The sequence below is a fragment of the Nonomuraea sp. NPDC004354 genome (assembly GCF_053602555.1).
On record NZ_JBSGDV010000022.1, the window covers coordinates 1 to 110,314 of the forward strand.

110 protein-coding genes (1 of these 110 cut by a window edge) are annotated in these 110,314 nt (G+C 70.2%); 61 read left to right on the forward strand and 49 right to left on the reverse strand.

The genetic code is table 11. The annotated features are described in order from the left end of the window. Positions 1-212: 212 nt before the first annotated feature. Complete coding sequence (locus ACWENQ_RS38810) at positions 213-680, reverse strand: Lrp/AsnC family transcriptional regulator (protein WP_449928306.1); 468 nt, start codon at positions 678-680, stop codon at positions 213-215. A gap of 126 nt (positions 681-806) precedes the next feature. Between ACWENQ_RS38810 and ACWENQ_RS38815 the strand changes: the two genes are divergently transcribed. After that, positions 807-1,682: a phenylalanine 4-monooxygenase gene (locus ACWENQ_RS38815; protein WP_449928308.1), complete on the forward strand. Its 876-nt coding sequence runs from the start codon at positions 807-809 to the stop codon at positions 1,680-1,682. A 75-nt stretch (positions 1,683-1,757) separates the two neighbouring features. On the opposite strand, the gene ACWENQ_RS38820 is transcribed toward ACWENQ_RS38815, so the two are convergent. From ACWENQ_RS38820 to pstS, 5 genes are read right to left on the reverse strand one after another with little or no spacing between them, the layout of a single operon-like run. Continuing rightward, positions 1,758-2,480 (reverse strand): response regulator transcription factor, encoded by a 723-nt coding sequence (locus tag ACWENQ_RS38820; protein ID WP_354921748.1) that lies wholly within the window; start codon positions 2,478-2,480, stop codon positions 1,758-1,760. Further along, entirely contained in the window at positions 2,480-3,256 is a 777-nt protein-coding gene (pstB, locus tag ACWENQ_RS38825) for a phosphate ABC transporter ATP-binding protein PstB (protein WP_354921745.1), read from the reverse strand. The genes ACWENQ_RS38820 and pstB overlap by 1 nt, the downstream gene beginning before the upstream one ends. 15 nt (positions 3,257-3,271) lie before the next feature. Further along, entirely contained in the window at positions 3,272-4,147 is an 876-nt protein-coding gene (gene pstA / locus ACWENQ_RS38830; protein ID WP_354921742.1) for a phosphate ABC transporter permease PstA, read from the reverse strand. A gap of 55 nt (positions 4,148-4,202) precedes the next feature. Beyond that, entirely contained in the window at positions 4,203-5,183 is a 981-nt protein-coding gene (gene pstC / locus ACWENQ_RS38835; RefSeq protein WP_354921739.1) for a phosphate ABC transporter permease subunit PstC, read from the reverse strand. Positions 5,184-5,186: 3 nt separating this feature from the next. Beyond that, the gene (pstS, locus tag ACWENQ_RS38840) at positions 5,187-6,299 is read right to left on the reverse strand and encodes a phosphate ABC transporter substrate-binding protein PstS (RefSeq protein ID WP_354921736.1); all 1,113 of its coding nucleotides are present in this window, start codon (positions 6,297-6,299) and stop codon (positions 5,187-5,189) included. Positions 6,300-6,420: 121 nt separating this feature from the next. Between pstS and ACWENQ_RS38845 the strand changes: the two genes are divergently transcribed. Both ACWENQ_RS38845 and ACWENQ_RS38850 read left to right on the forward strand, forming a co-directional pair. Next, positions 6,421-6,885 (forward strand): low molecular weight protein-tyrosine-phosphatase, encoded by a 465-nt coding sequence (locus tag ACWENQ_RS38845; protein ID WP_452418724.1) that lies wholly within the window; start codon positions 6,421-6,423, stop codon positions 6,883-6,885. After that, entirely contained in the window at positions 6,866-7,648 is a 783-nt protein-coding gene (locus ACWENQ_RS38850; protein WP_452418725.1) for a fructosamine kinase family protein, read from the forward strand. The genes ACWENQ_RS38845 and ACWENQ_RS38850 overlap by 20 nt, the downstream gene beginning before the upstream one ends. A 58-nt stretch (positions 7,649-7,706) precedes the next feature. Here the strand turns inward: ACWENQ_RS38850 and hisN are convergent, their stop codons facing one another. Continuing rightward, complete coding sequence (gene hisN, locus ACWENQ_RS38855; RefSeq protein ID WP_449928317.1) at positions 7,707-8,519, reverse strand: histidinol-phosphatase; 813 nt, start codon at positions 8,517-8,519, stop codon at positions 7,707-7,709. Positions 8,520-8,576: 57 nt separating this feature from the next. On the opposite strand from hisN, the gene ACWENQ_RS38860 reads away from it, so the two are divergent. After that, on the forward strand, positions 8,577-9,020 hold the full coding sequence (locus tag ACWENQ_RS38860; protein WP_452418727.1) for a DUF4442 domain-containing protein: 444 nt from the start codon (positions 8,577-8,579) through the stop codon (positions 9,018-9,020). An 11-nt stretch (positions 9,021-9,031) separates the two neighbouring features. On the opposite strand, the gene rsgA is transcribed toward ACWENQ_RS38860, so the two are convergent. Together rsgA and aroA are read right to left on the reverse strand one after the other, a co-directional pair. After that, positions 9,032-10,054, reverse strand: a complete 1,023-nt coding sequence (gene rsgA, locus ACWENQ_RS38865; protein WP_354921761.1) for a ribosome small subunit-dependent GTPase A — start codon at positions 10,052-10,054, stop codon at positions 9,032-9,034. 28 nt (positions 10,055-10,082) lie between these two features. Further along, on the reverse strand, positions 10,083-11,363 hold the full coding sequence (gene aroA / locus ACWENQ_RS38870; protein WP_452418728.1) for a 3-phosphoshikimate 1-carboxyvinyltransferase: 1,281 nt from the start codon (positions 11,361-11,363) through the stop codon (positions 10,083-10,085). 163 nt (positions 11,364-11,526) lie between these two features. Between aroA and ACWENQ_RS38875 the strand changes: the two genes are divergently transcribed. Beyond that, on the forward strand, positions 11,527-12,315 hold the full coding sequence (locus ACWENQ_RS38875; protein ID WP_452418730.1) for an SOS response-associated peptidase: 789 nt from the start codon (positions 11,527-11,529) through the stop codon (positions 12,313-12,315). 159 nt (positions 12,316-12,474) lie between these two features. After that, complete coding sequence (locus ACWENQ_RS38880) at positions 12,475-12,807, forward strand: TraR/DksA family transcriptional regulator (RefSeq protein WP_449928325.1); 333 nt, start codon at positions 12,475-12,477, stop codon at positions 12,805-12,807. Between the two features lie 3 nt (positions 12,808-12,810). Here ACWENQ_RS38880 and ACWENQ_RS38885 read toward each other — a convergent pair whose 3' ends face one another. Beyond that, positions 12,811-13,551 carry a class I SAM-dependent methyltransferase gene (locus ACWENQ_RS38885; protein WP_354921715.1) on the reverse strand — a complete coding sequence of 247 codons (741 nt, stop codon included), beginning with the start codon at positions 13,549-13,551 and terminating at the stop codon, positions 12,811-12,813. Between the two features lie 221 nt (positions 13,552-13,772). Here ACWENQ_RS38885 and ACWENQ_RS38890 point away from each other — a divergent pair, with 221 nt between their 5' ends. The 6 genes from ACWENQ_RS38890 (at position 13,773) to ACWENQ_RS38915 (ending at position 18,808) form a co-directional block, all read left to right on the forward strand. After that, positions 13,773-14,378: a sigma-70 family RNA polymerase sigma factor gene (locus ACWENQ_RS38890; protein ID WP_354921712.1), complete on the forward strand. Its 606-nt coding sequence runs from the start codon at positions 13,773-13,775 to the stop codon at positions 14,376-14,378. After that, positions 14,375-14,641, forward strand: a complete 267-nt coding sequence (rsrA, locus tag ACWENQ_RS38895) for a mycothiol system anti-sigma-R factor (RefSeq protein ID WP_354921708.1) — start codon at positions 14,375-14,377, stop codon at positions 14,639-14,641. Before ACWENQ_RS38890 ends, rsrA begins: the two co-directional genes overlap by 4 nt. Before the next feature lie 10 nt (positions 14,642-14,651). Further along, positions 14,652-15,575, forward strand: coding sequence for an NAD-dependent epimerase/dehydratase family protein (locus ACWENQ_RS38900; protein WP_452418732.1), 924 nt, complete (start codon positions 14,652-14,654; stop codon positions 15,573-15,575). Positions 15,576-15,754: 179 nt separating this feature from the next. Then, positions 15,755-17,107 carry an HD-GYP domain-containing protein gene (locus tag ACWENQ_RS38905; RefSeq protein ID WP_354921702.1) on the forward strand — a complete coding sequence of 451 codons (1,353 nt, stop codon included), beginning with the start codon at positions 15,755-15,757 and terminating at the stop codon, positions 17,105-17,107. 132 nt (positions 17,108-17,239) lie between these two features. Continuing rightward, positions 17,240-18,505, forward strand: coding sequence for an HD-GYP domain-containing protein (locus tag ACWENQ_RS38910; protein WP_449928329.1), 1,266 nt, complete (start codon positions 17,240-17,242; stop codon positions 18,503-18,505). Positions 18,506-18,595: 90 nt separating this feature from the next. Beyond that, positions 18,596-18,808, forward strand: coding sequence for a biotin/lipoyl-binding carrier protein (locus ACWENQ_RS38915; RefSeq protein WP_452418733.1), 213 nt, complete (start codon positions 18,596-18,598; stop codon positions 18,806-18,808). On the opposite strand, the gene ACWENQ_RS38920 is transcribed toward ACWENQ_RS38915, so the two are convergent. After that, positions 18,805-19,203 carry a thioesterase family protein gene (locus ACWENQ_RS38920; RefSeq protein WP_449928333.1) on the reverse strand — a complete coding sequence of 133 codons (399 nt, stop codon included), beginning with the start codon at positions 19,201-19,203 and terminating at the stop codon, positions 18,805-18,807. The genes ACWENQ_RS38915 and ACWENQ_RS38920 overlap by 4 nt on opposite strands. A gap of 231 nt (positions 19,204-19,434) precedes the next feature. Between ACWENQ_RS38920 and ACWENQ_RS38925 the strand changes: the two genes are divergently transcribed. Then, on the forward strand, positions 19,435-21,045 hold the full coding sequence (locus tag ACWENQ_RS38925) for a serine/threonine-protein kinase (RefSeq protein WP_452418734.1): 1,611 nt from the start codon (positions 19,435-19,437) through the stop codon (positions 21,043-21,045). 4 nt (positions 21,046-21,049) lie between these two features. On the opposite strand, the gene ACWENQ_RS38930 is transcribed toward ACWENQ_RS38925, so the two are convergent. Both ACWENQ_RS38930 and ACWENQ_RS38935 read right to left on the reverse strand, forming a co-directional pair. Then, positions 21,050-22,696, reverse strand: coding sequence for an acetolactate synthase (locus tag ACWENQ_RS38930; RefSeq protein ID WP_452418735.1), 1,647 nt, complete (start codon positions 22,694-22,696; stop codon positions 21,050-21,052). Between the two features lie 58 nt (positions 22,697-22,754). Then, on the reverse strand, positions 22,755-23,528 hold the full coding sequence (locus ACWENQ_RS38935) for an SAM-dependent methyltransferase (RefSeq protein WP_449928339.1): 774 nt from the start codon (positions 23,526-23,528) through the stop codon (positions 22,755-22,757). 94 nt (positions 23,529-23,622) lie between these two features. On the opposite strand from ACWENQ_RS38935, the gene ACWENQ_RS38940 reads away from it, so the two are divergent. Then, positions 23,623-24,222 (forward strand): hypothetical protein, encoded by a 600-nt coding sequence (locus ACWENQ_RS38940; protein ID WP_449928341.1) that lies wholly within the window; start codon positions 23,623-23,625, stop codon positions 24,220-24,222. Between the two features lie 290 nt (positions 24,223-24,512). Here the strand turns inward: ACWENQ_RS38940 and ACWENQ_RS38945 are convergent, their stop codons facing one another. Together ACWENQ_RS38945 and ACWENQ_RS38950 are read right to left on the reverse strand one after the other, a co-directional pair. Beyond that, entirely contained in the window at positions 24,513-25,232 is a 720-nt protein-coding gene (locus ACWENQ_RS38945; protein ID WP_354921679.1) for a GntR family transcriptional regulator, read from the reverse strand. Further along, the gene (locus tag ACWENQ_RS38950; RefSeq protein ID WP_449928343.1) at positions 25,229-25,579 is read right to left on the reverse strand and encodes a hypothetical protein; all 351 of its coding nucleotides are present in this window, start codon (positions 25,577-25,579) and stop codon (positions 25,229-25,231) included. The genes ACWENQ_RS38945 and ACWENQ_RS38950 overlap by 4 nt, the downstream gene beginning before the upstream one ends. 9 nt (positions 25,580-25,588) lie before the next feature. On the opposite strand from ACWENQ_RS38950, the gene ACWENQ_RS38955 reads away from it, so the two are divergent. Then, positions 25,589-27,130, forward strand: a complete 1,542-nt coding sequence (locus ACWENQ_RS38955) for a sensor histidine kinase (protein WP_452418736.1) — start codon at positions 25,589-25,591, stop codon at positions 27,128-27,130. 413 nt (positions 27,131-27,543) lie between these two features. Here ACWENQ_RS38955 and ACWENQ_RS38960 read toward each other — a convergent pair whose 3' ends face one another. Next, positions 27,544-27,798: a WhiB family transcriptional regulator gene (locus ACWENQ_RS38960; protein WP_354921669.1), complete on the reverse strand. Its 255-nt coding sequence runs from the start codon at positions 27,796-27,798 to the stop codon at positions 27,544-27,546. A 277-nt stretch (positions 27,799-28,075) separates the two neighbouring features. Next, complete coding sequence (locus ACWENQ_RS38965; RefSeq protein WP_452418737.1) at positions 28,076-29,017, reverse strand: diacylglycerol/lipid kinase family protein; 942 nt, start codon at positions 29,015-29,017, stop codon at positions 28,076-28,078. A 293-nt stretch (positions 29,018-29,310) separates the two neighbouring features. Here ACWENQ_RS38965 and ACWENQ_RS38970 point away from each other — a divergent pair, with 293 nt between their 5' ends. Continuing rightward, positions 29,311-29,664: a hypothetical protein gene (locus ACWENQ_RS38970; protein WP_354921663.1), complete on the forward strand. Its 354-nt coding sequence runs from the start codon at positions 29,311-29,313 to the stop codon at positions 29,662-29,664. On the opposite strand, the gene ACWENQ_RS38975 is transcribed toward ACWENQ_RS38970, so the two are convergent. The 3 genes from ACWENQ_RS38975 to sodN all read right to left on the reverse strand — a co-directional run bounded on the left by ACWENQ_RS38975 (position 29,661) and on the right by sodN (position 31,388). Further along, positions 29,661-30,440, reverse strand: a complete 780-nt coding sequence (locus tag ACWENQ_RS38975; protein WP_354921660.1) for an RNA polymerase sigma factor SigF — start codon at positions 30,438-30,440, stop codon at positions 29,661-29,663. The two genes, ACWENQ_RS38970 and ACWENQ_RS38975, sit on opposite strands and share 4 nt — an antisense overlap. Positions 30,441-30,457: 17 nt before the next feature. Continuing rightward, the gene (locus tag ACWENQ_RS38980) at positions 30,458-30,868 is read right to left on the reverse strand and encodes an ATP-binding protein (RefSeq protein ID WP_183655876.1); all 411 of its coding nucleotides are present in this window, start codon (positions 30,866-30,868) and stop codon (positions 30,458-30,460) included. 118 nt (positions 30,869-30,986) lie between these two features. Continuing rightward, positions 30,987-31,388 carry a superoxide dismutase, Ni gene (sodN, locus tag ACWENQ_RS38985; RefSeq protein WP_354921657.1) on the reverse strand — a complete coding sequence of 134 codons (402 nt, stop codon included), beginning with the start codon at positions 31,386-31,388 and terminating at the stop codon, positions 30,987-30,989. Positions 31,389-31,632: 244 nt separating this feature from the next. Between sodN and ACWENQ_RS38990 the strand changes: the two genes are divergently transcribed. Beyond that, complete coding sequence (locus ACWENQ_RS38990; RefSeq protein WP_354921654.1) at positions 31,633-31,929, forward strand: S24 family peptidase; 297 nt, start codon at positions 31,633-31,635, stop codon at positions 31,927-31,929. Between the two features lie 60 nt (positions 31,930-31,989). Here the strand turns inward: ACWENQ_RS38990 and ACWENQ_RS38995 are convergent, their stop codons facing one another. Continuing rightward, positions 31,990-32,406 carry a CGNR zinc finger domain-containing protein gene (locus tag ACWENQ_RS38995; protein WP_449928350.1) on the reverse strand — a complete coding sequence of 139 codons (417 nt, stop codon included), beginning with the start codon at positions 32,404-32,406 and terminating at the stop codon, positions 31,990-31,992. Positions 32,407-32,540: 134 nt separating this feature from the next. Between ACWENQ_RS38995 and ACWENQ_RS39000 the strand changes: the two genes are divergently transcribed. Further along, positions 32,541-33,749, forward strand: coding sequence for an NAD(P)-dependent malic enzyme (locus ACWENQ_RS39000; RefSeq protein ID WP_452418739.1), 1,209 nt, complete (start codon positions 32,541-32,543; stop codon positions 33,747-33,749). Positions 33,750-33,904: 155 nt separating this feature from the next. After that, on the forward strand, positions 33,905-35,263 hold the full coding sequence (locus ACWENQ_RS39005; RefSeq protein WP_452418741.1) for a hypothetical protein: 1,359 nt from the start codon (positions 33,905-33,907) through the stop codon (positions 35,261-35,263). A 261-nt stretch (positions 35,264-35,524) separates the two neighbouring features. Here ACWENQ_RS39005 and ACWENQ_RS39010 read toward each other — a convergent pair whose 3' ends face one another. From ACWENQ_RS39010 to ACWENQ_RS39045, 8 genes are all read right to left on the reverse strand, one after another. Further along, positions 35,525-37,066, reverse strand: a complete 1,542-nt coding sequence (locus ACWENQ_RS39010) for a hypothetical protein (protein ID WP_452418742.1) — start codon at positions 37,064-37,066, stop codon at positions 35,525-35,527. Between the two features lie 203 nt (positions 37,067-37,269). Further along, on the reverse strand, positions 37,270-38,919 hold the full coding sequence (locus ACWENQ_RS39015) for a hypothetical protein (RefSeq protein ID WP_449928358.1): 1,650 nt from the start codon (positions 38,917-38,919) through the stop codon (positions 37,270-37,272). 462 nt (positions 38,920-39,381) lie between these two features. Continuing rightward, complete coding sequence (locus tag ACWENQ_RS39020) at positions 39,382-40,977, reverse strand: trypsin-like serine peptidase (protein ID WP_449928360.1); 1,596 nt, start codon at positions 40,975-40,977, stop codon at positions 39,382-39,384. An 879-nt stretch (positions 40,978-41,856) separates the two neighbouring features. Next, a complete protein-coding gene (locus ACWENQ_RS39025; RefSeq protein ID WP_452418744.1) occupies positions 41,857-42,114 on the reverse strand; it encodes a hypothetical protein in 258 nt (85 codons plus the stop codon). A 101-nt stretch (positions 42,115-42,215) separates the two neighbouring features. Next, positions 42,216-43,160 carry a hypothetical protein gene (locus ACWENQ_RS39030; RefSeq protein WP_452418746.1) on the reverse strand — a complete coding sequence of 315 codons (945 nt, stop codon included), beginning with the start codon at positions 43,158-43,160 and terminating at the stop codon, positions 42,216-42,218. A 72-nt stretch (positions 43,161-43,232) separates the two neighbouring features. Then, positions 43,233-43,757 carry a hemerythrin domain-containing protein gene (locus ACWENQ_RS39035; RefSeq protein ID WP_452418748.1) on the reverse strand — a complete coding sequence of 175 codons (525 nt, stop codon included), beginning with the start codon at positions 43,755-43,757 and terminating at the stop codon, positions 43,233-43,235. 503 nt (positions 43,758-44,260) lie between these two features. After that, positions 44,261-45,349, reverse strand: coding sequence for a trypsin-like serine peptidase (locus ACWENQ_RS39040; protein WP_452418750.1), 1,089 nt, complete (start codon positions 45,347-45,349; stop codon positions 44,261-44,263). Positions 45,350-45,624: 275 nt separating this feature from the next. Then, positions 45,625-46,725, reverse strand: coding sequence for a trypsin-like serine peptidase (locus ACWENQ_RS39045; RefSeq protein ID WP_452418751.1), 1,101 nt, complete (start codon positions 46,723-46,725; stop codon positions 45,625-45,627). 254 nt (positions 46,726-46,979) lie between these two features. Between ACWENQ_RS39045 and ACWENQ_RS39050 the strand changes: the two genes are divergently transcribed. The 3 genes from ACWENQ_RS39050 (at position 46,980) to ACWENQ_RS39060 (ending at position 49,166) form a co-directional block, all read left to right on the forward strand. After that, positions 46,980-47,309: an SSI family serine proteinase inhibitor gene (locus ACWENQ_RS39050; RefSeq protein ID WP_452418753.1), complete on the forward strand. Its 330-nt coding sequence runs from the start codon at positions 46,980-46,982 to the stop codon at positions 47,307-47,309. A 307-nt stretch (positions 47,310-47,616) separates the two neighbouring features. Beyond that, positions 47,617-47,955 (forward strand): YciI family protein, encoded by a 339-nt coding sequence (locus tag ACWENQ_RS39055; RefSeq protein ID WP_354921758.1) that lies wholly within the window; start codon positions 47,617-47,619, stop codon positions 47,953-47,955. Positions 47,956-48,002: 47 nt separating this feature from the next. Then, positions 48,003-49,166, forward strand: coding sequence for an RNA polymerase sigma factor (locus ACWENQ_RS39060; protein ID WP_452418754.1), 1,164 nt, complete (start codon positions 48,003-48,005; stop codon positions 49,164-49,166). Between the two features lie 34 nt (positions 49,167-49,200). On the opposite strand, the gene ACWENQ_RS39065 is transcribed toward ACWENQ_RS39060, so the two are convergent. Next, positions 49,201-50,319 (reverse strand): trypsin-like serine peptidase, encoded by a 1,119-nt coding sequence (locus ACWENQ_RS39065; protein ID WP_452418755.1) that lies wholly within the window; start codon positions 50,317-50,319, stop codon positions 49,201-49,203. 463 nt (positions 50,320-50,782) lie between these two features. Here ACWENQ_RS39065 and ACWENQ_RS39070 point away from each other — a divergent pair, with 463 nt between their 5' ends. The 4 genes from ACWENQ_RS39070 to ACWENQ_RS39085 all read left to right on the forward strand — a co-directional run bounded on the left by ACWENQ_RS39070 (position 50,783) and on the right by ACWENQ_RS39085 (position 53,736). After that, positions 50,783-50,923 carry a hypothetical protein gene (locus ACWENQ_RS39070; protein WP_452418757.1) on the forward strand — a complete coding sequence of 47 codons (141 nt, stop codon included), beginning with the start codon at positions 50,783-50,785 and terminating at the stop codon, positions 50,921-50,923. A gap of 55 nt (positions 50,924-50,978) precedes the next feature. Beyond that, the gene (locus ACWENQ_RS39075; protein WP_452418758.1) at positions 50,979-51,851 is read left to right on the forward strand and encodes a hypothetical protein; all 873 of its coding nucleotides are present in this window, start codon (positions 50,979-50,981) and stop codon (positions 51,849-51,851) included. A gap of 9 nt (positions 51,852-51,860) precedes the next feature. Continuing rightward, positions 51,861-52,826, forward strand: coding sequence for a zinc-binding dehydrogenase (locus tag ACWENQ_RS39080; RefSeq protein WP_449928382.1), 966 nt, complete (start codon positions 51,861-51,863; stop codon positions 52,824-52,826). 70 nt (positions 52,827-52,896) lie between these two features. Next, complete coding sequence (locus tag ACWENQ_RS39085; RefSeq protein WP_452418759.1) at positions 52,897-53,736, forward strand: oxygenase MpaB family protein; 840 nt, start codon at positions 52,897-52,899, stop codon at positions 53,734-53,736. A 24-nt stretch (positions 53,737-53,760) separates the two neighbouring features. On the opposite strand, the gene ACWENQ_RS39090 is transcribed toward ACWENQ_RS39085, so the two are convergent. From ACWENQ_RS39090 to ACWENQ_RS39100, 3 genes are all read right to left on the reverse strand, one after another. Beyond that, entirely contained in the window at positions 53,761-54,510 is a 750-nt protein-coding gene (locus ACWENQ_RS39090) for a PadR family transcriptional regulator (protein WP_354921599.1), read from the reverse strand. Further along, positions 54,507-55,307, reverse strand: coding sequence for a DUF4097 family beta strand repeat-containing protein (locus ACWENQ_RS39095; RefSeq protein ID WP_354921596.1), 801 nt, complete (start codon positions 55,305-55,307; stop codon positions 54,507-54,509). The genes ACWENQ_RS39090 and ACWENQ_RS39095 overlap by 4 nt, the downstream gene beginning before the upstream one ends. A gap of 102 nt (positions 55,308-55,409) precedes the next feature. After that, on the reverse strand, positions 55,410-55,589 hold the full coding sequence (locus ACWENQ_RS39100; protein WP_354921593.1) for a DUF6104 family protein: 180 nt from the start codon (positions 55,587-55,589) through the stop codon (positions 55,410-55,412). Positions 55,590-55,729: 140 nt separating this feature from the next. On the opposite strand from ACWENQ_RS39100, the gene ACWENQ_RS39105 reads away from it, so the two are divergent. From ACWENQ_RS39105 to ACWENQ_RS39115, 3 genes are read left to right on the forward strand one after another with little or no spacing between them, the layout of a single operon-like run. Then, entirely contained in the window at positions 55,730-56,320 is a 591-nt protein-coding gene (locus ACWENQ_RS39105) for an RNA polymerase sigma factor (RefSeq protein WP_354921591.1), read from the forward strand. Next, the gene (locus ACWENQ_RS39110; RefSeq protein WP_452418761.1) at positions 56,313-57,452 is read left to right on the forward strand and encodes a CU044_5270 family protein; all 1,140 of its coding nucleotides are present in this window, start codon (positions 56,313-56,315) and stop codon (positions 57,450-57,452) included. The genes ACWENQ_RS39105 and ACWENQ_RS39110 overlap by 8 nt, the downstream gene beginning before the upstream one ends. A gap of 54 nt (positions 57,453-57,506) precedes the next feature. Next, positions 57,507-58,310, forward strand: coding sequence for a hypothetical protein (locus ACWENQ_RS39115; RefSeq protein ID WP_452418763.1), 804 nt, complete (start codon positions 57,507-57,509; stop codon positions 58,308-58,310). A 98-nt stretch (positions 58,311-58,408) separates the two neighbouring features. Here ACWENQ_RS39115 and ACWENQ_RS39120 read toward each other — a convergent pair whose 3' ends face one another. After that, on the reverse strand, positions 58,409-62,050 hold the full coding sequence (locus ACWENQ_RS39120; RefSeq protein ID WP_449928392.1) for a multifunctional oxoglutarate decarboxylase/oxoglutarate dehydrogenase thiamine pyrophosphate-binding subunit/dihydrolipoyllysine-residue succinyltransferase subunit: 3,642 nt from the start codon (positions 62,048-62,050) through the stop codon (positions 58,409-58,411). A 201-nt stretch (positions 62,051-62,251) separates the two neighbouring features. After that, entirely contained in the window at positions 62,252-62,896 is a 645-nt protein-coding gene (locus ACWENQ_RS39125; RefSeq protein WP_354921579.1) for a B3/B4 domain-containing protein, read from the reverse strand. Between the two features lie 25 nt (positions 62,897-62,921). On the opposite strand from ACWENQ_RS39125, the gene ACWENQ_RS39130 reads away from it, so the two are divergent. From ACWENQ_RS39130 to ACWENQ_RS39150, 5 genes are all read left to right on the forward strand, one after another. Next, positions 62,922-63,317, forward strand: coding sequence for a hypothetical protein (locus ACWENQ_RS39130; RefSeq protein ID WP_452418765.1), 396 nt, complete (start codon positions 62,922-62,924; stop codon positions 63,315-63,317). 40 nt (positions 63,318-63,357) lie between these two features. After that, positions 63,358-63,912, forward strand: coding sequence for a winged helix-turn-helix domain-containing protein (locus ACWENQ_RS39135; protein ID WP_452418766.1), 555 nt, complete (start codon positions 63,358-63,360; stop codon positions 63,910-63,912). 179 nt (positions 63,913-64,091) lie between these two features. Beyond that, positions 64,092-65,318, forward strand: a complete 1,227-nt coding sequence (locus ACWENQ_RS39140; protein WP_449928399.1) for an MFS transporter — start codon at positions 64,092-64,094, stop codon at positions 65,316-65,318. A 513-nt stretch (positions 65,319-65,831) separates the two neighbouring features. Beyond that, positions 65,832-66,890, forward strand: a complete 1,059-nt coding sequence (locus tag ACWENQ_RS39145) for an MBL fold metallo-hydrolase (RefSeq protein ID WP_449928401.1) — start codon at positions 65,832-65,834, stop codon at positions 66,888-66,890. A gap of 80 nt (positions 66,891-66,970) precedes the next feature. Continuing rightward, positions 66,971-67,483, forward strand: a complete 513-nt coding sequence (locus tag ACWENQ_RS39150; RefSeq protein WP_452418768.1) for an NADPH-dependent FMN reductase — start codon at positions 66,971-66,973, stop codon at positions 67,481-67,483. A gap of 527 nt (positions 67,484-68,010) precedes the next feature. Here ACWENQ_RS39150 and ACWENQ_RS39155 read toward each other — a convergent pair. Then, entirely contained in the window at positions 68,011-69,069 is a 1,059-nt protein-coding gene (locus ACWENQ_RS39155) for an NAD(P)H-dependent amine dehydrogenase family protein (RefSeq protein WP_452418770.1), read from the reverse strand. Positions 69,070-69,251: 182 nt separating this feature from the next. Between ACWENQ_RS39155 and ACWENQ_RS39160 the strand changes: the two genes are divergently transcribed. After that, positions 69,252-70,124, forward strand: coding sequence for an SDR family oxidoreductase (locus ACWENQ_RS39160; RefSeq protein ID WP_452418771.1), 873 nt, complete (start codon positions 69,252-69,254; stop codon positions 70,122-70,124). A 499-nt stretch (positions 70,125-70,623) separates the two neighbouring features. Here the strand turns inward: ACWENQ_RS39160 and ACWENQ_RS39165 are convergent, their stop codons facing one another. Then, positions 70,624-70,821: a hypothetical protein gene (locus tag ACWENQ_RS39165; protein ID WP_449928407.1), complete on the reverse strand. Its 198-nt coding sequence runs from the start codon at positions 70,819-70,821 to the stop codon at positions 70,624-70,626. Positions 70,822-71,458: 637 nt separating this feature from the next. Between ACWENQ_RS39165 and ACWENQ_RS39170 the strand changes: the two genes are divergently transcribed. From ACWENQ_RS39170 to ACWENQ_RS39210, 9 genes are all read left to right on the forward strand, one after another. Then, on the forward strand, positions 71,459-71,590 hold the full coding sequence (locus ACWENQ_RS39170; RefSeq protein WP_449928409.1) for a hypothetical protein: 132 nt from the start codon (positions 71,459-71,461) through the stop codon (positions 71,588-71,590). Continuing rightward, positions 71,584-73,068 (forward strand): sugar ABC transporter ATP-binding protein, encoded by a 1,485-nt coding sequence (locus ACWENQ_RS39175; RefSeq protein WP_452418773.1) that lies wholly within the window; start codon positions 71,584-71,586, stop codon positions 73,066-73,068. The genes ACWENQ_RS39170 and ACWENQ_RS39175 overlap by 7 nt, the downstream gene beginning before the upstream one ends. After that, positions 73,065-74,063: an ABC transporter permease gene (locus ACWENQ_RS39180; protein ID WP_449928413.1), complete on the forward strand. Its 999-nt coding sequence runs from the start codon at positions 73,065-73,067 to the stop codon at positions 74,061-74,063. The genes ACWENQ_RS39175 and ACWENQ_RS39180 overlap by 4 nt, the downstream gene beginning before the upstream one ends. Continuing rightward, the gene (locus ACWENQ_RS39185; RefSeq protein WP_449928415.1) at positions 74,060-75,109 is read left to right on the forward strand and encodes an ABC transporter substrate-binding protein; all 1,050 of its coding nucleotides are present in this window, start codon (positions 74,060-74,062) and stop codon (positions 75,107-75,109) included. The genes ACWENQ_RS39180 and ACWENQ_RS39185 overlap by 4 nt, the downstream gene beginning before the upstream one ends. Beyond that, complete coding sequence (locus tag ACWENQ_RS39190) at positions 75,109-76,251, forward strand: Gfo/Idh/MocA family protein (RefSeq protein ID WP_449928417.1); 1,143 nt, start codon at positions 75,109-75,111, stop codon at positions 76,249-76,251. The genes ACWENQ_RS39185 and ACWENQ_RS39190 overlap by 1 nt, the downstream gene beginning before the upstream one ends. Then, positions 76,248-77,255 carry a sugar phosphate isomerase/epimerase family protein gene (locus tag ACWENQ_RS39195; RefSeq protein WP_449928419.1) on the forward strand — a complete coding sequence of 336 codons (1,008 nt, stop codon included), beginning with the start codon at positions 76,248-76,250 and terminating at the stop codon, positions 77,253-77,255. The genes ACWENQ_RS39190 and ACWENQ_RS39195 overlap by 4 nt, the downstream gene beginning before the upstream one ends. 112 nt (positions 77,256-77,367) lie before the next feature. After that, entirely contained in the window at positions 77,368-78,120 is a 753-nt protein-coding gene (locus tag ACWENQ_RS39200) for a Mut7-C RNAse domain-containing protein (RefSeq protein WP_452418775.1), read from the forward strand. A 198-nt stretch (positions 78,121-78,318) separates the two neighbouring features. Further along, positions 78,319-78,822: a SigE family RNA polymerase sigma factor gene (locus tag ACWENQ_RS39205; RefSeq protein WP_354910015.1), complete on the forward strand. Its 504-nt coding sequence runs from the start codon at positions 78,319-78,321 to the stop codon at positions 78,820-78,822. Beyond that, positions 78,819-80,066, forward strand: coding sequence for a TolB family protein (locus tag ACWENQ_RS39210; RefSeq protein WP_452418777.1), 1,248 nt, complete (start codon positions 78,819-78,821; stop codon positions 80,064-80,066). Before ACWENQ_RS39205 ends, ACWENQ_RS39210 begins: the two co-directional genes overlap by 4 nt. Positions 80,067-80,193: 127 nt before the next feature. Here ACWENQ_RS39210 and ACWENQ_RS39215 read toward each other — a convergent pair whose 3' ends face one another. From ACWENQ_RS39215 to ACWENQ_RS39225, 3 genes are read right to left on the reverse strand one after another with little or no spacing between them, the layout of a single operon-like run. Next, positions 80,194-81,276, reverse strand: a complete 1,083-nt coding sequence (locus tag ACWENQ_RS39215; protein WP_452418779.1) for a Zn-dependent alcohol dehydrogenase — start codon at positions 81,274-81,276, stop codon at positions 80,194-80,196. Positions 81,277-81,282: 6 nt separating this feature from the next. Continuing rightward, positions 81,283-81,474 (reverse strand): ferredoxin, encoded by a 192-nt coding sequence (locus ACWENQ_RS39220; protein ID WP_354910008.1) that lies wholly within the window; start codon positions 81,472-81,474, stop codon positions 81,283-81,285. Continuing rightward, positions 81,471-81,914, reverse strand: a complete 444-nt coding sequence (locus ACWENQ_RS39225) for a pyridoxamine 5'-phosphate oxidase family protein (RefSeq protein WP_354910005.1) — start codon at positions 81,912-81,914, stop codon at positions 81,471-81,473. Before ACWENQ_RS39225 ends, ACWENQ_RS39220 begins: the two co-directional genes overlap by 4 nt. A 74-nt stretch (positions 81,915-81,988) precedes the next feature. Here ACWENQ_RS39225 and ACWENQ_RS39230 point away from each other — a divergent pair, with 74 nt between their 5' ends. Then, the gene (locus ACWENQ_RS39230; RefSeq protein WP_449928523.1) at positions 81,989-82,615 is read left to right on the forward strand and encodes a class I SAM-dependent methyltransferase; all 627 of its coding nucleotides are present in this window, start codon (positions 81,989-81,991) and stop codon (positions 82,613-82,615) included. 201 nt (positions 82,616-82,816) lie between these two features. On the opposite strand, the gene ACWENQ_RS39235 is transcribed toward ACWENQ_RS39230, so the two are convergent. From ACWENQ_RS39235 to ACWENQ_RS39250, 4 genes are all read right to left on the reverse strand, one after another. Beyond that, entirely contained in the window at positions 82,817-83,782 is a 966-nt protein-coding gene (locus tag ACWENQ_RS39235; RefSeq protein WP_452418780.1) for a DUF1702 family protein, read from the reverse strand. Positions 83,783-83,951: 169 nt separating this feature from the next. Continuing rightward, complete coding sequence (locus ACWENQ_RS39240) at positions 83,952-84,977, reverse strand: prenyltransferase (RefSeq protein WP_449928432.1); 1,026 nt, start codon at positions 84,975-84,977, stop codon at positions 83,952-83,954. After that, positions 84,974-85,681 (reverse strand): methyltransferase domain-containing protein, encoded by a 708-nt coding sequence (locus ACWENQ_RS39245; RefSeq protein ID WP_354909999.1) that lies wholly within the window; start codon positions 85,679-85,681, stop codon positions 84,974-84,976. Before ACWENQ_RS39245 ends, ACWENQ_RS39240 begins: the two co-directional genes overlap by 4 nt. Then, positions 85,675-86,901, reverse strand: a complete 1,227-nt coding sequence (locus tag ACWENQ_RS39250; protein ID WP_354909997.1) for a glycosyltransferase family 4 protein — start codon at positions 86,899-86,901, stop codon at positions 85,675-85,677. The genes ACWENQ_RS39245 and ACWENQ_RS39250 overlap by 7 nt, the downstream gene beginning before the upstream one ends. Positions 86,902-87,137: 236 nt before the next feature. Here ACWENQ_RS39250 and ACWENQ_RS39255 point away from each other — a divergent pair, with 236 nt between their 5' ends. Together ACWENQ_RS39255 and ACWENQ_RS39260 are read left to right on the forward strand one after the other, a co-directional pair. After that, the gene (locus tag ACWENQ_RS39255) at positions 87,138-88,142 is read left to right on the forward strand and encodes a GDP-mannose 4,6-dehydratase (RefSeq protein WP_354909995.1); all 1,005 of its coding nucleotides are present in this window, start codon (positions 87,138-87,140) and stop codon (positions 88,140-88,142) included. A gap of 225 nt (positions 88,143-88,367) precedes the next feature. Then, a complete protein-coding gene (locus ACWENQ_RS39260) occupies positions 88,368-89,156 on the forward strand; it encodes a hypothetical protein (RefSeq protein WP_452418782.1) in 789 nt (262 codons plus the stop codon). On the opposite strand, the gene ACWENQ_RS39265 is transcribed toward ACWENQ_RS39260, so the two are convergent. Next, positions 89,157-89,567, reverse strand: coding sequence for a DUF2000 family protein (locus ACWENQ_RS39265; RefSeq protein WP_452418784.1), 411 nt, complete (start codon positions 89,565-89,567; stop codon positions 89,157-89,159). It abuts the gene before it with no gap. Between the two features lie 87 nt (positions 89,568-89,654). Beyond that, complete coding sequence (locus ACWENQ_RS39270) at positions 89,655-90,812, reverse strand: DUF418 domain-containing protein (protein ID WP_452418785.1); 1,158 nt, start codon at positions 90,810-90,812, stop codon at positions 89,655-89,657. Positions 90,813-90,932: 120 nt separating this feature from the next. Here ACWENQ_RS39270 and ACWENQ_RS39275 point away from each other — a divergent pair, with 120 nt between their 5' ends. The 3 genes from ACWENQ_RS39275 (at position 90,933) to ACWENQ_RS39285 (ending at position 94,130) form a co-directional block, all read left to right on the forward strand. Further along, the gene (locus ACWENQ_RS39275) at positions 90,933-92,312 is read left to right on the forward strand and encodes a sensor histidine kinase (protein WP_452418787.1); all 1,380 of its coding nucleotides are present in this window, start codon (positions 90,933-90,935) and stop codon (positions 92,310-92,312) included. 128 nt (positions 92,313-92,440) lie between these two features. After that, a complete protein-coding gene (locus tag ACWENQ_RS39280) occupies positions 92,441-93,097 on the forward strand; it encodes a response regulator (protein WP_452418788.1) in 657 nt (218 codons plus the stop codon). Between the two features lie 196 nt (positions 93,098-93,293). Further along, positions 93,294-94,130, forward strand: coding sequence for an AraC family transcriptional regulator (locus tag ACWENQ_RS39285; RefSeq protein WP_452418790.1), 837 nt, complete (start codon positions 93,294-93,296; stop codon positions 94,128-94,130). 389 nt (positions 94,131-94,519) lie between these two features. Here ACWENQ_RS39285 and ACWENQ_RS39290 read toward each other — a convergent pair whose 3' ends face one another. Together ACWENQ_RS39290 and ACWENQ_RS39295 are read right to left on the reverse strand one after the other, a co-directional pair. Continuing rightward, the gene (locus tag ACWENQ_RS39290; RefSeq protein WP_452418791.1) at positions 94,520-95,704 is read right to left on the reverse strand and encodes a cytochrome P450; all 1,185 of its coding nucleotides are present in this window, start codon (positions 95,702-95,704) and stop codon (positions 94,520-94,522) included. Positions 95,705-96,372: 668 nt separating this feature from the next. After that, entirely contained in the window at positions 96,373-97,569 is a 1,197-nt protein-coding gene (locus tag ACWENQ_RS39295; RefSeq protein ID WP_452418793.1) for a cytochrome P450, read from the reverse strand. Between the two features lie 167 nt (positions 97,570-97,736). Between ACWENQ_RS39295 and ACWENQ_RS39300 the strand changes: the two genes are divergently transcribed. The 3 genes from ACWENQ_RS39300 (at position 97,737) to ACWENQ_RS39310 (ending at position 99,978) form a co-directional block, all read left to right on the forward strand. Next, positions 97,737-98,453: a CPBP family intramembrane glutamic endopeptidase gene (locus tag ACWENQ_RS39300; RefSeq protein WP_452418794.1), complete on the forward strand. Its 717-nt coding sequence runs from the start codon at positions 97,737-97,739 to the stop codon at positions 98,451-98,453. 464 nt (positions 98,454-98,917) lie between these two features. Then, a complete protein-coding gene (locus tag ACWENQ_RS39305) occupies positions 98,918-99,256 on the forward strand; it encodes a PadR family transcriptional regulator (protein WP_354909969.1) in 339 nt (112 codons plus the stop codon). Next, positions 99,253-99,978: a hypothetical protein gene (locus tag ACWENQ_RS39310; protein WP_449928459.1), complete on the forward strand. Its 726-nt coding sequence runs from the start codon at positions 99,253-99,255 to the stop codon at positions 99,976-99,978. Before ACWENQ_RS39305 ends, ACWENQ_RS39310 begins: the two co-directional genes overlap by 4 nt. A 75-nt stretch (positions 99,979-100,053) precedes the next feature. On the opposite strand, the gene ACWENQ_RS39315 is transcribed toward ACWENQ_RS39310, so the two are convergent. After that, complete coding sequence (locus tag ACWENQ_RS39315) at positions 100,054-103,305, reverse strand: glycosyl hydrolase family 95 catalytic domain-containing protein (RefSeq protein WP_452418796.1); 3,252 nt, start codon at positions 103,303-103,305, stop codon at positions 100,054-100,056. A gap of 270 nt (positions 103,306-103,575) precedes the next feature. Between ACWENQ_RS39315 and ACWENQ_RS39320 the strand changes: the two genes are divergently transcribed. The 8 genes in view from ACWENQ_RS39320 to ACWENQ_RS39355 are tightly spaced (at most 5 nt apart) and all read left to right on the forward strand, a layout consistent with a single transcriptional unit that may run on beyond the window. Continuing rightward, complete coding sequence (locus ACWENQ_RS39320) at positions 103,576-104,421, forward strand: fumarylacetoacetate hydrolase family protein (RefSeq protein WP_452418797.1); 846 nt, start codon at positions 103,576-103,578, stop codon at positions 104,419-104,421. Beyond that, the gene (locus ACWENQ_RS39325) at positions 104,418-105,707 is read left to right on the forward strand and encodes an L-fuconate dehydratase (RefSeq protein ID WP_452418799.1); all 1,290 of its coding nucleotides are present in this window, start codon (positions 104,418-104,420) and stop codon (positions 105,705-105,707) included. Before ACWENQ_RS39320 ends, ACWENQ_RS39325 begins: the two co-directional genes overlap by 4 nt. After that, complete coding sequence (locus ACWENQ_RS39330) at positions 105,704-106,474, forward strand: SDR family NAD(P)-dependent oxidoreductase (RefSeq protein WP_452418801.1); 771 nt, start codon at positions 105,704-105,706, stop codon at positions 106,472-106,474. The genes ACWENQ_RS39325 and ACWENQ_RS39330 overlap by 4 nt, the downstream gene beginning before the upstream one ends. Beyond that, entirely contained in the window at positions 106,471-107,514 is a 1,044-nt protein-coding gene (locus ACWENQ_RS39335) for a sugar ABC transporter substrate-binding protein (RefSeq protein ID WP_452418803.1), read from the forward strand. The genes ACWENQ_RS39330 and ACWENQ_RS39335 overlap by 4 nt, the downstream gene beginning before the upstream one ends. Further along, entirely contained in the window at positions 107,514-108,986 is a 1,473-nt protein-coding gene (locus ACWENQ_RS39340) for a sugar ABC transporter ATP-binding protein (RefSeq protein WP_449928466.1), read from the forward strand. Before ACWENQ_RS39335 ends, ACWENQ_RS39340 begins: the two co-directional genes overlap by 1 nt. A 5-nt stretch (positions 108,987-108,991) precedes the next feature. After that, positions 108,992-109,954 carry an ABC transporter permease gene (locus ACWENQ_RS39345; RefSeq protein WP_452418804.1) on the forward strand — a complete coding sequence of 321 codons (963 nt, stop codon included), beginning with the start codon at positions 108,992-108,994 and terminating at the stop codon, positions 109,952-109,954. After that, positions 109,954-110,259 carry an L-rhamnose mutarotase gene (locus ACWENQ_RS39350; RefSeq protein WP_452418805.1) on the forward strand — a complete coding sequence of 102 codons (306 nt, stop codon included), beginning with the start codon at positions 109,954-109,956 and terminating at the stop codon, positions 110,257-110,259. The genes ACWENQ_RS39345 and ACWENQ_RS39350 overlap by 1 nt, the downstream gene beginning before the upstream one ends. Beyond that, positions 110,256-110,314 carry the 5' portion of an aldo/keto reductase gene (locus ACWENQ_RS39355; RefSeq protein WP_452418807.1) on the forward strand. The gene runs 853 nt beyond the window's last position, so only the first 59 of its 912 coding nucleotides appear in the window; its start codon is at positions 110,256-110,258; its stop codon lies beyond the right edge, outside the window. The genes ACWENQ_RS39350 and ACWENQ_RS39355 overlap by 4 nt, the downstream gene beginning before the upstream one ends.

The window sequence follows — 110,314 nt, forward strand, 5'->3', positions numbered from 1 at the left end:
ACTGCACTCGAAGGGGTGTGGGAGAGTAGGTCGCCGCCGCGCAATCTTTACAGTAAGGGCCATCCCGGTTGGGGTGGCCCTTTCTGCTTTTCCGGGCTGTTTCGAGGGCGTGCCGTACCGGTCGCTCGAGCACCGGCACGGGCCGGTGAAGGGAGCGTGGCGCGCTCCAGGCGACCGTTCGGCCCCCGCAGGGTGCCGGCCGACCGGCCAGGTCAGGAGGCCGGCGGTTCGCGGTCGGTGAGGAGCGGCTCGATGCGGTACGGGATCTGGGTGGACAGCGCGATGGTGGTGTCCGTGCGCTGGACGCCCGGCGAGGCGAGGACGCGCGCGATGACCTCCTGCAGGTGGTCGGTGCTGCGCGCGACGACGCGGCAGAGCAGGTCGTGCTGGCCGCTGGTGCCGTACACCTCGAGGATCTGCGGGACGTCCCGCAGGGCCTGTACGGCCTCGGTGAGGCGGCCCTGGGCGATCTGCAGGGAGACGAACGCGAGGATCGGGTAGCCGGCTCCGGCGGCGGAGACCGTGGGGCCGAAGTCGAGGATCACCCCGCGCGCGGTCAGCTTCTCGACGCGGGCCTGCACGGTGCCTCTGGCCACGCCGAGCAGGCGGGCCAGCTCGGTCAGGCCGACGCGTGGGTGGGCACGCATGGTCACCAGGAGTCTGGCGTCGAGCTCGTCCATGGCCCCTCCGGGTGATCTGTGCGATTCGCCTAGCTTGAGGCCAGTATGGCAGTGCGATAGTGCGCGGATCGACCAGGAAAATTGGTCACTCTTGCCAAGGAAAGCCGGAATTGCTGTCATTCAGGCATGTTCGAGGAAGCGCAGTACTTCGCGCCCGTCGCCGAGCAGGGCGACGGGTCCGTGGTGGTCGAGTTGGCGGCGTCGCACCCCGGGTTCGCCGACCAGGTCTACCGGGCCAGGCGTAACGCCATCGCCGCCCTGGCCGTCAACTACCGGCGGGGCGAGCCCATCCCCGCGGCGGAGTACACCGAGCAGGAGCACGAGATCTGGGCCCTGGTCGCCGGCGAGCTGGCGATCAAGCACAGGAAGTACGCCACGGCGGAGTACCTCGACGGCGCGGCCCGGCTGGGCCTGCCCGCCGAGCGGATCCCGCAGCTGGAGGAGGTCAGCGAGCTGCTGGAGCCGCTGACCGGGTTCAGGTACCTCCCCGCGGCCGGTCTGGTGCCGCTGAGGGACTTCTACGGGGTGCTGGCCGACGGCTACTTCCACTCCACGCAGTACATCCGCCACCACTCGGTGCCGTTCTACACGCCGGAGCCCGACGTCATCCACGAGGTGATCGGCCACGCGAACGCGCTGGCCAACGACAGGTTCGCGGCGCTCTACCGGCTGGCGGGCGCCGCGGCGCGGCGCGTGGAGAGCGAGGAGGCGCTGGAGTTCGTCTCCAAGGTCTTCTGGTTCACCCTGGAGTTCGGCGTCATGGCCGAGAGCGGCGAGCTGCGCGCGTACGGGGCGGGCATCCTGTCCTCGTACGGCGAGGTCGAGGAGTTCAGGGGAATGGACATCCGGCCGCTGGACCTGAAGATGATGGGCCAGACCCAGTACGACATCACGAAGTACCAGGACGTGCTGTTCCGGGCCGAGTCCATGCAGCACCTGGAGGACGTGGTCGGCGCCTTCTGGGAGACCTGCGACGACGAGTCCATCGCCGCTCTGGCCTGAGCGGGAGCGAGCCGGGAGAAACGGTGGCCCCCGGGAACGCGGGCCGCGGCGCCACCCGACGGCCGGCCCTCACCGTCAGCCGACGGCCGAGGAGGGGCCCTCGACCGGCGTGATGAGCCGGTAACCCACCCCGCGCACCGTCTGGATCAGCCGGTCGTCGTCGTCACCCAGCCGCGCCCTCAACCGCTTGACGTGCACGGCGATGGTGTTGGTCGAGGTGCCGTCGGCCGAGTTCCACACATGCTTCATGATCTGCTCGCGCGTGACCGTCCGGTCGGCGTTGCGCATCAGGTAGTGGAGCAGCTCGAACTCCCGCAACGGCAGGTGCACGGCCCTGCCGCCGACCCGCACCTGGTAGGCGTTGACGTCGAGCTCGACGCCGCCCACGGTCAGCACCTTGCGGTTCTCGACGCCGTGGGAGGCCGCCTGGATGAACGGCAGCAGCTCGAGCACCCGGTACGGCCTGGCCACGCACGCCGACGCGCCCGCGGCCAGCGCCTGGACCGCCTGTTCGGCATGCCCCTCGCCGACGCCGAGCAGAACGGGTACCGACCGCGAGAGCCGTACGGCACGCACGAAGTCCACCGCGTCGATGGTCGGCAGTGTGGCGCCGACGAGCACGACGTCAGGCTGGAGCGCGCCCGCCTGCAGCAGCGCCTGGGCTCCGTCGGTCACCCCGGTGACCACGACGCCCTCGCGCCCCAGCGCGACCGCCAGCTCGTGGATGACGTCCTGGTCGGGATCGGCCACCAGCAGGGTGGGAACTGTCGGGGCGTCCCCGTTCGCCGCGACGACCATCAGCCGAAACGCCCCGTGATGTAGTCCTCGGTGGCCTTCTGGGAGGGGTTGGTGAACATCCGGGAGGTGTCGTCCATCTCGACCACCTTGCCGGGCTGCCCCTGGGCGGCGAGGTTGAAGAACGCCGTGCGGTCGCTCACCCGGGCGGCCTGCTGCATGTTGTGGGTGACGATGACGATCGTGTACTCGTCCTTGAGCTTGGTCATGAGGTCCTCGATCGCCAGCGTGGAGATCGGGTCGAGCGCGGAGCAGGGCTCGTCCATGAGCAGCACCTGGGGCTTGACCGCGATCGCGCGGGCGATGCAGAGACGCTGCTGCTGGCCGCCCGACAGGCCGGCGCCGGGCTTGTTGAGGCGGTCCTTGACCTCGTTCCAGAGGTTGGCGCCCTTGAGCGACTCCTCGACGATGCCGTCGGTCTGCGACTTGGAGACGCGGCCGTTGAGCCTGAGGCCCGCGGCCACGTTCTCGTAGATCGACATGGTGGGGAACGGGTTGGGCCGCTGGAAGACCATGCCGATGGAGCGGCGCACCGAGACGGGCTCGACGCCGGGGCCGTAGAGGTCCTCGCCGTCGAGCAGCACCTTGCCCTCGACACGCGCGCCGGGGATGACCTCGTGCATGCGGTTGAGCGTGCGGAGGAAGGTGGACTTCCCGCATCCGGACGGCCCGATGAACGCGGTGATCGAACGCGGCTCGATGGTCATCGAGACGTCCTCGATGGCCTTGTGCGATCCGTAGTACGCGTCGAGGCCCGAGACCTGGATCTGCTTGGACATGGGAGCGGATACCTCCTATCGGGCCCTGGAAGGCGAGCGCCACCAGGCGATGAGGCGCGCGACCAGGTTCAGCAGCATGACGATCAGGATGAGCGTGAGGGCTCCGGCCCACGCGCGGTCGATGGCGGTGTCGTTGGGGCGCGCCGCCTGGTCGAACACGTAGAGGGGAAGCCCCATCTGCGGCCCGTTGAACGGATCGTTGTTGATGGAGTCGGTGAAGAACACGGTCAGCAGCAGCGGCGCGGTCTCACCCGTCACGCGGGCGATGGCGAGCATGACACCGGTGACGATGCCCGTGAACGCGGTGGGCAGCACGACCTTCACGATCGTCCGCCACTTGGGGACGCCCAGGGCGTAGGAGGCTTCGCGCAGGTCGTTCGGGACCAGCTTGAGCATCTCCTCGGCCGCGCGGACCACTGTGGGCATCATCAGGATCGACAGCGCGAGCGCGCCGGCGAACCCGGAGAACGGCATGCCGAGGAAGAGGATCCAGAAGGCGAAGACGAACAGGCCGGAAACGATCGAGGGGACGCCGGTCATGACGTCCACGAAGAAGCTGATCGTACGGCTGAGCCGCCCGCCGTTGCCGTACTCGACCAGGTAGATGGCGGTGAGAACGCCGATGGGCACCGCGATGACCGAGGCCAGCAGGACCTGCTCAAGGGTGCCGATGATGGCGTGGTAGGCGCCGCCGTTCGCGTCGCGGGCGCCGATGCCGCGCATCGAGTGGGTCAGGAAGTCGAGGTCGAGACGGGCCAGGCCGTTCTTGATGACCAGCCACAGGACGGAGATCAGCGGCACGACGGCCAGCGCGAAGGCCAGATACACAAGACCCTGGACGACGCGGTCCTTGACCCGCCGTCCAGTGGAGATGTGCTGGATCGTGGTCATTCGACCTCCTCCGTCGGTCGGTTGGCCACGACGTGGCTGTGGGTGATGGGGGCGCTCATGCCGCTGCCCCCGCGTATTCCTTGCGGCGGGCGATCACCATGCGGGCGCCCATGTTGACCAGCAGCGTGATGACGAACAGCACCAGGCCCGAGGCGATGAGCGCGCCGCGGCCGACGGGGGTGGCCTCGCCGAAGCCGTTGGCGATGTTGGCCGCGATGCTGTTGGCGTGCGGGGTGAGGATCTGGAAGCTGATGTCGAAGGTGGCGGGGAAGATCAGCGCGACCGCGATGGTCTCGCCCATCGCCCGGCCGAGGCCGAGCATCGCCGCGCTGATGACGCCGGGGCGGCCGAACGGCAGCACCGCCATCCTGATCATCTCCCAGCGGGTCGCGCCGAGCGCGAGTGCCGCCTCCTCGTGCATCTTGGGCGCCTGCAGGAAGACCTCGCGGGAGATCGCCGCGATGATCGGCAGGATCATGATCGCCAGGACGATGCCGCCCGCCAGCATGGTCTTGCCGCCGATGACGCCCTCGCCGGCGAACAGCGGGAACCAGCCGAGGTGCTCGTTGAGCCACTCGGACGGCGTCTTGAGGATGGGGACGAGGAAGACCAGGCCCCACAGGCCGTAGATGACGCTGGGCACCGCGGCGAGCAGGTCGACGAGGTAGCCGAGGGGCCCCGCGAGCCGGCGGGGCGCGTAGTGGGAGATGAACAGCGCGACGCCCACCGCGACCGGGGTCGCGATGACCAGCGCGAGGGCAGAGCTGAGCACGGTCCCGAACGCCAGGGCGGCGATGCCGAAGACCTGGCTGCTGTTGGGCTCCCAGATGAGCTCGGTGAAGAAGTTCCCCTTGTTCGCCTGCAACGCGGGGATCGCCTCGCTGATCAGGAAGACGGCGATGGCCGCCATGATCGCCAGCAGGACGATGCCCGCACCGGTGGAGGCGTAGCGGAAGGGTCCCTCACCATGGGTGCGCCGGGAGGCGGCCCGGCGCATGGCCGGGTCGCCTCCTCGGGTGCGAACGTCGGTGGACATGGGTTAGGAGATCGCCTCGACGGCCGCGCGAACCTTGGTGAGCAGAGCCGCGGGCAGCGGGGCGTAGCCCAGGTCCTTCAGGGAGGCCTGGCCCTCGTCGCTCGCGGTGTAGCCGAGGAAGGACTTGACCAGCGGCACCTGGTCGGCGGGCAGGCCCTTCTCGCAGGTGATCTCGTAGGTCACCAGGACGATCGGGTAGGCGCCCGCGGCCTTGGTGGCGTAGTCGATGCTCAGCTTGAGGTCGTTGCCGGTGCCCTTGATCTCGGCGGCCTCGACGGTCTTGGCGGCGCTGTCGGCGGTCAGCTCGACGAACTCACCCGAGCCGTTGGCGACCTTGGCCTTCTGCAGCTGGGAGTTGTCGGCGTAGGAGAGCTCGACGTAGCCGATGGCGCCCTCGGCGCCCTTCACCGAGGCGGCGACCTGGTCGGAGCCCTTGGCGCCTTGGCCCTTGGCCTCGGCGGGCCACGCCTTGGCCGGCTCGTACGGCCACTCGGCGGTGGCCTTGAGGAACTTGGTGAAGTTGTCGCTGGTGCCGGACTCGTCCGAGCGGTGGAATGCCTGGATGGGGGTGGACGGCAGCTTCGCGTCGGGGTTGTCGGCCTTGATGGCGGCGTCGTCCCACTTGGTGATCTGGCTGTTGAAGATGCCGGCGATCGTCTTGGGCGACAGCTGCAGGCCGTCGACACCGGGCAGGTTGTAGACCACGGCGACGGGGCCGGTCACCATCGGGAGGTTGATGGCCTTGCCGGTCTTGCAGCGGGCGTCGGCCTGGGCGGGCTCGCCCTTGTCGTCCTTCAGCGCCGAGTCGGAACCGGCGAAGGAGATCGTGCCCTGGATGAACGCCTGGACACCAGCGCCGGAGCCGCTCGGCTGGTAGTTCAGGTTGACGTTCGCGTTCTTGGCCTGGAAGTCCTTCTTCCACTGGTCGATCGCGTTGGCCTGAGCCGAGGACCCAGCCGCGTTGATCGTGCCGGAAAGGGCGTTGTCGTTGCCCGGGGCGGCGGCGGACGCGGACGCGGTGCCCGCGGGGGCACCAGTGTTGTTATCGGTGCCGCACGCAGCGAGCGAGAGCGCGCCGACGACGGCGACGGCGGCGAGCCGGCCTGCATACTTCACGGTTGGGTTTCCTCCCACTTGGTCCTTAGTCGCCTCAGACGTTAAGCAGTGAAGGTGACTCGACTCCCGAATCGGGGTGAACGTTCGGTGAACGACCCAGGTCAGCATCATGATGGGATGCATGACGTATCGCGTATCTCTGGTGTGTATGGGCAACATCTGCCGCTCCCCGATGGCCGAGGTCGTGGTCAGGCAGGCCCTTGAGGAGCACGGACTGTCCGGCAAGGTGGCGCTGGACAGCGCCGGAACGGGCGGCTGGCACGTCGGCAACCCGATGGACGAGCGCGCCGCCGAGATGCTCGCCCAGCACGGCTACGACGGTTCTCTCCACCGTGCCAGGCAGTTCGACTTCGACCGCTATGACCTGGTCCTCGCCATGGACAAGGAGAACCTCAGAGCGCTGCGCAGGGTCGTTCCCGCGGGGACGGACCTGCGGCTGTTCCGCTCGTTCGACCCCTCGGCGCCCGAAGGCGCCGAGGTGCCCGACCCCTACTACGGCGGCCGCGACGGCTTCGAGATCGTGCTCGGCCAGGTGAAGGCGGCCGCCGAAGGGCTGGCGAAGTACCTTGTCGATCGTCTGGACTGAGGACCTGGGCTCCTCGCACGCCTGGCGGCTGCGCAAGGGGACGCTGGACGGCAGGCCGGTGTTCGGCAAGTACGGTCCCGTTTCCCCGCTGTTCACCTCCGAGGCGGCGGGGCTACGGTGGCTGGGCCCGATCGCCGCCACCGTGGTGTCGTCGGGCGACGACGGCCTGGTCCTCGACTGGGTGGACACCGAGCCGCCCACCCGTGCCGCCGCCGAGCGTTTCGGCCGCGAGCTCGCCCGGACGCACCTGCGTGGCGCCGACGGCTTCGGCGCCCCCTGGCCGGGGTTCATCGCCGACCTGCCCATGCCCAACGAGCCGGCCGCCGACTGGCCGTCCTTCTACGCCGCCGACCGCGTGCTGCCCTTCGTACGGCAGGCGCGGCTGGCGGCCGGCGACGTGCGGCTGATCGAGCGAGCGGTCGCCAGGTTCCCCGAGATCGCGGGGCCCGCCGAGCCGCCGTCCCGGATCCACGGCGACCTGTGGGGCGGGAACGTGCTCTGGGCGGACGGCCGCGCGGTGCTCATCGACCCCGCGGCGCACGGCGGGCACAGGGAGACCGACCTGGCGATGCTGGCGCTGTTCGGCGCGCCGTACCTGGACACGATCCTCGGCGCCTACCGCGAGGAGGCGCCGCCGGCCGAGGGCTGGCGCGAACGCGTGCCGTTGCACCAGCTCCACCCGCTGCTCGTGCACGTCTGCCTCTACGGCACCGCCTACCGCGACGCGTTGATGACCGCGGTCTCCCGGGTGCTGGCCCTCTGAGCGCAGCCGGGTCGCTCGGCGGGTGAGGCCTTGTGGGGTCGGGTGGGGTCGGGTGGGGTCAGCGGGTGGTGAGGCGGGTGAGGACCTCGTCGTGCAGCGTGCCGTTGGTGCACACCAGCCCGCCCGCGTCCAGGCCGCGGCCGCCGTCGAGGCCGCTCCACCGGCCGCCCGCCTCCTCGACGATCACCGTCAGCGCGGCGATGTCCCACGGGGACAGCTCGGGCTCCGCCGACAGGTCCACGGACCCCTCGGCGACCATCATGTGCGACCAGAAGTCGCCGTAGGCCCGGGTACGCCAGCACGCGCGGCCCAGGTCGAGGAACGGCTCGAGGCGCCCGGCCTTCTCCCATTCCTCGATGTCGGAGTAGGAGAAGGAGGCGTCCTCCAGCTTGCCGACCGCCGAGACCCGCATGCGGGTGGCCTTGGTCAGGCTCTTGCCGGTCCACGCGCCGCTGTCGCGGGCCGCCCACCAGCGGCGGCCGAGCGCGGGCGCCGACACGAGGCCCACCACGACCTCGCCCTGGTCCATGAGCGCGATCAGGGTCGCCCACACCGGGACCCCGCGCACGTAGTTCTTGGTGCCGTCGATCGGGTCGACGATCCACGACCGGGCGCCGTGACCGGTGGTGCCGAACTCCTCGCCCACGATCGCGTCACGGGGCCTGGCCCTGCGCAGCGTGCCCCTGATCGCCTCCTCCACCGCTCGGTCGGCGTCGCTGACCGGGGTGAGGTCGGGCTTGGTCTCGACCTTGAGGTCGACCGCCTTGAACCGGCGCATGGTCAGGTCGTCGGCGGCGTCCGCCATGACATGCGCGAGGCGCAGATCGTCGCTGTAACCCGTCACGAAGAGCCACGCTATCGCGTCGGACATCGCTTCCATCAAACGGCTGCATCCCAATTGTGGGTTACTCGCCAGTAGCATGGCGGCATGTCATTCGACCCCGGCGAGTTCCTGCTGCAGACCGTGCCGTTCGCCCGCACGCTGGACATCTCATTCGACAAGGTGGAGGAGGGGCTGGCCCTCTGCCGCCTGCCCGACCGCCCCGATCTGCACAACCACGTCGGCGGTCCGCACGCGGGCGCGCTGTTCACCCTCGCCGAGACGGCCTCGGGGGCGGCGACGCTGTCGGCGTTCGGCGACCAGCTGTCGCGGGCGGTGCCGCTGCCCACCACCTCGACGATCCGCTATCGCAAGGTGGCGATGGGGGAGGTGGTGGCCGAGGCGCGGTTGCAGGCCTCCAGGGAGGAGGTCGTCGCCCTGCTGGACGCGGGACAGCGGCCCGAGTTCGACGTCGCGGTCGAGATCCGCAACGCGGAGGGCGTCGTCGTCGCGGAACTGACCGTCCGCTGGACCCTCCGCCCCAACCGGTAACCGTCCGCCGGTCAGTCGTCGGAGTCGGGGGCGCCTTCCCGGCTGGCGAGCAGCCGTCTGAGCGACTTCAGCCGGACCGGATCGGCGTGGCCGTCGGCGACCCACGCGTCCAGCGCGCACTCCTCGCCCCGGTGGGTGCAGCCCTTGGGGCAGTGGACGGTGCCCTCGACCAGGTCGGGGAAGCCGGCCAGCACGGTCTCGACGGACACGTGGGCCAGCCCGAAGCTGCGCACCCCCGGCGTGTCGATGATCCAGCCGCCCTCGGGCAGCTCCAGCGCCACCGCCGAGGTGGAGGTGTGGCGGCCGCGCCCGGTGACCGCGTTGACATGGGAGACCGCCCGGTTGGCGTCCGGGACCAGCGCGTTGACCAGCGTGGACTTGCCGACGCCCGAATGGCCGACGAGGACGCTGACGCGGCCGGTCAGCCGCTCGCGCAGCTCGTCGAGCTCGCCGCCCTTCTGGACGACCGTGTAGGGGACCCCGAGCGGCTCGTAGAGCGAGACCAGCTCGTCGGGCGGGGCGAGGTCGCGCTTGGTCAGGCACAGCAGCGGGTCGATCTCGGCGTCGAAGGCCGCGACCAGCATCCTGTCGATCATCCTGGGCCGCGGCGGCGGGTCGGCCAGCGCGGTGACGATGACGAGCTGCTCGGCGTTGGCGACGACCGGACGCTCGATGCCGTCGGTGTCGTCGGTGTCGTCGGCGCTGCGCCGCAGCATCGAGGAGCGCGGCTCGACCCTGACCACCCTGGCGAGGGTGTCGGTCCGGCCCGAGACGTCGCCGACCAGCGCGACCCTGTCACCCACGATGATGCCCTTGCGGCCCAGCTCGCGGGCCTTCATCGCGGTGACGAGCCGGCGCTCGCGCTTCTTCCTGCGGCCCTCGGTCTCGACCAGGCAGGTGTAGCGGCCCCGGTCGACGGCGATCACGAAGCCTTCGACGGCGTCCTCGTGGGCAGGACGGATCCTGGTCCGCGGCCGGGAGCCCTTGCCCGGTCTGACCCTGACGTCGTCCTCGTCGTACTCCCGCTTTCTCAGCGGTCCGCTCCTTGCCCCGAGAAGCCGGTCACGACTGCTCACTTCCCAGCATCTGCGCCCACATCCGGGCGAACTCCGGAAGCGTCTTTCCGGTCGTCGCGATGTCCTCCACCTCGACTCCGGGGACCGCGAGGCCGACGACGGCGCCCGCGGTGGCCATGCGGTGGTCGGCGTAGCTGTGGAAGGTGCCGCCGTGAAGCGTGGCGGGGCGGACGAGGAGGCCGTCGGCCGTCTCCTCCGCGTCGCCGCCCAGCCGGTTGATCTCGGTGACGAGGGCGGCGAGCCGGTCGGTCTCGTGGCCCCGCAGGTGGGCGATGCCGCGCAGCGTGCTCGGCGAGGTGGCCAGGGCGGCGAGGGCGGCGATCGTGGGGGTGAGCTCGCCCACCTCGTGGAGGTCGGCGTCGATGCCCGCGATCTCGCCCGTGCCCGTGACCGTCAGGCCGTCCTCCGTCAGCGACACGGTGGCGCCCATCGCGGCGAGCAGCGGGCGGAGGTGGTCGCCCGGCTGGGTGGTCACGGCCGGCCAGCCGGGGATGGTGACCGTGCCGCCGGTGATGAGTGCGGCCGCCAGGAACGGCGCGGCGTTGGACAGGTCGGGCTCGACGACCAGGTCGGTGGCGGTGATCGGCCCCGGCTCGACGCGCCACACGTCGGGCTCGCCGTCGTCGATCCGCACACCCGCGGCGCGCAGCATCTGGACGGTCATCTCGATGTGCGGCATGGACGGCACGGGCGGGCCCTCGTGGCGGATCGTGACGCCCTTCTCGAACCTGGCGGCCGTCAGCAGCAGACCCGAGATCAGCTGGGAGGAGGCGGAGGCGTCGATCGTGACCTCGCCCCCGGTGATCGGGCCCCTGATCGTGAACGGCAGGGCGTCGTTGTCGACCTCGGCGCCGAGCGCGCGCAGGGCGGCGAGGATCGGGCCCATGGGCCGGGTGCGGGCGTGGGGGTCGCCGTCGAAGAAGACCTCGCCGTCGGCCAGCGCCGCCATGGGCGGCACGAAGCGCATCACCGTGCCGGCCAGGCCGACGTCGATGCGCGCGCCGCCGCGGACGGGGCCGGGCGTGACCTGCCAGTCGACGCCGGAGGCGCTCTCGTTGGACGGGGTCAGGTCGGTGCCGAGCGCGCGCATGGCCGCGGCCATGAGGTCGGCGTCGCGGCTGCGCAGCGCCTGCCGTACGGTGCCCGGGCCGTCGGCGAGCGCGGCCAGCAGCAGCGCCCTGTTGGTCACGGACTTGGAGCCGGGCAGGGGGACGGTCGCGGAGACCGGAGCGGACGCCGTCGGGGCCGGCCAGAGCGGAGCGGGCATGGTGCAAGCCTATCGGCAGCCGGCGCCTGACCCGCAGAGCGCACGACCAGGGAGCTCGGGGCCCGGCCTCGCGTGGGGTGCGGGGCAAGATGGGGTGCCGGGCGGTGTGGGGTGCGGGGCGACATGGTGGGCGAATCGGCCGATCGCGTGGCAGGGTGGAGGCATGTGCGGCAGATACGCCTCAGCGCGCAAGAAGCACGAGCTTCTGGAGGAGTTCCAGGTCGAGCAGGACGCCTCGCCCGACGAGGAGTTGTCGCCCGACTACAACGTGGCGCCGACCAAACGGGTCTACGCGGTGCTCAGCCGGGTGCCCAAGGACACCGAGCGCGGCGACTCGGGCGGGGAGGGCGAGGCGCGAGCCGCCACCCGGGCGGTGCGCCAGCTGCGCGTCCTGCGGTGGGGCCTGGTGCCGGTGTGGGCCAAGGACCCCTCCATCGGCTCCCGCATGATCAACGCCAGGCTCGAGACGGTCGCGGAGAAGCCGGCCTTCAAGAAGGCGTTCGCCTCCCGCAGGTGCCTGCTGCCTGCCGACGGCTACTTCGAGTGGATGCCCGTCGAAGGCGAAAAGAAGAAGAAGCAGCCCTTCTACATCCACCCCGAGGACGGCGGGGTGCTCGCGATGGCCGGGCTGTACGAGTTCTGGAAGGACCCGACCAGGGCCGCCGACGATCCGCTGAAGTGGCTGGTGACCTGCACGGTGATCACCACGCAGGCCGAGGACGACCTCGGGCACATCCACGACCGGATGCCGATGATGATCGAGCGGGAGCGCTGGGCCGAATGGCTCGACCCCAAGCTCACCGACACCGAGCAGGCCTCCAGGCTGCTGGTGCCCGCCGACTCCGGCAGGCTGGTCGCCTATCCCGTCTCCACCGACGTCAACAACGTCCGCAACAACGGCCCGCACCTGATCGAGCCGCAACAACCGGAGGAAGAAAGCGCACTTTTCTAGCGGGTCGGTGTAAGAACCTCGCCTGATGGGCATCCGGTGAGGAAAGCGATGCTCTTCGTCAACTGCGAGTCATCGCTCCATTCACCACCCCCCGAACGCCGGGCGGGACCTCCGGGGAGTTCCGCTGCCGGCTGCCCCCGCCTACCCGGAGGTGCGGACGTGGACGACACGACCGCTCGCGAGCGCCTGGAAGGCATGCTCGCCGAGCTCGACAGGTCGATCGGCGTGCTGCGTGGAGACCCGGTGGCCGTGGCCGACCGCTCGGCGGCCGACGCGGGCTCCGACCTGACCGACTCCGACCGCGCCCAGGCCATGCTGTCCGTGGCGACCGCCCATCGTGGCGCGATCGTGGCCGCGCTCAAGCGGCTCGACGAGGGCACCTACGGCGACTGCGTCGACTGCGGCAGGCCGGTGCCCGAAGGAAGGCTGGAGGCCCGTCCGGAAGCCGCCAGATGCGTCCAGTGCCAGGCGAAGCGGGAGAGAAGGCGCTGACCCTCACTTCTTGAGCGCGCTGGCCACCAGGTGGATGCCTACGGTGTCGTCGTCGTCGGGGTGGGCGTCGAGCTCCGTGCGCACCAGCCAGGCCAGCGCCCGGGTGTCGGTGGCCAGCACGTGGTCGACGGTGGAGGGGGACAGGACCGTGCGCGGCCTGATCCACTCCACCTCGAGGCCCGCTCCCGTGAGCAGCTCGCGCAGCTGGCCGCTGCTGAAGCAGCGGGTGATGCTGCCGTCGGGCCACGGCACCAGCATGACCTCGCCGGTCTGGCGCAGGTGGGCCCAGTAGTTCTGCTCGGCGAGTATCGCCATGCCCAGCACCAGGGAGTCGACGCACACCAGGGCGCGCCCACCGGGGCGCAGCACGCGGACCACGTCGTCCATCGCCGACTCGGCCATCAGCTCGATGGACAGCGCCCGCTCCTCCGCCACCACCGCGTCGACGCAGCCGTCAGGCAGGAACCCCAGGTCGTCGGCGCGGACCTGGCGCACCCGGTCGGCATCGCGCAGCAGCTGCTGCCCCTCGAGCGCCCGGCGGAAGTCGACGACCTCGATCACCTTGTGGCCCGCCTTGGCGGCGTGGCCCGACCAGCGCCCGCGGCCGCCGGAAAGATCGAGGATGGTGGAGGGACGACCGGGAAGCCAGCGATCGAGCTGCTCGGCGACGACTGCACGATAGAACGTCCAGTACGGCCCGAGCGTGCCTGAGCCGTTCAGTTCCTCGGCCGGAATGGGCAGCACACGCGTCTCCTGTGTTCCGGAAAAGGTACGTTTGTTTTTCCCCGTACCGAGTCGTTCGTCACCTCCATCTTGTGGGAACAGACGCGTGCGCGGGCGTGTTGCAGACGAACATGCTCACATTGCTCGAACCCGTCCCCGGTGGCCTGCCGGTCGCTGACGAGCGGGTATCCTCCCCTGAGTACGGTGTACCGGCACAGCAGGCCACCGGCGATCTTAGGGGGGTGGGTCCGGTGCCCGCGACAGGCACGGAGACTCTGGAGCAGCGCAGCGAGCGGTTCGAGCGTGACGTCATGCCGTACCTCGACCAGCTCTACTCCGCCGCGCTCCGGATGACCCGGAATCCGGCTGACGCCGAGGATCTGCTGCAGGAGACCTTCGCCAAGGCGTTCGCGTCCTTCCACCAGTTCCAGGAAGGCACCAACCTCAAGGCCTGGCTCTACCGGATCCTCACCAACACCTTCATCAACAGCTACCGCAAGAAGCAGCGGGAGCCGAAGCAGTCCGGCACCGAGGAGATCGAGGACTGGCAGCTGGCGCGCGCCGAGTCCCACACCTCGGGCGGGCTGAAGTCCGCCGAGGTCGAGGCCCTGGAGCACCTGCCCGACGGCGACATCAAGGAAGCGCTCGCCGCGCTGCCGGAGGAGTTCAGGATCGCGGTCTACCTGGCCGACGTCGAGGGCTTCCCGTACAAGGAGATCGCCGACATCATGGGCACGCCCATCGGCACGGTGATGTCGCGACTCCACCGCGGACGCAGGCAGCTGCGGACGCATCTCGAGGACTACGCACGCGAGCGTGGCCTGGTCCCGGCGGAGGGATCCAAATGAGCTGTGGTGAGCCGCACGAGACGGACTGTCGTGAGGTGCTCGACAAGGTCTACGCCTATCTCGACGGTGAGCTCGCAGAAGGCGAGTCCGTCGACATCAGGGTGCACCTCGACGAGTGCAGCCCCTGCCTGCAGGAATACGACCTCGACAAAGCGGTGAAGGCGCTGGTCGCCAAGCACTGCGGATGCGATCCGGTGCCTGACGACCTGCGCTCGAAGGTCCTCGACCGCATCGCCAGGGTGCGCGCGGAGCTGGGCGACTAGCATTGCGCGCATGCGCGTGTTGGTGACCGGGGGCGCCGGTTTCATCGGTTCTCATCTCGTCGACGCCCTGCTGGAGGCGGGGCACGAGGTCGCGGTCGTCGACGACCTGTCGTCGGGCCGCCAGGCCAACCTGAGCGGTGAGGCCTGGCTGCACACGCTCGACGTCAGGGATCCCGCCCTGGTCGAGCTGGCCGTCGCGTGGCGGCCCGAGGTCATCTGCCACCTGGCCGCCCAGATCAGCGTCCGGGCGAGCGTGGCCGATCCGATGCGCGACGCGCGGGTCAACGTGGAGGGCACGGTCCAGGTGCTCACCGCCGCCCAGCGCGGCGGCACGCGCAAGGTGGTCTTCGCCTCCTCCGTCGCGGTGTACGGCAGGCCGCCGGTCATCCCCGTCCCCGGCGACGCGCCCACCGACCCGCGCTCGCCGTACGCGGCGAGCAAGCTCAGCGGGGAGACCTATCTGGCCGCCTTCAAGGCGCTCCACGGCATCGACCACACCTCGCTGGTGCTGTCCAACGTCTACGGCCCGCGCCAGTCGCCCGACGGCGAGGCGGGCGTCGTGGCCATCTTCACCGACGCGCTGCTGTCGGGCGCGCCGACCCTCCTGTATGGCGACGGCGACCAGACCCGCGACTACGTCTACGTCAAGGACGTCGTCGACGGCTTCGTCAGGGCCTGCGGCGAGGCCGGCGGCGGCGGGCGGTTCAACCTCGGCACCGGCATCCAGACCACCGACCGCCACCTGCACACGCTCGTCGCCGCCGCGGCGGGCGCTCCCGACCGGCCGGGTTTCGCACCGCCCCGTCCGGGGGACCTTCCCGCTATGGCCGTCGATCCGCTGCCCGCCTTCGAGGGTCTCGGCTGGCAGCCGCGCACGGATCTGACGACGGGTCTGAAGGAGACCGTGGAGTGGGCCAGAAGTCGCCGCCGGTAGTTGGTTGATTACGCTTTGCTTGCGATTCCCGAGTCCCCTCCCTGTCGCCTGACGACTTCTGTAGCGTGAGCCTCATGCGCATGTTGACAGCACTGGCGGCCCCGGTGATTCTCCTGGTCGGCGGCGGTGGGGCCGTCCCGCCGGGCGTCTCCTGGACCTGATCGCCCCGGGGGGCCGCAATGCGTGGACTGCCGTGGGCCGCGAAGGTCTATCTGGTCGTCGTCATCGGGGCGGCGGCCGTTCTCGTCGGGCACAGCCTGCTCGCCGGGCACCTCGTCCCATCCGGCGACTACGGCACGCTCCTCGTGCTCGCGTTGCTCTTCCTGGTGTGCGAGTCGATGCCGACGCTCCTCAATGTCGAGCAGTTCGCGGTGTCGGTCAGCTTCTCGGCCGCGCTGGCCGCGGTGGTGCTGGTCGGCCCCGAGGGCGCGGCGCTGGTGGGCCTGACGGCCGTGCTGAGTGTCCGGCCCGGCCTGCCGCTGGTGAAGCGGCTGTTCAACGGGGCGCAGTTCGCCATCTGCGGCTACGTGTCCGGCAAGGCCTACCTGTTCTTCGGCGGCGTGCCGAAGGTCCCGCAGGTCAACGCCTTCGAGGCGCTGATCGGGCCCTACGCCGCGGCCGCCGCGCTGTTCGTCCCGCTCAACATCGTGCTCACGCTGACCATGGTGTGGCTGGTGACCCAGGTGCGGGCCGAGGAGTTGCCGGTCAGCGGCATGACCCAGTTCCTGCTGTCCTACTTCGGCTACGCCACCTTCGGGCTGCTGGTGGCGGGCCTGTGGGCCACCGTCCAGTCGATCTCGGCCGTGCTGGTGCTGCTGCCGCTCTTCGTGGCGCGCTGGGCCCTCGGGCAGTACCACGCGCAGCAACGCTCCTACGACGCGACGATCGCGGCGCTGTGCCAGGCGGTCGAGACCAAGGACTACTACACCCGCGGGCACTGCACGCGCGTGTCGCTGGCCTCCACGATGATCGCGCAGGAGATCGGCATGGGGGTGGAGCGGCTGCGCGCCATCCGCTACGCGGGCATGCTCCACGACGTGGGCAAGCTCGGCGTGCCGACGAAGGTGCTGCAGAAGGACGGGCCGCTGACCGAGGAGGAGTTCGCGGCGATCCAGCTGCACCCGATGCGCGGGCTGGAGATCGTGCGCGGCATCGACTTCCTCGACGAGGCGTTCGCGGGCATCATGCACCACCACGAGCGGCACGACGGCAGGGGCTACCCGATGGGGCTGGCCGGTGACGAGATCCCCGAGTTCGCGCGGATCATCGCGGTGGCCGACGCCTTCGACTCGATGACCTCCGACCGCTCCTACCGGGGGGCCCGCCCGGTCGAGGTGGCGGTGGCCGAGCTGCGCAAGGGCGCGGGCACGCAGTTCGACCCGGTGATGGTGGCGGCGTTCGTCAAGGCGCTGGAGCGGGAGCCGTGGCAGCCGCCGCGCAAGGTCGACGCGCCGCCGGCCGACGCGGCCCAGACGACGACCAAGGACCACGACGACCCGACGATGCCGATCGAGGTGGTGGGCGGATCATGACGGCCTGCCGCGGCCCGGCTGGGGGAAAGGCCGGGACATGATGACGGGGGACACGGTGACGGCCGGCAACGCTGTCCGGGGGGCCGGAGGGCCGGGGGAGCCCGCGGCGGCGGGCCGTACGAGGGGGACACGATGAACCGGGCCTTCCAGGGACTCGACTCGGGGCAGCTGCTGCTGATCGCGGGCGCCGGTCTGGTGGCCGTCGCCGGCGTCGCCCACACCGCGGCCGTCGGCCTGGTCCGCCCCGACATCGCGGTCGGGTTCGGCGCGCTCATCGCGATCGGCGAGCTCGCCAGGCTGACGATGCCCGGCAACAGGGAGGTGGCGCCCATCGGGGCGGCCGCGGCCCTCGGCTACACGCTGCTGCTCGACCTCAGCAACGTCCCGCTCGGCCACACCGCGCTGCAGGTGGTCGCGGTCATCGCGGTCGGGATGATCGCCGGTGCGCTGCCGCACCTGGCGGTGGGCCGCCCGCCCCGGCTGGACGCGATGGCCAGACGGCTGCTCACCGGCGCGCTCCTCGCCTTCGCCTTCCGGCCGCTCGCGCCTGCCCTCTACACCCTCACCCAGGAGCCGACCGAGACCTGGTGGCCCGCGCTCATGGTGATGGTGGTGCTGATCGCGATCACTCTCCTGGCCGACGTGCTGATCGCGGCCATGCTGAGGGCCGAGCAGGTGCGCACCGCGTTCAAGGTCGCCGTCAGGGACGAGCTCAGGATGGCCTTCCCGCTGGGCGCCGCCGTGGCCGCCTCCGGGGTGCTGCTCGCCCTCGCCTGCCACAGCATGGACCTCATGGCGCTGCTGGTGTTCGCCGCGCCCCTGCTGGTCACCCAGGTGGCCTTTCGCAAGTACGCCGGCATCAGGGCCACCTACCTGCAGACCGTGCGGGCGCTGTCGAGGGTCACCGAGGTCGGCGGGTACGTCGAGCCCGGCCACTCGCGCCGGGTGAGCAGGCTGGCGGTGGCGATCGGCAGGGAGCTCGGCATGGCCGAGCCCGAGCTGCTGGAGCTGGAGTACGCGGCGCTGATGCACGACATCGGGCAGCTGTCGCTGCGCGACCCCATCCCGGGCGGGGCCACCGTGCTCACCGATCCGGCGCAGGCCCGGCGCATCGCCGAGCTGGGCGCCGAGGTGATCAGGCAGACCGGCGTGCTCGACCGGGTGGCCGATCTGGTCAGGCGGCAGTGCGATTCGATCGCCGAGGATCCGCCGCGGGCCAGCCGTATCATCAAGGCCGCCAACGCCTACGACGACCTCGTCGGCGGATCCACCGACCGCGACCGGGCGGGGGCCGCTTTAGAACGGCTCAGGCTCGGCATCGGCGGCGAGTACGACCCCGAGGTGATCGAGGCGATGGCGCGCGTGGTGGACCGGCTCGCCCCTGTGCACCGGCTCTGAGCCCGCGTCGGCGGCGACCACGACGCCGGCCTGGCGTCCGCGCGCCCGGTGACCGTGACAGAGTTGCAAGCATGCAAGAGGGGAGTCCGTGTGGCTGAGGTGCGCGCCGAGATGGTGGCGAACGTGTGGCAGGTCGTCGTCGCCGAGGGCGACACGGTCGTGGGGGGCGACACGCTCGTCATCCTCGAGTCCATGAAGATGGAGATCCCGGTGCTCGCCGAGGACGACGGTGTGGTCACGCGGCTGAAGGTGGCCGAGGGCGACGTGGTGCAGGCGGGCGACCTGATCGCCGTCATCGACTAGCCGGACGTCGTCCCTTCGGGGTTCAGCCGGCCGAGGAACTTCTCCCTGTCGACCACCGTCCGCTCGATCGTGCCCGTGCCCACCACCCGGGCGCGTTCGCGGGCGGTGAACGTGAACACCAGGCGCCTGCCGTCCACCGCGGTCAGTTCGGCGCCGATCTCGACGTGGGCGCCGACGGGGCTGGCGGCCAGGTGGTGGAGCTCGACCCGGGTGCCGACGGAGGTCTGACCTGCCCCGAGGTGGTCTCTGACGGCCTGGACGGTCGCCATCTCCGCCAGCGCCAGCAGCCTCGGGGTGGCCAGCACGGGCACGTCACCGCTGCCGATCTTGGTGGCGAGGTCCTCCCTCTCGACCATGATGAGCAGCGACGCGTGGAGCCCCGGGGCGAGTGTCATGCGTCCAGCCTACTGAGATCACATCTCGGGCACCGGACAGACAGAAAGCCTCACCAGGCACCAGGATAGGTTTGTACAGCTTGCGGCAATCTTGTGGTGACGTATTGGTACAAGCCGTACACTTCTCAGAATTCCGTGACCTCTGCGTTACCTCGCCGCGATACAAATCCGCTTTGTTGGAGAACCCTGGGGTCGGAGAGGTTGAAGACGACAGGGGGTAACGGGGGAGACATGGTGGCCCAAGGGACGACGCTTGCGGGGCGATATCGTCTGGACACCCGCATCGGCGCCGGCGGCATGGGTGAGGTATGGCGTGGAGAGGACATCGTCCTCGCCCGCACCGTCGCCGTCAAGGTGCTGCTTCCAGGCCGCACGGACGACCCGGGATTCGTCGCTCGCTTCCAGGGCGAGGCGAGGGCGATGGCGACGATCAACCATTCCGGTGTGGTCGACGTCTACGACTACGGGGTTCACCAGGTGGCGGGTGCGGGGGCGACCGTCTACCTGGTGATGAAGTTCGTCGACGGCGAGCCGCTCGACCGTTTACTGCAGCGCCTGGGGCGCATCGCGCCCGACCAGGCCATGGAGCTCATCGCCCAGGCGGCGGGGGCGCTGCAGGCCGTACATGACCAGGGCATCGTGCACCGCGACGTCAAGCCCGGCAACCTCATGGTGCAGCGCGACGGCACGCTGGTCCTGACCGACTTCGGCATCGCCCGCCAGGACGTGGCCAACCGGCTCACCGACGCCGGCATGGTGCTGGGCACCGCCGCCTACTGCGCGCCCGAGCAGGCGGAGGGCGCGCCGGTCACGCCCGCGGTCGACATCTACGCGCTCGGCGTGGTGGCCTACGAGTGCCTGGCGGGCATACGCCCGTTCGACGGCGACAGCCCTGTCACGATCGCGCTCAAGCACATCCGCGAGGCGCCGCCGCCGCTGCCCGCCGACATCCCGCCCGCGGTGCGGTCGGTGGTGGAGCGGGCGCTGTCGAAGGACCCCGCGCGACGCTGGCCCAGCGGCGCGGCCATGGCGGCGGCGGCCCGGCAGGCCGTGCGGGCGCCGCACGCCGCGCCGCCCGTCTCTCCGCCTCCGCCGTCGCTGACCGACCTGCCGGCGGCCCACCAGGGCGCGCCGGCCACGCCCTCTCCGGCCACGGGTGCCATCCCGCCGCCCGACCAGTCCACGGTCGCCACCCAGGGCCCGCGGCGCGGCGCCCGCAGGGCCGCCAAGGCCGGTGGCGGCAGGGGCGTGCTCGTGGCGGGCATCGCCGCGGTGGCGGTGCTGGGCGTCGGCGCGGGCGCCGTCGCGCTCACCGGCATGGACGGGCCGGAGCCGGCCCCCGTGGTCACCTCGCCCGTCGCGGTCGGCGGCAAGACGAAGGCGATCAAGCCCAAGCCGCCGAAGTCGACCGAACCCACCGACCAGCCCGAGCCGTCCGAGGAGCCCGAGCCGACCGAGGAGGAGCCCACCAGGCCGCCCACCACGCAGCCGCCGACGAGGAAGCCGACGGTCACGCCCACCGGCTCGCCCACGCCGACCCATCAGAAGCAGCCGCTGGTGCCGGACGTCGTCGACCTGTTCGTCGACCAGGCCACCGCGAAGCTGCAGAAGGCGGGCTACAAGATCCGGGTCAAGGCCGTCATGGTCATGGAGCCGGAGAGCTGCCCGAAGGTGTCGGCACAGGTGCCCGCGGCCGACAAGCCGCTGGCCAAGGGCATGACGGTGACGGTGTCGACGGTGAGCGACCAGTGCCCGCCAGGCAAGTCGCCCAGCCCGTCGCCGTCGCCGTCCCCGACGCCCAGCGGCGGCTCGCCCTCCCCGACGGGCAGCGCCAAGCCGTAGCCGTTCAGACCCCCGTGGTGTTGCGGGGGTAGGCGACCTGCGGGTCGGTGGCGATGTTCACCAGGTACGGCACGCCGGAGTCGAACGCCCGCCGCAGCGCGGGCCCGATCTCCGACGGCTTGGTCACCAGCTCCCCGCCGCCGCCGAGCGCGGTCACCACCTGGTCGTAGCGCGTCTCGGGGCGCAACTCGGCGGCCACGTCGTAGCCGTACAGCAGCTGCATGGGGTGCTTCTCCAGGCCCCACATGCCGTTGTTGCCGCACACCATGACGACCGGCAGCCGGTGCCTGACCAGGGTGTCGACGTCCATCAGCGAGAAGCCCGCGGCGCCGTCGCCGAGCAGCAGCACCACCTGCGAGGAGGGGCGGGCCAGGCGGGCGGCGATGGAGTAGCCGAGGCCCGTGCCGAGGCAGCCGTAGGGGCCGGGGTCGAGCCAGTTGCCCGGCCGGCGGGGCTCGACGTACTTGCCCGCGTAGGAGACGAAGTCGCCGCCGTCGCCGATCACCACCGCGTCGTCGTCGAGCACCTTGGCCAGCTCGCCGTAGATGCGCATGGGATGGATCGGGTCGGCGGAGGCCGCCAGCAGGTCGGCGTCGCCGGCGATGGCCTTGGCGGCCGCCTGGGAGAGCGTGTCGAGCCAGGCGGAGTAGCGCGAGGGCTTCACGCCCGCGTCGCCGCATGCCGTACCGAGGCTCCAGAACACCAGCGACAGGTCGCCGGCGGCCGAGGCGGCGGGCTGCATGTGGGTGGCCAGCTGTGACGGCGCGTCGGCGAGGTGGACGACGCGGGCCAGCGGGGCGCCCTCCTTGCCGCCGAACCAGCCGTAGCCGAGGCGGAAGTCGAGCGGCGTGCCGATCACGACCACCAGGTCGGCCTGGCCGAAGGCCAGCCCGCGGGCGCGGGTGACCAGCAGCTCGTGCCCCGCGGGCAGGATGCCGCGGCCCTGGCCGTTGGGGATGACGGGCAGCCGCCACGCCTCCACGAAGTCGCGGGCGGCCTCCTCGGCGCGGTCCATCCACACGTCGGAGCCGAGCACCACCACGGGGCGTTCGGCCTCGGCCAGCAGGGCCGCGACGCGGACGATCGCGTCAGGATCGGGCTCGAGCGGGGAGGGCGTCTGGGTCTCGGCCTGGTGCATCGGCGAGGGCGAGAACAGGTGGTCCATGAAGAAGTCGATGAACACCGGCCCCCGGTGCGGGGCGATGGCCGTGCGGAAGGCGAGCTCGACGTCCTGGCCGATCGAGTCGGCCGCGGTGGCGGTGAAGGACAGCTTGGTGATCGGCTCGAGCAGCGGAGGATGGTCCATCTCCTGCAGCGCCCCGCTGCCCCAGCGCGACTGCGGCGCCCGGCCGCCCATGACCACGACGGGCGAACCGTTGAAGTGCGCGGTGGCGACGCCGCTGACGCCGTTGGTGATGCCGGGCCCCGCGGTCAGGACGGCGAGGCCGGGCTTCCTGGTCAGCCTGGCCGTCGCCTCGGCGGCGAACACGGCGCTCTGCTCGTGTCGGACGTCGAGGATGCGCATCTCCTCGTGCACGGCGCCGTCGTAGAGGGGGAAGACGTGCCCGCCGGACAGGGTGAACATGGTCTCGATGCCGTAGGCCTTGGCGACGGCGACTGCGGCGTCGCCGGCGTGCTTCGCAGACTCCATGGCCGGGAACCTACCAGCCGCTCACCGTTCCAAACAGGTTCCACAACAGCCCCTTGGGTCAGGGCTTACGACCGACCGCGCCGTATCCGTCGACCTCCGGCGGCGTGATCCCCTCCGGACGCCACCTCGACACCGACACCAGCCCCGGCTCCACCAGCTCCAGCCCGTCGAAGAACCGGGCGATCTGCTCGGGACTGCGCTGGATGTACGGCAGCGCCCCGCTCTCGTTGTACTGCTGGTGGGCCTGCCTGTTGGCCGCGCTGTGCACGTTGCTGCCGTCGTTGAGCGCCAGATAGCTGCCGGAGGGAAGGGCGTCGAGCAGCCTGCGGACGATGGACAGCGCCGCCTCGTCGTCGACCACGTGACCCATGATCCCGCTCAGGTTGAGCGCGATCGGCGTGCCGAAGTCGAGCGTCTTGGCGGCGCCCGTGAGGATCGTGTCGGGGTCGCGTACGTCGGCGTCGATGTAGTCGGTGGCGCCCTCCGGCGTGCCGGTCAGCAACGCGCGGGCGTGGGCCAGGACGAGCGGGTCGTTGTCGACGTAGACGACGCGGGACTCGGGCGCGATGCGCTGGGCGATCTGATGGGTGTTGTCCGCGGTGGGCAATCCGGTGCCGATGTCGAGGAACTGCCGGATCCCGGCCTCGGCCGCCAGCCAGGTGATCGTCCGCCCCAGGAACGCCCGTGACGCCCGGGCGCCCGCCGCCATGCCAGGGAAGATCTTCAGGAACTCGTCGCCGGCGGCCCTGTCGACCTCGTAGTTGTCCTTGCCGCCGAGCCAGTAGTTCCAGATCCTGGCCGAGTGCGGCACGCTGGTGTCGATCTCTCGCATCGCCCCAATCTAGCCATCGCCGCCCGTTTCCCGGGTGACGGTCCTGATACCTGTTGGTCGCGAACTTCCGTCGTGACCCCCGCGTCTACCAGGCATGGGGATGATGACGGGGGCGGCGGTCATGACCGCCGCGAGCATGCTGCTGGGAAGCACGGGGGCGACGCTGCCGAAGGACTTCCTGCTGTGGGAGAACCGGTCGAGCGGCTGGGACATCTGGGAGGTGTCGGACCGGCCCTCGATGCCGCTCATGGTCGACGCCTGCCACGACAGCTACTGGAACAGGCGCGGGGGCGTCGAGAAGGGGCGCGTGGCGGCCAGGACGATCTACCGGCAGCAGGAGATCGACCTCGGCGGCGAGCAGCTGGCGCTCTACCGGGACGAGGCGGGCGCCCGCGCGGCCATGGACGCGATGCGCGCCGAGCTGAAGACGTGCGCCTCGCGGGGCGCCGGCATCGAGCGGATCACCTACTACAGCAAGCCGCTCAAGCTCGGCGACGAGGCCATCAGGGTGGGGGCCAGGTACTGGGAGGGCGGGCTCAGGCAGGTCGCGGTCCGCAGGGGCGCGGCGGTCATGGTCTACACCGAGACGGCGTGGCCAACTCCCTCGCTGCCCATGAAGGAGTTCGGGACGCTGCTGAAGGACGCCAGGGAGATGGCGGGCAAGGTCTGCTGGCTGCCGGAGGCGGCCTGCTAGGTCCTCGGGCGAGGGGGCCCGTCCGCGACAGCGGCATCGGACACCCTCGCCACCGCACCCCGGGCCGAGATCCACGACATGCTGATCGCGGCCCCACTCCGGCGACCGGCGCCACGCATGACAGGCCAGGTCGCGGTCTGCCCGCGCGGCCTTCCGCACGCCCGCGAGCACCATCACCGCCCCACCGCACGGCGAGGCGACCTGAGGCGCCGGTCCCACCTCGCCCACGTGCCGGGGCGCCGAGAGGGGGCGGGAGCCCCCGGGGAGGGCCGGAGGAGAGACCTCGCCTTTCAGGGGCGGCGCAGGCGGGTGACGAACTTGTAGCGGTCGCCGCGGTAGAGGGACTGGGCCCACTCCACCGGGTTGCCGTCGGCGTCGAAGGCGTGCCTGGTCAGCAGCAGCATCGGCAGGCCCACGTCGACGCCCAGCATCTGCGCGTCGTACGGCGTCGCCAGGACGGTCTCGATGACCTCCTCGGCGTCCGTCAGCCGCACGTTGTAGGCGTTGTGCAGCGTCTCGTACAGCGACGAGTGGACCTCGAGCTCCCGCCGCAGCCTGGGGAAGCGGCGCGCCGACAGGTGGGTGGTGTCGATGGAGACCGGTTCGCCGTTGGCCAGGCGGAGCCGGTGGATGCGCAGCACCCGGCCGCCCGGGTTGATCGCCAGCCGCCTGGCCAGCGCCTCGTCGGCGGTGATGTAGCTGATGTCCAGGATCTTCGTGTCCGGTTCCAGCCCCGCGGTGCGCAGGTCGCCGATGTAGGAGGTGAGCTGCAGCACCTGGGCCACCTTCGGCTGGGCGACGAAGGTGCCCTTGCCCTGGATGCGTACCAGCCTGCCTTCCACCACCAGCTCGGTCAGCGCCTGGCGGACCGTCGTGCGGGAGGTCTCGAAGCGCACGGCCAGCGTCCGCTCGGGCGGCAGCGAACTGCCCGGCGTGAGGCTCTTGGTGAGCTCCAGCAGACTCCGTTTGACGTCGTAGTACTTGGGTACGCGAGGGGACTCTTCTGTCACGCGCTCACCTTCACTCCAGCCACGGCGGTGAGGGCGTGTCTGATCACCGCGAGATCATCGGAACTCAGATTGGCCCGAGTGGTCAACCACAAGCAAGAGGGGCTTGCGGGCACCCGGAACAGTTCGGCCTTCGCACGCGCACGTATGGGCAGCTCGGGCTGATTGTGAAGGATATCCGTGGCCAAGCGTGCGGTGACAACCGCCTCTGCTGTGGCACGCCGGATCAAGGCCTCGAACACTTTCCTGGGCTCCGCGGTGTGATGGTTCTCACAATGTGAGATGCCCCGAAACAGCACCAACTGCACTTTGCCCGGGGCGAGTTGGTTGTTGTGGCCGAAAGCACGCATGATGCACTCGTGCCGACTCTCAGCGACCTCGTCGTCCGCCACACCGCTCTCGACGCGGCGGACCTCGACTGGCTGCACTCGCTGGTCTCCGACTGGCAGCTGCTCGCCGACCTGTCGTTCGCCGACCTCATCCTGTGGGCCCCGCTGCTCGACCGCGCGGGCTCGGGTGAGGCGCGCGCGGGCTCCGGTGAGGGGCGCGCGGACGAGCCGGGCCAGCCGCTCGGCGACAGCGGCTGGATCGCCATCGCGCAGATGCGGCCGACCACCGGCCCCACGGTGTACCACGACGACATCGTCGGCACCATCGTGGCCAAGGGCGAGCGCGGCCTGATCGACACCGCGTGGAACGAGCGGCGCATCTGCCGCGAGGGCGACCCCGACTGGTCCACCGGCGTGCCGGTCCGCGAGGAGACCATCCCGGTACGGCGGGCCATGCCCGGCGGCGAGGGCCGCTTCCTCGGCGTGATCCAGCGCTCCACGAACCTGTCGTCGGCCCGCACCCCTTCGCGCCTGGAGCTCACCTACCTGCAGAGCGCCTCCGACCTGGCCCAGATGGTGGCGGAGGGCCGCTTCCCGTTCTCCGGCGAGGAGCCGATCCTCGTCCGTTCCCCCCGCGTCGGCGACGGCCTGCTGCGGCTCGACCGCGCGGGCCGGGTCACCTACGCCTCGCCGAACGCCCTGTCGGCCTACCGCCGCCTAGGCCTGCACGCCGACCTGGTGGGCGCCGAGCTCGGCCGGCTGACGGCGGCGCTGTGCTACAGCGACGAGCCGATCAACGAAGACCTGATGATCGTGGCCAGCGGTCGCGCGGCCAAGGAGACCGAGGTCGAGTCGGGCGGCACGATCGTCCAGCTGCGGGCCATCCCGCTGATCGTCGGCGGCGGCCGCATCGGCGCCCTGGTGCTCATCCGCGACGTCACCGAGCTGCGGCGGCGCGAGCGCGAGCTCATGACCAAGGACGCGACGATCCGCGAGATCCACCACCGCGTCAAGAACAACCTGCAGACCGTCGCGGCGCTGCTGCGCCTGCAGGCGCGCCGCCTGCAGCTCCCCGAGGGCCGCGAGGCGCTGGAGGAGGCGGTACGGCGGGTCGGCTCGATCGCCATCGTCCACGAGACGCTGTCGATGGCGCCTGAGGAGTTCGTCGACTTCGACGAGATCGCCGACAGGGTCATCGCGATGGCCGGCGAGGTGTCGGCCGCCGAGGCGGCGGTGACACCGCGCAGGGTCGGCACCTTCGGGGTGCTGCCCTCGCTCATCGCCACGCCGCTGGCGATGGCGCTGACCGAGCTGCTCCAGAACGCCCTCCAGCACGGCCGGCCCCGGCGGCTGCAGGTGGTCGTGTCGGCAGGGGGCGAGCGGCTGCACGTCGTGGTGTGGGACGACGGCACGGGGCTGCCGGAGGACTTCGACCTGGACAGCTCGACCAGCCTCGGCCTGCAGATCGTGCGGACCCTGGTGGAGGGGGAGCTGTCGGGCAAGCTGGCGATCGAACCGCGTCAGGGCGGGGGGACCGAGGTCACGCTGTCGATCCCGCTGCCGTCCTCGTGACGTCGGCTGCCCGGCATCCCGGCGGTCGTGCGCCAACTCGGGGGTCTCGTCGCGGGAGGCTGCGGGCGGTCGTGCACCTGCCCGGGGGTCTCGTCGCGGGAGGCTGCGGGCGGTCGTGCTCCGGCCTGTGTCGTCGCGGGAGAGTGCGGGTTCGCGCTCCGGCCGGGACGTTGCTGGAGACTGCGGGTTCGTGCTCCCGCCAGGGCGTTGCTGGAGACTCCGGGCGCTCGGGCACACGCGCGGGGGCGCGGGGGGGCTCGCCCGCCGGAGGGCACCGGGCCAGGAAGGACCTCAGTCCGCGCCCGTCGTGCGGGGCGCGGACTCGGGTCTCGGATACCGCGACCCCTCGGGGCAGCGGGCCTGGCGGGAAAGTCTCACGCGCCAGGCGTCAGGGGAGACGGGTGGTTCGAAGGTCAGGCGGACGCGCGAGCGCGGGCGCGGGCGGTGCGGCGCTTGAGGGCGCGGCGCTCGTCCTCGCTGAGGCCGCCCCACACACCGGCGTCCTGTCCGGATTCCAGGGCCCACTTCAGGCAGGCGTCGACGGCCGAGCAGGAACGGCACACCTGCTTGGCCTCCTCGATCTGCATCAGGGCCGGGCCCGTGTTGCCGATCGGGAAGAACAGCTCGGGGTCCACGTCACGGCAGGCAGCTCGGTGGCGCCAGTCCATGCGTCCACTCCTTCGTAGATGGAGTCCGCCGATCGCCGACTCCGTGCGGTCTACTTTGTGAAGACTTTCACTAACTAGCGCGAACCTTTACCCGAATCCTGGTGGGACCCGGGGGAGGTCGCGCCGTCTCGGGGTAGGACCCTTGGGTGGGTTAAAGGTCCTACGTTCCGACTACTGCTGAGACTTCCAGCCACGCAGAGTGCACGCAAGAGGTTTGGGGCGAAGTTTTGGGGGATATGGATGTCGGATGCATCACACAATGACCGAATGTAACCAGCTAGACCAGCACGTGTAATGCGTTCGGGATAGACCGGAACGTTACGGACTCGCGTTCCCCCAGGTAGTCACCATCGAGCTGGAAGGCGACAGGACGCTCCGCGGAGATCGTGAACTCCGGCTCGTCGTGGAGCTGGACCAGGTGCCTGCCGTGCGGAAGGCTGTCACGTTCCGTGAGGATCTGGTGGATGATCCCGACCACCGACGGCAGCCCCATCCGCTGGAGTCCCAGCAGGTCGATCCCGGTCTCGAAACTCGCCCACGGCGTCGGCGAGACCGGGCGGGGACCGACGTAGGTCCACGGCGAGGTGTTGCAGATGATCGCCATGAAGACGCCCTCGGCGGTCGGGATGCCCGGGCCCTTGACGGTCATCGCGGGATGCCGCTTGTCCGTGGACAGGTAGTGGCGCAGCGCGGTGATCACGTAGCGTGCGGGGGTCGCCTTGCGGCCCGCCCCGCGCAGGCCCTCGACCGCGCGCACCACCTCGGCGTCGTAGCCGAGCCCCGAGCAGAAGGTGAAGTAGCGGCTCTCGTCCTCCCAGAGGGCCTGGCCCAAACCCACCGACCTCCGGCGTCCCTCCCGCAGTGCCTCCAGGACCGCGCCGGTGGCCTCGACCGGGTCGTTGGGCAGGCCGAGCGCGCGGGCGAAGACGTTGGCGCTGCCTCCCGGGATCACCATGAGCGACGGGCGCTCGGCCTGGTCGTGACCCTCGCCCTCGAGCAGGCCGTTGACCGCCTCGTTGACCGTGCCGTCGCCGCCGAGCACCGCGACGGCGTCGTAGCCCTTGGCGTGCGCGGTGCCGGCCAGCGCGGCGGCGTGGCCTCGATACCCGGTCTCCTCGACGGTCAGGTCGACGGCCGCGCTGAGCGCGCGGATGAGCACGTCACGCGTGCGGTGGTTCGTCGTCGTGGCCTTGGGGTTGACCAGGAGCATCGCGCGCATACGGCCAGCGTAGCCAATGATCGATGTCCGTCTTGTCCGGATAAGGGCAATGAGTGGGCTACATATCGCTTTGATGGGCTTTCGGGGGGTCGTCGGGTGGCCGGTTGGGAGACCGGCGGACCAGGACGGGATGATGGGTCGGGCCCGTTCCGGCCCGCGGGCCGACGTGACGGCGGCCGGCCGAAGTCCTGCTGGAGTAGCGTGGAAGACGGCCGGTCACCGGTGACCGCCTTGGCCTTGACCCCGCTTGCCGTACGGAGAGAAACAGAACCATGCGCCCTTGGAGTTTGGTGGTGGCGGCCGTGATCGTGGCGCTCGAAGGGCTGGTGGCGCTCGGGCTCGGGGTCTACGCGGCGGTCGGCACGCTCACGGGCCAGGCGACCGAGACCCTCGCGGGCGTCGCCGAGGCCGCCTTCGGGCTGCTCATCGGCGCCGGGCTGATCTGGGTGGCATGGGGCGGACTGCTCAGGGCCGAGCGCTGGGGGCGGGCGCCCGGCGTGCTGACCCAGATCTTCATGATCCCCGTGTCGGTGACGGTGATCCAGTCGGGCCAGCCCGCCATCGGCGTACCGCTGCTGGTCGTCGCCATCGCGGGACTGGCCACGCTGCTCGCGCCGCCGACCACGAAGGCGTTGTACGGCGACTAGTCTTCGGCCGTCAGGCCCTCGCGCAGCTGCGCGAGCGTGCGTGCCAGCAGGCGCGAGACGTGCATCTGCGAGATCCCGAGCTCGGTGGCGATCTGCGACTGCGTCATGTTGCCGAAGAACCGCAGCAGCAGGATGCGCTTCTCACGCGGGGGCAGCCGCTCCAGCAACGGCTTGAGCGACTCGCGGTACTCGACGCCCTCGAGCGACTCGTCCACGATGCCCAGAGAGTCGGACACCGCCGGCGCGTCGTCGTCGCCCGAGTCGGGGGCGTCGAGCGAGACGGTGGAGTAGGCGTTGGCCGACTCCAGGCCCTCGAGCACCTCCTCCTCGGTCATCTTCAGGTAGGCGGCCAGCTCGGCCACCGTCGGCGCGCGCCCCTCCCGCTGCGACAGCTCGCTTATCGCCTTGGTCAGCGACAGCTTGAGCTCCTGGAGCCGGCGCGGCACCCGCACCGCCCAGCCCTTGTCGCGGAAGTGACGCTTGATCTCGCCGACGATCGTCGGGGTCGCGTACGTGGAGAACTCCACCCCGCGCGCCAGATCGAACCTGTCGATCGACTTGATCAGGCCGATGGTGGCGACCTGGGTCAGGTCGTCGAGCCACTCGCCCCTGTTGCGGAAGCGACGGGCCAGGTATTCCACCAGGGGGAGATGAAGCTCGACCAGCTCGTCCCTGATGCGCTGCCGGCGCGGATCGTCGGGGCCCAGCTCGGCCAGCTCGGCGAAGAGCATGCGGGCGCGCACCCTGTCGGGCACGGCGTGGTCGCTGGCGGCCATGGCTCCAGTCCTTTCCGTCACGCCGGCCTCGCCGCGCCTCGGCGCTTACGCAGGACGATCGCCATACGGTCGGGGGAATCGGTCACCGCGTCGACGTCGTCGGCCAGGGCGGTCAGCACCATCCACGCGAAGTCATCGCGCTTCGGCGCCGAGCTGCCCACGGTCGCGACCTCTACTCTGACCTGCATCTCCTGCCCGGTCAGCTCGAATTCGGCCGTCAGGTCGGTGCCAGGCACGGCCTCGTTCAGCAACATGGCGCAGGCCTCGTCGACGGCGATGCGCAGGTCCTCGATCTCGTCGAGCGTGAAGTCAAGCCGTGCGGCCAGGCCGGCAGTGGCCGTGCGCAGCACGGACAAGTACGCGCTCGCGGCGGGCAGCCTGACGCTCACCACATCACGGATCACGCGCGCCTCGGTGTCCTCGGTCACGTTCCTCCTCGCGTATAGGACGCTCTCTGCAACTTACCGCCACCTGGAGGCGATTGGTGTCCTCAGACGCGCCAACCAACGAAAAAGGCCCCGCAGGTGCGGGGCCCTTCGGCGCTGTTCAGGCCGCCTTCGTCTCCCAGAAGATCTTGGCGATCTCGTCGATCTTGCCGAGGAGCTCGTCGGCCTTGTCCACGTCGACCGTGCCCTTGCCGCCGGCGGCGCCGGCGAGCTTGGTGGCCTCCCAGAACAGCTGGTGCAGCTGCGGGTAGGTCTCCAGGTGCGGGGGCTTGAAGTAGTCGGTCCACAGGACCCACAGGTGGTGCTTGACGAGCTCGGCGCGCTCCTCCTTGATGGTGAGGGCGCGAGCGCGGAAGACCGGGTCCTCGTTGGCCGCGTACTTCTCCATGATCGCCTTGACCGACTCGGCCTCGATACGGGCCTGGGCAGGGTCGTAGACGCCGCAAGGGAGATCGCAGTGCGCCGAAGCGACGTGCTTGGGTCGCATCAGTCGTGCGAGCATCAGAAAGTCCTTCCTTGATGCTGTATCAGCTTGGTCCGGTTACTGACCTTACTCGGGTCTGCCCGATCGCCCTTGTATCAGGGGCCGCTCTGCACGCGCCGGTGAGCGAAAAGGCCCCTCACCGATCGCCCTTCCGGCGTCTCGTCGTAGCGGAATCGGTAGCACTCCCGCGATGACGCCGGGCAGTCAGGGCGGCTACGTTGACGCACGGGAGGATTCCATCGCGTAGGGAGATCACCAGCCCATGAGGGTGCGTGTCGAAGGAGACTCCATGCGGCCGGCGCTCCGGCCCGGAGACTGGCTGCTGGTACGGCGCGGCGCCGCCGTGCATCCCGGCGACCTGGTCGTCGCCAGGTTGCCCGGAGACCCGTCGCAGCTGATCGTCAAACGGGCCCAGTGGCGTGGCGCGGACGGGTGGTGGCTGGAGAGCGACAACCAGCGCGCCTCGGGACGCAAGGACAGCTGGGACTTCGGCCCCGTCGACGACATCGTGGGCCGCGTCGTCCTCCGCTACTGGCCGCTCCTGCGCCGCGCTCGGTAGGCGGCCCCTCGGGGCAGGGGCGTTCCTGTGCCGCGCTCGGTAGTCGGCCCCTCGGGTGGGTCAGGGGGCGTTCCTGCGGCGGGCGCGATAGGCGGCCACGTTCGCCCTGCTGGCGCAGCGCTCGGAGCAGTAGCGGCGCGAACGGTTGGACGAGGTGTCGACGAACACGTTCGCGCACCGCGCCGCCCTGCACACGCCCAGCCGGTCGACGCCCAGGTCGGTCACGACGGCGGCCAGACCCATCACCAGGCCGCCCTCCGCCAGGTGGAGATGCCAGCCCTGCCCGTCGTGGGCGGAGATGTGCGGATGGACGGGGTGCCGCGCGAGCAAAGCGTTGAGCAGCCCGACCGCCTCCTCGTGCTTCCCCGCGTCGGCGAGCGCGAAGACGGACGTGAGCTCCTCGCGCAGGCCGTTCTCATCAGGAAGCTCGCCGTTGACCAGAAGGACGGCCAACTCCGCGTATGAGGTCAGATCCAACCTGTTAACACTCCTTACACATGCGCGCGTCTCAGTATGTGGCAGAATCAAAAAACGGGTGACCCCCGTACCCCCTCACGAAGACGCCTGCTGCTTCACACCTCTCGTGCGGCGTCTGGTTCGTGTCCATTCCGATGACTACTGGGGTCGCTGTGGCTGTCACGCCCGCTTCTGCATCTCTCGAATCCCTCGACCTGGATCCGGCTTTCGCCCTGCACCGCGGGGGCAAGCTCGAGGTCCGCTCCACCATCCCCGTCCGCGACGCGGACGACCTGTCCCTCGCCTACACGCCGGGGGTGGCCAAGGTCTGCACGGCCATCGCCGAGTCCCCCGAGCTCGCCATGGACTACACCTGGGTGTCCAACGTCGTCGCGGTCGTCTCCGACGGCACCGCCGTCCTCGGGCTCGGCGACATCGGGCCCGCGGCCGCCATGCCCGTCATGGAGGGCAAGGCGCTGCTGTTCAAGGAGTTCGGCGGGGTCGACGCGGTGCCCATCTGCCTCGACTGCACCTCGGTCGACGCCCTCGTCGAGACCGTCGCCAGGCTCGCGCCGTCCTTCGGCGGCATCAACCTCGAGGACATCAGCGCACCCCGCTGCTTCGAGGTCGAGGAGCGGCTGCGCGCCATGCTCGACATCCCGGTCTTCCACGACGACCAGCACGGCACGGCGATCGTCGTCACGGCCGCGCTCCAGAACGCCGCCCGGCTGACGGGCCGTCCGCTGAGCGCGCTGCGCGCCGTCGTGGCCGGTGCCGGCGCCTCCGGCGTCGCCGTCACGCGCATGCTGCTCAACGCGGGCATCGGCGACATCGCGGTGTCCGACTCTCGAGGCCTGATCTACGCGGGCCGTTCCCACCTGAACCCCTTCAAGCAGGCCCTGGCGGCCGACACCAACAAGGCCGGCCGCACCGGCTCGACCGAGGAGGCCCTGGCCGGCGCGGACGTGTTCGTCGGCCTGTCGGGCTCGACGGTGTCGGAGGAGGCCATCGCCTCCATGGCGGCCGACTCCATCGTGTTCGCGCTGTCCAACCCGACGCCCGAGGTGCACCCGTCGGTCGCCGGCCGCCACGCGCGGGTGGTGGCGACCGGGCGCTCCGACTTCCCCAACCAGATCAACAACGTGCTCGCCTTCCCCGGGGTGTTCAGGGGCGCGCTGGACGTCCGCGCGACCACCATCACGGAGAACATGAAGGTGGCGGCGGCCGCGGCGCTCGCGGACGTGGTCGGCGACGCGCTGCGGGAGGACTACGTCATCCCGAGCCCGTTCGACCCGCGGGTCGCTCCGGCCGTCATCGCGGCCGTGGCCGCCCAGGCGCGTGAGGACGGCGTGGCCAGGCTCTGACGGCAGCCAAGCCCCCGGCGCCCGGCGCCGGGGGCTTGTCACGCGGGTTTACTCCCAAGAAAGTTTGCTGTTCCTTTTGGGAACGGCGATATTGGCGTTACGTTCCGTGCTACTACTAGAGCGCTCTGTAATGTGACTCTCCGCCGAGGGGGCCCATGGAACGTGAGGCCAACCGGCTGCTCAAGGCGCTCATCGCCGAAGCGGGCTTCTCCCACAAGGGGCTCGCCCGCAGGCTCAACGATGTGGGGGTGGCCCGCGGCACGCCCGGACTGAAATACGACCACAGCTCCGTCCTTCGCTGGATCGGCGGGCAACGGCCACGCGACCCCGTCCCCGGCCTGCTGGCGGAGATCTTCGCGTTGCGCCTCGGCCGTCCGGTCACGCCGGAGGACCTCGGCATGCCGGCCATCACGACGCCCCTCCACCTCGGGCAGGAGTTCACGCACACGTGGCAGGAGGGGGTCGCGACCGCGACGGCTCTGTGGCGGGCCGACGTCGAACGGCGCAAGTTCCTCGTCGACTCGACCTTCGCGATCGCGGCGGGCGCGGTCGGCGCCATCCGCTGGCTGACCTTCCCGCCCGAAGCCCATCCCTCGGCGGCCGGCGGGCGCAGGGTCGGAACGGCCGACATCTCCGCCATCCATGAGGTCACCCGGTCCTTCGGCGAGCTCGACAACAGGTTCGGCGGTGGCAGGGTCCGTTCGGCGGTGGTCAAGTACCTCGACACCGCGGTCACCCCGCTGCTGCGCGACGGCTCGTACGGCGAGAGCACCGGCAAGCGCCTGGCCTCCGCCGCCGCCGAACTGACCAGGCTGGCCGGCTGGATGGCCTACGACCTCGAACAGCACGGCCTCGCCCAGCGCTACCTCATCCAGGCCCTCCGCATGGCCCGCGGCGCCGACGACGACGGCCTCGGCGGCGAGATCCTGGCCGGGATGAGCCACCAGGCCCTCTACATGGGCCAGCCCGCCCACGCCCTCGACCTGTCCCGTGCCGCCCAGCAGTCCGCGCTGCGCTCCGGCATCCACACGCTCATGTCCTCCTGCCACGTCCTCGAGGCCCACGCGCACGCCGGGCTCGGCGACAAGCGGTCCTGCGCCGCCTCGCTCGCCGCGGCCTCGCGCGCCTTCGACCGGCGGACGCCGGGGGAGGAGCCGGCCTGGCTGGCGTACTTCGACGAGGCCTACCTGGCGGCCAAGTTCGCCCACTGCTACCGGGATCTAGGAGAAGGGGCGCGGACCGTCCAGTACGCGCGCCGATCGCTGGACATGGACGGGCGGTACGTGCGCGGGCGGATGTTCAACCTCTCGCTGCTGTCGGCCGGGCTGCTGCAGTGCGGCGAGCTGGAGGAGGCGTGCACGACGGCGACGGAGGCGCTGGGGCTGGCCGGCGAACTGCAGTCGGTACGGACACGCTCGTACGCGCTGGACCTTCGCCGGCGGCTGGAGCCGTACCGGTCGGAGCCGTCGGTCGTCACGCTGAACGAGCGGGTCGCGGAACTGAGCTCCTTCTAGGGCTGGGCCGTCTGAGTCCCGGCCCTCACAGGGGTCGGCCCTCTGCGTCCGGCTCTCAGGGCCCGGCCCTCCTCTGGGGTCGGCTCTCAGGGCCCGGCCGCTCTCCTGGGGTCGGCTCTCTGGGCCCGGTTCCCGGGGTCCGGGCCCTCGCTGGGTCCGGCTCTCTGGGGCCGGCCCTCAATGACTGGGTCGTCGTGGAGCCCGGCGCCGGTGCGGCGGGCCGGCTCGTTCCTTTCCGAGCCGGCCCGCCGTCCCGGAGGTTCAGCTCAGCATCTCGCCCTTGGGGCCGATGATGCTCTTGGTCTCCGCGTACTGCGCCTTGTTGTAGACGTCCGCGGTCTCACCGTCGAAGAGCGGCGAGCTGATCATGTCGACCCGGTCGTTGCCGTCCTGGTCGATGAACACGCTGGTCACGCCGTTGACGTAGCCGAGGCGCTTGCTGTTGCTGTACTTCAGCAGCCACGGGCCGCCGTCCGCGCCGCCGGTCATCGAGCACTTGAGGACCTGGTGCGTCTCCGCCCTGACCGTGTTGATCTGGTAGGACTTCGTGCCGGTCTTGCCGTAGCAGTACTTGGGGGTGACGCCGGTGTACGGCTTGCTGCCGTCGGGGTGCTCGTCGCCGGGGTAGCCGAAGGCGAAGACGGGCTGGTTCAGCGGCTGGTTCCACGCCATGCCCTGACCACCCACGGCGTCACCGAGCTTGCCGGTGTCCTTGGCGACGCCGATGTAGTAGCGGTCGCGGAAGTAGCGGACCGTCTTGCCCGCCTTCACCCACTGCTTGACGTAGTAGTGGGTCTCGTACCAGGCGATCTCGGCACCGTTGCTGACATCGGCGTCGAGCTGGCCGAGGAACTTGCCGTCGGCCTTGAGCTTGCTCAGCTCCTGGTACTTCTCCTTGCTGATCGCCGTGGGGCCGACCTTCTCGTACTGCTCGCCGTTCACGTTGGCCGCGGTGCCGATGGCGGCGTCCTCGTACTGCTTCTTGGTCACCTCGACCTTGGTGAGGATCTTCTCGCCCGTGTAGTCGTGACCGACCTTCTCAGGGGTGACGTCGAAGTCCTTCGACCAGTACGGCCCGGCCGCGCCGTACTTGTCGAAACCGGTCTTGTATTCGTCTTCCTTGATCTCCTCGTGCTTGGTCCACTTGTCGCCGGCCCACGCGGAGAACTCGCCCTTGGTGACCTCGCGGCTCCCGGTCAGCTCGAAGCCGTTGTGGACGGCGACGAAGGCGAAGTCGCCGTCGTAGTCGTCGTAGGTGTCGAGGTCGTAGGTGGTGAAGGCGTAGGCGCCGGAGAAGACGCCGTAGGGCGCCTTGCCCTGGTGGTAGCCGGGGACGAAGACCCACTTGGCGAACACGTCATGGCCCTGCTCGTACACGCAGTGGCCCGCGGTCGCGACCAGGTTGCGGTGCCTGGACTGGATCGAGGTGGCCGAGCACCAGCGGTAGTCGCCCTTGCGGTCGACGAAGAAGACCTTGCCGATCGTCTTCGGCAGGTTGACGTTCTTCACCTTGCCGCCGGTGGTCGCGGCGCCGATGGGGGCGACGATGCCGGGCTTGCCGTCATCGGGCTTGTCCGCGCTGACCCTGACGAGCTTGGCGACGTCCTTGCTGTCCCAGTGGAACTGGGTGGCCTTCTTGAGCGCGGCGCCGTTGGCGTCCAGCCAGAACAGGGCGGTGCTGTAGGCGTCGGCGGGCTTGGGGGCCAGCGGGTCGGTGACCCAGTGAGGTGCGGCGGCGGCCGGAGCGGCGAGGGCGGCGCCGGCCAGACCGGCGGCCGCGAGGGGGATGAGCAGGCGCTTCAACGGGAGGCTCCACAGAGTTAACAAAAGGGGTGTTGAGACCCTATCGACCCGGTGATCACTCCCGTAAGGGAATCCGTCTGAGTGTTTGCTCGGACCTGAAGCACTTCAGACCCAGGAAAAGGCCGAAGGGCCCGGCAGAAGCCGAGCCCTTCGGGTGAAGCAGGCGAGCTGAGGTTTGGACCCCCGAGCTCACGTCAAGCGTGTTACGGCTTCGGGAACGGGAACATCGGGCCCGAGGCGGTGTTCGCGGCAGCCTTGTAGACAGTCGCGGTCTCACCGTCGAAGTACGGGCTGGAGATGTAGTCCACGCGGTCGTTGCCGTCCTGGTCGTTGAAGGTGCTGGTGACACCGTTCACGTAACCGAGGCGCTTGGCGTTGCTGTACTTGAGCAGCCAGGGGCCACCGTCGTAGCCGGGGGTCACCGGGCACTTCAGCGCCAGGTGCTCCTCGATCTTCTTGGCGGCCGAGCCCTGGAGCTTGGCGCTGGTCTTGCCGTAGCACCACTTCGGCGTCACACCGGTGTACGGCTTGGAGCCGTCGGGGTGCTCAGCGTAGGGGTAACCCCAGGTGCGGACGACCTGGCCGGTGGGCTGGTTGTACGCGAAGCCCTGGCCACCGACGACGTCGCCGAGGCGGCCGTTGTCGACGAACTTGTAGTCCTGGACGAAGTAGCTCTCGGCGAAGTAGAGGACCTTCGCGGTGGACTTCACCCAGAGGATCGTCCAGTACTCGGTCTTCTTCCAGCCAACAACGGTGTCACCGTTCTTGACTTCCTCGAGCTTGCCGTCGAACTTGCCGCTGGCCTTCTCGGCGAGCAGACGGTCGTAGGTCTCCTTGGAGATCGCCTCGGTCTTCGACTCCCACTTCGAGCCGTTGTCGAAGTCCTCACCCTTGGTGCCGGTGGCGACACCGCTGCCCTTGGCGGCGGTGTGGGCCGACTCGGTCACGGAGACCTTGACAGCCTTGATGCCGTTGCTGCCGTCAGCGTCGGTGTAGGCCTCGAACTCGGCCTTGGTGTCGACGCTGCTCGGGCGAGCAACGTGCTCGACCTTGTCGGCGTCGGCAACCTCGGACTGGAACGGGCCGTTGGGGCCGAACTTGTCGCGGCCCGCCTCCCACTCAGCCTTCTGCTTCGAGTCAGTGATGTCGAAGTACTTGCGCTCGGTCCACTTGGGGCCGACGTGCTTGTCGTACTCGCCCTTGCTGACCTGGGCCTTCGCGGCCGCACCGCCGCCAATGCCGTTGTAGACGGTGACGAACGCGTAGTCGCGGTCGAAGTCCTCGTAGACGTCGAAGTCGTAGTGCGTGAACGCCTGCTTGCCGACGTAGATGCCGTACGGAGCCTTGCCCTGGTAGTAACCGGGGACGAAGACCCAGCGGGACACGACCTCGTTGTTGGCGGCCAGGTCGTAGACGCAGTGACCAGCAGTCGCAACCAGGTTCTTGTAGTTGGACTGGATCGAGGTGCCGGAGCACCACTGCAGCTTGCCGTCACGGGTCTCGAAGAAGACCTTGCCGAGGGTCTTCGGCACGTTCACGTTGTGAACCTTGGCCGCGACCTTCTTCTCCTCGCCGATGGGCGCGACGACACCCGGCTTGGTGTCGGCGGTGTAGCCGCCCTTGGAGACGAGCTTCTTAACTTCCTTGTAGTCCCAGTGGTAGGCCGTGGCCGCCTTGAGAGCAGCGTTGTCGGACTTCGTCCAGAAGTTGATGATGTCCGAGACCTGCTGAGCGCTCTTGGCCAGGTACTCGTCGTTGGGGACGGGCGTGGCCGAGGCGGTGCCGGCGAGGCCGGCGGCCAGCAGACCGGTGGCCAGGATGGCCCCACCAGCCGGGAGGAGGATGCGCTTCAAGGTAACTCCTTGCGCTGTCGTGGAACGCCTCTTGCGTCCCATGCGTCAGTAAAGGGATAGCCAGGAACATACAGTGCCGATCTTGGAATCCGGTAGCCGCTTTGGCGGGAAAAGAGCGCACAAGTCGGGCGTGATCGTTCTGTGATGTTTAAGAGGCTGAAGCGCACACGCGGTGTCTGCGGGGGTTTGGGGATCGTTTCCGCAGATCATCATAAGGATGTTGTTAGTGTGACTGATGAGGTTGCTGCTCGGTCGTCACGGTGAGTTAGTGGTTGATGTGACGTACATCACATTGATCCGATGGCACCGATTCGGGCTCCGGTGCGTCGAAGGGGCCAGCAAATTTCGATCACACCTCCGAACCAGGCGCCAACACAGAGGGGCCCGACGGATGTCGGGCCCCTCTGGCATTGCTCGGTGAGCCGCGGAACCAGCCCTCAGCTCGGTCTTACGGCGACGCCGTTAGAAAATCTTGCCGGACCACACGTTCGCAGCGGCCTTGTAGACGGAGGCGGTCTCACCGTCGAAGTAGGGGCTGGAGATGTAGTCGACGCGGTCGTTGCCGTCCTGGTCGTTGAAGGTGCTGGTGACACCGTTCACGTAGCCGAGGCGCTTGGCGTTGCTGTACTTGAGCAGCCAGGGGCCACCGTCGGCGCCCTCGGTCATGGAGCACTTCAGTGCCACGTGCTCCTCGATCTTCTTGGCGGCCGAACCGACGGTCTTGGCCGTGGTCTTGCCGTAGCACCACTTGGGCGTGATGCCGGTGAAGTTCTTGTGACCGTCGGGGTGCGCCCCGGCCGGGTAGCCGAAGACGCGGACGTACTTGCCGGTGGGCTGGTTGTAGGCGAAGCCCTGACCGCCGACGTTGTCGCCGAGACGACCAGCGTCAGCAGCCTTCACGTCCTGGACGTAGTAGGTCTCGACCCAGTAGCGGATCCGCTCAGTGGTCTTTACCCACTTCTTGACGAAGAACTGCTGCTTGTACCAGGCGGTGGCCTGGCCGTTCTTGTCCTGGGTGGTGCTGAGCTCGCCGAGGAACTTGCCGTCGGCCTTGTCGGCCAGCAGCTTCTCGTACTCTTCCTTGCTGATCGGCAGCTTGACGCTCAGCCGCTCGAACTTGGCGTTGTTGTCCCAGCCGGTGGTCGCGTTCTCGTAGACCGACTTGACGACCTCGACACCGGTGAGCTGGACACCCTTGGTCGGGCCCTTGCCCAGGATGTAGTCCTCGATGTTCTTCGAGGAGACATCATCGGGCTTGGCGACCGTCTCGACCTGCGGGTCGAGGGCCTTGGACTGGAACGGGCCGTTGATGCCGTACTTCTCGACACCCGCGACGTACTCGTCCTTGGTGATGTCCTTCTCGTCGACCCACTTGGGGCCGGAGTGCTTCTCGAACTCGCTCTTGGTGACCTTCGCCGGAGCCGAGCTGCTGAGGTTGATGCCGTTGTAGACGGTGACGAACGCGTAGTCGCGGTCGTAGTCCTCGTAGACGTCGAAGTCGTAGTGCGTGAAGGCCTGCTTGCCGACGTAGATGCCGAACGGAGCCTTGCCCTGGTAGTAACCGGGGACGAAGACCCACTTGGACATGACGTCGGAGTTGCCGGCCGTGTCGTACACGCAGTGACCGGCCGTGGAGACCAGGTTGCGGTAGCGCGACTGGATCGAGGTGGCCGAGCACCAGCGGGGCTCGCCCTTGGAGTTGACGAAGAAGACCTTGCCGATGGTCTTCGGCATGTTGACGTTCTGCGACTTGGTCGCGGTCTTCTTCTCTTCGCCGATCGGCGCGACGACACCCGGCTTGGTGTCGGCGTTGTAACCGCCGGTCGACTTCAGCTTGGCGACGTCCTTGCTGTCCCAGACGTTCGACTCCTTGGCCGCCCGGAGAGCAGCACCGTTGGAGGCGGCCCAGTACTCGGCGATCGACTTGGCGGCCGCGGCGTTCTTCGCCATCGGGTCGCTGGCGACGTCGGGGGCGGCGTGAGCGGTACCAGCCAGGCCGGCGGCCAGCAGACCGGTGGCGAGGATGGCGCCACCGGCGGGGAGGAGGATGCGCTTCAAGGGAACTGCTCCTTGCTCTGTCGTGGGTCGCAACATGCGTCCCATGCGTCAGTAAAGGGATAGCAAGGACCATAACGCGGTGATCTTCGCAGGTGGAAGCCGTTCTGCGGCATCTGAGAACCACCCTTACCGGCGTGACCTTTCCGTTACCAGTCAGAGATGATCGCGAAGCGTGATCGTCGCGACACGTTTTCGCAGGGCCTCGCGGGGTTGTTGCGAATGGTGCTCATGAGGGGTGAGTGAAGGGATACGCTATGTGACCGGCTTGATGTGACTCAGATCACAGAAATTTGATGGCACCGAATCGGCTCTCGCTCCGTCTAATATCACTCGATCTTGCCAGGAAACCTTCAGGAAAGTGGCCTCGCGCCTACTTTCCGGTCGCCGGCATGACGCTGCATGCGGGCTCGCTGTACGTGCGCGGCGTGGTGGCGTTCCTGGGTTGACCGACCGTCCGGAGCGCGCGCGACGAGTGCGGTCCAGCCCGCCGACGGTCGCCCGCGCGGCAGTCATCTGTACGGGCCGTGGCGATGCTGCCGGCGGCTGGGGGGAAGGAAACCGAGGGGGCGATCTCGCGCTCACCTCTTCGTCCCGTCCGCCGGACCTGGAAGCTCCCGAGGTGAGCGCCTTGAAGAGGGGCGGGAGCCGCCGGGCGCGTTGAGGGCCGCAGTCCTGGACGGCCGCCGGCTGGCTGCGCCAAGGACTTCGCGGGCGTGCCGTTCATGCGCGGGAAAAGGAAACGGGTGCGAGGGTCCGATGGACACCCGCACCCGCGGAAAGCTCTTCGGCGTGGTCGACGACCCGGCGGCTACCTGCTCCCGGGGCGAGCGGGTTCGTGACGACGGGCCGGGCGTGAGCACTCGACCATGTGGAAGGACGTCACTCGCTGTCGAACAGTTCCTCGACGCTGTCGGCCGTGATGGACTTCGGGAACCATGCGCTCAGCTGGTCGGGGTCGGAGCAGTCGAGGATGCGCTTCTCGGCCTCGGGTGAGACGTCGATGCCTCGTGTGCGAAAGGCGAGGATGATGTCCTTGGCCCGGGCCTCGGCTGCGCCTTTGGCTTCCCCCTCGGCTTTGCCTTCGGCGACCCATTGGCGGACGTAGTCGCTCTTGTACTTGTCGGTTCCGGCCGCCATGAGTCCCTCCACCAACTTCCGCGCCGATAGTTCAGGTAGCAGCGTCCGTGCGACACCCGCGAGAGGTCTTCGGTGCGGGCACTCGACCATGTGGGCGGATGTCATTCGCTGTCGAACAGGTCCTCGACGCTGTCGGCCGTGATGGACTTCGGGAACCATGCGCTCAGCTGGTCGGGGTCGGAGCAGTCGAGGATGCGCTTCTCGGCCTCGGGTGAGACGTCGATGCCTCGTGTGCGGAAGGCGAGGACGATGTCCTTGGCCCGGGCCTCGGCTGCGCCTTCGGCTTTCCCTTCGGCTTTCCCTTCGGCTTTGCCTTCGGCTACGCCTTCGGCGACCCATTGGCGGACGTAGTCGCTCTTGTACTTGTCAGTTCCGACTGCCATGAGCCCCTCCACGAACCTCTGCGCCGCTACCTTGGGTAGCAGCGCCAGTACGACATCAGCATAAGTCTCGCCCAGCCCGTCGGCCATGAGCGGCGCTGCCTTGAGGAAGGCGTCCATGACCTGTTGCCCGTCGGCTCCGGGCGTGCGCCCGTGTGCGACGACGGACAGCGCGGCCAGTTCGGGCTCGGCCACGGCCTGGGCGACGTCCGTGATTCTGGGTAGTTGATCGGGGCCCATCACCAGTGGGGCGAGCCTCCACCCTGGGTGTCCCATGTCGATCGGGGTGGCGCAGTGCCTGGCTGTCTTGCTGCTCAGGCACATCACCAGCAGCACGGTGTCGCACTGCAGGCGGGCGCGGAGGGTGGCCAGGTAGACCGGCCAGCTCCACTGCTTGTCCTCGTCGGGACGTAGCTGCACCTCCACGACCACACCGAGGACCGGCTTGCTGCCGGCCCTGTGGACGACCACGGCGTCGGCTCGATATTCGGCGGGTTTGCAGTCGACGAGGTTCTCCGACTCCACGCGCACCTCGTCATGACCGGCGAGGGTGACGCCCTGCCCGTGGATGAGGGTCGCCGCGAGCGTGGGCCGCTTTCGGAAGAGATCGATGACGGTCTCGTGGGCGATCGAAGGCACGACGATCACTTTACTGAACGTGGTCATCTCGTGACTGTTGGTTTGGATCTTTGGAGGGCGTGACTGTGGGCCGTCTTATGCGGACGGCCCACGTCCCGTTCATTCTGGTTCCGGTACGGCCTCGGCCGAGGTGGCGAGGAAGTCGGGGGGCGACGCCTGCCACGCGGGGATGTTCAGCGCGTCGAGCGCCGCGATGATCTGGCGCTCCTCGAAGGCGAAGTGCGACTCCACGATGGCGGCCAGCCCGTCGAGCTCGCGCCGTACCCGTTGGGCGTCGGCCGGGTCGGTGCCCACGTCGGCGGCGAGGGACTCGATCCTGCGGAGGATGCCGGCCACCAGGTGGTGGTCCTCCTGGAGCTTCGCCAGGACGGGGCGGAGGGCGGGGAACTCCTCGGCCAGGGCGGGGAAAGCGGTGCGGTCCTCGCCGGTGTGATGGCGTTCGAGCGCCGAACAGAAGCTGAGGCAGTGGGCGCGCAGCTCGCGCGGACGGTGGTCGCCGCCGTCGAGGAAGGCGTCGAAGCTGTCGCGCAGGGCGGCGAGCTCCTCACGGAGCCAGGAGTGGACGTCGATCAGCTGGGTGCCGAACGCCTGGAGGCGGCCGGTCGGATCGGTGGGTGTGGGCACATGATTCCCGTGTTTCGGCGCCTCCGTGCCCGCGACGGTCTCTTTGCCGGGTGCACTGCGACGCTGAGGCGGGATTTCAGCATTCTTCGCGGGGGGTGTCAAGAGCCCTGGGGTGAGGGAGGCGCCGGGGATCGCAAGGGCGCCCGGAGGCCGGGACACCAAGAGCATGGCGGCGGGAGGCGCGACTGCGTGACCTCCGGCGAGAGGGGCCAGGGCTCCCAGGGCGTGTGGACGCGGATCCGGTGGGAGGGGCCGGGGGTTCCCAGGGTGTGGGCGCGGATCCGGTGGAAGAGGGGGCGGGGGTTCCCAGGGCGTGGGCGCGGATCACCCGGGAGGGCGCCAGGGCTCCAAGGCGAGGGCGCGGATTCGGCGTGAAGGCTGCTGTGCGGGGGCCGGGCGCAGTGCGGCTACGGGGAAATGCGGGGAAGGTCGAAGAGCGGAGCGTGGGCATGAGAAAGGGCCCGGGAGGGAGGTGCCGGGCCCTTTCTCGTAACCGCTGGCCGTTAGCGGAGCAGCTCGCCGTTCGGGCCGACGATCCGACCGGACGCCATGTTCTTGGCCGCGTTGTACACAGCGGCCGTCTCACCGTCGAAGTACGGCGAGGAGATGTAGTCCACGCGGTCGTTGCCGTCCTGGTCGGCGAAGGTGCTGGTGACACCGTTCACGTAGCCGAGACGCTTGCCGTTGCTGTAGTTCAGCAGCCAGGGGCCGCCGTCGTAGCCGGGGGTCACGGGGCACTTCAGCGCCACGTGCTCCTCGATCTTCTTCTCGGCCGAGCCGACGGTCTTGGCGGAGGTCGCGCCGTAGCAGTGCTTGGGCGTCACGCCCGTGTACGGCTTGCTGCCGTCGGGGTGGGGCGCGTACGGGTAGCCGAAGGTGCGCACGATCTTGCCGGTCGGCTGGTTGTAGGCGAAGCCCTGGCCGCCGACGTTGTCGCCGAGCCGGCCCGCGTCCTCCGGCTTGGAGCCGTCGAACTTGATGCCGTTGTAGACGGTGACGAACGCGTAGTCGCGGTCGTAGTCCTCGTAGACGTCGAAGTCGTAGTGCGTGAAGGCCTGCTTGCCGACGTAGATGCCGAACGGAGCCTTGCCCTGGTAGTAGCCGGGGACGAAGACCCACTTGGACATGGTGTCGGAGTTGCCGTCGGTGTCGTAGACGCAGTGGCCCGCGGTGGCGACCAGGTTGCGGTAGTTGCCCTGGATGGAGGTGGCCGAGCACCAGCGGGGCCTGCCGCTGGCGTCCAGGAAGAACACCTTGCCGATGGTGCGGGGGATGTTGATGTTCTGGGCCGTGCCGGTGCTGACGGAGTTACTGGTCGGGGCGACCATGCCGGGCTTGCCGTCAGGGGTGTAGCCACCCTTGCTGACGAGCTTCTTGACCTCGCTCGAGTCCCAGTAGTACGCGCTGGCCTGACGGAGGGCGGCGCCGTTCGACTTCCACCAGAAGCTCGCGATGGACGAGGCGTCCCTGGTGCTGGTCGCCATGGGGTCGGAGGCGATGTCGCGGGCGGCCTGGGCGGTGCCGGAAAGGCCGGCGGCCAGCAGGCCGGTCGCCAGGATCGCGCCACCAGCCGGGAGGAAGATGCGCTTCAAGGTATAACTCCAGGTTTCCTTTGCGCTGACTGTGACGCCTGTTGCGTCCCAAGAGTCAGCAAACGGATAGCGAGGAACTTACAGCGGAGGGTTTGGTCATGGGAATTTCCCGTTGATCATGTCAACGGACAAGTCGGACGAATCACACCGCTCGTGATCTGTCTGAGATGAAGTGACCTTGTGTGGTCTGTGCTGATCAGGAGGCTTCTGACGCCTAAGTGATCAATTGGTTGCCACGGAGTTCGTGTGATCCGGGTCACATTTTGTGCGGGGAGTCAGGCGAGCGAGTCGTTCGCGGCGTGATCGTAGACCTCGAACGTCGTCGTCGTGAAGTACGGCGAGGACACCGCGTCGAACTTGCCGACCGCGTCGAGGTTCCACGTCAGGCTGTTGACCCCGTTGAGGTAGCCCAGGCGCGTCGACGACTTGTAGCCGAGCATCCACGGCCCGCCGCTGGCGCCGGTGCTGAAGTCGCAGCCCGGCAGCAGCACGCCCCACTGCAGGTTGCGTGTCGGGTTGACGGTCCGCTTGGTGGTGCCCTCACAGGTCTTGAGCGTGCGCCCGTCGAACGGGTGGGTGTTGTCCGGCTGGGCGCCCGCCGGGTAGCCGAAGGCGCTGATCTGGTTGCCGGTCTTCTTGCCGACCGTCAGGCCGAGGCCGCCGATGTTGTCCTCCAGACGGCCGACGTCCTTCATGGCGAGCTTGCCGTTCTCGGTCGTCCAGCGGAAGCCGCGGTGCACCGAGACGAAGGCGTAGTCGTAGTCGTAGTCTCCGATGGCGGCCCAGTCCTCGTGCATGTGGAGCGTCGAGCCGACGTAGATGCCGTCGGGGGCCTCGCCGTCCTTGCCGGGGTTGGGGACGAAGATCCAGTTGGTGCTCTTGCCGAGGCGCGGGTCCCAGGCGCAGTGGCCCGCGGTGGCGACGAGGCTGCGGTTCCTGGCGGCGACGGCGCTGGCCGAGCACCAGTACTCCTTGCCGCCCAGCTGGAAGTAGACCTTGCCGATCGTCCGGGCCGCACCGCCCTTCGCAGGCGTGGTGGGGGCGATGTCGCGCGGCGCGCGCGTCCTGGCGATGGCCTGGGGGCTCAGCGATCCGGCGGAGGTGGAGGGCGACGACGACGGCGAGGAGCTCTTGGTGCCGGGGGTGGCGGGGGAGTAGCTGTCGGCGTCCTTGAGCTTCTCGGGCTTCCAGTACTCGGCGACCTTGCGCATCTCGGCGTCGGAGGCGGCCAGCGGCTCGGAGTAGACGTAGTCGGGCGGCGCGGCGGCGGCGTGGGCGACCCCCGTGGTTCCGGGCAGCGTCCCCGTGATTCCGGGCAGCATCAGCAGAACGCCGCTGACAGCGGCGATCGCGAGTTGCCTCAGGCGGGGGATCATGAAATGCCTTCCTTAGACCGTAACGCGTGATTTTTCCAGATCGTAAGCGTTATTGCAGCCTGGATTGGCGATCGTTATGTGATCTAGAAAAACCCGATATCCCGCGCGTCGGTCGTTGTCCCAGGTCAGAGGCCCAAGAGAGGCTTCTCGTCATGAGAAGACTCGCATGTGTGGCCGTTGTTTGCGGTACGGCTTTCGCCGCATCTTCGGGGCCCGCGACGGCCGAGCCCGACCCTCTATCCGTGATGGCAGAAATGATCTTGAAGAAGGTCGACCAGAAGCGGATGCTCGTGCTGAGCAAGGGGTCGCGCCTGGTGCTCCTGACATGCGAGCCGTACCGCGTCTCCACCCATCCGGCGCCACGGCAGGCGTGCGCGGAGCTCGAGGCGGCCGGCGGCGATCCCGCGGAGATCGAGCCCGACCCGCTCATCAGGTGCACCATGGACTACAAGCCTGTCAACGCCGCCGCCGTCGGCATCTGGGACGGCCGGATGGTCAGGTACCGGCACACGTTCGGCAACGCGTGCATGATGCGGCTCTCGACGCGGTCCCTCTTCTCCTTCGAGCCGGTTCTCCCGCGCTGACCTGCTCCGGCAGGCTTCCTCACGCGCGCGGGACGGGCGTGCCCGGGCCGTGTCACCCGTCACCACGGCGGCGAGCGCCAGGCACCGGCGGTGACGCGGCGAGTACACCGTTCCCCGTGCGCGCGGCCGAGCCGGAACACGCCAGGCGCCGGCGCCGGCGCGGCGAATACGGCACGGCCGATCCGGTTCCCGTGCGCGCGGGCCAGCCGGAACACGCCAGGCACCGGCGCCGGCGCGGCGAGTACGGCACGGCCGAGCCGGAACAGGCGCACCCCTCTCGACCTGTAGCGTCGAAGACGTGAAGTACATGCTCATGATCTACACGAACGCCGTCGCCGCGCAGGCCGTCAACGAGAACATCGACGACGCGATGGCCACGGTGGAGGATCTCATCGCCGAGCTCACCGCCAGGGGCGAGTGGGTGAGCGGCGAGGCGCTGGCCGACCAGGCGGGCTCCCGCACCATCAGGTTGAAGAACGGCGTGGTCGCCGTCACCGACGGCCCCTTCCTGGAGTCGAAGGAGTACCTGGCCGGCTACTGCATCATCGACTGCGAGACGCCCGAGCGGGCGCTCGAGATCGCCAGGCGCTGGCCCGACGTCGCCTACGGCGGCACGATCGAGCTCCGCCCCGTCTTCGAGGAATGACCAGTAATGGCGTGGAAAAGCGGGGCATGACGGTGGAGCCGGTGCCGATGAGGGAGGACTTGCTCAAGGAGCTGGCCCCGCAGGTGCTGGGCGTGCTCGTGCGACGATACGGGCAGTTCGACGCGTGCGAGGACGCGGTGCAGGAGGCCCTGCTGGCCGCGGCGACCCAGTGGCCGAGGGACGGCGTGCCCGACAACCCGAAGGCCTGGCTGGTGACGGTCGCCTCGCGCCGGATGATCGACGAGATCCGCAGCGAGGAGGCGCGGCGGCGCAGGGAGGCGGAGGTCGCCCTGGAGGCGGAGCCGCCCGAGGTCCCCGACACCGACGACACGCTGACGCTGCTGTTCCTGTGCTGCCATCCGGCGCTGACGCCTGCCTCGCAGATCGCGCTGACGCTGCGCGCGGTCGGCGGCCTGACGACCGCCGAGATCGCGGGGGCGTTCCTGGTGCCGGAGGCGACGATGGCGCAGCGGATCAGCAGGGCCAAGGCGACGATCAAGAAGGCGGGCGCCAGCTTCGAGATGACGCCCGACCGGCTCGACGTGGTCCTGCACGTGCTCTACCTGATCTTCAACGAGGGCTACACCGCCACGTCCGGGCCCGACCTGCAGCGCGCCGACCTCACCGCCGAGGCCGTCCGGCTGGCCAGGACCGTGCACCGGCTGCTGCCCGACGACGGCGAGGTGGCGGGGCTGCTGGCGTTGATGCTGCTGACCGACGCCCGCCGGGCGGCGCGCACGGACGCCGAGGGGGCGCTGATCACGCTGGACGAGCAGGACCGGACCCTGTGGGACAAGGACCTCGTCGCCGAGGGCGTGGACCTGGTGACGGCGGCGCTGTCGCGGGGGCCGCTCGGGCCGTACCAGTTGCAGGCGGCGATCGCGGCGGTGCACACCGAGGAGGGCGAGACCGACTGGCCGCAGATCATGGCGCTGTACGAGCTGCTGGCGCGGGTCGCGCCGGGGCCGATGGTGACGCTCAACCAGGCGGTGGCGGTGGCGATGGCACGCGGCCCTCGCGAAGGGCTGGCCCTGCTCGACACCGTTGAAGGGCTGGAGGGGCACCACCGGCTGCACGCCGTACGGGGGCACCTGCTGGAGATGGCGGGGCAGGAGGAGGCGGCGCGCGCGTCCTTCGTGAGGGCGGCGGCGCTGACGGCCAGCCTGCCCGAGCGGCGCTACCTGGAGGACAAGGGGAGGCCCCGGTCCTGAACGGACCGGGGCCGGTGGTGCTGCCCGCGACGGATCAGCCGGGCTGGTTGCCGCTCCAGCGGTTGGCGGCGGCCTTGTAGACCTTGTAGGTGTCGCCGTTGAAGTACGGCGAGGAGATGCGGTCGTAGCGGTCGTTGCCGTCGGTGTCCCAGGCGACGCTGTTGACGCCGATCAGGTAGCCGGTGCGGCTGGAGTTCTTGTAGTTGTAGAGGAACGGTCCGCCGCTGGCACCGGAGGTGAAGGAGCACTTGAAGCCGACGTGCTCCTCGATGCGGAACTTCGGCGCCGGCGGCATGGGGGCCGTCGTGCCGTAGCACCACTTCATGGTCTTGCCGGTGAAGGGCTTGTCGCCGTCGGGGTGCTCGCCGGCGGGGTAGCCGAAGGAGAACACCGTGGCCTTGGGGTTGCGGTTCCAGGTGAAGCCCTGACCGCCGACGTTGTCGCCGAGCCTGCCGACGTTCTTCTTGACCAGCTGCCAGGTGCCCTTGTCGTCCTTCTGCCACGTCGGCTTGAAGCCGTTGTAGACGTTGACGAAGGCGTAGTCGTAGTCGTAGTCCTCCTTCACCACGAAGTCGTCGTGCGCGTTGAAGGTCGTGGCGGCGTAAATGCCGTAGGGGGCCTTGCCGTCCCACTTGTTGTTGCCGTCCCAGTACGACGGGATGAACACCCAGTTGTCGTAGAAGACGTTGTGCTTGACGTCGTAGACGCAGTGGGCCGAGGTGGCGACGAGGTTGCGGTACTTGCCCTGCACCGAGGTGCCGGAGCAGTACTTCCAGCTCCTCCGGTCGTTCTCGTTGGCGCCGGGCAGCGTGAAGAAGATGCGGCCGACCGTGTTGGGCAGGTTGACCTGCTTGGTCTTGATGGCCTTGGCCTTCTCCTGGCCGATCGGGGGAACGGATCCGGGCGGGCCATCGGGGGCGGAGTTGGCGCCCTTCGCGCCCCTCACGTCCATGGACAGATCGTCGTTGATGTCGGTGGCCGCGCGGAGCTTGTCCGGCGTCCAGAACGCGATGGCGCCGGCTGCTGAGGTGGCCGCGTCCTTGGAGACGACATCGCTGGGGGCCGCGGCCTGGGCCGCGGTCGCGCTCATCAGGCCCGCGGCCATGCCGATGGCCGCGACGCCGACGGTGAGGCGCCTTGCTCGGGAAAACATGGAGCTCCTTCCGGTTCTCGGCGGCCCAGAGCGGGGAACTGTGCCCCGGTGGGCCAGGAAAACGTTGAGGACGCTACTGAATGGCGCAAGGCGCGAGCCAGGAAACGACGTGAAAAAGTCTGGCCCGGTTCCATTCCGTTATTGAAATAACCATTCCGCATGTATTCAAGAATGGTATTTCCGCAGGTCGACGCCGCAGTTCGATATCGCTGGCAACATTGTCACCAGGTGTCTCCCGCTTTACATGCCGAACATTGCTCTCGTTATGTCGGCGTCATGTCGGAGCCGCCCGGCTCACCGTCCGTGACCAGCCGGGCCCCGAGCCGCTGTCCCTGTGGGAGGCGGCGGCGCGGCAGGCGACCGCCACGCCTGTCGCGATCGTGCCCACGTACGCGGGCGAGGCGACGGTGGCCGGATACACGGTCGCGCACGAGCGTGACGGGTCACCCTCGAAGGGCTGCTCGTGGCGGACCTGCCGGGCGGCGGGCGCGCCCACGCCCGGGTACGGCGGGCCGGCCTGCTCGCCGACGCCATGAGCACGCAGCTGGTGGGACGGCGGGTACACCTGGCCACCGAGGGGAAGGTCAACACGGCCGTCTGGTGAAGCGATCATGCCCGGGGTCTTGCGTGGGGCGGGCCGAGGTCACCTCAATGGAGGTGTGCGCGATGTCATCGAGGCAGGCCCCCGGCGCAGGGGATGGGTCGGCATCGTGGTCCTGCTGGCCGTCCTCGCCGTCCCGGCGGTCAGCCTGCTGATCAGCAGGAGTCCGGACGGCCGGGCGCCCGTGGTGACCCCGTCGACGGCCGCGCCGACACCCGCGGCGGACCAGCGGGACCGCGCGCCCAACATCCTGCGCGCCTACCCGCGCAGCCTGGGCGACGAGGAGAGCATCGACGTGGTGTTCCCCGACGGCACCAAGGCCCAGGTTCGCTACCCGGTCGAGCTGCGCCTGGCCGCGCGCGGGTCCAGGCCCTACCAGGGGGCGTGGATCGGCGGCGAGCGGGCGATGTTCCGCAAGCTCTACGCGCCTCTCGGCGGGATGCCCGAGGGCGGCACGCGGATCAGGAGCATGACCCGCAACGTCTCTCTGTGGTCCGACGGCGAGGGGCAGGTGCTGCTGTTCGCGTTCGGCAGGTGGCGGATCGCCCTGCAGGACCGCCGCGACGGGCTGACCTTCGAGCAGCGGATGGAGTGGGCTCGCGCGCTCAAGGGGAGGGTGACCCGCGACGGCTACCTCGTACTGACGGCCAGGGAGCCCGTCCACCTGTCGAAACCGGGCGACCGGCTCGGCGGCGAGCCCGCCGGCCCCGGGTTGCTGTTCGGCGGCGAGTTGCTCGGCCGGCCGGACGAGCTGGTGTCGCTGGTGCTGACGCCCCATTGCGACCGCAACAGCGGCATCCCTCCCGAGCTGCGACGCAACGCCACCTACGTCGACGGCGTGTGCAGGGGTGACGTCTTCGTCTCCGCTGCGGGCGCGGGAGTGTTCGTGCGGGCGGCTCTGGAGGGGATCAAGGTGAAGCTCACCGAGTAGGGTGCGGCCATGTTCGCCGTTACCGCTACACAGACCGATCCCGACAACCCGCTGGCCGGGCTGACGCTCGGTGAGCATCCCGACCCCGAGCCCCGCGACGGCTGGACCACCGTGTCCGTGAAGGCCGCCGCCCTCAACCACCACGACCTGTGGACGCTCAAGGGCGTCGGCATCCGCCAGGACCGGCTCCCGATCGTGCTCGGCTGCGACGCGGCAGGCGTCGACGAGGACGGCAACGAGGTCATCGTGCACTCCGTCATCGGGCAGGGCGCCGACGAGACGCTCGACCCTAGGCGGTCGCTGCTGTCGGAGGTGCACGACGGCACGTTCGCCGACAAGGTGGCGGTGCCGCGCCGCAACCTGGTGCCCAAACCCGCCGCGCTGAGCTTCGAGGAAGCGGCCTGCCTGCCGACGGCGTGGCTGACCGCCTACCGGATGCTGTTCGACAAGGCGGGCATCGAGCCGGGGTCGACCGTGCTCGTGCAGGGCGCCGGCGGCGGCGTCGCCACCGCGCTGATCGCGCTGGGCCGGGCGGGCGGGTTCCGGGTGTGGGCCACCTCCCGCTCGGAGGAGAAGCGGGAGCGGGCCCTCCGGCTCGGCGCCGACCGGGTCTTCGAGCCGGGGGCCAGGCTGCCGGAGCGGGTCGACGCGGTGATGGAGACCGTCGGCCAGGCCACCTGGGACCACTCGCTGAAGGCGCTGCGTCCCGGGGGACGGATCGTCGTGTCGGGCGCGACCAGCGGGGCGGTGCCGCCCGCCGATCTCAACCGGGTCTTCTTCCTGCAGCTGTCGGTCGTCGGCTCGACGATGGGCACCCGCGACCAGCTCGCGCGGCTGGCGGTCTTCCTGGAGCAGACCGGCGTGCGCCCGCTCATCGACCGGTCGATGCCCCTGGACCAGGCACGCGACGGGTTCGCCGCGATGCTCCAGGGCGAGTTGTTCGGCAAGGTGGTGTTCACGCTCGACGATAAGTGAGGGGTTACTCCGTCGCGCTCCCGGGTGATACAAAGAAGGGGAAGGTGTGTCACCCGAGAGGTCATGACCCATGGAGCCCTTCCGTCCGGGCACGATTCACTGGGACACCGCAGGCGAGTACCGCAACCTTCTCGTGGCCGGCAGCGCGCTCGTCCTGCAGACCATGCACCCCGCGGTGGGCGCGGCCGTGGGCGAGCACTCGACCTACCGGCAGGACCCCTGGGGCCGGCTCGCCCGCACCCTGAACTCCGTCCAGACCTGGGTGTACGGCGGCGCCGAAGCCGAGCGCGAGGGCAGGCGGCTGAGAGAGATCCACGCCTCGATCAGCGGCACCGACGACAAGGGCCGCCCCTACCACGCCCTGAACGGCGAAGCCTACGCCTGGGTCCACCTCACGCTCTTCGAGCGCTTCGTCACGCTCAACCGCTACTTCGGCACGCCGTACTCCAGGGAGATGGAGCGCCGCCTCTACGCCGAGTCGCGGCAGCTCGGCCGGATCCTGCGGGTGCCCGAGCGGGAGGTGCCGCCCACGCTGGACGACTTCTGGCTCTACTTCGACCGCATGGTGGCCGACCGGCTCGAACCGCATCCGACCGCGCTGGAGGTGCTGGCCACCATGCGCGGCACGCCGGCGCCGCCGATGGTGCCCAAGCCGCTGCGCGGGATCTGGCGGCCGGTGGGCATGGGATCGGGGGAATTCAACCACTTCGTCACGGTGGGGACGCTGCCGCCTGCCGTACGGGGGGTGCTGGGGCTGGAGTGGTCGGAGAGGGACGAGCGCAGGCTGCGGCGGATCGGGCGGGCGGTGGCGGCGCTCACGCCGCGCCTGCCCGAACGGGTCCGCTACCTGCCGATCGCCTACCGGGCCAGGCGGGCCGCGCGCGAGCGCAACCGGCCGCTATCGGCGTAGCGCCGCGGCGAGAGGAACCGGCCGCTATCGGCGTAGCGACTCGCGGATCTGCTCGCCGGCGGCCTCGAGCGCCTCCTGGCAGGCCGACAGCGTCTCGCGGGTCAGGCGGCTCTCGGAGGCCTCCTCGCGCACCTTGGCGACGAAGTCGGCGAGCAGCTCGCCGAGCTCGGCGTCGAGTTCGGCCCTGCTGTCGGTCGTGCCGTTGTCGGCGGTACGGCCGCCGGCCGGGCCGCCGAGGTCGCTCCACACCTGGGTCCAGACGCGCCGCCACTCCCTCGACAGCCGCTCGCCCTCGCTCTGCCACTGGGCGGCGTGCTCCATCCACTGGCGCTTGTGCTGCTCGCTGATCCGGCGCACGTGCACCCGCTGCTGCTGCGCGGCGCCCCTCTTGACGTCCTTGGCCATCGCGGTCAGCTCTTCGCGCAGCGACTTGACCGTCTCGCGGACGTCCTCCTTGACCTCGCGGGCGATGTCGCGCACCGAGTCGGTGATCTCCTGTTCGAGGTCGGCCAGCTCGTCCAGGCGGGAGTCGAGCTCGGCGCGGCCCTTGTCGGTGATCGAGAACACCTTCTTGCCGTCGATCACCTCGTGGGTGACCAGGCCCTCCTCCTCCAGCCTGGCCAGCCGCGGGTAGATCGTGCCCGGCGAGGGGGAGTAGACGCCGAGGAAGCGGTCCTGGAGCAGCCTGATCACCTCGTAGCCGTGGCGCGGGCTCTCCTCCAGCAGCTTGAGCAGGTACAGACGAAGCCTGCCATGGCCGAACACCGGGCTCATTCCTTCTCCCCCTTGAGCAGCGTGACATCGGCCGAGACGGTGGTGGCCGTGAGCGAGGCCATTCCACCACCCAGCCTTCCCGACAGCGACTTGGCCCCGAGGTCGCCGATCCTGTACAGCTCGTCGAAGGCCGAGTTCAGCCGGCCCGTGGTGGAGCGGATCGCGACATCGCTCTCCACGTCGTACGGCAGGCGCACCAGGATGTCGCCGGAGACGGTCGTCAGCGTGACGTGCCCGGTCGGGCGCAGGGCCAGGTCGGCGGTGATGCGCCCGGAGATGGTGTTGGCCCGCAGCCGCCGCGGCGTGCCGCCCGCGACCGCCAGGTCGCCCGAGACGCTCTTGAACGCCAGGTCGCCCTCCATCGCCCTGGTCTCCACGTCGCCCGAGACGGTCTCGGCGTGGACGTCGCCGCTCACGCCGTCCAGGACGATCTCGCCGGAGACGCTACGGACGTTGGTGCGGCGCTCGAACCCGGCGACGACGGCCGAGGCGGAGACCACGCCGACGCTGATCGGGCAGTCCTTGGGCACGGTGATCGTCAGCGTGGTGGCGCGCTTGCCCGAGCGTTTGAGCCAGCCGAGCAGGCCGTCCCAGGTGAGGTCCTTGTAGGCGATGGTGAGGGTGCCGTCGTCGTCATGGGTGACGATCAGTGGCGCCGAGTCGATCTCGGCCACGTCGAGCGTCGGTGGCCCCTCGCTGGCCAGGACGGCCAGTTTCCCCGCGACGACGCGCACGTTGAGCGCGGCCACGGTGTCGAAGGTGAGCTGCTGCGGGCGCTCGATCGTCCACTGCGACATGGTTCCGTCCTTCGTTGCCGACACGTCCACCACAAGACACGATATGTCGCGTTTCGCGAAACATCAAGATGTATCGCGTCAGGGCGCGTCGGGCGCCAGGCGTCACTCGTCGTCGTCGGAGTCGTGGCGGGCCAGCCACGTGGCCAGGCGCTCGATCGGCGTCTCGAAGTCGGGGTTGAGATCCACGAACTCGCGCAGCCGCTCGCCCAGCCAGAGGATGCTGACCTCCTCCTCGCCGCGACGCTCGACGAGCTCCTCGATCCCCCGGTCGGTGAAGTACATCTCTCTCCTGTTCCCTCGGTCGAGGCGAGCCCACGACCGTGAAGCAACTCTAACGAGCGCCTCGAGGTGCTCCGCCGTGAACCTTTCGCGCGCGGCCCGGTAAATACGGGCATTCGATCATTCGTACCGAAAGGCACCGCATGCCGCAGCCCGCCGCGACCGTGGAGGTCGCCGACGCCGAGCTGATCCGGCGGTCGTTGCACGAACCCGAGATGTTCGCCGCCGTCTTCGACCGTCATGCCCCGCACCTGCACAGGTACGCGGCGCGGCGGCTCGGCCCTGACGCCGCCGAGGACGTCGTCTCCGAGACGTTCCTGGCGGCCTTCCAGAGCCGCCACCGCTACGACGTGGCATACGCCGACGCCAGGCCCTGGCTGTACGGCATCGCCTCCAACGTGATCAGCAAGCGGCGCAGGGACGAGATGTCCCGCTACCGCGCCTACGTCCGCAGCGGCGTGGACCCGGCCGAGATCACCGGAGGGCTCGTCGAGGACAGCGTGACCACGCTGACGGTGAACCGCCCGCTCGTCGCCGCGCTGGCCGGGCTCAAGCGGCGCGATCGCGACGTGCTGCTGCTGATCGCGTGGGTGGGGCTGAGCTACGACGAGGTCGCACGCGCCCTGGACATCCCGGTCGGGACGGTCCGCTCGCGGCTCAACAGGGCCAGGAAAAAGGTTCGCCAGGCACTGGACGACACCACCACCACACCGAAGGACGGTCTCCATGGATGAGATGGACGAACTGCGTCGCCTCTGGGCCACCGTGCCCGAAGGATCGGCGGAGGACCTCGCCGGTTCCCGCACGCTCCTGGCGCGCGCCTACACCGCGGACCGGCACGCGCGGGGGCCGCGCCGGCTCCCCGTCATGACGGCCTGGCGGTCGGTCCTGCCGGTCAAGGCCGGGCGGTCGGTCCTGCAGGTCAAGGCCGGGCGGTCAGGTCTGCCGGTCAGGGCCGGGCGGTCAGGTCTGCTGGTCAGGGCGGTGGCCGTGGCGGGCGCCACGGCCGTGATCGGCGTGGCCGTCCACCTGGTCCCCGGCGCGCTGCCGCCCGCGAGTGCGCAGGACGTGCTCGAAAGGGCGGCCGACGCCGCCGCGGAACAGAAGGAGGTGACGCTGCGGCCGGGCCAGTACCTCCACGTCAGGTCCGTGGCCGCGCAGACCCTGACGGTCGGCCGCAAGGACGGCTCCGGCGCCGACCACCTGGCCCTCACGGTCGCCGAGGACAGATGGGAGCCCGCGACGGCGGGCAGGCCCTGGCTCGTCAGAGAGGAACGGACGGCCGCCACCCCGCTGCCGGGCAGCCGCCTCCCCTCCCTGCCGTGGCGGCGTGGCGTCGAGGACAGCGTCTACGAGTCGTCCTGCGACAAGACCCCCGGTGACGAGCTGTCGTACCTGCGGCTCGGCGACTGGCCCACCGACGTGGCCGCGCTGCGCGCCAGGATCGAGAAGGCCGCCGCACAGGAGGCAGGACCCGTGAACCTGCGCCTGTGGACGACGATCAGCCGGCTGGTGCGGATGTCGGCCGCTCGCCCGGCCCTGGCCGCGCCGCTGTTCGAGGTGGCCTCCGGCCTGGACGGCATCAGCCTCGACGCCGAGGCGACCGACGCCGCGGGCAGGCCCGGCATGGCCGTCGGCATGGCCGAGAACGACAGCCTGCGCTCCGAGCTGGTCTTCGACAAGGACACCTACCGCTACCTCGGTACCCGCCACGTCGTCACCAAGGACAGGACGGAGACCCCGGGCGGCCACACCTTCGTCATTCCGAAGGGCACCGTCACCGGCACCGCGCTGCTCGGCGTCGAAGCGGCCGACACCATGCCCGAGCCGGCACTCCACGCTTCCCGACTCAAGATCCCCTGCTGAGCCTCAAGGTCCCCTCCTGAGTCTCAAGATCCCCACTGGAAGGACAACAACACCATGCTGGTACTTACCGCTCTGCTGGCGGCCGCCGTGGCCGTCACGCCCTCGCCCGAGTACGACGCCGCCCACACCAAGGCGGTCAAGCTGGAACAGGCCCAGGTGTCGTGCATGAAGGCGGCGGGCCTGGAATACCGGCCCCTCGACATCGAGAAGGCCACCAGGAGCGCCGCCGACCGCAAGGCGCTCAACGGGGACTACGCCGCCATGCGGGCCGAGCGGGCCACGGAGGGCTTCGGCGTCTGGTCCGAGCTGGTCCACCCCGAGCGCGACGAGGACAAGGACCACCCGAACAACGCGGTCTTCATGTCGCTGCCCGAGAAGCAGCACAAGGCCTACCAGGCGGCCCTGGACACGTGCTTCTCCGCGTCGGCCAAGACCGTGCTCGGCAAGGACGTCCGCTCGCTCGACGACTACTACGAGCAGCTCGACAGCGCCTACGACACGCTGGCCGGAACCGAGCTGGACGGCGCCGCCGACCTGGTCAAGCTGGGCAAGTCCTTCGCCACCTGCCTCAAGGTCGACCCCGCCAAGCCCACGCGGCTGGCCGAGCGAGGCCGCCGCTTCTTCCTGGACGAGCGCACCAAGGTCGCGCGCGGGCAGGGGGTCAGCGCGCCGGCCGAGGCCACGAGCGTGCGCCCGGCGATGACGCCCGCGCAGGCCAGGCCGTACCTGGACAAGGAGATCAAGGCCGCGCTCCAGGACCTGGGCTGCGGCAAGGACTTCTACGCCGCCTACGCGCCCAAGGCGTGGAAGCTCCAGCAGCAGGTCTACGCCGACTACGGCGTGCCGTTCGCCTGGTAAGAGCACGCCGGAAGGAGGAGGAGCAGCACCCCGGAAAGCCGAACGCCCCGGCCTGTCGGTCACAGGCCGGGGCGTTCGCGCGTTCTGCCAGCTGTCTGTCAGCCGAACACCGCGTGCTGGATCTCCTCCAGCTCCCTGTCGTGCGCGGCGTGCGAGCCGGTCGCGGGGGAGCTGTTGGGCGTACGGGAGATCCTGCGCAGGCGGCGACCACCGAACAGGTCGGGGTTCTCCGCCAGCTTCAGCGTCAGGTACGGCCACGGCCCCATGTTGACCGGCTCGTCCTGCGCCCAGATCAGCTCCACGTTGGGGCTGTAGCGGGCGAGCTCGGCGTTGAGCTCGTCCTCAGGGAACGGGTAGAGCCGCTCGATGCGGACGATCGCCGTCGTGTCGGCGGCGGCCGACTTCTCGCGGGCCGCGGCGAGGTCGTAGTAGACCTTGCCGGAGCACAGCACGACCCTGGTGACCTTGCCCGCGTCGACCGTGGTGTCGCCGATGACCGGCTGGAAGGTGCCGGAGGTGAACTCGGCGGCGGCCGAGGTGGCCTTCTTGTGCCGCAGCAGCGACTTCGGCGTGAAGACGACCAGCGGCTTGTGCCTGCCCGCCAGCACCTGCCAGCGCAGCAGGTGGAAGTAGTTGGCGGGCGTGGTCGGCTGGACGACGGTCATGTTGTCGAGCGCGCAGACCTGCAGGAAGCGCTCGATGCGGGCCGAGGAGTGGTCGGGACCCTGACCTTCGTAGCCGTGCGGCAGCAGCAGGACGACGCTGGACTTCTGGCCCCACTTCTGCTCACCGGACGAGATGAACTCGTCGATGATCGTCTGGGCGCCGTTGACGAAGTCGCCGAACTGCGCCTCCCACGCCACCAGCGCGTCGGGCCTGACCACGCTGTAGCCGTACTCGAAGCCCAGCGCCGCGTACTCGCTCAGCAGCGAGTCGTAGACGTAGAACTTGGTCGTGTCGTGGTTGAAGGTCTTCAGCGGCGTGTGGTCCTCACCGGTGTGGCGGTCGACCAGCACGGCATGGCGCTGGACGAACGTGCCGCGGCGGGAGTCCTGGCCGACCAGGCGCACCGGGCGGCCGTCGATCAGCAGCGAGCCGAAGGCGATGGTCTCGCCCATGGCCCAGTCGATGCTGTCCTGCTCCACCATCTGGCCGCGGCGCTGGATGATCGGCGCCAGGCGCGGGTGCGGGGTGAAGCCCTCGGGCAGGTTGAGCTGGGTGTCGACCACGCGCTTGAGCGTCTCGTCGGAGATCGCCGTCTGCGTGTCGGCGTGGGACCACTTGACCACCTCGGTGGCGGGCACGTGCAGCTCGCCGGCGTCGGCGGGGTGCTTGGCCGCCTCGCGGACCTCGGTGAAGGCCTGCTCCAGCTTCGCCTGGTAGTCGCGCAGCGCCGACTCGGCCTCCTCGACCGTGATGTCGCCGCGGCCGATCAGCGCCTCGGTGTAGAGCTTCCTGGTCGAGCGCTTGGCGTCGATGATGTCGTACATCAGCGGCTGGGTGTAGGCGGGGTTGTCGCCCTCGTTGTGGCCGCGGCGGCGGTAGCAGATCATGTCGATGACGACGTCCTTGCGGAAGGCCTGGCGGTACTCGAAGGCCAGCCTGCCGACGCGGACGACCGCCTCGGGGTCGTCGCCGTTGACGTGGAAGATCGGCGCCTGGATCATCCGCGCCACGTCGGTCGCGTAGACGCTGCTGCGCGACGAGGCGGGCGAGGTGGTGAAGCCGACCTGGTTGTTGACCACGATGTGGACGGTGCCGCCGGTGCGGTAGCCGCGCAGCTGCGACAGGTTGAGCGTCTCGGCCACCACGCCCTGGCCGGCGAAGGCCGCGTCGCCGTGGACGAGCACCGGCAGGACGGAGAAGCCCTCCTCGCCGCGCTCCAGCAGGTCCTGCTTGGCGCGCACGACGCCCTCGAGGACCGGGTCGACCGCCTCCAGGTGGGAGGGGTTGGCGACCACGGAGGAGACGATGGTCTTGCCGCCCGGCGCGGTGAAGGTGCCGGTGGCGCCGAGGTGGTACTTCACGTCACCGGAGCCGTGGGCGGTGCGCGGGTCGATGTTGCCCTCGAACTCGCCGAAGATCTGGCCGTAGGACTTGCCCACGATGTTGGCCAGCACGTTGAGGCGGCCACGGTGGGCCATGCCGATGACGACCTCGTCGAGACCCTCGCCCGCGGCCTCGCTGATGACCGAGTCGAGCAGCGGGATCAGCGACTCGCCGCCCTCGAGGGAGAAGCGCTTCTGGCCGACGAACTTGGTCTGCAGGAAGGTCTCGAACGCCTCCGCCGTGTTGAGGCGCGCGAGAACGTGCAGCTGCTCCTCGCGGTCGGGCTTGGCGTGGGGCTTTTCCACCCGCGCCTGGATCCAGGCCCGCTCCTCGGGGTTCTGGATGTGCATGTACTCGATGCCGACCGTGCGGCAGTAGGAGTCGCGCAGGACGCCCAGGATCTCGCGCAGCTTCATCAGCGGGCGGCCGCCGAAACCGCCGGTGGCGAACTCGCGCTCCAGGTCCCACAGGGTCAGCCCGTGGGACTGGATGTCGAGGTCGGGGTGCTTGCGCTGCTTGTACTCCAGCGGGTCGGTCTCGGCCATGAGGTGGCCGCGGACCCGGTAGGCGTGGATGAGCTCGATCACGCGGGCGGACTTGGCCACGTCGTCCTCGTGGGAGGCCGACACGTCCTGCGTCCAGCGGACCGGCTCGTACGGGATCCTGAGCGCCTCGAAGATCTCGTCGTAGAAGCCGCCCTCGCCCAGCAGCAACCGGTGGATCGTGCGCAGGAAGTCGCCGGACTGGGCGCCCTGGATGATCCGGTGGTCGTAGGTGCTGGTGAGGGTCATCACCTTGGAGACGGCCAGGCGCGACAGCGTGTCGGGCGAGGCGCCCTGGTACTCGGCCGGGTACTCCATCGCGCCGACACCGATGATCGTGCCCTGGCCCGGCATGAGGCGCGGCACGGAGTGGACGGTGCCGATCGTGCCCGGGTTGGTCAGCGAGATCGTCGTGCCGGTGAAGTCGTCGACGCCGAGCTTGCCGGCGCGCGCCTTGCGGACGACCTCCTCGTAGGCCATCCAGAACTGGCGGAAGTCCATGCCCTCCGCGGCCTTGATGGACGGCACGAGGAGCTGGCGCTCGCCGTTGCTCTTCTGCACGTCGATCGCCAGGCCGAAGCCGACGTGCTCGGGCTTGACCAGCGTCGGCTTGCCGTCGACCTCGGCGTAGGAGTGGTTCATCTCCGGCATGGTCTTCAGCGCCTTGACGATGGCATAGCCGATCAGGTGCGTGAAGGAGACCTTGCCGCCACGACCGCGCGCGAGGTGATTGTTGATCACGATGCGGTTGTCGATGAGCAGCTTGGCGGGAATGGCCCTGACGCTGGTGGCCGTCGGCACGACCAGCGAGGCGTCCATGTTCGCGGCCGTGCGGGCCGCCGCGCCGCGGAGCTTGACCTCTTCGGCGCCGGCGGGCACGGGGGTGGAGACCTTGGGCTTCTCAGTAGCGGTGGTAGTCACGGCGGCCTTCGGTGCGGCGGGGGCGGGCGCGGTCGCTGTGCCGTTCGCCGCCTCCCTGGCCGGGGTTCTGCCCGGTCCATAGTCAGGGTTGTAGTCAGCGAAGAAGTTCCACCAAGCCTGGTCAACAGACTCGGGGTCCTGGAGATACTTCTGGTACAGCTCGTCGACAAGCCATTCGTTCTGACCGAAGCTTGCCAGCGGGTTTGTCCGCGACGACTCAGACGACACGGCGGAAATCGCCCTCTTCCGCAGATCGGCATTGATAGAGAACCTGTCCAAGGCTACTCGCCCGGACCGGCATAGTGCGCCCTTGAGGCCACACCACTCCGCCTGATCCTCTCAGGAGAGTTCGAAGTGGTCACGCCTCCCTAGTCATTCCTGGGGGTGCAGCCATTGTTACCATTCGGTATCGACCATCTGGTGCAGGTTTTACCTCCTGCTAACAATGAGTCGGCTTTCGACCCTAATGTCCGATGTGATCCGGTTCAGCAGGTCGGCCAGCTCCTCCCCGGCCTCCTTCAGCTCCTCCAGCGACAGCGGTTCGAGCCGCTCCAGGAGGAAGAGCGCGTCGGTGGTCTCCTCGGTGATCCTGGTGCGCGCCACCTGCCGCCAGTTCCAGCGCCTGCACGTGACACCGGAGTCGTCGCGCCAGACGACCTCGCCCGGCTCCGGCGTGCCCAGCGCCTCCTCCGACGGCTCGTCGCCCCTGGCCCGCAGCAGGTGCGCCGCGCCCTGGTAGTGGCCGAGGTCCTCGCCGCCGATCGGCAGCACGTGCTTGACGCTGACGGCGTTGTAGGCGTCGACGACCAGGTTGATCTCGGGCAACGGCAGGCGGCGGGTCAGCGCGTCGACCGAGGGTCTGGTCCGCTGCGGCTTGGCGCCGAACGCCCGGTAGGCCGCCCGCCACGGGTCGATCTTGTCCTGCTGGACGGCGTGCGAGGATGCCTCCTCGAGCCAGGCGCGCGAGCGGTCGTCCGTGGGGCCGTTGCGCAGGCCGTACGCGGTCATCACCAGCACGGCGAAGTCGGGCCGCAGCTCGAAGATCTCGGGGTCAACGCGAACGTCGTCAATCATCTTCCCAGCTTAGAAGGACACTCGCATGAACCATCTCGTCCTTGATCTCAAGTATCACTGGGCCGTCTTCGGCCTGGCGCTGTTCCGGCCCGTGGTGACGCTGAACGGCTATCCGGTACCGGTCCGATGGGGACGCAACGTGATCCCCGTGGTGCCCGGCTCCCATCACCTGCATGTGCACGTGCCCGGCATCCTGCCGCCCCAGGCGGGCGCCGCCGACCTGCAGGTGTGGGTGGCGGCGGGCCAGTCGCTGCCCGTGGAGTACCGGGCGCCGGCGTGGTCCTTCTCGCCGGGGGCGCTCGGGCCCGCACCCCAGCCGTGGAACGGCCTGGCCTACCAGCTGGCGCTGCTCGGGGTGCTGCTCGTGCCGCTGGCCTTCATCCTCTTCCTGCTCGGCGCGGTGCTCGTCTCGATCGCCTAATAGTCTTTGCAAAAAACCCTTTGCGATTTACGCTGGTGGCATGGAGGACGCCTTCCACATCAGCGACCCGCGCACGCTCAAGGTCGTCGCCCACTCGCTCAGGGTCAGGCTGCTGGGCCTGCTTCGCGCCGAGGGGCCCGCCACCGCCAGCTCGCTGGCGCGCACGGTGGGCGAGAGCTCCGGCTCGACCAGCTATCACCTGCGCGAGCTGGCCAAGTACGGCTTCATCGAGGAGGACCCGTCCGACGACGCCAGGGAGCGGCGCTGGCGGGCCCGGCACCGCTTCACCGCGTGGAACACCGCCGAGCTCTCGGCCACCCCCGAGGGCAAGGAGGCCGTCGCGATCATGCACCTGCGGCAGATCGAGGCGATCGCCCGCTCGATGGAGGAGTTCCAGGAGGGCGAATGGCCGGTGGAGTGGGTCGAGGCCGCGGGCATGGGCGACCGGCTGGCCAGACTCACCCCCGAAGGCGTCAAGGAGTACTTCGAGCGCGTCGCCGACCTGCAGCGCGAGCTGGAGGCCAGATACGGCGCGGCGCCCGGCGCCGAACAGGTCTACCTCGGCACCACGGCCTTCCCCCGGAGGACGCGATGACCCTGGGGCCCTCTGGAACCCCTGAGAGCTCGGGGATCTCTGAGGGCTTGGCGACGTCTGAGAGTTTCGGGACCTCTGAGAGCTTTGAGACCCCTGAGGGCTTGGAAACCCTTGAGATCAAAGGGACAATTGGGACCCCAGGGACACCGCTGACAGCGCTTTCGGCGCGCCGCCGCTACATGCTGGTCAGCCTCCTCACCTGGCTGCCGCCCGGCCTGATGATGGCCCCGATGGTGCTGCTCATGACCGAGCGGGGCCTCACCATCGCCGAGGTCGGCGCGGCCATGGCCGTCTACTCGGCGGTGAGCATCGCGCTCGAGCTGCCCACGGGCGGCCTGGCCGACGTCGCGGGCCGCAGGGTCGTCCTGTCGGTGTCGGCCGCCTTCACGGCGGCGGGACTGTCACTCATGGTCGTGGCCGACTCCTTCGTGCTCTTCGCGGCCGCCGCGGTTCTCAACGGCGCGGCGAGGGCGCTCTCCAGCGGGCCCGCCGAAGCCTGGTACGTCGACACCCTGCACGCCGCCGAGGGCCCCGCCGCCGATCTCAAGCCGGGGCTGTCCAGCGGATACGCGATGCAGGCGGTGGCGCTGTGCGGCGGCACGCTCGTCGGCGGGATCGTGCCCCTGGCCGTGCCCGGCGGGCTGGCCGTACCCCCGGGAATGGGCGCGGTCGCCGCCGTCGTGCTGCTGGTGGTCGTGCTCTTCGCGCTGCCCGAGCCGCCCCACCCGCGCGGCACGCTCGGCGAGGTGCTGCGCGCCGTGCCCGCCACCGTGGCCGCGGGGCTGCGCATGGCCGCCTTCGACGCCGTGCTGCGGCGGCTGATGCCGATCGCGGTGATCTTCGGCGTCGCGCTGGTCGCCGTCGAACTGCTCACCCCTGTACGGCTGGCCGCCCTCACCGGCGAGGCGGAGACCGGCGCCACCGCCTACGCCTTCGTCGCCGCGATCGGCTTCGCGGGCAGCGCCCTCGGCAGCGCGCTGGCCCCCAGGATCGCGGCGCTGCTCGGCGGCTCGGTGCGCGGCGCGGTGGCGGGCATCGTGGTGACCGCGCTGTCGCTGGCCGCGCTCGCCGCCACCGCGCGGCTGGACGGCGCGGCCGGCCTGGTGACCGCGGGGCTCGCCTACGCGGGGATGTTCACCGGGCTGTCGATCAACGCCCTGCTGCGCACCGAACTGACCCACCTGCGCGTCACCTCCGCCGAGCGCGCCACGATGACCTCCGTGACCGCCATGTCGCTGCAGGCGGGCGCGGGCCTGGCCAACCTGGGCCTGGCCGCGCTCGCGCTCGCCCTCGGCACGGCCGCCGCGTGGTGGCTGGCCGCGGCTTTGGTACTGGCCTCCGCCCTGCTGTTCGTCAGGCTCCCCGCCGTCCGTCCGGCCGCCCCGGAGGAGCAACCGGCCGCGTGACGCCCCTTCCCTGACCTCCGTCCCCGCGCCCACCCGGGCGTGGCGTGCGCCTCGCCGTGCGAACCGTTCCCCCCGTGCGAGGGGCGCTCGTCGGGCCGTGTGAACCGTCCCTGCACGGGACCAGGCCGTGCGAATCGGGGCCCGCGCGGTACGGGTGCTCGTCGGGCCGTGCGAGCCGTCTCGTCGTTCGCCCGGGCGTGGCGTCCGCCTCGCGGTGTGAACCGTTCCGGCGTTCACTCGGGCGTGCGTGCGCCTCGCCGTGCGAACCGTTCCCCCGCGGCACGGGCGCTCGTCGGGTCGTGCGAACCGTCTCGGCCTTCGCTCGGGCGTGGCGTGCGCCCCGCCGTGCGAACCCGGGCCCGCGCGGCACGGGCGCTCGTCGGGCCGTACGAACCGGGCCCGCGCGGCAGGGGTGCTCGTCCGTCGGGTCGGGCGGGCGGGTGCGTCCTGGGGTGCCCGGCGAGAAGGCAGGTGGGGCGGCGGAACCGAACATGGTTCTGGAACAATGGCGAGATGGCGAAGTTTGTGGTGACGGCGGCGAACGAGGCTCAGCGGGCCGCCTGGTTGGACGGAACGCTTCCCTCGGTCGAGAAGGTACGGCCGGGCCTGTGGTCGATCCCGGTGCCCATCCCGGTCAACCCGTTGCGCTACGTCCTGGTCTACGCCCTCGAGCTACCCGGCGGCGTCGCGATCATCGACGCGGGCTGGAACACCGACGAGGCCTACGAGGCGCTGGCCGCGGGCCTGGCCGTCGCCGGCTACGCGATCACTGACGTCAAGGCCGTGCTCGTCACCCACATCCACCCCGACCACTACGGCCTGGCCGGCCGCATCCGTGAGGCGTCGGGCGCGTGGATCGCGCTCCACCCCGCCGACGCCCGGCTGCTGAGCGACCGCTACGACGACGAGTACGTGGAGTCGCTGGTGGAACGGGAGAGGGCGCTGCTGGTCAGGTCGGGCGTGCCGGAGCGGACGCTGGGGGAGCTGGCGGGCGCGTCGATGATGATCAGGCACATGGTGACGATGGCGCCGCCGGACCGGCTCGTCGAGGACGGTGACCGGCTCGACCTGCCCGGCTGGGACCTGCGCGCGGTCTGGACGCCGGGGCACTCGCCCGGACACCTGTGCTTCGTCTCCGGCGAGCGCAGGGTGCTGTTCTCGGGCGACCACGTGCTCGCGAAGATCACCCCGATCGTCGCCGTGCACCCGCAGTCGGGTCCCGACCCGCTGGCCGACTACCTCGACGCGCTGCTCGCCGTGCGCAAGCTGGATGTGGAGGAGGTGCTGCCCGCCCACGAGTACCGCTTCATGGAACTGGCCGAGCGGGTGGACCACGTGATCGGCCACCATGAGGAGCGGCTGGCGGAGATCGAGGGCGTGGTGGCCGCCCATGACGGCATCACCTGCTGGGACATCGCCACCCGGCTGACCTGGTCGCGGCCGTGGGAGTCGATCCAGCCGTTCATGCGCAGGGCGGCCACCAACGAGACGCTCGCGCACCTGGTGTGGTTGGAGAACAAGGGGCGGGTCAGGTGTGTCCAGGGCGAGCCGGACATGTGGCATTCCATGTAAATCCTGTAGGAAAAGTTGACTAGATCCGGCGGGATGCGTAGCGTCGGTCGCGACGGCTGAGCAGCGGCCAGAGGAGAGCGATGAGCATCGTCACCGTCGTCGGCAACCCCCGAGCGGGATCCCGCACCCACAGCGCCGCGGTGGCGGCCACCGCCGCCATCGCCGCCCGGCTCGGCCACGAAGGGGAAAGGGACGTCATCGACCTGTCGGCCCTGGCCCCCCACCTGCTCCACCCCGGCGCGCACGCCGGTCTGGAGGTGGCGCTCGACCTGGTCCGCGGCGCGTCGGTGGTCGTGCTGGCCAGTCCCACCTACAAGGCCACGTACACCGGACTGCTCAAGGCCTTCCTCGACCGGCTGCCGCACCGGGCGCTGTCCGGCAAGACGGCGCTGCCGGTGCTGGTCATGGGCGACCCGCGGCACGCCCTGGCCGTCGAAGCGCACTTCCGGCCGCTGCTGGTGGAGCTCGGCGCGGCCGTGCCCACGCCAGGGCTGGCGCTGCTGGAATCGGAGCTGCCGGGCGACGAGGCGCTCGCCGCGTGGGCCGACCTGGTGGCGCCGCAGATCCTCCTCCGCGAGGGCGTCCCCGGCTGACCCGCGGTCCTTCCCGCCTCCCGTACCTGCTGTCCTTCCTGTACTCCTTGTGCTCTCTGTGCTCCCTGTACGGCAGCTGCTCCCTGTGCTCCCTGTACGGCAGGCTGCTTCCTGTGCTCCCTGTACGGCAGGCGGGGCCGGGCGCCACCCCTGGCACGGGGCGGGCGCCAGTCCAGGGATACGCGTCACCGGGCGCACGGGGCCGGGCGCCCCAACGGACCCGCCACGACCCTCCACGACCCGCCACGACCTGCCGGGCTTCCGGGCTTCCGGGCTGTCGAGCTTCCAGGCATCCGGGCTTCCGGGCTGTCGAGCTTCCGGGCATCCGGGCATCCGGGATTCCGGGATTCCGGGATTCCGGAGTGCGGGCGACGTGACGGTGGCCCGCCGGAGTCCCGCTGGAGTGCGCGTGATGGACGGGCGGTCAGCGGTGACCACGGTGGCCTCGACCCGGCCTGCCGTACAGGGAGGTGTACAGGGAGGCGAGGATCGGCGGCCCTGAGGTCGCCGTACCGGAAGCGAGCCTGTCAGTGGCGGGTGACGGTGTGGCGGCCGCGGGGGACCGGGAGGTCGAGCATGGTGCGGATGCCGGGCGGGGCCGCGCAGAGGGCGGGCACGATGTTGACCGCTCTGGCCGCGGCCGCCGCGAGCCCGTGGGAGACCTCGTCGACGGTCACCATCATCTGCGGCACGCCCTCGATGTGGATGGCGAACCCGGGCTCGGGCCAGCGGCGCACCTTGGCCGCGTCGGCCTTGTACACGCATTCGATGGTCATGAAGGGCCGCCCGCGCACCAGCCCGGAGAACACCCAGCGCGAGGCGCAGACGGTGCCCTCGCTGACCAGCCCGGCGGCGATCTCGAACTCCTCCGTCGCCAGCTCGAACTCGTCGCTCTCCTCCACCTCGTCCAGCCGCACGTCGAGCGCGTCGGCCACGAGCTGGACGCTCTCCGCGAACAGCGAGCGCTGGAAGGCCCGGTAGGGGCGCACGGCGGCGGTGTAGTCCTTGGCCGAGCGGGTGAAGCCGACCAGGTCCACCACGATCTGCCGGGAGGGATGGCCGCGGAAGTCGGACGACTCGCGAACGTAGATGTGGTCGACCCTGCTCGACAGCCCGGTCAGCGCCAGCGGCAGGAAGTCGCTCATGAAGCCCGGGTTGATCCCGGTCCCGTGGAGCGACGTGCCGCCCCTCTCGCAGGCCTCCTCGATGCGTTCGACGACGCCGGGCCCGTAGGAGCGCGGATAGACGAAGCCGGTGGTGGTGACGACGTTCTTGCCCGAGGCGAGCAGGGCGCAGATCGTCTCGACGTCGGAGTTGTGGTCGCGGCCGAAGTAGGAGGCGGGCAGCGGCATGTGCAGCACGCAGTCGGCGTCGAGCGCCATGATCCGCTCGACGTCGTCGGTGCACCTGACGCCCACCTCGGGCAACCGCGCCAGCTCTCCCGCGTCGACGCCGACCTTGTCGGGGTCGTAGACGAGGACACCGGCGAGCTCGAACTCGGGCCTGGTGAGCACGCTGCGCAGTGCGCAACGGCCGACGGCGCCAGTGGCCCACTGGATCACGCGGAGGGGCGGCTGTGCGGGCATGCAAGGCCTCCAGCCCGGATGGTGGGCGGGGCCGTTACAGGGAGGGGTGTCGTCCTTGACCGCCGCCCTAGCGGGGGCAAGAACTCTAGCAGAAATCCGCATGACTGATCACTGTCCGCAACAGCTTCGCCGGGATATTGTGCCCTTACTAGAATGTTGTTCTCCTACGGTGGAGGGTTCGCATGCTCCGGTTCGACGGCAAGGTCGCGATCATCACGGGCGCCGGGCACGGGCTCGGCCGCTCGCACGCGCTCCTCCTGGCCGAGCGAGGCGCGCGGGTCGTGGTCAACGACCTCGGCGGCGCTCTCGACGGCACCGGCGCGTCGGCCGGGCCGGCGGCCGACGTGGTCGAGCTGATCAGGAAGAACGGCGGCGAGGCCGTCGCCAACGCCGACAACGTCGCCACCCCCGAGGGCGCCAAGGCCGTCGTCCAGTCCGCCGTCGACGCCTTCGGCAAGGTCGACATCGTCATCAACAACGCGGGCATCCTGCGCGACAAGTCGTTCGGGAAGATGACGGTCGAGGAGTTCGACGCGGTGCTCGCGGTGCACGTGCGCGGCTCCTACCTGGTCAGCCAGGCCGCCTACCCCTACCTCAAGGAGCAGGGCTACGGGCGTGTCGTGAACACCTCCTCGCCCGCCGGACTGTTCGGCAACTTCGGCCAGGCCAACTACTCCACGGCCAAGATGGGCCTGGTCGGGCTGACCAAGACGCTGGCGATCGAGGGCGCGCGCAACGGCATCAAGGCCAACGCGATCGCGCCCATCGCCTGGACGCGCATGACCGAGGCGCTGCTTCCGGCCGAGTTCGAGGCGAAGTTCACGCCCGAGCGGGTGAGCGCGCTGGTGGCCTTCCTCGCGCACGAGACCTGCGAGACGTCGGGCGAGGTGTTCAGCGTCGGCGGGGGAAAGGTGGCGCGGGTGTTCGTGGCCGAGGGGCCGGGGTGGAAGACCGACGACCTGTCGCCCGAGGCGATCGCCGGCAACTGGGAGACGATCATGGCCGAGCAGCCGTACGTGCTGACGGCCGCCGACTCGATGAAGGCGATGCTGTAGCGGGCGGCGCGCATCTCCCTGCCGCTGCGGCCCTCGGCGACCGTCCGGACCACCTGGAGCTCCTGGGGGACCAACCGGCCGGCGAGGCGCAGGGCGGCGGGAACGGCGCCAGTTCGGTGCGGGCCCGCTCGACGGGCCCGCCGCCCGGTTCGACGGGCCGCCCGGTTCGACGGGCCCGCCGCCCAGTTCGACGGGCCTGCCGTCCCGCTCGTGCAGTTCCACGGCCTGCGCGTAGGGCTTCTCCTCGCCGGTCGCTACGGCGTGGCAGCGCAACGCGCCCGCCGTGGCCCAGGGGCGGTCGGCGGCTCGCGCCCAGGCCTCGATCGATCCGGCGGCGGGGCTCGGCGGCCCGCTGACGGCGCGCCCAGCCGTACGGCGGGCTCCACCTCCACCGGGCCGCCTGCCGCGGCGAGGAGGGCCGCGGCGAGGAGGGCGGTGTGAGGAGGGCGGTGTAGTGGCCAGGCCGCGTCCAGGGTGTCTCCAGCCGGTCGAGCCCCGTTCAACGTCCGGCGCCCAGGTCCAGCAGGCTCAGCGGGCAGGCCGAGGAACCCGGGTCCGCCGCCGCGCCGGTCGGCTCGCGGCACCGGCCGGTGCCGCCCTCGATGGCCGCGATCCTGACCGGCACCGGCTCCAGCCGCTCGACCCGCGCCCGCGAGCCGGTGTGCCTGGCGATGGCTGCCGCCTCGGCCGCCGCCACCTCTGCGCGGCATCCTGCCCTCGAGGACCTGCTGCCCGGCGTCTGCAGCACCTCTGCTAGCGCCGCGACCCGCCCCTTCCCTCTGGTAGCACCGCGACCCGCCCCTTCCCTTTGGTAGCACCGCGACCCGCCCCTTCCCTCTGGTAGCACCGCGACCAGCCCCTTCCCTCTGGTAGTACCGCGGCCACCCCTTCCCTCTGGTGGTACCGCGACCAGCCCTTCCCTCTGGTAGCGCCGCGACCAGCCCTTCCTTCCGGCAGCCTTCGCCGTCGTCGGTTCCGCGGCGTGCCGGCCTCCGTCGTCGTCGTTCCAAGGTGTCGGCTTCCGCCGTCGCCGGTTCCGCGGCGTGCCGGCCGCCGCTGCCGGATGCCTGCGGCTCGGGGAGCGGCCCGAGCAGGTGAGCGAGGCGGCCACGCTCAGGGCGGGCGGGCAGGCGCGGACGGCCGGCGGGCGGGCAGGCGCGGACGGCCGCGCGGGCGCGCGGGGCGCACCCGCGCGAAAACCCATGGTCACCGCCGGGTTCCGCCGGTCAAGACCCTACTTTGCTCGATCGGCGGCAGAAGATCTGCAAATCTCGGCCGGATGACACGCTCTTGATCCCTTGATTTCGTCATAAGTCTGCTCTTATCGTCGCGGCATGACGGGTGACGTCCCCGGCTCGCCGGGCGATGTTCTGACGTTGATCGGCAGGGGCCCGGCCACCACGCGGCCGGACCCCGACGACCACAACCTCGCTCCGGGCACCAGCAACGGGATCGCCGCATGTTGATCATGAGAGGCATCGTCAAGCAGTTCCCCGGCGTGCGGGCGCTGGACGGGGTCGACCTCGACGTGCGGGCGGGCGAGGTGCACTGCCTGCTCGGACAGAACGGTGCGGGCAAGTCCACGCTCATCAAGGTGCTCGCGGGCGTCCACCGGCCCGACGCGGGCACCATCGAGCTCAACGGCGCCACCATCGCGCCGAGCAGCCCGGTCGAGGCCATCAGGCTGGGCGTGGCCACCATGTACCAGGAGCTCGACCTCGTCGACGGGCTCAGCGTGGCGGAGAACATCATGCTGGGCCACGAACCCACCCGCCTCGGCTTCACCCGCCGCAAGGCGCTCAGGAACCGGGCCGGCGAGATCCTCCACCGGCTCGGCCACGGCGAGATCAGGCCGTCGACGGAGGTCGGCAGGCTGTCGCCGGCCGCCAAGCAGGTGATCTCGATGGCCCGCGCGCTCTCCCACGACGCCCGCGTGATCGTCATGGACGAGCCTTCGGCCGCCCTCGCCCACGACGAGGTCGCCAACCTCTTCCGCATCATCAGGGAGCTCACCGCGCAGGGCGTGGCCGTGGTCTACATCTCCCACCGGCTGGAGGAGATCAGGGAGATCGGCGACCGGGTCACCGTGCTCAAGGACGGCAGGACGGTCGCCGTGGGCCTGACCGCCCGCGAGACCCCGACCTCGCGGATCGTCTCGCTCATGACCGGCCGCACCGTCGAGTACGTCTTCCCGCCCCGCTCCGACCGCGCCGCCGGCGCCGAGGTGCTGCGCGTGGAGAACCTGAGTGCGCCCGGCGTCTTCACCGGCGTCTCCTTCGCCGTGCGGGCCGGTGAGATCGTCGGCCTGGCGGGCCTGGTCGGCTCGGGCCGTTCGGAGATCCTCGAGGCCGTCTACGGCGCGCGCCGCGCCACCGGCAGGGTCCTCCTGGACGGCAGGCCCGTCGGGGGCGACACCGCCCGGGCCGTGCAACAGGGCATGGGCCTGGCCCCGGAGGAGCGCAAGGCCCAGGCGCTCCTGCTCGACCAGTCGGTGACCGCCAACATCACCCTCGGCAGCCTCGGCCGCTACGCCAGGTTCGGCTGGCTGGACCGGGCGCGCGAGGACAGCGAGGCCAGGCGGCTCGTCAGGACGCTCGACATCCGGCCGCCCGATCCGCAACGGCCGATCAAGACGCTGTCCGGCGGTAACCAGCAGAAGGCGGTGCTGGCCCGCTGGCTGCTCAACGACCGCAAGCTGCTCCTGCTCGACGAGCCCACCAGGGGAGTGGACGTCGGCGCGAGGGCCGAGCTGTACGCGGTGATCAGGAAGCTGGCCGACGACGGCATCGGGGTGCTGCTGGTCTCCAGCGAGGTGCCCGAGGTCCTCGGGCTGGCCGACCGCGTACTGGTGGTCCGCGAGGGCCGGGTCATCCACGAGGCCGCCGCGCGGGAGCTCGACGAGCACACGGTGCTGGACATGATCATGGAAGGGAGCGCGGCGTGAGGTCCGAAGGCGTTTCCGCGGCCACGGCCACGGGCCGAACCGGCGTCCTCGCCAGGGTCGGCGAGGTGCGGCACCTGGGCCTGGTGGGGGCGCTGGCGCTGCTGGCCGTCGTGGGCCTGGTCACCGTGCCGGAGAACTTCGCCACCGCCGCCAACCTGGTGAGCATCCTGTCGCTGGCCGCCACCATCGGGGTCATCACCGTCGGCATGACGTTCGTGATCATCGGCGGCGGCATCGACCTGTCCGTCGGCGCGATCATGGCGCTCGCCTCGGTGTGGGCCACCACGCTCGCCACCCAGTCGTACGGCCCGCTCGTCATGGGCCTGTGCGCCGTCCTCGTCGGCACGGGCGCCGGCCTGGTCAACGGCCTGATGATCGCCTACGGGCGGATCGTGCCGTTCATCGCCACGCTGGCCATGCTGGTGGCCGCGCGCGGCCTGGCCCAGCGGATGTCGGACCGCAAGACGCAGCTCATCCAGCCGGGCAACGAGGCGATCGTCGCGCTGTCGACCACCAGGGTGCTCGGCATCCCCCTGCTGGTCTACATCTTCGCGCTGGTGGTCGCGGCCGGCTGGATCGTGCTCAACCGCACCACCTTCGGCCGCCGCACGTACGCGGTCGGCGGCAACCCCGAGGCGGCCCGGCTGGCCGGAATCGACGTGCGGCGGCACACGATGCTGCTGTACACGCTGTCGGGGCTCTGCTGCGGGATCGCCGCCATCCTGATCATGGCGCGGACCACCACCGGCTCCTCCACCCACGGCGACCTCTACGAGCTGGACGCCATCGCCGCGGTCATCATCGGCGGCACCCTGCTCACCGGCGGCCGGGGGACGATCATCGGCTCCATCCTCGGCCTGCTGATCTTCACGTTGATCACCAACCTGTTCATCCTCAACGGGCTCAACACCAGCGACCAGTTGATCGCCAAGGGCCTGATCATCGTCGTCGCCGTCCTTCTCCAGCGGCGGAACCTCAAGGAGAGAGCACCATGACCGAGAAAGTCGCGCGCCGAGGTCTCCTCGTTGGCGGGGCCGTCCTGCTGGCCACCGGATGCACCAGCAACCAGCCCACCGCCCAGCCGTCCGCCCAGAACTCGGCGCCCGCTCCCGCTCCCGCCGGCGGCAACGACCAGCCCGGCACGAGGGTCGTCATCGGCTTCTCCGCGCCCGCCGCCGACCACGGGTGGATCGCCGCGATCGCCAAGAACGCCGAGTCCGCCGCCAAGCGGTACACCGACGTCGACTTCAAGCCCGTCGAGCCGACCAACGACATCAACGCGCAGATCTCCGCCGTCGAGTCGCTGATCGCGGCCAAGGTGAACGCGCTGGTCATCCTGCCCAACGACGGCCGGCAACTGAACCAGGTCGCGCTCCAGGCCACCGCCGCGGGCATCCCCGTCGTCAACCTCGACCGCATCTTCCCCGACAAGCTCGCCTACCGCACCTGGATCGGCGGCGACAACTACGGCATGGGCGTCGCGGCCGGCCACTACATCGGCAGGAAGCTGAAGGCCAAGGGCGTGGCCGACCCCGTCATCGTGGAGATCCAGGGCATCGCCACGCTGCCGCTGACCCAGGACCGCAGCAGGGGCTTCGCCGACGCGCTCAAGACGTACGGCTTCGACGTCACCGCCAGTCAGGACGCCCAGTTCACGGTCGAGACGGGCAACAAGGTCGCCGCCAACCTGCTCCAGGCGCACAAGAAGATCGACGCGCTGTGGAACCACGACGACGACCAGGGCGTCGGCGTCCTCGCGGCGATCAGGGAGGCCGGCCGCGACGAGTTCTTCATGGTGGGCGGCGCCGGCTCGGCCAACGCCATGCGGGAGATCCAGTCGGGCGCCTCGGTGCTTGAGGCGACCGTCACCTACAGCCCCACCATGGCCTCCTCCGCCATCAGGCTGGCGAGGTTGATAGCCCAGGGAAAGGGCATGAGCGACCTCGTAGAGAACCAAGTGCCGCAGTCGATCACGCTCGCTTCGGAGACCATCACGAAGGAGAACGTGCAGAAGTACCTACCTCTGGGGTTCGAATCCTGATGACACAGACCACCCTCGGCGTCGGCATGGTGGGCTACGCGTTCATGGGACGCGTCCACTCCCAGGCCTGGCGCAACGTGGCGGCCTTCTTCGACCTGCCGGTGACCCCGGTCATGGCGGCCCTGTCCGGCAGGTCCCGCGAGGCCGTCACGGCCGCCGCGGCCACGATGGGCTGGGCCGCGGTCGAGACCGACTGGAAAGAGCTCGTCAACCGCGACGACGTGCAGATCGTCGACATCTGCACGCCGGGCGACTCCCACGCCGAGATCGCCGTCGCCGCGCTCCAGGCGGGCAAGCACGTCATCTGCGAGAAGCCGCTCGCCAACACCGTCGAGGAGGCCGAGGCGATGACGGCGGCGGCCGCCGCCTCCTCCGGCAGGTCGATGGTCGCCTTCAACTACCGGCGTGTGCCCGCCGTCGCGCTGGCGCGGCAGATGGTCGCCGCAGGGGAACTCGGGCAGATCAGGCACGTCAGGGCGCAGTACCTCCAGGACTGGATCGTCGACCCCGACTTCCCGCTGGTGTGGCGGCTGCAGAAGGACAAGGCGGGCTCGGGCGCGCTCGGCGACATCGGGGCGCACATCGTGGACGTCGCCCAGTTCGTCACCGGACAGCACGTCGTGGGCGTCTCGGCGCTCACCGAGACCTTCGTCAAGGAACGGCCGCTGGCGTCGGCCTCCGCGGGGCTCGGCGGCAGCCGTACCTCGGAGAAGGGGACGGTCACCGTCGACGACGCGGCGCTGTTCATCGGACGGATGTCCGGGGGAGCGATGGCCTCCTTCGAGGCGACCAGGTTCGCCACCGGGCGCAAGAACGCCCTGCGCCTGGAGGTCAACGGGTCTCTCGGCAGCCTCGCCTTCGACTTCGAGGCCATGAACGAGCTGTGGGTGTCGTCGGGTGGTGAGGGCTTCACACGGATCCTCGTCACCGAGCCCCACCATCCCTACGTGGGCGCGTGGTGGCCGCCGGGGCACGGCCTCGGCTACGAGCACACGTTCACGCACGAGATCAAGGACTTCCTCGAGGCGATCGGCACCGGCACGGACCCGTCGCCGTCGTTCGCCGACGGGCTGAGGGTGCAGCGGGTGCTGGCGGCGGTCGAACAGAGCGCGGCCGAAGGTTGCTACAAGGAGATCTCATGACGAGACCAGTCACGTTGTTCACGGGCCAGTGGGCCGACCTGCCGTTCGACGAGGTGTGCAGGCTGGCCGCCGAGTGGGGCTACGACGGCCTGGAGATCGCCTGCTGGGGCGACCACTTCGACGTCGGCCAGGCCGTCGCCGACCCGTCCTACGTGGCCGCCAAGCGGGCCCAGCTCGACAAGCACGGGCTCAAGGTCTGGGCCATCTCCAACCATCTGGCGGGACAGGCCGTGTGCGACCACCCCATCGACGCCCGCCACCAGGCGATCCTGCCGGCGCGCATCTGGGGCACGGGAGACCCCGAGTCGGTACGGCAGGCCGCCGCCGAGGAGCTGAAGAACACCGCGCGCGCCGCCGCGCTGCTCGGCGTCGACACCGTCGTCGGGTTCACCGGGTCGTCCATCTGGCACACCGTGGCCATGTTCCCCCCGGTCCCGCCGTCCATGATCGAGGCCGGGTACCAGGACTTCGCCGACAGGTGGAACCCGATCCTCGACGTGTTCGACGAGGTGGGCGTGCGGTTCGCGCACGAGGTGCACCCGTCCGAGATCGCCTACGACTACGTGACCACGCAGCGGACCCTCGAGGCGGTCGGCCATCGTCCCGCCTTCGGCCTCAACTGGGACCCCTCCCACATGGTGTGGCAGGACCTCGACCCGGTCGGCTTCATCCTCGACTTCGCCGACCGGATCTACCACGTCGACTGCAAGGACACCAGGGTCCGGGTGGGCGACGGGCGCAGAGGCCGGTTGTCGTCGCACCTGCCGTGGGCCGACCTGCGGCGCGGCTGGGACTTCGTCTCGACGGGGCGGGGCGACGTGCCGTGGGAGGACTGCTTCAGGGCGCTGAACTCGATCGGGTACGAAGGGCCCATCTCGATCGAGTGGGAGGACGCGGGGATGGACCGGCTCGACGGGGCGCCGGAGGCGCTGGCGTACATCAGGCGGATGAACGCGATCACCCCGCCGGCGGCGGCGTTCGACGCGGCGTTCGCCGCCGAGTAGGCGCCGGGCGGCCGTCGATCGTCTGGTAGGCGGTGGTCCAGAAGTCGCGGTGCAGGCGGTTGCGGGCAAGCGCGCATGATGTCCGCGTCATGCGCCTCGCCAGAAAACGGGCATGCGCTCACGTCGCTCCCGATGGCATGCTGGCAACGTGGTCGTACGCCTCCGCATCGCCGAAGAGCTGAGACTGTTCCTGCCGGTGGCCCGCCGCCAGGAGTGGCACGACGTGCCGCTCGACGGCACGGCCACGCTCGGGCACCTGGTCGAGGCGCTCGGCGTCCCGCTGACCGAGGTCGGGCCGATGCGGGCCGGTGACAGCGGCGTCGAGCCGTCGTACCAGCCCGCCGCCGGCGACGTGATCGAGGTGCCCCCGGTGCCGCGCCCGCAGCGGCTGCCCGAGGGGCCGCGTTTCCTGCTCGACGTGCACCTGGGCACCCTGGCCAGGCGGCTGCGGCTGCTGGGGATCGACACCGCCTACCACAACGACATGGACGACCCCTCGCTGGTCGCCCAGGCCAACGCCGAGCGGCGGGTCCTGCTGACCCAGGACCGCGGGCTGCTGCGCCGCCGCGCGCTGTGGCTGGGCGCGTACGTGCGCGGGTCGCGGGCTGACGATCAGCTGCGCGACCTGCTCGGACGGTTCGCCCCGCCGCTGCGCCCGTGGACGCGCTGCACCGCGTGCAACGGCGAGCTGGTCGCTGTCGGCAAGGAGGAGGTCGAGCCGCTGCTCGAGGTCGGCACCCGGCGCAACTACGACGCCTACGGCCAGTGCGGGGAGTGCGGCCAGGTCTACTGGCGCGGGGCGCACAGCGACCACCTGGAGGAGATCGTCCGTACGGCTTACGCCCACCCCGCGACCGGCGGCTGACGTCCTCCCGCCGTACGCGCATGCGTACGGTGCGCGCTGCCTGGACCGGGTCCTGGACGCCTGGCCGTCACCTTGCCGAGACCCCGATTCCGGCACCGCCCCACCCGCGCAGCGGCGGACGTCGTGCGCGCCTGCGATGCAACACTTCGCCGCCGAACTCCTTCAAGGTCGTGAAGGAACGACGAAAGGCGAAGGTAGTTGGAATCCGATTCCCGCTTCGCGGAATTCGTGGCGGAGCGTGGTGATGCGTTGCTCCGCTACGGCTACGTGCTCACGGGCAACGCGCACGACGCCGCCGACCTGGTTCAGGAGGCGCTGCTCAAGCTGCGCGGCGCCTGGCACCGGGTACGGCTGAAGGACCGCCCGGAGAGCTACACGCGTACCACGATGGCCAGGCTGCACGTAGCCGCCTGGCGACGACGGCGGCGCGAGCACCTTGTCTGGAGCCCGCCCGAGACGGAGCATCACGACACGCTGCCGACGGGGGACGAGCAGGCCCTGTGGGAAGCGCTGGCCGAGTTGCCGCGCAAGCAGCGCACGGTCCTGGTGCTGCGGTACTACGAGCAGCTGACCGACGCGGAGATCGCCGACCTGCTCGGCATCTCGACCGGGACCGTGCGCAGCCAGGCCTCGCGAGCGATGGACAAGCTCCGCGCCGCCCTACCGATTCCAGAGACGGCCCAGAAGAGGAGCGTGCGATGAACGATCTCGAGGAGACTCTGCGCAGCACCCTCGGCCACGCGGCCGAGCGGGCACCACGCCGGCTCGGCGCACTCGCCACCCAGGTGGAGGCCCGCCATCGGCAGCGCAGGCGGCGCACGCAGGCCGCGCTCGCGGCCGCGGCGGTGGCCGTGCTCGCGGGCGGCACCACGTTCGTCCTGACCGGGCCGGGGCCGGCCGCTCCGACCTTGGGAAATCCCCGAGCCACAGTCAGCGCCGAGGTCGCCACTCCTGCGCCGGCGGACCGAGCGCTGCCCGAGCCGGTGGAGAAGGTATGGCCGCAGGCGGTGCACAAGCTCCCCGCGAGGCTGCCGGACGGCAGCAGGTTCCAGCCTGTCGCCTTCATCGACGACCGGACCGTGCTGGTCGAGACCCAGGCGAGCTTCGAGAAGGCCGACGCCCTGTTCGCCTACGACCTCGAGACGCGCGAGGCGCGCCGACTCACCGACGTGCCGACACCGGAGGGGACGGTGTTGTTCGCCTCCGACTTCACCGTCGGCGACGGTCACATCGTGTGGTGGACGGCGAACAAGGAAGGCGTCGCGCAGCTCTGGTCGGTGCCGGTGACCGGCGGCAATGCGAAGCTCGTGGCCGAGCGGAAGGCCACCGTCCCGACGGAGGAGCGCGACAACGACGCCGCGCTGGACCCGCCGGCGGTCGCGAACGGCAGGATCACGTTCTCTTTCCGCAGCGGCGGCGTGTTCAGGGTGTCACTCGACGGCGGCACCACCGAACCGGTGCCGGACGCCGAGAGGCTGCACGTTCTGACGGGGCCGTGGATCGGTCCGGGCGGCTGGTACGGCCCTGATGAAGGGGTGCGGTTCGGCGAGATACGCAATGTCGAGACCGGCGAGACCAGGACCGCTGTCACCCGGCCCGGCGAGCGGGACGTCAGGTGCGGCGTGACATCGTGCATGGGTCTCCGCGCCGGCGGCAGGGAAGCGTTCGTCCGGCTGCGCGACGGGTCCGAGGAGCGGGAGCTCCCCGGCGGCTTCACTTTCCACCGCCTGCCGGCGCGAGACCGTTTCCACACGGCGCTCGCCGGGGACGCGAACGCCCGCAGGATGGCGCTACATGACCTGGCCACCGGCACCGCCGCCGACCTCGGGATCCGGATGGGCAAGGACAACAGCATCGCCTCCCCCCAGCCGGCGCTGGACGAACGGCTGATGGCCTACCCCGTCGGGGACGAGATCGTCGTCCTCGATCTGTCGAAGATCCCGTAGGGCTGGAGCCCGAGGTCGCCGGCCGAGTGACGGACGCACGAGCTCACCCGGGCGGCCCAGGTGAGCGGCGCTCGCGGATGCGTGGTGGCTGCCGTGGGGGAGGCCCCCACGGCCGCCCGCCGCCTCGCTAGTCGAACAGGACGATCTGGCGAAGCGCCTCACCGTTGCGCAACGCCGCCACCGCCTCGTTCAGGTCGGTCAGCTTGATCCGGGCGCTGATCAACGAGTCGAGGTCGAGCTGGCCCGCCTTGTACAGCTCCGCGAAGTACGGGAAGTCGTGCCTGACGTCGGCCTCGCCGTACAGCGAGGAGAGCAGGTTCTTGCCCTCGAACAGCAGGCTGAACGCCGAGATCGACACCATGTCGTCCATGGCGCCCGCGCCCACCACGATGACGTCGCCGCCCTGGCGGGTGAGCTGCCAGGCGCTCTGGATGGTGGCCGACTTGCCGACGACCTCGAAGCCGTAGTCGAAGCCCTGCCCGCCGGTGAGCTCCTGGAGCGCCCCCGGCAGGTCGTCGGGGGTGACGGCGTGGGTGGCGCCGACCTTCAGCGCCAGCTCGTGCTTGGCGGCGAGCGGGTCGACGGCGAGGATGGTGCGCGCGCCCGAGATGCGGGCGCCCTGGATGACCGACAGGCCGACGCCGCCGCAGCCGATGACGGCGACGGTGGAGCCCGGCCGGACGCGCGCGGTGTTGACGGCCGCGCCGACGCCGGTGGTGATGCCGCAGCCGATGAGGGCGGCGGCCTCCCACGGCACGGCGGGGTCGACCTTGATCGCTCCCTGCCACGGGATGACGATCTCCTCCGCCCAGGTGCCGCTGCCTGCCATGCCGTACACCATCGTGTCGCCCATCCGGAAGGTGCCGGTGGTGAAGGACTCGACGACGTACTTCATGCAGAGGTACGGCTGGCCCCCCACGCACAGCGCGCACTCCTGGCAGGCGGGGCGCCAGTTGATGATGACGTGGTCGCCCGGCTGGACCGAGGTGACGTGGTCACCGACCTCCACGACCTCGCCCGCGCCCTCGTGGCCCGGGACCAGCGGCACCGGCTGCGGAAGGGCGCCGGTCATCGCCGACAGGTCCGAGTGACAGACCCCGGTGGCCTTGATCTTGACGCGCACCTGGGCCGGGCCGACGGGGGCGAGAGTGATGTCGTCGCGGATGTCGAGCTTGTCGTCTCCTACGGTGTGGAGCAGCGCTGCGCGCATGGGGGGTCACTCCTCGAGTGAGAGGGCGGCTTTCGGACATGACCGCACCGCGTGGCGGACGCGGTCCAACATCTCCGGCGGCGGCTCAGGCAGCAGGATGTGCAGCTGGTCGTCGTCGTCCACCTCGAAGACCTCGGGCGCGAGCCCCATGCACACGGCGTTGGCCTCGCAGACCAGGTAATCGACTTTGATCTTCATGACAGCCTCCTGTGGTCCCATGAGACCACTCTGGTCGGCTCCACGACGAACGCGGCGCGCTTTTTCCCGGTGTGTTCCACGTACTCCCTGAGCAGTTCGTCGGGCACGCCGGGGGTCATCCGCCGGGCGATCTCCATGCCGATGTCGAGGGTCGTCTCGACCTGCTCGGCGACGCCGTACACCAGGACGCCGCGGAGCTCGGCGTAGTCGTCGCCCGACTCGATCAGGCAGCTGACCCGCGGGTCGCGTTCCAGGTTGCGGGTCTTCTGCGCCTTGCCGTAGGTCCAGAAGGCGATCCGGCCGGCGTCCAGGGCGTAGAACATGGTCACCAGGTGCGGGGTGCCGTCCGGGTTGATGGTCGCGAGCTGCAGCTTGCGCGACTCCTGGAGGAAGGCGGCGATGTCGTCGTCGGACATCGCGATGCGGGCGCGCTGGTTCACGTGCCAAGTAGAACAGGTTCCAGAATCTCGTTCAAGAGGAATGTTCGGTTCGAGTCGTGAGTAAGGTGCTCGTCATGGAGATGCCGCCCGATCTGCTGCTGGCCGCCGAGCGCGCCAAGGGGTTCATGCCCGCCGACGAGGGCATGGCGCTGTTCAGGGCCGCCCTCCGGTACGGCACGCGCGGCCCCATCTGCGAGATCGGCACCTACTGCGGCAAGTCGGCCGTCTACCTCGGCGCCGCCGCCCGCCTGACCGGCTCGGTCGTGGTGACGGTCGACCACCACAGGGGATCGGAGGAGATCCAGCCGGGCTGGGAGCACCACGATCCCACGCTCGTCGACCCGCGCTTCGGGAAGATGGACTCCCTGCCGACCTTCCGCACGACCATCGCGGAGGCGGGCCTCGAGGACGAGGTCATCGCGATCGTGGGCCGCTCGGAGCAGGTCGCGCGGCTGTGGAACACGCCGCTGGCGATGCTGTTCATCGACGGCGGCCACTCCGACGAGCCGGTGACGCGCGACTACGAGGGCTGGTCACCGCACGTGATGGTGGGCGGGGCGCTGGTCTTCCACGACATCTACCCTGATCCGGCCGACGGCGGGCAGGCGCCGTACCGGGTGTATCTGCGCGCGCTGGAGACCGGCGCCTTCGAGGAGACCTCGGTGACGGGCTCGCTCCGCGTCCTGACCCGCCTGCGCTAGCCGGCCCCGCCTTCCAACGGCCGGCCCCGCCTTCCTGCGGTCAGGCCCGCCTTCCTGCGGCCAGGCCCGCCTTCCTGCGGTCAGGCCCGCCTTCCTGCGGTCAGGCCCGCCTTCCTGCGGTCAGGCCCGCCTTCCTGCGGCCAGGGCACGCCTTCATGGAGCCGGGTCCGGTTCAGTGAGCGCGGCGCCGCCGGCAGTCCCTCACCGGTTCCTGCGGAGCCACGCGCGGCGGGTGTGGGCCTGCCAGGAGAGGAAGTCCTCGGGGCTGTGCGGGTCGTGACCGAGCTCGATCAGCGCCCGGTCCGCCCACGCGGCGGCCTGCTCGGGCTCGGCCCCTGCCATCAGCTGGACGGCGTGCTCGGCGTGGCCGGGCAGGTGCCCCTCGCGGAGCATGGCGGCCGCCGCGAGGGCCGCGCCCTGCGTCAGATGGGCCCGGAAGCCGTCGGAGGCGGCGTAGGCGGTCAGCCTGCACAGCTCGTCCAGGTCCGCGCCGCCCACGTACGTGGCCGCGAACGCCACGCCGCTCCACAGGTCCGCCCTGCGCGTCGCCGGATACTCGGCGACGCGCGCCGAGACGTCCTCCGGCGAGGCGCAGTCGTGGAACCAGAGCATGCGCCCCAGCCCCTGGTCGAACAGCGCGCGCCGGCTCCTGGTGAGCAGGCGGGGAACGGCGCGCTCACCCACCATCCGGTCGGCGCGGGCGAGCGAGCGCTGGAAACCGAACCCGTCGACCGCCAGCCAGCGCAGCAGCGGATGCGTGCCGCCGAGACCCTGGAGGGGGCGGACCCGCAGCCCCGCGTACGCCCGGCCGGCGCCGAGGTACGCGAGGTGCTGGTGCCGTATGGCGGGGCCGGCTAGTAGCTCGCGAAGGCGCCGGCCCCGGGTCATGGTGAGCAGGTCGAGGGTCGCGCACGCCGTGGCGGCGCCCGCGTACCCGAAACCGCGCTGCTCGGGTGAGAGCTCGTCGATCCTGCCCGTCTCGCGGGACAGGACCGCGTTGTAACCGAAGACGTACGACCGCTCGGAGCGCTCGATGGCCGCCCGGGCGGGCCCCGACCGCAGGCGGAAGCGGCGCCTGCCGAGGTCGGCCTCGGCAGGGTCCTTCGCCAGCAGGCGCCGGAGCCCCGCCGAAGGGGAGACGGTCGGATCGGTCGTGACCTGCTCCAACAACGCAAGCGTGCCCGTGTCGCCCACTCTTCCCCCGAAGACGCATCGAACGGCCACTGACGAACCTAGTGAGCGCGTCGCGGCGTCCCTCGGCGGCGCTCCGCCCCCGGTGGCAAAGAAGCGATAAAACGGCTTGCGGGTGCCGGCGGCCGGGAAGCGCTGTGCGGGATCAGGAACGCTCGCCGTACAGGGAGGGGCTGGTCTGCCCGGAGACGGGGATGTCGCGGAACAGGCCCGCGGCCGGGGTGAACCCGGAGAGGGCGTCGGCGGCCAGGATCACGGCGGCGGCGGTGTAGCCGGAGCGCTCGTGCGGGAAGTGCTTGCGGTTCACGAACTGCCAGCCGGTCCAGTACGAGCCGTCCTCGTGACGCAGGTGCTGCATGTCGGCGAACAGCCGTCCGGCCCGCTCGCGGTCGCCGACGGCGTCGAGGGCGAGCACGAGCTCGCAGGTCTCCGCGCCCGTCACCCACGGCTGGTCGGACACGCAGCGGATGCCGAGGCCGGGCACGACGAAGGTGTCCCACTCCTTGTCGAGCAGGTCGAAGGCCAGGTCGCCGCGGACGGCGCCGCCGAGCACGGGGTAGTACCAGTCCATCGAGAAGCGGCTCTTGTCGGCGAACGCCTCGGGATGGTTCCGCAGCACGTTGGCCAGACGGTCGGCGGCCAGCTCCCAGTGGGGCTGCGGGTCGCCGAGCCGCTCGCCGAGCAGGACACCGCTGCGCAGGCCCTGGTGGATGCTGGAGCAGCCGGTCAGCAGCGCGTAGCCGGACGGGTGGCCCTCCGCGTCACGCTCCCAGACGATCTCGCCGCGCGGGGTCTGGAGGTCGACGACGTAGTCCAAGGCCTTCTTGACCATGCCCCAGCGCCCGTGCGCCGCCTCCAGGTCCTCGGTGACGAGGAGGTCGTGCCAGGCGCCGACGGCCACGTAGGCGGCGTGGTTCGTCTCGCCGCCCCGCTCGACCGCCTCGCCCGCGACCAGCTTCATCGGCCACGAGCCGTCCTCGCGCTGGTGGGCCGCCAGCCAGGCGTAGCCGCGCTCGACCTCGTCCCTGAGGCCCGCCACGGCCATGGCCATGAGGCACTCGACGTGGTTCCACGCGTCGACGTGCCCCTCGGGCCACGGCACGCCGCCGTCGCCCTCCTGGATGGCCGAGATGCTCAGCGCTGTCCGGAGGACGTGCTCCCGCGTGATCACGCAGGCTTCCTGATGTAGAGCACCACGCTCTTGCCGACGACCTGGTTCAGCACGGCCTCGGCCACCCTGGTCGTCCGCGGGCGCTTCATGATGTCCCAGACCAGGAGCTTGTGGTACGCCTTGGCCAGCGGGTGGTCGTCATTGTTCACGCCGACCGCGCACTTGATCCACCAGTACGGCGCGTGCAGGCCGTGCGCGTAGTGGTGCGGCCCCACCCTGAAGCCCGTCGCCTTCAGCTTGGCCCTCAGCTCCGCCAGCGTGTAGATCCTGATGTGCCCGCCGGGAGCCGTGTGGTAGGCCTCGCTCAGCGCCCAGCAGATCCGCTCGGGCAGGAACGCGGGCACGGTGATCGCGGCCAGCCCGCCCGGCTTGAGCACCCGCAGGATCTCCCGCATCGCGGTCGTGTCCTCGTGGATGTGCTCCAGCACCTCGGCGGCGATCACCCGGTCGAAGCTGTCGTCCTCGAACGGCATGTCGAGCGCGGTGCCCTGGACCGTCTCGCCGGTGCCCTCGGCCTCGCCGGCCTCCTCCATCGCCGCGAACATCGACTTCACGCCGTCGAGCTCGGCCTGGTCCATGTCGAACGCGACCACGTCCGCGCCCCTGCGCAGCACCTCGAAGGCGTGGCGGCCGCCGCCGCAGCCCAGGTCCAGCACCCGATGGCCCGGTCCGACGGGCAGCCGGGTGAAGTCGACGGTCAGCACTTGCCGAACTCCTCAATGGCCTCTCTGTAGGCCTCGACGGTCTTCTTGGCGACGACGTGCCAGGTGTAGCGCTCCATCACGCGGTCGTAGCCCGCCTTGCCGACCCGCTCGCGCTCCTCGGGGTCGTCGTGCAGGCGGCGCAGCACCGCGGCGAGCTCCTCGGGGTCGCCCGGCGCCACCTGCACCGCCGCGTCGCCGACCACCTCGGGCAGCGCTCCGGTACGGCTGGCGACCAGCGGGGTGGCGCAGGCCATGTGCTCGACGGCGGGCAGGGAGAAGCCCTCGTAGAGGCTCGGGACCACGGAGATCTCCGAGGTGGCGATCAGCTCGCCGAGCTCGTCGTCGGAGATGCCGTGGACGAAGCGGACCCGGTCCTGGAGCGACAGCTCCTGGACGAGCTGCTCGGTGGGGCCTCCGGGGGTCGGTTTGCTGACGACGGTGAGGTTCACGTCGCGCTCGGTGGCCAGCTTGGCGACCGCCCGCAGCAGCGTCGCGACGCCCTTCATCGGGGAGTCGGCGGAGGCCACGGCGACGATGGAGCCCTTCCTGCGCGGCTTGTCCGGCCTCGGGTGGAAGTAGCGCGTGTCCACGCCGAGCGGGATCAGGCGCATGTTGGCCTGCGGGACGTTGAAGTCGCGGTGGATGTCGGCCAGGCTCGACTCGCTGACCGTGAGGATCGGCTTCAGCCTCGGCGCCACCTTGGCCTGCATCCTGACGAACCCGTACCACCTGCGCATGGTCAGCTTCTTGGCGCCCGTGGCCGCCTCGAGCTCGATGCGCCGGTCGACGCTGATCGGGTGGTGGATGGTCCCCACGACGGGGAACAGCTTCTGGATGCCGAGCAGGCCGTACCCGAGGGTCTGGTTGTCCTGGACGACGTCGAAGTCGCCGACGCGCTTCTTGAGCTCGCGGTAGGCGCGCAGGGTGAAGGTCAGCGGCTCGGGGAAGCCGGCCGTCCACATCGTCCCGACCTCGAGCCAGTCGATCCAGTCGCGGTACTCGTGCAGCTTCGGGGTGCGGAAGGGGTCTTCGTCGCGGTAGAGGTCGAGGCTCGGGACCTTGTTGAGGATGACGCCCTCGTCCAGTTCCGGGTACGGCTGGCCGGAGAAGACCTCCACGTGGTGACCCAGTGCGACCAGTTCTCTGCTGAGGTGGCGGAGGTAGACGCCTTGACCGCCACAGGTGGGCTTACTCCGGTAGGAAAGCAGCGCAATCCGCACGGATACCCCTTTCTCCACCGGTACCGTGAAAGATGACCTTAGTCTGCGCACCTTACCATTGGGTAGGTATGCGGGACCTCTTGTGGAATTGTTCCTCGGTTGGCTTTCACGGCGCGCGAACTGGGAAGTTAGCCTGACCGAACGGCGTTCGGTGGAACGCGTTCTATGGCGGTTGCTGCTTCACCAGGGACCTGGCTGTACATTCCCGTCCCAACGACTAACGATGGAGGACCCCGTTGGCCAGGCGCGCGCTGATCACCGGCATCACCGGGCAGGACGGTTCCTACCTGGCCGAGCATCTGCTCTCCCTGGGCTACGAGGTGTGGGGGCTGGCCAGAGGACAGGCCAACCCGCGGGTGTCCCGGATGCGCAAGCTGCTGGCCGACGTCCAGGTCGTCAGGGGCGACCTGCTCGACCAGGGCTCGTTGATCTCCGCGGTGGAGAAGGTGCGGCCCGACGAGGTCTACAACCTCGGGGCGATCTCGTTCGTGCCGATGTCGTGGGAGCAGGCCGAACTGACGGCCGAGGTCACCGGCATGGGCGTGCTGCGGATGCTCGAGGCCATCAGGGTGTGCTCCTCGCGCGGCGCCTCCATCCGCTTCTACCAGGCCTCGTCCTCCGAGATGTTCGGGCAGGTCAGCGAGACGCCGCAGAACGAGCGCACCTCCTTCCACCCGCGCTCGCCGTACGGGGTGGCCAAGGCCTACGGGCACTTCCTCACCCAGAACTACCGGGAGTCCTACGGCATGTACGCCGTGTCGGGGATCCTGTTCAACCACGAGTCGCCGCGACGCGGCGCCGAGTTCGTCACGCGCAAGGTGTCGCTCGGGGTGGCCCGGATCAAGCTGGGGCTCGCCTCGGAGCTGCGGCTCGGCAACCTCGAGGCGCGGCGCGACTGGGGGTTCGCCGGCGACTACGTCAAGGCGATGCACCTCATGCTGCAGGCCGACGCGCCCGAGGACTACGTGATCGGCACGGGACGCACGCAGTCGGTGCGGGAACTCGTCGAGGCGGCGTTCAAGGCGGCCGACCTGGACTGGGAGCGGTACGTCGTGTGCGACCAGGCGCTGCACCGGCCGGCCGAGGTGGACCTGCTGTGCGCCGACCCGAAGAAGGCGCGCACCCAGCTGGGGTGGGAGCCCGTGGTGTCGTTCGAGGAACTCGTGGCGATGATGGTCGAATCGGACATCCGCCTGCTCTCCAACGGGGGCGACCCCGACCAGGACAGCTCCTGGCCCTGACCCCTGGTGCGGGTGCGGGTGCGGGCGGTAGGCGGCTCTGCACCCCTGGTGCGGGTGGGGGCGGTAGGCGGCCCTGACCCCCGGCACGGGGTGTGGACGGCTGTGACCTCGCCGGCCCCGCATGGCGGTGGCCTTGGCGCGGCGTGGCTGTGGACAGCCGCTCGCTCATCCACAGAAACCCGTTCGGTCGTCGCCGCCCGCGCCCCTCCCCAGCATGCTGTCCCCGTGCCAGCCTCCCTCCTCGACCGAGCCCGCCTGTTCACCGGCCTCGTCCCCGGCTCCACCGCGTGCCATCGCACCGCCGCCCACGTCTGGGGCCTGCACGCCCTCGACGACAGTGAGGACGAGTGGCCGGTGGAGCTCGCCGTACCGCGGGCCACGCACCTCCCGGGGTGCACCGTCCATCAGGTGAGCCTGCCGCCGGCCGACGTGACCGAGCACAGGTCCGTCCGGGTGACCACACCCGAGCGCACCGCCGTCGACTGCGCCCGGCACCTCCCGCGGCGCGACGGCGTCGCCATCGTCGACCAGTTCCTGCGCCGCGGCGTCGACCACGACGCGCTCATGCGCCGCGCCACCGGCTTCGGGCGGCTGTGGGAGACGCTCGCCATGGCCGACAGGGGCGCAGCCTCCCCCCGCGAGACGTGGCTGCGGGTCATCCTCGTCGAAGGCGGCCTGCCCAGACCCGCCACCCAGATCCGCGTCGACCTGCCGGGTGACCGGCTCGCCTACCTCGACCTCGGCTGGCCCGCGCACTTCCTCGGCGTCGAGTACGACGGGCACGAGCACCACAGCTCGCCCGCCGACCGGCGGCGCGACGCCAACCGCCGCGCCGCCCTGCGAGAGGCGGGATGGCGGGTCATCCCCGTCAGGCGCGACGTCGTCCCCGCCCGCTCCGCCGACCTCGTCGAGCAGGTCGCCAACGCCCTCATCGAATGCGGCTGGCAGCCCGCTCCGGCCGAGGTCACCCGCATCCTCGCCCGGCTGCGCACCGCTCGCCGCCGACGGTGGTGATCACGGATGCAGCGACAGCCCCTTGGTGACCTTGTCCACCGTGTTCCTGGGCCCGTAGAGCGCCAACCCCACCACCTGCAGGTCCTCGGCCGCCACCGCCCGCACCGCGGCCCTGTTGTCGTTGTCGTTGCCCGTCTTGAACAACTCCTCGGTGTAGACGGCCACCCGTACCCCCCTGGCCAGGGCGCGCTCGCGCACCCGGGCGAGGTCCTCCCCGTCGCCGGCGTAGACGAGCACCGGCTGCCTGAACATCGGCAGGTAGACGTTGCCCGACCCGTCCTCGTACGGCTGCCCGACCGTCTCGGGCTCCCCACCCGCCACAGCGCTGGAGAGGAAGGCGGTGACGTTCAGCTTCTGCCAGACAGCGAGATCCCGGCGGACCACGATGCCGATCTTCGTATCGAACCGCATGCGCCCAGCCTTCCGTTTCACGGCCCAGGCGGTCTTGAACGCTCGTGCGCACCTTGGGCTCCTCCTGCCCGCGCGTACGGCCGGCGGTCACGCTCCGCCGTCACCGACCCGCAGGGGTGGGCGGCGGGCCCAGGTGGCCCAGCGCCAGAGCCATTCCAGCGGACCTTGGCGGTATCTCCGCAGCCAGAGCGTGGACCACAGCCACTGCACGGCGAGGATGGCGCCGGCGATCGCCACGACCATGGCCGAGGTCCAGCCGTCAGGCGAGCTGCCGATGAGACGGGCGGTCACCAGGACCAGGAGCGTGGCGGTCAGGTAGTTGGTCAGCGCCATGCGGCCCAGCGGCGCGAACACCCTCTGGAGCACCGGCCGCAGCGGCGTTCTGAGCAGGAGCAGCAGAGCGCACACGTACGCACCGGCGATCAGCAACCCGGCGAGGCCGAACCAGGGGTGCGAGTCACCAGCCGGCGTTTCGATCTGCAGCAGGACGGCGGGCACCGCCCCCGCCGCGAAGAGCAGGCCCAGCGCGGCCGGACCCCACACGGCACGCTCGATCCTGTCGATCACGCCGTACCGGGTCAGCGCCGAGCCCAGCAGGAACAACCCGGGCACCAACGGCACGCCGTTGCCGCCGAGAATCGGCGGCAACACCAGGAGGACCGCGGCGAGTCCCGCGACGGCCCAGCGCGGCAGCCAGGTCGAGGGCAGCAGCACCAGCAGGCCGACGACGGCATAGATGGTCAGGATGTCGCCCCGCCACAACACGAACATGTGCACCAGGCCGATGGCGAGCAGCGCCAAGAGGCGGCGCAGCAGGAGCACCCGCGGGTGCGGGACCTTCCGTCCCGCGGAGTCCAGCAGCAGCGAGAAGCCGACCCCGAACAGCAGGGAAAAGATCGGGAAGAAGCGCTGGTCGACGAACAGCCCCAGCCAGGCGCCGTCATCCTGACTCGCCGCCACCATGGGCTGCGTCACCGATGCGCCGTCGGCCATGTGGGCGATCGGCTTGACGTTGGCCAGCAGGATTCCGCACAGGGCGAACCCGCGGACGACGTCGAGCGCGGCGATGCGAGGGCGGCCGGCCGAGCGCGGCTCCCCATGGGCGGCGACGTGGCGACCTGCCTGCTCGGACAGCCCGGGTGGGGGAGCAGCAGTGCCACCCGGCTCGTGGTGGCCGGGCCGAAGCCGGGCGTGCTGGGGCGGGCGGAACTCTGCATCGGACGGGTGGAACTCTTCACGGGACATGAGGACACATCCTGCGGATCCGGGTCCGGGAGCGGCACGGGTCGAAAGCAGGGTTCGCGGCAGCGGGACCGTACTTTCGGCCGGTTCAGCGCAAGGGCTCGGCGGCCTAGCCTGAAGCGCGTGAACGGCCGTGATCGACTGGACGGGCGCCCCGAGGGCGAGGCCGGCGCCCGGGGTGTGGCGACGGCGGCTGAGGCCGAGGTCCGGGGCGTCGGGACGGCGGCTGAGGCCGAGGTCCGGGGCGTCGGGACGGTGGCCGAGGCCGGCGTCCGAGGTGTGGGATCGCGGGCGAGGCTGAGACTCCTGGTGGGGACGGTGGCCAATTCCGATGTCCGAGGTATGCGGGTGGCGGGCGAGGCCGGGCTCGGGGTCGTGTTCGCCGGTCTGCTGGCCTTCTGGGCCTATCGGGTCGCGGACAGTTGGGGCGGCGGCTACTGGACGTTCGGGTGCGTGGCCGGGGCGATCGTGTGCGGGCTCGCCCTGGCGCGGCGGCGCGGCCGGGCGTGGGCGGCCCTCGCCGGCCTGGCCGTCGCGGTGGCGGCCGTCCTGGCCTCCCGGTTCGGCGGACTGCCGGCCGAGCCCGGCCCGGCCATGGCCCTGGCCCTGTCCGTGCTGGTCGGGTCGGCGGTCAGGGCGCTTCCTGTCCTCCAGGCCTGCGCCGTCGCTGCCGGTGGGCTGGCGGTGGCCGCAAGCAGCCTGCTCAGCGCCCACGCGTCCGCCTCCCCCCTCCCGCCCGTGACGGCGCTGAACGCCGGCGCATGGCTCGCCGGGGTCGCGATCGGGCTGTGCTCACGGCTGCTGGCCGCCCGCCGCCGGGCCATGGCCGAGGACGTACGCCGCCACGAGCGCCTCCAACTCGCCAGGGAACTGCACGACGTCGTCGCCCACCACGTCACCGGCATCGTGCTCCAGGCCCAGGCCGCCCAGGTCCTCGCCCGCAAGCAGCCGGACCGGCTGAGCGGCCCCCTGTCCGACATCGAGACCGCCGGCTCCGACGCGCTGGCCGCCACCCGCCGCCTCGTCGGCCTGCTTCGGGAGGCCGTTCCGCCCACGCCGCCTCGCGAGAGCCTCGCCGACCTGGTCGAGCGCTTCGACGGACCCGACGTACGCCTGCGCCTGCCCGGCGGCGAGGACGAGCCGGCCTGGCCGCCCGAGGTGAGCAGCACCGTCTACCGGGTGGTCCAGGAGTCGCTGACGAACGTCGCCCGCCACGCCCCGCACGCCCAATGCGTCGAGGTCACCGTCGCCCGCGAGCACGACACGGTCACGGTGGAGGTCTCCGACGACGCCCCGCCCGCCCCGGAACGGCGCTACCGCCGCGGCGGATACGGACTGGTCGGCATGCGCGAACGCCTGGAGGCGCTGGGCGGCACGCTCCGCGCCGGTCCCCGCCCAGGGCAGGCCGGCTGGTCGGTGCTCGCCACCCTGCCCCTGCCCACCCGCTCGCTCACCCGCCCGCCTGCCGGAAACGTCGATGACCATCCCAAGGAGCGACCATGACCATCCCGGAAGGGCTGATGACGGTCGGGGAGCGGGCGCTTGTGACGTTCGTGGATGGGCTGGTGAGGGTGGGGTGGGGGTGCCCGTGACGATCCTGGAGGGGCGATGACGACCGGGCGAGGGGGCCCATGACGATCAGTGTCCTGCTGGCCGATGATCAGGCGATGGTGCGCGCCAGCCTGCGCGTCATTCTCGAGGACCAGCCCGGTATCGAGGTCGTCGCCGAGGCCGCCGACGGCGACGAGGCGGTCGTCCTGGCCCGGCGGCTGCGCCCGGACGTGTGCCTGGTCGACATCCAGATGCCCCGCCTCAACGGCATCGAGGTCACCCGCGCTCTGGCCGGGCCCGGCGTGTCCGACCCGCTGCGAGTCGTCGTGGTCACCACGTTCGACCTCGACGAGTACGTCTACGGCGCGCTCCGCGGCGGCGCCGTCGGCTTCGTGCTCAAGGACGCCGGACCGGACCTGCTGGTGGAGGCCGTCCGGGCGGTGCATGCCGGGGACGCGCTCATCTCCCCGTCGATCACCCTGCGGTTGTTGCGTCACGTGACGTCCTCCGGGGCCCCTGCCGCCCGCCGTTCCGCGCAGCCGCTGTCGGAACGGGAGACCGAGATCGTCAGGGCGATCGCCAGAGGCCGCACCAACCAGGAGATCGCCGCCGAACTGTTCATCTCGCTCAGCACGGTCAAAGGCCACGTCTCCGCCGTCCTGACCAAGCTCGGCGTCCGCAACCGGGTCGAGATCGTCTCCTGGGCCTGGGAAAGCGGCCTGATGGGCGGCTGGTAGCAGCCCACCCCACCTGATGGCCCCGGAGCCCCACGGCTCTAAGGCGCGGGGTGCGTAGTCGTGGAGCGAGCTCGCCGACGGTCTGCTCTGGCCTGCCGATGAGTACGCCCGCGACCAGGACAGCCAGCAGGCACCCCCGCCCGTAACCCCGACGACACGATGCGACGGACACAGATGCGGCGGACACAATGGGAAGGTGACGCGTGACTGGTCTCGCTACTGGCGCTCTCCCGACAGGCCGCTGGAGGCGATGCACGCCCACTTCGAGCAGCACGTCTACCACCGCCACAGCCACGACACCTACTCCTTCGGCGTCACCGAGATCGGCGCGCAGGCCTTCACGTGCAGGGGCTCGGCCCACACCAGCGCCACCGGCATGGTCATGGCGTTCAACCCCGACGACCCCCACGACGGCCACGCCGCGGACCGGTTCGGGTTCACCTACCGGATCATCCACATCGGCCCCGAGGTGGTCGCCGACGCCCTGGAGGACAGCACGGGCAGCCGCCTGGGCCTGCCCCTGTTCACGGCACCCGTCCTGGAAGACCCCGTGCTTGCCCACACGTTGCACGCCCTCCACCGCGCCCTCCTCGGTGGCGCCTCCACCCTGCGCCGCGACGAACTGCTCAGGGCCACGGTCGCCGCGATGGTCCGCCGCGGCAGCACCACCGGGGACCTGCCCAGCGGCACACCGCTAACCGGCGCCCAGCTCATCGCCGAACGCGTCCGCCGCCGCCTCGACGACTCGCCGCTGGACGATCTCACCGCCGCCGACCTCGCCCAGGCCGCAGGGTGCAGCCGTTTCACGGTCTACCGGGCCTTCCAGTCGGCGTACGGCTTCGCGCCGAGCGACTACCAGCGCCAGCTCAGGCTCAGGATCGCCCGGCGCCTCATCGCCCGCGGGCTTCCCCTCGCCGAGGTGGCCACCCAGTCGGGGTTCGCCGACCAGAGCCACCTGACCCGCTGGTTCACCCGCACCTACGGCGTCACCCCCGGCATCTACCGTCAGGCAGGCCTTCTTCCCAGGAGATGACACACCGTACGACGGCTCGCCGGCTCCTGCGGACACCGAGGCCGGACGAGGAAGCATGCCTGACCGGTGACCAGAACGCGCCAGCCCCCGTCCGGGGTCTCTTCCAGGTCCCTGGCGTCGCTACGCCTTCATCTCGATCGCAATCCCACCTTCGACCGTTGCCGCCAGTGCCGCGGTTGGAGATGGTTGCTGGACGGGTGCGCTCGTGGACGGCGTGCCCTGTGCCGGGTATCCCTGTCCCGGCCTGTTGCCCTCGATGTGCCCTCTCTGCGAGCCGAAGCTGCCCTTCAGGCATGTCAGGCGCACCCGGAGGCGTTCGCCTGCGGACGTGCTCTGCGGATGTGCCCTCAGGAGGACGTGCCTTGCGGACGTGTCCTGCGGATGTGTCCTCAGGAGAGGATGACGGGAAGGTCCTTGATGCCGTTGATGAAGTTGGAGCGCAGCCGCCGGGCCTCGCCGGTCTGTCGTATCCGGGGGAATCTCCTGGCCAGTTGCTCGAACAGCACCCGCAGTTCCAGCTTGGCCAGATGGTTGCCGAGGCAGAAGTGCGCTCCTCCGCCGCCGAAGCCGATGTGCGGGTTCGGGTTGCGGCCGACGTCGAACGTCTCGGGGTCGGTGAAGACGGCGGCGTCCCTGTTGGCCGAGGAGTAGAACACGACCACCTTGTCGTCGGCTTTGACGGGTTGCCCGCCGAGAGTGAGGTCGGCGGTGGCCGTCCTGCGGAAGAGGTTGACCGGCGAGACCCAGCGGACGATCTCGTCGGCCGCGGTCCTGGCGAGCGTGGGGTCGGCGGCGAGCCGTTCCCACTGGTCGGGGTGCTCGAAGAGGGCGAGCATCCCGCCGGACGCGGCGTTGCGCGTGGTCTCGTTGCCGGCCACGACGAGGAGCAGGACGAACAGCTCGAACTCGTTCTCGGTGAGGCGTTCGCCGTTCTCGTCGGGCTGGAGGAGCTTGGTGACGATGTCGTCGCGAGGGGCGACGCGGCGTTGGGCCGCGAGCGTGGAGGCGTAGGAGTAGACCTCCATGGCGGCGGCGCCGCCCTCATCGGGGGAGGCGGCGTAGTCGGGGTCCTGGGCGCCGATCATGCGGTTCGACCAGGTGAAGAGCTTGTCGCGGTCGGCGACGGGGGCGCCGAGGAGTTCGCAGATCACGTAGAGCGGCAGGGGAGCGGCGATCTCGGTGACGAAGTCGGTGTCTCCTGAGCACTTGTCGAGGAGGTCGTCGCAGATGTCGCGGATGTGCTGCTCGAGGGCGCTGATCGTGCGAGGGGTGAAGCCGCGGTTGACCAGGGCGCGCCGCCTGGTGTGCTCGGGCGGATCCTGGTTGAGCATCATCATCCGCTGCAGCGCGCGCTGCTCCTCGGGCATCTCGTTGAACAGGGCGAGCTTGCGCGCCGACGAGAACAGGTCCGAGTGGCGGGAGACGTGGGTGACGTCCTCGTGCCGGGTGACGGCCCAGAAGCCCGGCTCGCCGGGGTGCCAGTAGACGGGCGCGTGTTCCCGGAGCCAGCGCAGTTGCTCGTGCGGGGGGCCGGAGGTCGCGTACTGGTCCTGATCGACGAGATCGATGTGCACGAGCCGTCACCTCGACTTGATCAAGCGCTTGGTAGGACAATGTATTGAAACGTGTTCTATTACACGGCCGGACAACGGTCAAGGCGCCGATCGGTGCCTTCCGCATGCCGTCGCCGTCCCGGATGGGCGGCGCTTCCGCTGTGACACCTGCCCGCGTAGACGCCTGGAGGCGCCTCCTCCTACGTGTGCGCGCCCCGCCGTGCGGGCTGGCTCCGTCGATGGAGGCTGGGGGCCGTCCTTCTGTAGGGGGTCGGCATCCGCCTGCCGGCAGGATCCGGCCGAGCCCTGGTGATACAGGTTCTCGACTCGGGATCAGAGGATGCCGGGGGCGCGACATGCCGAGGTCTCGGGGCTCCCACCTGTACGGCGGGTGCCGGACCGTGCGTCGTCGGGTCGCCTGTACGGCGGATGCCCCGGCTCCGCATGTCGAGGGTAAGGCGCGTGTCCGGCGTGTGCCGGACCGTGGTCGTCGAAGGTTCACTGGGTCGCTGTATGGCGGGTGCCGGACCGTGCGTGTCGAAGGATTGTCGGCTCGATGTATGGCGGGTGCCGGACCGTGCGTGTCGAAGGATTGTCGGCCCGATGTATGGCGGGTGCGGGACCGTGCGTGTCGAGGGTTTGTCGGCCCGCCTGTACGGCGGGTGCCGGGCCGCCATATGTCGTCGTCCTCACAGGTGCCGGGTGCCGAAGTCCACGCGCATCTCCTTGATGCCGTTGATGAAGTTGGAGCGCAGCCGGCGGACCTCGCCCGCCGGGGCGATGTCGGGCAGGCGGCGGGCGATGGTCTCGAACAGCACGCGCAGCTCCATCCTGGCCAGGTGCGCGCCGAGGCAGAAGTGCGGCCCTCCGCCGCCGAAGCCGAGGTGCGGGTTCGGGTCCCTGCCGATGTCGAACACCTCGGGATGCGCGAACACCGACGGGTCCCGGTTGGCGGCGCTGTAGTAGACCACGATCTTGTCGCCGCGGCTGACCGGTTGGCCGCCGATGCTGGTGTCGGCCATCGCGGTCCGGCGGAACTGCATGACCGGCGTGGCCCACCGGACGATCTCCTCGACCGCGGTGGGAAGCAGTTCGGGATGCGCCAGCAGCCGCCGCCACTGCTCCGGGTGGTCGAAGAACGCCTTCATCCCGAGCGAGGCCGCGTTGCGTGTGGTCTCGTTGCCCGCCACGGCCAGCAGGATCGTGAACATCCCGACGTCGTCGGGTGACAGCACCGCCCCGTCGGCGTCCGGAGTGATCATCTTGGTGATCAGGTCGTCGCGGGGGTCGTGGGTGCGCTCGGCCGCCAGCGCGTTGCCGTACGCCATCAGCTCGCTCCCCGCGGCCTGCCCGTCCTCGTAGGTGGTCTGGAACTCGGGGTCGTCCCACCCGATCAGCCGGTTCGACAGGTCGAACAGCAGGTCCCTGTCCTCGACGGGCGCGCCGAGCAGTTCGCAGATCACCTGCAGTGGGAGCGGCGCGGCGACCTGGGTGACGAAGTCGCCCTCGCCCGAGCACCGGTCGAGGAGGTCGTCGCAGACCTCCCTGATGTGCTGTTCGAGCCTGCTGATCATGCGGGGGGTGAATCCCTTGTTGACCAGCGAACGCCGTTTGGAGTGCTCGGGCGGGTCCTGGTTGAGCATCAGCAGCCGTTGCAGTTCCTTGTCAGGCTCCGGGTACTCCCCGCTCATCGCCAGGCCCTCGTAGGAGGAGAACAGTTCGGGGTGCCTGGAGACGTGCACCACGTCGGCGTGCCTGGTGACCGCCCAGAATCCTGGGCTTTGCGGGTCGGGGTGCCAGTGCACGGGGGAGTGCTCCCGCAGCCATGCCAGATCCCGGTACGGCACGCCGCGCTCGTAGACGGCGGGGTCGTAGAGCTCGATCATGCGGCGGCTCCTCACTTGATCAAGCGCTTGGTCTCGTAAGTGTTGTATTACGGTCCTGTACGCCCGTCAAGGAGTACTGCTTTTCTAGCTAGGTTGCATTCCTAACTAGCTTGTTTTACGGTCTAAGTCGTTACGGAAACTTCCTCGATGGTCGGAGGTCGCCCCCCATGCCTGTCGTCCTGTTCGCGCTCCTGGTGATCCACCTGGCCGTCGTCAGCCCCCTGCTCGGCCGCCGCTCCTACGCCGCCCTGCGCGAGAACCGGAGCCGGTACACGCGGATGTCCCTCATCTGGATCGGCGAGCTGGGGGCGATCGCGCTCGTGGCGCTGGCGATCGTCGGGCTGTCCCCCGAGTTGGACCTGGCGGGCATCGGCCTGCTCGCGACCGAGGACCTCTCGACGGTGCTCGGGATGATCGTCGGCCTGACGATCGTGACCCTCGCCGCCGGCCTGGTGATCCGGCTCAAGAAGATCACGATGCCGGGGCAGGCCGCGTTCGAGGCGCTCATCCCCAGGACGGCGGGCGAGCGCTGGCTCGCGCTCGGCCTGGCCATCAGCGCAGGCGTCTGCGAGGAGATCGTCTACCGGGGGTTGCTGATCTCGGGCTTCATGTCGATCCTCGACCTTCCCCGGCCGGTCGCGGCGGGCCTGGCACTGGCGATCTTCGTCGTGGGGCACCTCTACCAGGGCTGGAGGGGCATGGTGATGGTGACGCTCGCCGGGTTCTCCCTCACGATGCTCTACTTCTCGACCGGGTCGCTGCTCCTGCCGATCGTGCTGCACGTCCTGGTCGACGTCCGCTCCCTCCTCATCACGCCCCGGCTCGCCCCCACCGCCGAGGGCAGGGAGAACGGCACGGCGGGCGTCCCCACCGCCCACGCCTGACCGCTTCCCGCTGCCGGCGGGACCACCCGACCTCTCCTCACCCCGAGCCGCCGGTGCGGCTCGGGGTGAGGTGTTGGACGGCCCGCCGAGGCACACGCCGTGGCCGGGGAAGCGAAGGGCTTGCCGGATCAGGCAGGAAGATCAACGGGCGGCGAGGTGGGCCGTTCCAATGGCTGGAGATCGCTGGGCGGCGAGGTGGGGCCTGCGTGCGGCGAGGTGGGGTCGGCGTGCGGCGAGGTGGGGCTTGCGTGCGGCAAGGCGGGCCGGCGGGCGGCGAGTTGGGGCCTGCGTGCGGCAAGGCGGGCCGGCGGGCGGTGAGGCGGCGGCCGTTCGGGTGACTGGAGATCGGGGGCGGGCCGTCTCGAGGGGTGGGGGTCGGTGGGGAGGGAAGGCGGGCTGCTGGGCTGGCGGTGTAGGTGGTGGAGCGGGATAGGTAGCATCACTACCGTGGAAAGATGGGGCGCATGACCGCTGATCGCCGTGCGAGCTGGCTCAAGGGCGTGCTCGACCTCCTGGTCCTCGCCAGCCTCACCGAGGGCGAGAACTACGGCTACGAGATCGCCAAGAGCCTCGCCGAATCAGGCCTGGGCCAGATCAAGGGCGGCACCCTCTATCCCGTCCTCAACCGCCTGGAGGAGGCCGGCCTGGTCGCCGCCGAGTTCCGGGTGACCGAGCGGGGCCCCGGCCGTCGCTACTACCGGCTCACCGAGCAGGGCAGGCGGACGCTCACCGAGCAGGGCGGCCTGTGGCTCGCGTTCGACCGGTCCGTGCGGTCGGTGCTGGAGCAGGGAGGCGTCAATTGAGCCGCTACTTCGACGAGCTCGCCGTACGGCTGCGCGAACGCGGGATTCCGGAGGAGACCGTGCGGGCCACGGTCGCCGATCTGAGCGCTTACCTGGCCGAGACCGGCGCCGACCCGGAGGAGGAGTTCGGCACGGCGGAGGAGTTCGCCGAGCAGCTCAAGGTGACGCCGGAGACGGAGCCGGCCGTCCAGGCCGACACCTGGCGCTGGACCGCCGACATCTTCGTCGACGAGCGGCGGCTGAACGAGTTCGGTGACCAGGGCTGGGAGGTCGACAAGGTCGACGCGCTCGGCTGGTTCGTCAGCCATCGCGATCCGCGCGAGCCCCAGCGGTGGGAGTACCGCAGGGAGGTCGGCACCCGCAAGGGCAGGCAGGCGCTGGCCGAGCGGCTGGCCCCCGACGGCTGGGAACCGTGCGGCACGTGGGTGTTCTACGAGTACTTCAAGCGTCCGAAGGCCGCCAGCCTGGGTCCTGACGCGGCGATCGACTCGCCGCCGAGCGCTCCGGCGAAGGGCGTCTTCTTCAGCAGGCGGTTCTACGCGCTGATCGTGGTCATGGTGGTGGCGCTGGCCGGGGCGCTGGCGTTGCTGCCGTCGGCGTCGGGCGCGGGGGAGGGGTTCCTGGTGGGCCTGCTCCTCGGCGCCGCGGGCGCTGGGCTGGCCGGTCTGGTCGCCCTCTGGGTGGCCGCCCGCCGCCATGACAGGTCCCGCCGCGAACCCTGACGTCGAAGGCCGACCGCCGGCGGGCCTCAGGGGAACACGCGGCCCCCCGAAGAGGGCCGCGTGCCGTTCCAGGTGTCAGAACGCGAGCCGCTGCCAGTTCGGCACCTCGCTCGCGCTCAACGTCCGCGCGAAGATCGCCATCCGGTCGACGGCCCCGCTGAGCCGCTGTCCGCCGCCCTGGTCGGCGGCGAAGCGCAGCGGCCGGGTGGCGCACCCGGTGATCCCGTCGGCGGGTACCTTGGCCCCGCCCGCACGGGCGCCGTCGACGTACACGGTGATCGTGCCGTCCCGGCCCATGGTGATGACCAGGTCGACGTACTTGTTCGCGGGCACCGTCGCGTCGGTGGTCACGTTCAGGCCCGCTCCGATGAAGCGGACCTTGCCGGCGGGCGTCAGGTCCATCAGGACGCCGTCGGTGCCGGGGTCGCCGGAGGGCTGGAAGTCGAACAGCCGCCGGTATCCCGACCCGGCCGTCTTGACGCGGGCCGCGAACGACGCCTCGGGCAGGAAGCCGAGCGTCGTCGGCGCGGTCGTCAGGTAGGTGGACCCGTCGAGCACCAGCCCTCCGTCGCCGTCGTAGGCGGCGTTGCCGGTCACGGTGGCGTTCCTGCCGTTGCCCGAGGTGTCGGTGACGGTCGAGCCCGAGCTGGGGTCCCATGCCACGAGGGGCTTGTCGGGGGACGGCACCGCGCAGGGGGCGACGGCGAGCACGGCGCCGCCGGTGCCGGACCACGCGTCTCCTCGGGCGGTCGCGACGACGCGTGCCGTGCGCGAGCCGTCGGCGGGTCCCGAGGTGACGGTGAACGTCGCCGTCCTGCTGCCGCCGCCGGGCACGCCCGGCAGTTCGGCGGACGACGGGGTGGCGGTCCAGCCCTTCGGCAGTGCCAGCGTCACCGCGCTTCCCGGTACGGCACGCCCGCCGGTGGCCGACACGGTGACCTCGACCGGGAAGCTCGCCTGCGGTCCCGTCGCGGCGGGCGCCTTGACCGCGACCGCGACCTGTCCGGCGATCGTGTAGGTCTGCCCCGCCCTGGCGGTGAAGGTGATGGTGTCGCCGTCGCGGGTGTGCGGGACCTTCTTCCCGCCGGCGTCGACGAGGCGGTACCGGCCGGCGATCACCTTGTTGCGCACCTTCAGCGGTCCTGCGGATCCGGCGCGCAGGGTGATCTCGGTGGCGGTGCCGCGGTCCCACGCGGCGTCGACGGTCACGTTGCCGCGGGCGCGCAGCCCCTTGACCGAGCCCGTGGCCCAGGCGGACGGCAGCGCGGGCAGCACGTGGACCACACCGGACTGCGACTGGAGCAGCATCTCGGCCATGCCCGAGGTGGCGCCGAAGTTGCCGTCGATCTGGAACGGCGGGTGCGTGTCCCAGAGGTTGTCCAGGGTGCTGCCGCGCAGCTGCTCGCCGAGCATCTTGAACGCGTGGTCGCCGTCGAGCAGCCGCGCCCAGAAGTTGATCTTCCAGGCCTTCGACCAGCCGGTGCCGCCGTCGCCGCGCGCGGTCAGCGAGACCTTGGCCGCCTCGGCCATCGGGGTGCCCGCGGTGATCTGCCGTCCGGGGTGCAGGGCGAACAGGTGGGAGACGTGCCGGTGGGTGTTGCTGGGGTCGTCCCAGTCGGTCTTCCACTCCTGGAGCTGTCCCCAGCCGCCGACGCGCAGGCCGGGGTCGAGCTTGGCCAGCGCCTGCCGTACCTCCGGCTCGTCCTCGCCGAGGACGGCGGCGGCCTCCAGCACGTTGGTGAACAGGTCGTGGACGATCTGCTGGGACATCGACGCGCCGGCGGAGAAGTCGCCCTGCTCGGGGGAGTAGCTGGGGGAGACGACGAGCTTGCCGTCGCGCGGGTCGGTGTGGAGGTTGTCCACCCAGAACAGCGCGGCCTCGCGCATCGCCGGGTAGACCGAGCGCAGGTAGGCGGTGTCGCCGCCGAAGCGGTAGTGGTCGAACAGCTGCTGGGTGGTCCACGCGGCCGCCTCGGGGAACCAGAAGGCGGTCGCCCAGTCGTGGACCCCGGTGTAGCCGAACGGGTTGGTCTCGTTGTGGACGACCCAGCCCCGCGAGCCGAACATCTCACTGGCGGTGCGCCGGCCGGGGGCGATCATGGCCTTGACGAAGTCGTCGTAGGGCCTGGTGGTCTCGGCGAGGTTGGTCTGCTCGGCCAGCCAGTAGTTCATCTGCAGGTTGATGTTGACGTGGTAGTCGGCCGACCACGGCGGGCTGGTGGAGTTGTTCCACACGCCCTGCAGGTTCGCCGGCAGCGAGCCCTCCCTGGAGGAGGCGATCAGCAGGTAGCGGCCGTAGGCGAAGAACATCGCCTCCAGCGCCCTGTCGTCGGTGGATCCGCCGCCGGTGTAGGCCCTGAGCAGCTGGTCGGTCGGGATGCGCGGGGTCTGCTGCCCGAGGTCGAGCCGTACCCTGTCGAACAGGCCGCGGTGGTCGTCCAGGTGCGCGCTCCTGAGCGCGTCGTAGCCGCGGGCCGCCGCCTGGTCGACGGCGGCGGTGACCTTGGCGTGCGGGTCCTCGCCGCGGTAGGCGGGATACGTGCCGGCGTAGTCGGTGCCGGCCGACAGCACGAACATCGCGCTGTCGGCGCCGGTCACCGTGATCCGGTCGGCCCCGTCGGTACGGCTGCCGCCGCTGGTGACGACCTGGACCTGCGACTCGAACCGCATGCCGTTGTCGGCAAGGGCGCCGCGGACGGTGAGGCGGCCGTCCTTGACGCTCACGGTCTTGTCGTCGCGCGGTGACGAGGTGCGCAGCGTGAAGGAGACCTTGCCCGCCTCGGAGGCGCTCAGCCTGCCGACGATCACGTTGCCCGGGTGGCTGGCGAAGTACTCGCGGGTGTAGGTGACGCCGCCCGAGGTGTAGCCGACCTTCGCGACGGCTTCGCGCAGGCTCAGTTCCCTGCGGTAGCCGGTGGCGGCGGTGTGCCCGGTGTCCAGCCAGAGGTCGCCGAAGGTCTGGTAGGCGCCGAAGCCGCTCTTGGGCTGGCCGAGTTTCCTGGCCACGTCGTCAGGCGACATCTTGCCGTCGCGGTCGATCTGGGCCTGTACCTCGGCGATCGCGCCCGGTCGGGGGCTGGTCCAGTTGCCGTGGGTGTAGCCGCTCCTGGATCCGGGGCCGCCGGTCCACAGCGTCTTCTCGTTGAACTGCAGTTGCTCGGTCGCCACCCCGCCGAACACGGTCGCGCCGAGCGCGCCGTTGCCGATGGGCAGGGACTGCGTCTCCCAGCTGGTGGCGGGCTTGTCGTACCAGAGCGTGAGGTCGTCGGGCGGGTCGAGGGCGGTGGCCGCGCTCGCCGGAGAGGTCACGGGCGACACTCCGATCATGAGGGCGGACAGCATGACTAACGCAAGCCGAGGGGCCACGGATTCCTCCGGTGACTGGTGGATGTGCGCCACGTTGTTAACACTTGAAAGGTGGGGGTAACAAGAGCTTCGATCCGATGTTTAGTTGGATTTTTCGTTCACATACAGGGACAGATCTCCATAGATCCAGGTCACGGATCGGATGTATCTGCGATGGAGGGCTTGACAGTCATGCGGCCACCCTCGAGCATCTGAGGGCGAGACATCCGATGTATAGCTGAAGGATGCGGTGTGAAGCTGCTGCGAGTTGGACCGGTCGGCCAGGAGCGGCCCGCGGTGATGGACGCGGGTGGAAGCCTGTACGACATCGGAGAGCCCGAAATCGACGGGGCTTTCCTCGCCTCAGGGGGAGTGGCGCGCGTCCGGGCCGCGCTGGAGCGCGGCGACCTGCCGGTGATCGACGCCGAGGGCCTGCGGGTCGGCCCCCCGATCGCCAGGCCAGGCAAGATCGTGTGCATCGGCCTCAACTACAGCGACCACGCGGCCGAGACCGGGGCCACCCCGCCTGCCGAGCCCGTGGTGTTCATGAAGGCGCCCAACACCGTGGTCGGCCCCGACGACGGGATCCTGGTGCCCCGCGGCAGCGTGAAGACCGACTGGGAGGTCGAGCTCGCCGTCGTCATCGGGCGGACCTGCCGCTACCTGGAGTCGCGTGAGGACGCGCTGGCCGCGATCGCCGGTTACGCGATCTCCAACGACGTCTCCGAGCGCGAGTTCCAGCTGGAGCGCGGCGGCCAGTGGGACAAGGGCAAGTCGTGCGAGACCTTCAACCCGCTCGGCCCCTGGCTGGTCACCGCCGACGAGGTGGCCGACCCGCAGGACCTCGGCATGCGGCTGTGGGTGAACGGCGAGCTGCGCCAGAACGGCAACAGCAAGAACATGATCTTCGGCGTGGCCGAGATCGTCCGCTACCTGAGCGCGTTCATGGTGCTGGAGCCCGGTGACGTCATCAACACCGGCACGCCCGCCGGGGTCGCGCTCGGCCTGCCCGGCCAGCCGTACCTCAGGGCGGGCGACGTCGTCGAGCTGGAGATCGACGGGCTCGGACGGCAGCGCCAGACGGTGGGCCAGGCATGAGTGACTACCGGATCGTGGGCATGGAGACCCACGACATCCGCTTCCCGACCTCGCGGGAGCTCGACGGCTCCGACGCGATGAACCCCGATCCCGACTACTCGGCCGCCTACGTGGTGCTGAAGACCGACGACGGCTTCGAGGGGCACGGCTTCGCGTTCACCATCGGCCGCGGCAACGACGTGCAGACCGCGGCCATCAGGGCGCTGGAGCCGTACGTGATCGGCAGGGACGCCGAGGACCTCGGCGGCCTGTACAAGACGATGGTCTGGGACTCCCAGCTGCGCTGGCTCGGCCCGGAGAAGGGCGTCATGCACATGGCGGTCTCCGCCGTGGTCAACGCCCTGTGGGACCTCAAGGCCAAACGCGAGGGCAAGCCGCTGTGGCTGCTGCTCGGCGAGATGACCCCTGAGCAGATCGTCGACCTGGTCGACTTCCGCTACCTGAGCGACGCGCTGACCCGCGACGAGGCGCTGGCGATCCTGCGCAGGGGCGCCGCCGGCAAGGCCGAGCGGATCGCCTACCTCCAGGAGCACGGCTACCCCGCCTACACGACCTCCCCCGGCTGGCTCGGCTACGACGACGACAAGCTGCGCCGCCTGTGCAAGGAGGCCCTGGACGACGGCTTCGGGCAGATCAAGCTGAAGGTCGGCGCCGACCTCGACGACGACATCCGCCGCCTCAAGGTCGCCCGCGAGGTCTGCGGCCCCGACTTCCCCATCGCGATCGACGCCAACCAGCGGTGGGACGTGGGCGCGGCCATCCGCTGGGTCAACGCGCTGGCCGAGTTCGCCCCCCACTGGGTGGAGGAGCCCACCAGCCCCGACGACGTGCTCGGCCACGCCACCATCGCCAGGGCCGTCGCCCCGATCAGGGTGGCCACCGGCGAGCACGTCCAGAACCGCATGATCTTCAAGCAGATGCTGCAGGCGGGCTCGATGTCCTACCTCCAGCTCGACTCCGCCAGGGTCGGCGGCGTCAACGAGAACATCGCGATCCTGCTGCTGGCCGCCAGGTTCGGCGTGCCCGTCTGCCCGCACGCGGGCGGCGTCGGGCTGTGCGAGCTGGTCCAGCACCTGTCCATGTTCGACTACGTGGCGGTCACCGGGACGATGGAGGGACGGGTCATCGAGTACGTCGACCACTTGCACGAGCACTTCGAGGACCCGGTCGTGATCGAGCACGGCCGTTACGCCGCGCCGCGCCGCCCCGGCTTCAGCTCCGAGATGCGCCGCGCGTCCATCGCCGCCCACTCCTTTCCCGACGGTGAGGTCTGGAGGAACCAGTGACAGACATCAGAGCTCTCGTGACGGGCGGCGGATCCGGCATCGGGCTCGCCACCGCCGAGGCGTTCGCCGCCCGCGGCTGGCAGGTGGCCTGCCTGGACCTCAACCCGCCGGGTGATCCGTTCATCGCCGTCAAGGCCGACATCACCGACGACGACCAGGTCCGTACGGCTGTCGCGGAGGCCGCCGAGCGGATGGGCGGGCTCGACGTCCTGGTGAACAACGCGGGCATCGGCGCGCAGGGCACGATCGAGGACAACCCGGACGCCGAGTGGCAGCGGGTGTTCGACGTCAACGTGCTCGGCATCGTGCGGGTGTCGCGGGCGGCGCTGCCGTACCTGAGGCGGTCGGGCCACGCCTCGATCGTGAACACCTGCTCCATCGCGGCCACCGCGGGGCTGCCCGACCGGGCGCTCTACAGCGCGACCAAGGGCGCCGTGCTGTCGCTGACGCTGGCGATGGCCGCCGACCACGTGCGGGAGGGCATTCGGGTCAACTGCGTCAACCCCGGCACCGCCGACACCCCGTGGGTCGGCAGGCTGCTGGACGCCGCCGTCGACCCGGAGGCCGAGCGGGCCGCGCTCAACGCCCGCCAGCCGATGGGCCGCCTGGTCTCCGCGCGGGAGGTGGCCGCGGCCATCGCCTACCTGGCCGGCCCGGAAGCGGGCGCGACCACCGGCACCTCGCTCGCCGTGGACGGCGGCATGCAGGGCCTCCGCCTACGCCCGAGCAACGAGCAACACACCCCCCAAGAAGAGGCGACATCATGAAGTTCGGCCCCGTGGTCGCGAGCGCGGCCCTCCTGGCTCTCATCACCGCGTGCGGCAGCTCCACCGGGAGCGGCGCCAGCCCGCGCGCCGCCCAGGGCGGCGGCACCGGCGGAAAGATCGGTATCGACCACCCGCGGGCCGACTCCGACTTCTGGAACTCCTACATCAAGTACGTCCCGAAGATGGCGGCCGAGCTCAAGGTCGACCTGATGAACCCGACCAACTCCCAGAACGACGTGGCCAAGCTGGTCGCCAACACCCAGGCGCTGGTCAGCCAGGGCGCCAAGGTCATGGTCATGGCCCCGCAGGACACCGGCGCCATCGCCTCCACGCTCCAGCAGCTGGAGAACAAGAACATCCCGGTCGTGACCGTGGACACCCGTCCCGACAAGGGCAAGGTCTTCATGGTCGTCCGCGCCGACAACCGCGCGTACGGCACCAAGGCCTGCGAGTTCCTCGGCGAGAAGCTGGGCGGCAAGGGCAAGGTCGTCGAGCTGATGGGCGCGCTGTCGTCGGTCAACGGCCGTGACCGCGCCGAGGCGTTCCGCGAGTGCATGAAGACCAAGTTCCCCGGGATCACCGTCTTCGAGGAGCCCACCGAGTGGGACGGCGGCAAGGCCGCCTCCATGCTGCAGACCCGCCTGGAGCAGAACCCGGACGTCAAGGGCATCTACATGCACGCCGGAGGCGTCCACCTGGCGCCCACGCTGCAGGTGCTGAAGGCCAAGAACCTGCTGGTCGCCCCCGAGGACCCCAAGCACGTCTTCGTGGTGTCGAACGACGGCATCCCGCAGGAGTTCGAGGCGATCCGCAAGGGCGAGATCGACGCCACGGTCTCCCAGCCCGCCGACCTCTACGCGAAGTACGCGCTGTTCTACGCCAAGGCCGCCGCCGAGGGCAAGACGTTCAAGCCCGGCCCGACCGACCACGACTCGACCATCATCCAGCTGCCCAACGGTCTCGAGGACCAGCTTCCCGCTCCGCTCGTGACCAAGGAGAATGTCGACGACCCGAACCTCTGGGGCAACCAGGTCAAGTAATGAACATTCACGTTGAAGCCCGGAACATCGTGAAGCGCTTCGGCCCGACCGTCGCGCTGAACGGAGCCGGCATCTCCATCGCAGAGGGCGAGACCCACGCCCTTGTCGGCAGGAACGGCGCGGGCAAGTCCACGCTGGTGTCGATCCTGACCGGGCTCCAGCGCCCAGACGAGGGCGAGGTGCTGTTCTCCGGGCAGGCGGCGCCCGCTCTCGCCGACAGGGACGCCTGGCGGCGGCGGGTCGCCTGCGTCTACCAGAAGTCGACGATCATCCCCGAGCTGACGGTCGCCGAGAACCTCTTCCTCAACCGGCAGACCACCGGCGGGATGATCAGGTGGAAGGACCTGCGCGCCCGCGCCCGCGAGGTGCTGGACACCTACCAGGTCGACGTCGACGCCGACATGCTCGCCGGCGACCTCGGCGTCGAGCGGCGCCAGCTCGTGGAGATCGCCCGCGCGCTGTCGTTCGGCGCGACGTTCATCATCCTCGACGAGCCGACCGCCCAGCTCGACGGGCCCGCCATCGAGCGGCTCTTCGAGCGCATGCGCTCGCTGCGCGAGCAGGGCGTCACCATGATGTTCATCTCGCATCACCTGGACGAGGTGTACGAGATCTGCCAGAGCGTCTCGGTCTTCCGCGACGCCAGGCACGTCCTGACCAGCGCGGTCGCCGACCTGCCGCACGACGAGCTGGTCGCGGCCATGACCGGCGAGGCCACCGGCGCCTACGAGTACCGCTCCCGCACGCCCGGCACGGACGTGGTGATCGCGGCGCGGAACCTGTCGCTCAACGGCCGCTACAGCGACGTCGACCTGGAGGTCCGCTCGGGCGAGATCGTCGGCCTCGCCGGCTCGGGCAGCAGCGGCAAGATCGGTCTGGCCGAGACGCTGGTGGGGCTGCGCAGGGCCGACTCGGGCGTGGTGAACGTCAACGGCACCCCGATCAAGGACGTGCCGTCCGCGCTCAGGGCGGGTCTCGGGTTCGTCCCCCAGGACCGGCACCACGAGGGTTTCGTCCCGCTGCTGTCGATCGGGGAGAACGCCACCCTCCCCATCGCCCACAAGCTGGGCAGGTTCGGCTTCGTCTCGCCCGCGGCCAGGCGGGCGCGTGCCGTACGGATGATCGAGGATCTCGACATCAAGACCGAGGGGCCCGACCAGCCGGTCGGCGACCTGTCGGGCGGCAACGCGCAGAAGGTGGTGCTCGCCAGGGCGCTGGCCGACGACCCCCGGGCGGTCGTGGTGATCAACCCGACGGCGGGCGTCGACGTGAAGGCCAAGCAGTCGCTGCTCGGCGCGGTCGAGGACGCCGTGGACCGGGGAGCCGGAGCCGTGCTGGTCTCCGACGAGCTGGACGACCTGCGCGTCTGCGACAGGGTGCTGGTGATGTTCCACGGCAGGGTCGTGAAGGACGTGCCACGTGGGTGGAGTGACCACGAGCTCGTGGCCGTGATGGAAGGTATCGAACAGTGACAACCATGACCGCACCCGCACCGCGCCTCAAGCTGGCGAGGTTCCGCGACCTGACGCTGGTGCCGGTGATCGTGCTCTTGCTGGTCGTGGGCGCGTTCGTGGATCCGGTGTTCCTCAGTCCGGGCAACCTCATCAACGTCCTGCAGCAGCAGTCGGCGCTCGCGCTGGTCGTGCTGGCCGAGGCGCTGATCCTGATCGCGGGCAAGTTCGACCTGTCGCTGGAGTCGACGGTCGGCATGGCGCCCGCGATCACCGTGCTGATGATCCCCGCCGCCTCCGGCGCCATGGGGTTGCTGGCGATCCCCATCTGCCTGCTCATCGGCGCGGCGATCGGCGCGTTCAACGGCTTCCTGATCCTGAAGTTCCAGCTGTCGGCGTTCGTCGTGACGCTGGCCATGCTGATCGTCGTGCACGGCCTGCACCTGGGGCTGACCGGCGGCAAGAGCCTGTTCGAGCTGCCCGACTCGCTGCTCTACCTGGGCAGCGCCTCCTGGCTCGGGCTGCCCGCGGCCATCTGGATCGCGGGCGTGCTGTTCGCCGCCGGCATCGTCGTGCTCGGCTACTTCCGCCTCGGCCGGGCCCTCTACGCCATCGGCGGCAACGCCGACGCCGCCCGCGCCGCGGGCATCAGGGTGGAGCGGGTGCTGTGGAGCGTGTTCATCATCGGCGGGGCGCTGGCGGCGCTCGCCGGGGTCCTGGAGACCGGCCGCCTGGGCGGCATCAGCGCCAACCAGGGCGTGGGGTGGATCTTCATGGTCTTCGCCGCCGCGGTCATCGGCGGCGTCAGCATGGACGGCGGCAAGGGCACGATCTTCGGCGCGCTCACCGGTGTCCTGGTGATCGGCCTGGTGGAGAACATCCTCACGCTGCGAGGCGTCCCGGGTGAGTGGAAGCAGCTCGTCTACGGCGTGATCATCCTGGTGGCGTTGATGATCAGCCGGGTGGCCGGAGGGAAGGCGCAGGACTGATGCAGCGACTGGCGTTGCGGACCCGGCTCAAGGCCGGCTGCGAGGAGATCTACGACAAGGAGCACGCCGCCATCCCGGCCGAGCTGGAGGCGGCCATGCGGGAACACGGCGTCTACTCCTGGCGGATCTGGCGCGACGGCCGCGACCTGTTCCACTTCGTGGAGGTCGAGGACTACGCCGCCCTCCAGGACGCGCTGCGGGACCACCCGGCCGACCAGGCGTGGCAGGCGAAGATGAACCGCCTGCTCGACGGCGACTTCGACAAGCGCGCGGGCGGACTCAAACTGGTCTGGGAGATGCGGTGAAGCCGGCGCGGCCGGTCCTGTCCAGGCTCGGGTTCGGCGGCGCGCCGATCGGCAA

What these genes read in the sequence shown, in the direction of transcription:
- ACWENQ_RS39095 (WP_354921596.1), bottom strand. Translation starts at nt 55,307, where the DNA reads ATGTCGCAGTGGACGATCGAGCGCCCGCAGCAGCTCACCTTCGACACC.
- pstA (WP_354921742.1), bottom strand. Translation starts at nt 4,147, where the DNA reads ATGACCACGATCCAGCACATCTCCACTGGACGGCGGGTCAAGGACCGC.
- sodN (WP_354921657.1), bottom strand. Translation starts at nt 31,388, where the DNA reads ATGCTCGCACGACTGATGCGACCCAAGCACGTCGCTTCGGCGCACTGC.
- ACWENQ_RS39315 (WP_452418796.1), bottom strand. Translation starts at nt 103,305, where the DNA reads ATGATCGGAGTGTCGCCCGTGACCTCTCCGGCGAGCGCGGCCACCGCC.
- aroA (WP_452418728.1), bottom strand. Translation starts at nt 11,363, where the DNA reads ATGCCCGCTCCGCTCTGGCCGGCCCCGACGGCGTCCGCTCCGGTCTCC.
- ACWENQ_RS38875 (WP_452418730.1), top strand. Translation starts at nt 11,527, where the DNA reads ATGTGCGGCAGATACGCCTCAGCGCGCAAGAAGCACGAGCTTCTGGAG.
- ACWENQ_RS39050 (WP_452418753.1), top strand. Translation starts at nt 46,980, where the DNA reads ATGATCTTGAAGAAGGTCGACCAGAAGCGGATGCTCGTGCTGAGCAAG.
- ACWENQ_RS39280 (WP_452418788.1), top strand. Translation starts at nt 92,441, where the DNA reads ATGACGATCAGTGTCCTGCTGGCCGATGATCAGGCGATGGTGCGCGCC.
- ACWENQ_RS38905 (WP_354921702.1), top strand. Translation starts at nt 15,755, where the DNA reads ATGCGTGGACTGCCGTGGGCCGCGAAGGTCTATCTGGTCGTCGTCATC.
- ACWENQ_RS39130 (WP_452418765.1), top strand. Translation starts at nt 62,922, where the DNA reads ATGAACCATCTCGTCCTTGATCTCAAGTATCACTGGGCCGTCTTCGGC.
- ACWENQ_RS38810 (WP_449928306.1), bottom strand. Translation starts at nt 680, where the DNA reads ATGGACGAGCTCGACGCCAGACTCCTGGTGACCATGCGTGCCCACCCA.
- ACWENQ_RS39305 (WP_354909969.1), top strand. Translation starts at nt 98,918, where the DNA reads ATGACCGCTGATCGCCGTGCGAGCTGGCTCAAGGGCGTGCTCGACCTC.
- ACWENQ_RS38940 (WP_449928341.1), top strand. Translation starts at nt 23,623, where the DNA reads ATGGGGATGATGACGGGGGCGGCGGTCATGACCGCCGCGAGCATGCTG.
- pstB (WP_354921745.1), bottom strand. Translation starts at nt 3,256, where the DNA reads ATGTCCAAGCAGATCCAGGTCTCGGGCCTCGACGCGTACTACGGATCG.
- ACWENQ_RS39195 (WP_449928419.1), top strand. Translation starts at nt 76,248, where the DNA reads ATGACGAGACCAGTCACGTTGTTCACGGGCCAGTGGGCCGACCTGCCG.
- ACWENQ_RS39350 (WP_452418805.1), top strand. Translation starts at nt 109,954, where the DNA reads ATGCAGCGACTGGCGTTGCGGACCCGGCTCAAGGCCGGCTGCGAGGAG.
- ACWENQ_RS39265 (WP_452418784.1), bottom strand. Translation starts at nt 89,567, where the DNA reads ATGCGGTTCGATACGAAGATCGGCATCGTGGTCCGCCGGGATCTCGCT.
- ACWENQ_RS39270 (WP_452418785.1), bottom strand. Translation starts at nt 90,812, where the DNA reads ATGTCCCGTGAAGAGTTCCACCCGTCCGATGCAGAGTTCCGCCCGCCC.
- ACWENQ_RS39080 (WP_449928382.1), top strand. Translation starts at nt 51,861, where the DNA reads ATGTTCGCCGTTACCGCTACACAGACCGATCCCGACAACCCGCTGGCC.
- ACWENQ_RS39065 (WP_452418755.1), bottom strand. Translation starts at nt 50,319, where the DNA reads ATGTTTTCCCGAGCAAGGCGCCTCACCGTCGGCGTCGCGGCCATCGGC.
- ACWENQ_RS39100 (WP_354921593.1), bottom strand. Translation starts at nt 55,589, where the DNA reads ATGTACTTCACCGACCGGGGGATCGAGGAGCTCGTCGAGCGTCGCGGC.
- ACWENQ_RS39135 (WP_452418766.1), top strand. Translation starts at nt 63,358, where the DNA reads ATGGAGGACGCCTTCCACATCAGCGACCCGCGCACGCTCAAGGTCGTC.
- ACWENQ_RS39005 (WP_452418741.1), top strand. Translation starts at nt 33,905, where the DNA reads ATGGAACGTGAGGCCAACCGGCTGCTCAAGGCGCTCATCGCCGAAGCG.
- ACWENQ_RS38845 (WP_452418724.1), top strand. Translation starts at nt 6,421, where the DNA reads ATGACGTATCGCGTATCTCTGGTGTGTATGGGCAACATCTGCCGCTCC.
- ACWENQ_RS39220 (WP_354910008.1), bottom strand. Translation starts at nt 81,474, where the DNA reads ATGAAGATCAAAGTCGATTACCTGGTCTGCGAGGCCAACGCCGTGTGC.
- ACWENQ_RS39335 (WP_452418803.1), top strand. Translation starts at nt 106,471, where the DNA reads ATGAAGTTCGGCCCCGTGGTCGCGAGCGCGGCCCTCCTGGCTCTCATC.
- ACWENQ_RS39025 (WP_452418744.1), bottom strand. Translation starts at nt 42,114, where the DNA reads ATGGCGGCCGGAACCGACAAGTACAAGAGCGACTACGTCCGCCAATGG.
- ACWENQ_RS39155 (WP_452418770.1), bottom strand. Translation starts at nt 69,069, where the DNA reads ATGCCCGCACAGCCGCCCCTCCGCGTGATCCAGTGGGCCACTGGCGCC.
- ACWENQ_RS39215 (WP_452418779.1), bottom strand. Translation starts at nt 81,276, where the DNA reads ATGCGCGCAGCGCTGCTCCACACCGTAGGAGACGACAAGCTCGACATC.
- ACWENQ_RS39200 (WP_452418775.1), top strand. Translation starts at nt 77,368, where the DNA reads ATGCGCTCACGTCGCTCCCGATGGCATGCTGGCAACGTGGTCGTACGC.
- ACWENQ_RS39125 (WP_354921579.1), bottom strand. Translation starts at nt 62,896, where the DNA reads ATGATTGACGACGTTCGCGTTGACCCCGAGATCTTCGAGCTGCGGCCC.
- ACWENQ_RS39085 (WP_452418759.1), top strand. Translation starts at nt 52,897, where the DNA reads ATGGAGCCCTTCCGTCCGGGCACGATTCACTGGGACACCGCAGGCGAG.
- ACWENQ_RS39185 (WP_449928415.1), top strand. Translation starts at nt 74,060, where the DNA reads ATGACCGAGAAAGTCGCGCGCCGAGGTCTCCTCGTTGGCGGGGCCGTC.
- ACWENQ_RS39110 (WP_452418761.1), top strand. Translation starts at nt 56,313, where the DNA reads ATGGATGAGATGGACGAACTGCGTCGCCTCTGGGCCACCGTGCCCGAA.
- ACWENQ_RS39145 (WP_449928401.1), top strand. Translation starts at nt 65,832, where the DNA reads ATGGCGAAGTTTGTGGTGACGGCGGCGAACGAGGCTCAGCGGGCCGCC.
- ACWENQ_RS39150 (WP_452418768.1), top strand. Translation starts at nt 66,971, where the DNA reads ATGAGCATCGTCACCGTCGTCGGCAACCCCCGAGCGGGATCCCGCACC.
- ACWENQ_RS38820 (WP_354921748.1), bottom strand. Translation starts at nt 2,480, where the DNA reads ATGGTCGTCGCGGCGAACGGGGACGCCCCGACAGTTCCCACCCTGCTG.
- ACWENQ_RS39210 (WP_452418777.1), top strand. Translation starts at nt 78,819, where the DNA reads ATGAACGATCTCGAGGAGACTCTGCGCAGCACCCTCGGCCACGCGGCC.
- ACWENQ_RS38950 (WP_449928343.1), bottom strand. Translation starts at nt 25,579, where the DNA reads ATGCGTGCTTTCGGCCACAACAACCAACTCGCCCCGGGCAAAGTGCAG.
- ACWENQ_RS39090 (WP_354921599.1), bottom strand. Translation starts at nt 54,510, where the DNA reads ATGAGCCCGGTGTTCGGCCATGGCAGGCTTCGTCTGTACCTGCTCAAG.
- rsrA (WP_354921708.1), top strand. Translation starts at nt 14,375, where the DNA reads ATGAGCTGTGGTGAGCCGCACGAGACGGACTGTCGTGAGGTGCTCGAC.
- ACWENQ_RS39325 (WP_452418799.1), top strand. Translation starts at nt 104,418, where the DNA reads ATGAGTGACTACCGGATCGTGGGCATGGAGACCCACGACATCCGCTTC.
- ACWENQ_RS38860 (WP_452418727.1), top strand. Translation starts at nt 8,577, where the DNA reads ATGTCATTCGACCCCGGCGAGTTCCTGCTGCAGACCGTGCCGTTCGCC.
- ACWENQ_RS39060 (WP_452418754.1), top strand. Translation starts at nt 48,003, where the DNA reads ATGAGGGAGGACTTGCTCAAGGAGCTGGCCCCGCAGGTGCTGGGCGTG.
- hisN (WP_449928317.1), bottom strand. Translation starts at nt 8,519, where the DNA reads ATGTCCGACGCGATAGCGTGGCTCTTCGTGACGGGTTACAGCGACGAT.
- ACWENQ_RS38925 (WP_452418734.1), top strand. Translation starts at nt 19,435, where the DNA reads ATGGTGGCCCAAGGGACGACGCTTGCGGGGCGATATCGTCTGGACACC.
- ACWENQ_RS39300 (WP_452418794.1), top strand. Translation starts at nt 97,737, where the DNA reads ATGCCTGTCGTCCTGTTCGCGCTCCTGGTGATCCACCTGGCCGTCGTC.
- ACWENQ_RS38910 (WP_449928329.1), top strand. Translation starts at nt 17,240, where the DNA reads ATGAACCGGGCCTTCCAGGGACTCGACTCGGGGCAGCTGCTGCTGATC.
- ACWENQ_RS39170 (WP_449928409.1), top strand. Translation starts at nt 71,459, where the DNA reads ATGACGGGTGACGTCCCCGGCTCGCCGGGCGATGTTCTGACGTTGATC.
- ACWENQ_RS39030 (WP_452418746.1), bottom strand. Translation starts at nt 43,160, where the DNA reads ATGACCACGTTCAGTAAAGTGATCGTCGTGCCTTCGATCGCCCACGAG.
- ACWENQ_RS39175 (WP_452418773.1), top strand. Translation starts at nt 71,584, where the DNA reads ATGTTGATCATGAGAGGCATCGTCAAGCAGTTCCCCGGCGTGCGGGCG.
- ACWENQ_RS39345 (WP_452418804.1), top strand. Translation starts at nt 108,992, where the DNA reads ATGACCGCACCCGCACCGCGCCTCAAGCTGGCGAGGTTCCGCGACCTG.
- ACWENQ_RS38900 (WP_452418732.1), top strand. Translation starts at nt 14,652, where the DNA reads ATGCGCGTGTTGGTGACCGGGGGCGCCGGTTTCATCGGTTCTCATCTC.
- ACWENQ_RS39190 (WP_449928417.1), top strand. Translation starts at nt 75,109, where the DNA reads ATGACACAGACCACCCTCGGCGTCGGCATGGTGGGCTACGCGTTCATG.
- ACWENQ_RS39140 (WP_449928399.1), top strand. Translation starts at nt 64,092, where the DNA reads ATGCTGGTCAGCCTCCTCACCTGGCTGCCGCCCGGCCTGATGATGGCC.
- ACWENQ_RS39045 (WP_452418751.1), bottom strand. Translation starts at nt 46,725, where the DNA reads ATGATCCCCCGCCTGAGGCAACTCGCGATCGCCGCTGTCAGCGGCGTT.
- pstC (WP_354921739.1), bottom strand. Translation starts at nt 5,183, where the DNA reads ATGTCCACCGACGTTCGCACCCGAGGAGGCGACCCGGCCATGCGCCGG.
- ACWENQ_RS38960 (WP_354921669.1), bottom strand. Translation starts at nt 27,798, where the DNA reads ATGGACTGGCGCCACCGAGCTGCCTGCCGTGACGTGGACCCCGAGCTG.
- ACWENQ_RS39230 (WP_449928523.1), top strand. Translation starts at nt 81,989, where the DNA reads ATGGAGATGCCGCCCGATCTGCTGCTGGCCGCCGAGCGCGCCAAGGGG.
- ACWENQ_RS39000 (WP_452418739.1), top strand. Translation starts at nt 32,541, where the DNA reads ATGACTACTGGGGTCGCTGTGGCTGTCACGCCCGCTTCTGCATCTCTC.
- ACWENQ_RS38815 (WP_449928308.1), top strand. Translation starts at nt 807, where the DNA reads ATGTTCGAGGAAGCGCAGTACTTCGCGCCCGTCGCCGAGCAGGGCGAC.
- ACWENQ_RS39055 (WP_354921758.1), top strand. Translation starts at nt 47,617, where the DNA reads ATGCTCATGATCTACACGAACGCCGTCGCCGCGCAGGCCGTCAACGAG.
- ACWENQ_RS38930 (WP_452418735.1), bottom strand. Translation starts at nt 22,696, where the DNA reads ATGGAGTCTGCGAAGCACGCCGGCGACGCCGCAGTCGCCGTCGCCAAG.
- ACWENQ_RS39295 (WP_452418793.1), bottom strand. Translation starts at nt 97,569, where the DNA reads ATGATCGAGCTCTACGACCCCGCCGTCTACGAGCGCGGCGTGCCGTAC.
- ACWENQ_RS38965 (WP_452418737.1), bottom strand. Translation starts at nt 29,017, where the DNA reads ATGCGCGCGATGCTCCTGGTCAACCCCAAGGCCACGACGACGAACCAC.
- ACWENQ_RS39340 (WP_449928466.1), top strand. Translation starts at nt 107,514, where the DNA reads ATGAACATTCACGTTGAAGCCCGGAACATCGTGAAGCGCTTCGGCCCG.
- ACWENQ_RS39160 (WP_452418771.1), top strand. Translation starts at nt 69,252, where the DNA reads ATGCTCCGGTTCGACGGCAAGGTCGCGATCATCACGGGCGCCGGGCAC.
- ACWENQ_RS39115 (WP_452418763.1), top strand. Translation starts at nt 57,507, where the DNA reads ATGCTGGTACTTACCGCTCTGCTGGCGGCCGCCGTGGCCGTCACGCCC.
- ACWENQ_RS38975 (WP_354921660.1), bottom strand. Translation starts at nt 30,440, where the DNA reads ATGGCCGCCAGCGACCACGCCGTGCCCGACAGGGTGCGCGCCCGCATG.
- ACWENQ_RS38920 (WP_449928333.1), bottom strand. Translation starts at nt 19,203, where the DNA reads ATGACACTCGCCCCGGGGCTCCACGCGTCGCTGCTCATCATGGTCGAG.
- ACWENQ_RS38935 (WP_449928339.1), bottom strand. Translation starts at nt 23,528, where the DNA reads ATGCGAGAGATCGACACCAGCGTGCCGCACTCGGCCAGGATCTGGAAC.
- ACWENQ_RS39105 (WP_354921591.1), top strand. Translation starts at nt 55,730, where the DNA reads ATGCCGCAGCCCGCCGCGACCGTGGAGGTCGCCGACGCCGAGCTGATC.
- ACWENQ_RS38990 (WP_354921654.1), top strand. Translation starts at nt 31,633, where the DNA reads ATGAGGGTGCGTGTCGAAGGAGACTCCATGCGGCCGGCGCTCCGGCCC.